At 43.1% G+C, this 115,343-nt stretch carries 86 protein-coding genes, 2 tRNA genes, 1 rRNA gene and 1 riboswitch (1 of these 90 running past the window's edge); of the genes, 10 read left to right on the plus strand and 79 right to left on the minus strand.

Translation table 11 applies throughout. The features are described 5' to 3' along the window. The 9 genes from G630_RS0107800 to tsaE all read right to left on the minus strand — a co-directional run. Positions 1–165, minus strand: a 16S ribosomal RNA gene (locus tag G630_RS0107800); the annotation flags it as partial. A gap of 191 nt (positions 166–356) precedes the next feature. After that, a tRNA-Ser gene (locus G630_RS0107805) sits at positions 357–445 on the minus strand. Between the two features lie 38 nt (positions 446–483). After that, positions 484–569 (minus strand) — tRNA-Ser (locus G630_RS0107810). Between the two features lie 169 nt (positions 570–738). Further along, complete coding sequence (gene ispD / locus G630_RS0107815) at positions 739–1,455, minus strand: 2-C-methyl-D-erythritol 4-phosphate cytidylyltransferase (RefSeq protein WP_022763170.1); 717 nt, start codon at positions 1,453–1,455, stop codon at positions 739–741. Positions 1,456–1,488: 33 nt separating this feature from the next. After that, complete coding sequence (gene tsaD / locus G630_RS0107820) at positions 1,489–2,574, minus strand: tRNA (adenosine(37)-N6)-threonylcarbamoyltransferase complex transferase subunit TsaD (protein WP_044959009.1); 1,086 nt, start codon at positions 2,572–2,574, stop codon at positions 1,489–1,491. Between the two features lie 63 nt (positions 2,575–2,637). After that, positions 2,638–3,228, minus strand: a complete 591-nt coding sequence (locus tag G630_RS0107825) for a DUF6715 family protein (protein ID WP_022763168.1) — start codon at positions 3,226–3,228, stop codon at positions 2,638–2,640. A gap of 27 nt (positions 3,229–3,255) precedes the next feature. After that, positions 3,256–4,185, minus strand: coding sequence for a ribonuclease Z (locus G630_RS0107830; RefSeq protein WP_026498258.1), 930 nt, complete (start codon positions 4,183–4,185; stop codon positions 3,256–3,258). Continuing rightward, positions 4,178–5,422, minus strand: coding sequence for a bifunctional tRNA (adenosine(37)-N6)-threonylcarbamoyltransferase complex dimerization subunit type 1 TsaB/ribosomal protein alanine acetyltransferase RimI (locus tag G630_RS24160; RefSeq protein ID WP_026498259.1), 1,245 nt, complete (start codon positions 5,420–5,422; stop codon positions 4,178–4,180). The genes G630_RS0107830 and G630_RS24160 overlap by 8 nt, the downstream gene beginning before the upstream one ends. Positions 5,423–5,425: 3 nt before the next feature. Next, entirely contained in the window at positions 5,426–5,866 is a 441-nt protein-coding gene (gene tsaE, locus G630_RS0107840) for a tRNA (adenosine(37)-N6)-threonylcarbamoyltransferase complex ATPase subunit type 1 TsaE (RefSeq protein ID WP_022763165.1), read from the minus strand. 94 nt (positions 5,867–5,960) lie between these two features. Further along, a riboswitch (FMN riboswitch) is annotated at positions 5,961–6,090 on the plus strand. 76 nt (positions 6,091–6,166) lie between these two features. Here tsaE and G630_RS0107845 point away from each other — a divergent pair. Further along, positions 6,167–6,934: an ECF transporter S component gene (locus G630_RS0107845; protein WP_026498260.1), complete on the plus strand. Its 768-nt coding sequence runs from the start codon at positions 6,167–6,169 to the stop codon at positions 6,932–6,934. Positions 6,935–7,071: 137 nt separating this feature from the next. Further along, on the plus strand, positions 7,072–8,148 hold the full coding sequence (locus tag G630_RS0107850) for an HD-GYP domain-containing protein (RefSeq protein WP_026498261.1): 1,077 nt from the start codon (positions 7,072–7,074) through the stop codon (positions 8,146–8,148). Positions 8,149–8,202: 54 nt separating this feature from the next. On the opposite strand, the gene G630_RS0107855 is transcribed toward G630_RS0107850, so the two are convergent. The 34 genes from G630_RS0107855 to G630_RS0108020 all read right to left on the minus strand — a co-directional run bounded on the left by G630_RS0107855 (position 8,203) and on the right by G630_RS0108020 (position 48,391). Continuing rightward, positions 8,203–9,495 (minus strand): UDP-N-acetylglucosamine 1-carboxyvinyltransferase, encoded by a 1,293-nt coding sequence (locus G630_RS0107855; protein WP_026498262.1) that lies wholly within the window; start codon positions 9,493–9,495, stop codon positions 8,203–8,205. Between the two features lie 111 nt (positions 9,496–9,606). Then, positions 9,607–11,184: a M23 family metallopeptidase gene (locus G630_RS0107860; RefSeq protein ID WP_026498263.1), complete on the minus strand. Its 1,578-nt coding sequence runs from the start codon at positions 11,182–11,184 to the stop codon at positions 9,607–9,609. A gap of 3 nt (positions 11,185–11,187) precedes the next feature. After that, a complete protein-coding gene (locus G630_RS0107865) occupies positions 11,188–11,763 on the minus strand; it encodes a hypothetical protein (RefSeq protein WP_022763160.1) in 576 nt (191 codons plus the stop codon). Positions 11,764–12,098: 335 nt separating this feature from the next. Next, positions 12,099–12,734: a GTP pyrophosphokinase gene (locus G630_RS0107870; RefSeq protein WP_022763159.1), complete on the minus strand. Its 636-nt coding sequence runs from the start codon at positions 12,732–12,734 to the stop codon at positions 12,099–12,101. A gap of 25 nt (positions 12,735–12,759) precedes the next feature. Beyond that, positions 12,760–13,689: a glycosyltransferase family 2 protein gene (locus tag G630_RS0107875; RefSeq protein ID WP_022763158.1), complete on the minus strand. Its 930-nt coding sequence runs from the start codon at positions 13,687–13,689 to the stop codon at positions 12,760–12,762. Positions 13,690–13,757: 68 nt separating this feature from the next. Then, the gene (locus G630_RS21195) at positions 13,758–14,849 is read right to left on the minus strand and encodes an LCP family protein (protein WP_044958981.1); all 1,092 of its coding nucleotides are present in this window, start codon (positions 14,847–14,849) and stop codon (positions 13,758–13,760) included. Between the two features lie 79 nt (positions 14,850–14,928). Next, positions 14,929–16,332, minus strand: coding sequence for an undecaprenyl-phosphate glucose phosphotransferase (locus G630_RS0107885; RefSeq protein ID WP_022763157.1), 1,404 nt, complete (start codon positions 16,330–16,332; stop codon positions 14,929–14,931). A 63-nt stretch (positions 16,333–16,395) separates the two neighbouring features. Beyond that, on the minus strand, positions 16,396–17,382 hold the full coding sequence (locus G630_RS0107890) for a glycosyltransferase family 2 protein (protein ID WP_044958983.1): 987 nt from the start codon (positions 17,380–17,382) through the stop codon (positions 16,396–16,398). A 21-nt stretch (positions 17,383–17,403) separates the two neighbouring features. Next, positions 17,404–18,786 carry a glycosyltransferase gene (locus tag G630_RS21200; RefSeq protein WP_081667839.1) on the minus strand — a complete coding sequence of 461 codons (1,383 nt, stop codon included), beginning with the start codon at positions 18,784–18,786 and terminating at the stop codon, positions 17,404–17,406. Positions 18,787–18,862: 76 nt separating this feature from the next. Next, a complete protein-coding gene (locus G630_RS0107900; protein ID WP_022763154.1) occupies positions 18,863–20,602 on the minus strand; it encodes a phospho-sugar mutase in 1,740 nt (579 codons plus the stop codon). A 73-nt stretch (positions 20,603–20,675) separates the two neighbouring features. Next, complete coding sequence (locus G630_RS0107905) at positions 20,676–22,739, minus strand: glycosyltransferase family 2 protein (RefSeq protein WP_026498265.1); 2,064 nt, start codon at positions 22,737–22,739, stop codon at positions 20,676–20,678. Continuing rightward, positions 22,739–24,823, minus strand: coding sequence for a glycosyltransferase family 2 protein (locus G630_RS0107910; RefSeq protein ID WP_026498266.1), 2,085 nt, complete (start codon positions 24,821–24,823; stop codon positions 22,739–22,741). Before G630_RS0107910 ends, G630_RS0107905 begins: the two co-directional genes overlap by 1 nt. A gap of 28 nt (positions 24,824–24,851) precedes the next feature. Next, positions 24,852–26,978, minus strand: coding sequence for a class I SAM-dependent methyltransferase (locus tag G630_RS24165; RefSeq protein WP_022763151.1), 2,127 nt, complete (start codon positions 26,976–26,978; stop codon positions 24,852–24,854). A 3-nt stretch (positions 26,979–26,981) separates the two neighbouring features. Then, complete coding sequence (locus G630_RS0107920; RefSeq protein WP_022763150.1) at positions 26,982–28,331, minus strand: ABC transporter ATP-binding protein; 1,350 nt, start codon at positions 28,329–28,331, stop codon at positions 26,982–26,984. Between the two features lie 38 nt (positions 28,332–28,369). After that, positions 28,370–29,389: an ABC transporter permease gene (locus tag G630_RS0107925; protein WP_022763149.1), complete on the minus strand. Its 1,020-nt coding sequence runs from the start codon at positions 29,387–29,389 to the stop codon at positions 28,370–28,372. Beyond that, entirely contained in the window at positions 29,389–29,955 is a 567-nt protein-coding gene (gene rfbC, locus G630_RS0107930; protein WP_022763148.1) for a dTDP-4-dehydrorhamnose 3,5-epimerase, read from the minus strand. The genes G630_RS0107925 and rfbC overlap by 1 nt, the downstream gene beginning before the upstream one ends. Before the next feature lie 23 nt (positions 29,956–29,978). Beyond that, positions 29,979–30,305 carry a hypothetical protein gene (locus tag G630_RS0107935; RefSeq protein WP_022763147.1) on the minus strand — a complete coding sequence of 109 codons (327 nt, stop codon included), beginning with the start codon at positions 30,303–30,305 and terminating at the stop codon, positions 29,979–29,981. After that, entirely contained in the window at positions 30,295–31,164 is an 870-nt protein-coding gene (gene rfbA / locus G630_RS0107940) for a glucose-1-phosphate thymidylyltransferase RfbA (RefSeq protein ID WP_022763146.1), read from the minus strand. The genes G630_RS0107935 and rfbA overlap by 11 nt, the downstream gene beginning before the upstream one ends. A gap of 139 nt (positions 31,165–31,303) precedes the next feature. Continuing rightward, a complete protein-coding gene (locus G630_RS0107945; RefSeq protein WP_022763145.1) occupies positions 31,304–32,233 on the minus strand; it encodes a glycosyltransferase family 2 protein in 930 nt (309 codons plus the stop codon). Positions 32,234–32,332: 99 nt separating this feature from the next. After that, the gene (gene rfbB / locus G630_RS0107950; protein ID WP_022763144.1) at positions 32,333–33,421 is read right to left on the minus strand and encodes a dTDP-glucose 4,6-dehydratase; all 1,089 of its coding nucleotides are present in this window, start codon (positions 33,419–33,421) and stop codon (positions 32,333–32,335) included. Positions 33,422–33,482: 61 nt separating this feature from the next. Further along, positions 33,483–33,833, minus strand: coding sequence for a multidrug ABC transporter (locus tag G630_RS0107955; protein ID WP_022763143.1), 351 nt, complete (start codon positions 33,831–33,833; stop codon positions 33,483–33,485). Then, positions 33,830–34,186 carry a transporter gene (locus G630_RS0107960; protein ID WP_026498268.1) on the minus strand — a complete coding sequence of 119 codons (357 nt, stop codon included), beginning with the start codon at positions 34,184–34,186 and terminating at the stop codon, positions 33,830–33,832. Before G630_RS0107960 ends, G630_RS0107955 begins: the two co-directional genes overlap by 4 nt. After that, the gene (locus G630_RS0107965; protein WP_026498269.1) at positions 34,176–35,150 is read right to left on the minus strand and encodes an SGNH/GDSL hydrolase family protein; all 975 of its coding nucleotides are present in this window, start codon (positions 35,148–35,150) and stop codon (positions 34,176–34,178) included. Before G630_RS0107965 ends, G630_RS0107960 begins: the two co-directional genes overlap by 11 nt. A gap of 31 nt (positions 35,151–35,181) precedes the next feature. Further along, the gene (locus G630_RS21210) at positions 35,182–36,261 is read right to left on the minus strand and encodes a hypothetical protein (RefSeq protein ID WP_022763140.1); all 1,080 of its coding nucleotides are present in this window, start codon (positions 36,259–36,261) and stop codon (positions 35,182–35,184) included. Positions 36,262–36,279: 18 nt separating this feature from the next. Continuing rightward, the gene (locus G630_RS0107975; protein ID WP_026498270.1) at positions 36,280–37,821 is read right to left on the minus strand and encodes an MBOAT family O-acyltransferase; all 1,542 of its coding nucleotides are present in this window, start codon (positions 37,819–37,821) and stop codon (positions 36,280–36,282) included. Further along, positions 37,818–38,579, minus strand: a complete 762-nt coding sequence (locus G630_RS0107980) for a hypothetical protein (protein ID WP_022763138.1) — start codon at positions 38,577–38,579, stop codon at positions 37,818–37,820. Before G630_RS0107980 ends, G630_RS0107975 begins: the two co-directional genes overlap by 4 nt. Positions 38,580–38,591: 12 nt before the next feature. Then, positions 38,592–39,770 (minus strand): DUF6077 domain-containing protein, encoded by a 1,179-nt coding sequence (locus tag G630_RS0107985; RefSeq protein WP_026498271.1) that lies wholly within the window; start codon positions 39,768–39,770, stop codon positions 38,592–38,594. 2 nt (positions 39,771–39,772) lie between these two features. After that, complete coding sequence (udk, locus tag G630_RS0107990; RefSeq protein WP_022760252.1) at positions 39,773–40,399, minus strand: uridine kinase; 627 nt, start codon at positions 40,397–40,399, stop codon at positions 39,773–39,775. A gap of 42 nt (positions 40,400–40,441) precedes the next feature. Continuing rightward, positions 40,442–41,947, minus strand: a complete 1,506-nt coding sequence (locus G630_RS0107995; protein WP_026498272.1) for a hypothetical protein — start codon at positions 41,945–41,947, stop codon at positions 40,442–40,444. Positions 41,948–41,958: 11 nt separating this feature from the next. Continuing rightward, complete coding sequence (locus G630_RS0108000) at positions 41,959–43,362, minus strand: MBOAT family O-acyltransferase (protein WP_026498273.1); 1,404 nt, start codon at positions 43,360–43,362, stop codon at positions 41,959–41,961. A gap of 53 nt (positions 43,363–43,415) precedes the next feature. After that, a complete protein-coding gene (locus G630_RS0108005; RefSeq protein WP_026498274.1) occupies positions 43,416–44,618 on the minus strand; it encodes an SGNH/GDSL hydrolase family protein in 1,203 nt (400 codons plus the stop codon). A gap of 40 nt (positions 44,619–44,658) precedes the next feature. Then, a complete protein-coding gene (locus G630_RS0108010; RefSeq protein WP_022760256.1) occupies positions 44,659–45,603 on the minus strand; it encodes a glycosyltransferase family 2 protein in 945 nt (314 codons plus the stop codon). Between the two features lie 15 nt (positions 45,604–45,618). Continuing rightward, a complete protein-coding gene (locus G630_RS0108015; RefSeq protein ID WP_022760257.1) occupies positions 45,619–47,430 on the minus strand; it encodes a DUF6044 family protein in 1,812 nt (603 codons plus the stop codon). Beyond that, positions 47,396–48,391 (minus strand): radical SAM/SPASM domain-containing protein, encoded by a 996-nt coding sequence (locus G630_RS0108020; RefSeq protein WP_026498275.1) that lies wholly within the window; start codon positions 48,389–48,391, stop codon positions 47,396–47,398. Before G630_RS0108020 ends, G630_RS0108015 begins: the two co-directional genes overlap by 35 nt. 147 nt (positions 48,392–48,538) lie before the next feature. Here G630_RS0108020 and G630_RS0108025 point away from each other — a divergent pair, with 147 nt between their 5' ends. Next, positions 48,539–50,368 carry an ArnT family glycosyltransferase gene (locus G630_RS0108025; protein ID WP_026498276.1) on the plus strand — a complete coding sequence of 610 codons (1,830 nt, stop codon included), beginning with the start codon at positions 48,539–48,541 and terminating at the stop codon, positions 50,366–50,368. On the opposite strand, the gene G630_RS0108030 is transcribed toward G630_RS0108025, so the two are convergent. Genes G630_RS0108030 through G630_RS0108050 form a run of 5 tightly spaced genes read right to left on the minus strand, consistent with a single transcriptional unit; the run spans position 50,340 to position 56,909 of the window. Continuing rightward, positions 50,340–51,875 carry a glycosyltransferase family 39 protein gene (locus tag G630_RS0108030; RefSeq protein WP_026498277.1) on the minus strand — a complete coding sequence of 512 codons (1,536 nt, stop codon included), beginning with the start codon at positions 51,873–51,875 and terminating at the stop codon, positions 50,340–50,342. The genes G630_RS0108025 and G630_RS0108030 overlap by 29 nt on opposite strands. Continuing rightward, positions 51,868–53,124, minus strand: coding sequence for a hypothetical protein (locus G630_RS0108035; RefSeq protein ID WP_026498278.1), 1,257 nt, complete (start codon positions 53,122–53,124; stop codon positions 51,868–51,870). Before G630_RS0108035 ends, G630_RS0108030 begins: the two co-directional genes overlap by 8 nt. 24 nt (positions 53,125–53,148) lie before the next feature. Then, the gene (locus G630_RS0108040) at positions 53,149–54,738 is read right to left on the minus strand and encodes a DUF6056 family protein (protein ID WP_026498279.1); all 1,590 of its coding nucleotides are present in this window, start codon (positions 54,736–54,738) and stop codon (positions 53,149–53,151) included. 14 nt (positions 54,739–54,752) lie between these two features. Continuing rightward, positions 54,753–55,853 carry a DegT/DnrJ/EryC1/StrS family aminotransferase gene (locus G630_RS0108045; protein ID WP_026498280.1) on the minus strand — a complete coding sequence of 367 codons (1,101 nt, stop codon included), beginning with the start codon at positions 55,851–55,853 and terminating at the stop codon, positions 54,753–54,755. Beyond that, positions 55,854–56,909, minus strand: a complete 1,056-nt coding sequence (locus G630_RS0108050; RefSeq protein ID WP_026498281.1) for an NAD-dependent epimerase/dehydratase family protein — start codon at positions 56,907–56,909, stop codon at positions 55,854–55,856. A gap of 65 nt (positions 56,910–56,974) precedes the next feature. Here G630_RS0108050 and G630_RS0108055 point away from each other — a divergent pair, with 65 nt between their 5' ends. Both G630_RS0108055 and G630_RS0108060 read left to right on the plus strand, forming a co-directional pair. Then, entirely contained in the window at positions 56,975–58,510 is a 1,536-nt protein-coding gene (locus G630_RS0108055) for a lipopolysaccharide biosynthesis protein (protein ID WP_026498282.1), read from the plus strand. After that, positions 58,507–59,646, plus strand: coding sequence for a glycoside hydrolase family 88 protein (locus tag G630_RS0108060; RefSeq protein ID WP_026498283.1), 1,140 nt, complete (start codon positions 58,507–58,509; stop codon positions 59,644–59,646). The genes G630_RS0108055 and G630_RS0108060 overlap by 4 nt, the downstream gene beginning before the upstream one ends. Here the strand turns inward: G630_RS0108060 and G630_RS0108065 are convergent, their stop codons facing one another. Further along, positions 59,647–63,156: a glycosyl hydrolase 115 family protein gene (locus G630_RS0108065; RefSeq protein ID WP_026498284.1), complete on the minus strand. Its 3,510-nt coding sequence runs from the start codon at positions 63,154–63,156 to the stop codon at positions 59,647–59,649. It abuts the gene before it with no gap. Positions 63,157–63,467: 311 nt separating this feature from the next. Here G630_RS0108065 and G630_RS0108070 point away from each other — a divergent pair, with 311 nt between their 5' ends. After that, positions 63,468–65,141, plus strand: a complete 1,674-nt coding sequence (locus G630_RS0108070; protein ID WP_026498285.1) for a GGDEF domain-containing phosphodiesterase — start codon at positions 63,468–63,470, stop codon at positions 65,139–65,141. Positions 65,142–65,170: 29 nt separating this feature from the next. On the opposite strand, the gene G630_RS0108075 is transcribed toward G630_RS0108070, so the two are convergent. Further along, positions 65,171–66,118, minus strand: a complete 948-nt coding sequence (locus G630_RS0108075) for a hypothetical protein (protein WP_026498286.1) — start codon at positions 66,116–66,118, stop codon at positions 65,171–65,173. A gap of 160 nt (positions 66,119–66,278) precedes the next feature. Here G630_RS0108075 and G630_RS0108080 point away from each other — a divergent pair, with 160 nt between their 5' ends. Together G630_RS0108080 and G630_RS0108085 are read left to right on the plus strand one after the other, a co-directional pair. Then, positions 66,279–67,361, plus strand: coding sequence for a GGDEF domain-containing protein (locus G630_RS0108080; RefSeq protein WP_022760270.1), 1,083 nt, complete (start codon positions 66,279–66,281; stop codon positions 67,359–67,361). A 104-nt stretch (positions 67,362–67,465) separates the two neighbouring features. Further along, complete coding sequence (locus G630_RS0108085) at positions 67,466–68,632, plus strand: DUF3048 domain-containing protein (RefSeq protein ID WP_022760271.1); 1,167 nt, start codon at positions 67,466–67,468, stop codon at positions 68,630–68,632. Positions 68,633–68,691: 59 nt separating this feature from the next. Here G630_RS0108085 and G630_RS0108090 read toward each other — a convergent pair whose 3' ends face one another. Beyond that, a complete protein-coding gene (locus G630_RS0108090) occupies positions 68,692–70,584 on the minus strand; it encodes a bifunctional diguanylate cyclase/phosphodiesterase (RefSeq protein ID WP_026498287.1) in 1,893 nt (630 codons plus the stop codon). 200 nt (positions 70,585–70,784) lie between these two features. Here G630_RS0108090 and G630_RS0108095 point away from each other — a divergent pair, with 200 nt between their 5' ends. Both G630_RS0108095 and G630_RS0108100 read left to right on the plus strand, forming a co-directional pair. Further along, entirely contained in the window at positions 70,785–71,501 is a 717-nt protein-coding gene (locus G630_RS0108095; RefSeq protein ID WP_022760273.1) for an ABC transporter ATP-binding protein, read from the plus strand. A gap of 33 nt (positions 71,502–71,534) precedes the next feature. After that, complete coding sequence (locus G630_RS0108100) at positions 71,535–74,198, plus strand: ABC transporter permease (protein ID WP_026498288.1); 2,664 nt, start codon at positions 71,535–71,537, stop codon at positions 74,196–74,198. A 106-nt stretch (positions 74,199–74,304) separates the two neighbouring features. On the opposite strand, the gene G630_RS21215 is transcribed toward G630_RS0108100, so the two are convergent. The 28 genes from G630_RS21215 to pseF all read right to left on the minus strand — a co-directional run. Continuing rightward, positions 74,305–75,273: an ABC transporter ATP-binding protein gene (locus tag G630_RS21215; protein WP_044958987.1), complete on the minus strand. Its 969-nt coding sequence runs from the start codon at positions 75,271–75,273 to the stop codon at positions 74,305–74,307. Beyond that, entirely contained in the window at positions 75,273–76,436 is a 1,164-nt protein-coding gene (locus tag G630_RS0108110; RefSeq protein WP_022760276.1) for an ABC transporter ATP-binding protein, read from the minus strand. The genes G630_RS21215 and G630_RS0108110 overlap by 1 nt, the downstream gene beginning before the upstream one ends. Positions 76,437–76,453: 17 nt before the next feature. Beyond that, positions 76,454–78,181, minus strand: coding sequence for an ABC transporter permease (locus G630_RS25345; protein ID WP_026498289.1), 1,728 nt, complete (start codon positions 78,179–78,181; stop codon positions 76,454–76,456). Between the two features lie 18 nt (positions 78,182–78,199). Next, a complete protein-coding gene (locus G630_RS0108120; protein ID WP_022760278.1) occupies positions 78,200–79,186 on the minus strand; it encodes an ABC transporter permease in 987 nt (328 codons plus the stop codon). Between the two features lie 243 nt (positions 79,187–79,429). Then, positions 79,430–81,886 carry an ABC transporter substrate-binding protein gene (locus G630_RS0108125; protein WP_044959013.1) on the minus strand — a complete coding sequence of 819 codons (2,457 nt, stop codon included), beginning with the start codon at positions 81,884–81,886 and terminating at the stop codon, positions 79,430–79,432. Positions 81,887–81,957: 71 nt separating this feature from the next. Then, positions 81,958–82,518: a hypothetical protein gene (locus G630_RS0108130; protein ID WP_022760280.1), complete on the minus strand. Its 561-nt coding sequence runs from the start codon at positions 82,516–82,518 to the stop codon at positions 81,958–81,960. A 242-nt stretch (positions 82,519–82,760) separates the two neighbouring features. Beyond that, on the minus strand, positions 82,761–84,323 hold the full coding sequence (locus G630_RS24645) for a WecB/TagA/CpsF family glycosyltransferase (RefSeq protein WP_022760281.1): 1,563 nt from the start codon (positions 84,321–84,323) through the stop codon (positions 82,761–82,763). Positions 84,324–84,362: 39 nt separating this feature from the next. Beyond that, the gene (locus G630_RS0108140) at positions 84,363–85,643 is read right to left on the minus strand and encodes a DegT/DnrJ/EryC1/StrS family aminotransferase (RefSeq protein WP_022760282.1); all 1,281 of its coding nucleotides are present in this window, start codon (positions 85,641–85,643) and stop codon (positions 84,363–84,365) included. Between the two features lie 115 nt (positions 85,644–85,758). Next, the gene (locus G630_RS0108145) at positions 85,759–87,702 is read right to left on the minus strand and encodes a polysaccharide biosynthesis protein (protein ID WP_022760283.1); all 1,944 of its coding nucleotides are present in this window, start codon (positions 87,700–87,702) and stop codon (positions 85,759–85,761) included. A 39-nt stretch (positions 87,703–87,741) separates the two neighbouring features. Further along, positions 87,742–90,432, minus strand: coding sequence for an O-antigen ligase family protein (locus G630_RS0108150; protein WP_026498293.1), 2,691 nt, complete (start codon positions 90,430–90,432; stop codon positions 87,742–87,744). Continuing rightward, positions 90,429–92,105, minus strand: coding sequence for a DUF6020 family protein (locus G630_RS0108155; protein ID WP_022760285.1), 1,677 nt, complete (start codon positions 92,103–92,105; stop codon positions 90,429–90,431). The genes G630_RS0108150 and G630_RS0108155 overlap by 4 nt, the downstream gene beginning before the upstream one ends. After that, on the minus strand, positions 92,086–93,036 hold the full coding sequence (locus tag G630_RS0108160; protein WP_022760286.1) for a glycosyltransferase family 2 protein: 951 nt from the start codon (positions 93,034–93,036) through the stop codon (positions 92,086–92,088). The genes G630_RS0108155 and G630_RS0108160 overlap by 20 nt, the downstream gene beginning before the upstream one ends. 19 nt (positions 93,037–93,055) lie before the next feature. Beyond that, entirely contained in the window at positions 93,056–93,604 is a 549-nt protein-coding gene (locus G630_RS21220; RefSeq protein ID WP_022760287.1) for a GNAT family N-acetyltransferase, read from the minus strand. Positions 93,605–93,616: 12 nt separating this feature from the next. Then, a complete protein-coding gene (locus tag G630_RS0108170) occupies positions 93,617–95,482 on the minus strand; it encodes a hypothetical protein (protein ID WP_026498294.1) in 1,866 nt (621 codons plus the stop codon). 23 nt (positions 95,483–95,505) lie between these two features. Beyond that, complete coding sequence (gene rffA, locus G630_RS0108175; protein ID WP_022760289.1) at positions 95,506–96,642, minus strand: dTDP-4-amino-4,6-dideoxygalactose transaminase; 1,137 nt, start codon at positions 96,640–96,642, stop codon at positions 95,506–95,508. A gap of 34 nt (positions 96,643–96,676) precedes the next feature. Then, complete coding sequence (locus tag G630_RS0108180) at positions 96,677–97,138, minus strand: GtrA family protein (protein ID WP_022760290.1); 462 nt, start codon at positions 97,136–97,138, stop codon at positions 96,677–96,679. Between the two features lie 53 nt (positions 97,139–97,191). Further along, positions 97,192–98,952, minus strand: a complete 1,761-nt coding sequence (locus tag G630_RS0108185; RefSeq protein WP_022760291.1) for a hypothetical protein — start codon at positions 98,950–98,952, stop codon at positions 97,192–97,194. A 4-nt stretch (positions 98,953–98,956) separates the two neighbouring features. Further along, entirely contained in the window at positions 98,957–100,708 is a 1,752-nt protein-coding gene (locus G630_RS0108190; protein ID WP_022760292.1) for an ABC transporter ATP-binding protein, read from the minus strand. 11 nt (positions 100,709–100,719) lie between these two features. Further along, the gene (locus G630_RS0108195) at positions 100,720–101,853 is read right to left on the minus strand and encodes a glycosyltransferase family 52 (RefSeq protein WP_026498295.1); all 1,134 of its coding nucleotides are present in this window, start codon (positions 101,851–101,853) and stop codon (positions 100,720–100,722) included. A gap of 3 nt (positions 101,854–101,856) precedes the next feature. Beyond that, entirely contained in the window at positions 101,857–102,936 is a 1,080-nt protein-coding gene (locus tag G630_RS0108200; RefSeq protein WP_026498296.1) for a glycosyltransferase family 2 protein, read from the minus strand. Continuing rightward, positions 102,933–104,150: a hypothetical protein gene (locus tag G630_RS0108205; protein ID WP_026498297.1), complete on the minus strand. Its 1,218-nt coding sequence runs from the start codon at positions 104,148–104,150 to the stop codon at positions 102,933–102,935. The genes G630_RS0108200 and G630_RS0108205 overlap by 4 nt, the downstream gene beginning before the upstream one ends. 49 nt (positions 104,151–104,199) lie before the next feature. Further along, positions 104,200–105,207, minus strand: a complete 1,008-nt coding sequence (locus tag G630_RS0108210) for a hypothetical protein (protein WP_026498298.1) — start codon at positions 105,205–105,207, stop codon at positions 104,200–104,202. A gap of 1 nt (position 105,208) precedes the next feature. Then, the gene (locus tag G630_RS0108215; protein ID WP_026498299.1) at positions 105,209–108,718 is read right to left on the minus strand and encodes a hypothetical protein; all 3,510 of its coding nucleotides are present in this window, start codon (positions 108,716–108,718) and stop codon (positions 105,209–105,211) included. After that, the gene (locus tag G630_RS0108220) at positions 108,715–111,240 is read right to left on the minus strand and encodes an MMPL family transporter (RefSeq protein WP_026498300.1); all 2,526 of its coding nucleotides are present in this window, start codon (positions 111,238–111,240) and stop codon (positions 108,715–108,717) included. Before G630_RS0108220 ends, G630_RS0108215 begins: the two co-directional genes overlap by 4 nt. Positions 111,241–111,320: 80 nt before the next feature. Further along, positions 111,321–112,553, minus strand: coding sequence for an ATP-grasp domain-containing protein (locus G630_RS0108225; RefSeq protein ID WP_026498301.1), 1,233 nt, complete (start codon positions 112,551–112,553; stop codon positions 111,321–111,323). Positions 112,554–112,558: 5 nt separating this feature from the next. Then, entirely contained in the window at positions 112,559–113,734 is a 1,176-nt protein-coding gene (locus G630_RS0108230; RefSeq protein WP_026498302.1) for a PseG/SpsG family protein, read from the minus strand. Then, positions 113,727–114,764, minus strand: coding sequence for a pseudaminic acid synthase (pseI, locus tag G630_RS0108235; RefSeq protein ID WP_155831955.1), 1,038 nt, complete (start codon positions 114,762–114,764; stop codon positions 113,727–113,729). Before pseI ends, G630_RS0108230 begins: the two co-directional genes overlap by 8 nt. Positions 114,765–114,856: 92 nt before the next feature. Further along, a protein-coding gene (gene pseF / locus G630_RS0108240; protein ID WP_026498304.1) for a pseudaminic acid cytidylyltransferase crosses the window boundary here: on the minus strand, positions 114,857–115,343 show its 3' portion. The gene runs 218 nt beyond the window's last position; the window shows 487 of its 705 coding nt (coding positions 219–705); its start codon lies off the right edge, out of view; its stop codon occupies positions 114,857–114,859.

Consider the following 115,343-nt stretch of genomic DNA (forward strand, 5'->3'; position numbering starts at 1 on the left):
TATCCCCCAGTACGAGGCAGGTTGCCCACGCGTTACTCACCCGTCCGCCACTAAGATTTAACAAGCTTTGACCGAAGTCTCTGCAGCGTCAAATCTCCGTTCGACTTGCATGTGTTAGGCACGCCGCCAGCGTTCATCCTGAGCCAGGATCGAACTCTCACGTTTAAATCTATTACTTAAACCCCTACGGGTCTCAGCAATCAAGTTCTCTCTGGCCAGAACATTGCTTGGCTTTGTTCTGTCCGTTTTTACCTAAGTTAGGTTGTTTTGTTCTCTGAATATTCTTTTTGGAATTTTCAGGGTTGCATTACTATTTTATTGTCAAAGTGCATCTCATCGATGTTGCTGATGAGGAACGCAGAAGGAGGGATTTGAACCCTCGCGCCGCTGTTAACGACCTGCACCCTTTCCAGGGGTGTCTCTTCAACCTCTTGAGTACTTCTGCAAAAGTGTTGACTTATATGTTCACTCTTCAATTTTGAACGGAGCGAGAGGGATTCGAACCCTCGTGGCGTTGCCGCCAAACGGTTTTCAAGACCGCCTCGTTATGACCGCTTCGATATCGCTCCATTTATTATTTATCTCGCTGTTTACAAGCCTTATCGCAACAGCGCGAAATTTATTATATCCATATGGGTAGGGGTTGTCAATACGAATTTGATTATTTTTTTATAAATTTTGATCTTTTTTCAAAAACCCAGAAAGCATGCGGCTTTGAGCACTCTCGGCACAGTGTTTTCAGCTCTGATTTTTCATTTCTATTATGGATTCTGCGAGAGCAATATCTCCGGGAGTTGTAATTTTGATATTATCATACGACCCTTCAACAAGTTTGACCTTCCGGTTTCCAAGGGTCTCCATAACCATAGCATCATCGGTGATATTTATTCCCTTTTGAATGAGTTCCTCTTCGCGCCTTGCAAGTTCCTCATATAGTTCAAGGATTTCGGGATACAGAAAGACCTGAGGTGTCTGGATCATCCAGGTTTTGTCCCTGTCCACAGTAGTTTTTGCAAAGCCGTTCTCATCTGCAAGCTTAATCGTATCCTTTACAGGCATACCTACAACGCAGGCTCCGTACTCCTTTACTGCGTTCATCGCTCTTTCAAGGATGTCATCGTCGATAAAAGGTCTTGCCCCGTCATGAATAAAAACAGCCTCTGTATCTTCAGAGGCCGCTTCAAGTCCAAGTCTTACACTGTGGTATCTCGTGCTTCCGCCCGCTACCACGGCTCTTATCTTGGAAAATCCTGCCGGCTCGATTATCTCTTCCTTTATGTGCTCTATATCCGCTTCGGGGAGCACCAGGATAATATCGTCTATAAAGCTTTTTTCAAATGCTTCAAGAGCATACAAAAGCAAGGGTTTTCCCTTTATTTCCATGTACTGCTTTCTTACATCGCTTTTCATTCTGCTGCCGCTTCCCGCAGCAAGGACTATCGCTGTTATTTTCATAATATATTCCCACCGCATAAACTATTCTTCACTTCATGATCTTCCGTGATATCTTCTTTCCCTGTTTCCAAGCGGAAGATTGGGTACGGCATTGAGATCCATGCCGCTCCTTACACCTTTGAGGTACTCGTAGTAACCAGCCGAGCCTATCATAGCTGCATTATCGGTACACAGAGTCGGTGATGGCCTATAGAAAGAATACCCGCGCTTTTCACATTCTTCCTCAAGTCTCTTTCTGAGGGAAGTATTTGAAGCAACGCCTCCGGCAATTGCAATCTTTTTGCATCCATATTCTGCCGCAGCTTCCATGGTATGCTCCGTGAGGACGTCAACAACTGCCTTCTGAAAAGATGCGGCGACATCGTTTCTGTTGACCTCTTCTCCCTTCATCTCTGCCTGATTAAGGTAATTCAAAACTGCAGACTTAAGTCCGCTGAAGCTGAAATCATAGGATTTTTCTGTGGTCTTTGCCCTGGGGAATGCAATGGCATCTGGATTTCCTTCCCTCGCCGCAGCGTCAACCTTCGGGCCTCCGGGGTATCCGAGTCCTATCGCCCTGGCAACTTTATCAAAGGCTTCTCCAGCAGCATCATCCCTTGTCTGACCGATGATATCATACTCGCCATAATCCTTCACATAGACAAGATGCGAGTGACCTCCGGATGCCACAAGGCACATGAAAGGCGGCTCCAAGGTCTTATCTTCTATATAATTCGCGCAGATGTGTCCTTCTATATGATGTACTCCGACAAGCGGTTTTCCTGTCACAAAGCTGAGAGCCTTGGCTTCGGATACTCCCACAAGAAGTGCACCTACAAGCCCGGGGCCGTATGTCACCGCGATAACATCTATATCTTCCAGTGTAAGCTTTGCCTCACTTAAGGCAGCTTTAACACATCCGTTTATTTTCTCGACATGCTTCCTTGAGGCAATCTCAGGAACCACGCCGCCGTAAACGGTATGTAACGCAATCTGCGAAGATATAATATTGGACAGAACCTCTCTGCCGTTTCTCACAACAGCCGCTGCCGTTTCGTCGCAGCTGCTCTCAATGGCAAGAATAGTGATATCCTTGCCTGTTGACCCCGCAGCCTTCTCATCTTCATTTTTAATTGACATAAAGATTACGCCGTCCTCTTCGGTACGGCGCATGATCTTTTCAGAATTCATATTATCCATAATTTACTGTTCCGTGTCCGTCGCTTCTGATACTGTCCAGCCCATGATTTTCCAAAGTCCGTTTGAATCCTTGCGCAGGACAAATAAATAATTGTATGGTGTTGTGTGTGTGCCGGTTCTAATGTGAAACTTGGCTACGACATTGGCAATTTCTTCGCCGTTATCTCTCTTCTCCTGAAGGTCTGAAGTAAGGACCTCATATTTGGGAATAGAACAATCATCCTTCTTTTTCTGTTCTACTTCGCTCTTTAGCCCCGAAGGCCAGCTCTGCTGAGCCTGCAAAAATTCAGAGTCAAAGATTCCCGAAAGAACCGAGGCCATTTTCTCAAACTCCTCATCCGTATAGCTCTCTTTGTACAGAACCTTCATGGTGTGTGCATAGAGATCCACTACTGTCGGCGGAGTCTTCGGGTAGCTCTTGGATAAATCTATAGTAGTGATCTTTTGAACCTCGGTGAGTTCCAGTTCTTCAGTCGTGGTATTAGTTCCTTTTCTGTTTCTGGTCAATATCACAAAAACAGATACCACTATCAGAGCAGCGAGAACCATTATAACAATTGCTTTAATAATGCCGTTTTTAGTAGACTCGTCCATAGTGCCTCCTCATAAAAAAGCAGAAATCTATTCGTTGTCTTCTTCAAACCGTAGCGTAGTAGTTCTGCCATCCTTTGCCGCAACCGTTTTTGAAAAAATCTCCTTCGCCTTCGGAAGGTATTCCTTGGGGTTAACCAGTGAAGGGCTGTAATGTGTAAGCCACATTTCCTTAACCTGCGCTTTTTTTGCAAGTTCAGCCGCTTCGTACATGGTCATATGCCTGTTTTCCTTGGCCTTTTGCAGCTTATCGGGCTCTCCGTACATGCCCTCGCATATGAAAAGATCGGAATTCATCGCTTTTTCCACTATGCCCGGTGTAGGTCTTGAATCCGTAACATAGGTCAGATGTATTCCTTTTCTCGCTTCTCCGAGCACCATATCAGGCGTAAAGGTCCGGCCATCCTCAGCCTGAATAATCTCACCCTTCTGGAGCGGATTCCAATATTTCTGCGGAATATCATTAGCCCTGGCCGCTTCAACATTGAATCGTCCGATCCGTTCAAGCTCCATGGAGTATCCGTAGCAGGTGATATTGTGATTAACTTTAAAGGCTTTAATCTTAAATTCCGGCATCCCCGGAAGTGTCAGTTCATCATTTATATCGGTAATCTCGTGATATTCTATAGGAAAAGGGAGTTCCGGAGCGATTGTTCTTAAAGCCTTAACCACTCGCTCAAGTCCTTTGGGCCCTACCATGAGAAGGGGCTCTGTTCTCTCTGCATTTCCCATGGTCAGAAGCATCCCGGGAAGTCCCGATATGTGATCCGCATGATAATGAGTAAAGCAGATCATATCAATCGGCTTTGGGCTCCAGCCGCTTTTTTTCAAAGCTATCTGCGTGCCCTCGCCACAATCTATCAATATACATTTTCCGTTATATCGCACCATAAGTGCAGTAAGGTATCTGTTGGGCAGCGGCATCATTCCGCCTGTTCCAAGTAGACATACATCAATCATTCGTATTATTTCTCTTCCAATAAATTATTGCATCATCCTTAGGGCTCTCGTAAAAGCCGGGCCTTGTTCCTTCATTAACAAATCCCAGTTTTTCATAGAGTCCTCTCGCCGCCTTGTTTTCGCCGCGTACTTCCAATGTAAAGCTCTCGCAGCCAATCGCTTTTCCGCGAAGGAGGAGCTTGGACAGCATTTCAAAAGCTATTCCCTTTCCTCTGCTGCTCTCGGAAACCGATACATTGGTTACTTCACCCTCGCCGGAAATGTTGCGAACTCCGCAAAGGCCAGCCACCTCTCCTGATACTTCAGCGACAAGGTAAACCGTATCATCGCGGGTAGCAGCTTCAAGAAGTTGTTTTTCGGTCCAGGCCTCCGCACCGAGGCAAGCCTTTTCAATTTCAGCAGCAGCTGTAATATCCTCAGCTTTTAGATCTCTTATATAAATAGGGCTGGTTATCCCGGATTTTCTGCCGTTTTTTTCGGAATCGGCCTTGGTCTCTTTTTTTCCTGCTGCTTTCTCCGCAGCCTCACGCTCCGCCTGTGATGCTCTCAAATACTCGGGTGAAAAACTGTCGGCATCCACCGTCTTCCCTTCTCTTAAGTATATTGTAGCAAGCGCAGCCAAAGCGGACGCCCTCTGCCTGTTCATATGGGCAGGTGCCAGAATGTAATTTACCTTGAGCAGCTCCTCAAGCTTATCTCTGTATACCGGGATTCCGTCGCCGAGAAGTATAACTGTTTTTCCTATATTATTGAGCTCCTCGGCAATATCATTTATCGACATTGCTGACTGAGCTTTTATCGTCTTCATAGAGAAAAAGATTTCCCGATGTTTCTCGTTTTCTTTTTCCGGAACAAATGTATAAACTCCGGTATATACCTGGTTACGCCTTGCATCCATCATGGGGCAGATCACATATTCACTGCCATAAAACTGATACGCCATCGCATCCAGCGTAGGTACTGCAACCATTGGCTTATTCATCGCTAGGCACAGGCCTTTTGCGGTAGCACATCCGATTCGAAGTCCCGTAAAAGATCCTGGTCCTGCCGAAACCGCAACTGCATCTATCGTATTAAAATCCAGTGATATTCTGTTTTTTATCTGTTCCATCATCGGGAGTAAAAGTTCGGAATGCGTGATTTTGTGCTGAATAGAAAACTCAGACAGCAGTCTGTCGTCCTCTGTAACGGCAACCGTGCAAACGAGTCCCGATGTATCCAGTGCCAATATTTTCATCTTTTATCTGTTATCTATCGTATCCAGCGTTATGCGGCGATAGTCCGTTCCTTTCTTAAGGTCTTTCTCTATGCGGATTTCCATATATTTTTCCGGAAGTATTTCTTCTATAAGATTGGCCCATTCTATAAAGCATAGTCCCTGTCCGTAAAAGTAGTCCTCGTAGCCTATTTCATCCATCTCACTGACGTCACCGATTCTGTAAACATCAAAATGGTAAAAGGGAATTCTTCCCTCGTCATACACCTGAAGGATTGTGAAAGTAGGACTGTTAACCGGTCCCTCTATTCCTAAACCGGCCGCAACTCCCTGTGTTAATACGGTTTTACCCACGCCAAGATCCCCGATCAGGGTATAAACTGATCCGGGTTCAGCGGTCTCTCCTATACGCTTTCCGAATGCGAAGGTCTCCTCCGCGGAATATGTTTCTAAAATTGTACTCATATAATCAGAATATTCCAGCGTCACAAAAAAAGCAAGTCACAGCAAAAAAGGTATTGACGACAGTTTTAGCTGTTATATAATGATTCTTGATAAAAATAATCTTCGGGGCAGGGTGTAATTCCCTACCGGCGGTGACTGATTTTCAGAAGTCCGCGAACCGCTACGGCGGCCGATTTGGTGAAATTCCAAAACCGACAGTATAGTCTGGATGATAGAAGATGGCGTTTTTTATTTTCAAAACATCAAATCGCACATTATCTAGTCATTATCCTCCCCGATAAAATCAGGAGGAAAAACACCATGAACAACAACTTATTTACTTCCGTAATGGAAAACACGATGATTGTAGCAGTCTTTATACTGCTGATTGTGACTATGTTTGTCGCTGCCAGAATTGCAGAGACCTACGTTGCAAAGAAAAACGGGGACGCAAATCCGGGGATGACCACAAGAAAAATGGTTATAATCGGCATATTCTCAGCAATATCTGCTGTTCTTATGCTTTTTGAGATTCCGATGCCATTCGCACCGAGCTTTTACAAGCTTGATCTTTCAGATTTACCCGCAGTAATCGGCGGATTTGCATTTGGTCCCATGACCGGAGTTATGATTGAGTTTATTAAGATCCTTCTTAATCTTATTCTTAACGGAACTCAGACAGCTTTCATCGGAGAGCTTGCAAACTTTATCGTTGGATGCAGCTATGTACTTCCCGCTTCCATCATTTATATTTTCAAGAAGAACCGTCAGATTGCCATGATCTCCTGCCTTACAGCAACCATGATCATCACTCTCGTCGGAAGCTCACTCAACGCATTCTATCTGCTTCCTGCTTTTGCAAAGCTTTACGGAATGCCATTGGATGCTCTTATCGGAATGGGGACAGCAATCAATCCCGCAATAAACAATATGTTTACCTTCATCCTTTTTGCTGTAGCTCCCATCAATCTCTTAAAGGGTTCCGTAATCAGTGGGATCACTCTTCTTGTATACAAGAAGCTCAGCCCTGTGATCAAAAACGCTTCTCTTACAGCATCCGAAAAGCGTGCTGCTGAATCGGAAATCTAAATAGAATATATTTTTATATATTGTTTATCATTTTTTTATAGCATGAAAATAGCGCCTTTATTGACTTTTAGCCGAGTGAACCATAAGATTAATTTGTATCTTTGTTCACTAAAAAATGTCAATGAGGCGCTTTCTTGATGAAACGGTTGATTACTAAAAAACTAGTTCCCGGCATGGTTTTGTCGGACAACGTATACGCACATGATAACAACCAGCTTGTATTGCCCAAGGGAACTGTTTTGGATAATCAGGCTATAACAAAGCTGTCCTTCTATTCTATTTTGAACGTTCTGGTGGAGGATCCTCCGGAAAACCTTATGCCGGCTAATGACCACAAGGAATCCTATGCCTCGAGGCTTCGTCAGACTGCAGAATTCAAGGAGTTCAAGAGAGATTTTGAGAACTGTGCGTCCAAATTTAAAGCCGGTATTGAAGTCCTCATAAACGATAAAGAGCACTTTGATGTGGACTCCATGATATCGCCCATATATGATCTCGTCCACAAGGGAAACAGTTCCTCTAATCTTTTTGATATGCTGCATAGCCTGCGATCTTATGATGATGCCACTTATGTTCACTGCATTAGTGTTGCTATGATATGCAATATCCTGGGGCAATGGCTTAAGATGAGCGATGACGATATTCTGATTCTCACTGAAGCAGGACTACTTCATGATATTGGTAAGCTCCTTATTCCCAACGAAATCATTACCAAGCCCGCAGATCTTACTACAGCTGAGTATACCGTAGTGCAGACGCATCCGGCCCAGGGTTATGTTATTTTAACTGACCTCAATCTTAGCGACCATGTAAAAAATGCAGCCCTCATGCACCACGAGCGCTGCGACGGAACCGGTTATCCCGCTCATCTCAAGGGTCCTCAGATTGATTTCTTTGCAAAATGTGTATCAATAGCTGATGTATATGATGCGATGACATCGGCCAGAGTTTACAGAGATCCTCTGTGTCCTTTCATCGCAATCGAAATGTTTGAATCTGAAGGTCTGCAGAAATATGATACAAATGCCATTATGACCTTCCTGCAGAATATAGTTAACACCTATCTTCTTAACAGGGTACGTTTAAATGACGGCCGTGAAGGCGAGATAATCTTTATAAACAGAGATCACCTATCAAGACCGACTATCAAAATTGATGAAGAATATCTTGATCTGACGATGCATCCCGAGCTATACATCGAAGAAATATTATAGTATCGATAAAAAACCACCATATGAACTCTCTCGAAAATTCATATGGTGGTTTTATTATGCAAATTTTAATTTGAACTTCTGAAGTTCTCTTTCAGTATCTACCTTCTGTATCTGAGCACCAAGCTCTCTTAACTTTTCATCAAAGTCTTCATAGCCACGCTCTATATATCTTATATCCTCAACAGTGGTAAATCCATCGGCGGTAAGTCCGGCAATTACAAGAGCTGCACCAGCTCGAAGATCAGGAGCCGCTACTTCTGCGCCCGTATACTGATCAACACCCTCTATGATGGCTGTACTGCCTTCTACCTTGATATTAGCTCCCATTCTGGTGAGCTCATCCACATATTTGAATCTGTTCTCAAAAAGCGACTCCGTAACAAGACTGATACCACTTGCAAGACCGAGCACCACGGTTATCTGTGGCTGCATGTCCGTGGGATATCCCGGATAAGGCAGAGTCTTAACATGAGCATTCTTCATACGCTTTGTTGCTACAACTCTTACAGCATCGTCAGATTCAAGCACCTGACATCCCATCTCAATAAGTTTTGCGCTGATAGACTCCAAGTGCTTGGGGATTACATTTTTAATGGTTATATCGCCTTTAGTTGCAGCCGCTGCCATCATAAATGTTCCCGCCTCTATCTGATCGGGAATAATGGTATATTCTGTGCCATGGAGCTTCTCCACACCTCTGACACGAATAATATCTGTACCTGCACCCTTGATATCGGCTCCCATACTGTTCAGGAAGTTGGCAAGGTCAACGACATGAGGTTCCTTGGCTGCATTCTCGATAATAGTCTTACCTTCAGCCATCGAAGCAGCCATCATAATATTGATGGTAGCTCCAACGCTGGCAATATCGAGATAAACGTGATTGGCAACAAGTCTGTCCGCATGGGCACTTATAAGTCCATGATCAATGGATACATTGGCACCAAGGGCATTGAATCCCTTGATATGCTGGTCGATAGGTCTGAGCCCGATATTGCATCCGCCGGGTATTACGACCTGTGCGTCCTTATACTTTCCCAAAAAGGCTCCGAGCATATAGTAGGATGCTCTGATCTTTTTAATAAACTCGTTTTCAATCTTGTATGTGTTGACGTTAGCAGCATTAATAGTCACTGAATGGCGGCCGGTTCTGTTAACCATGACACCGATGCTCTCCAGTGCCTGAAGCATTATGTTAGTATCCGCTTCGTCAGGCATATTATCAATATATACGGTCTCATCAGTCATAGAAGCGGCTGCCAGAATCGGAAGCGCTGCATTCTTGGCACCGCCGATTTCAACCTCTCCTACAAGTGGTGTACCACCTTTAATTACATATTTTTCCATAATCTTATTCATTCACGCCTTTGTGAATCACCAAGTTGATAAACTTCTCCCCATAATTTATTAACGGCTTATGTTATACCACAAAATAGCAAATTTGTAAAATCAGGTTCGTCAGTTCAAGTAATTAAGCGGGTTCACCTGCGCTCCGTTTATAAGAATTTCAAAGTGGAGATGTGCTCCGGTACTTACACCTGTATTACCACTAAGCGCAATCTTCTGACCCTGAGAAACACTCTGTCCGGGCTTAACAAGAATCTTGGACAAGTGTCCGTATCTGGTCTCTCTGCCATCAGAATGGCTTATATAAATAACATATCCATAGCCTCTGCCCCATCCTGCTCTGGTTACAACGCCGGCATTTGAAGCCATTACCGCTGTTCCCACAGGAGTAGCCCAGTCTACACCCTTATGGAAGGTGCTGGCACCCTTGGTCGGAGCATTTCTTCTTCCGAATCCGGATGACTGTCTTCCACCCGAGATAGGTTTAATATATGTAGGAGGCACAATAGTTCCGCGCTCAACAATCTTGGGAACCGCCTCGTAGGTAACCTCTTCCTTCTGAATATCACGTCCCGTCTCGGAATTATTAACATAAGATATCTTTGCTACCACCTTGCGGTGACCTGCCGAAGGCTCCTGAACCACCTCAGTTCTTGTCGTATACCAGGAATCATTATCCCTGTAGATTACATCAGCTTCGTAGTCTTCCTCATAATATTGCTGTGTAGTATATACAACTGAAAGCTCCGGCTCGGGAACGGTTACTATAATCTCATCCCCGGCTCTGATAGTGGAATTCTCATTATCAATTGTCTCATTCATCGCAATAAGATCATCAAGAGGCAGTCCAAAATCCTCAGCGATAGTTCCCAGCGTATCGCCGGTCTTTATCTCGTAAATCTGGTTTGTCTCCTGATCCTTTGTTACCTCATCTATTGCTGTGTTAATATCTTTTATCTCTGAGGACGGCAAATAACTCTCAACCACTTCAACCTTATCTCCGAAATCTATGGACATAAGGCCAAGCTGATAATCCTCAAAGCTCTTTTCTTCTATTAAAGGCTTAATCTTTCTGAACACATCGGAAATTGCAAGGTCTATACCTGCCTCCGGGAGTCTTGTCTCCTCTTCCTCTTTTTGTGCCTCCTCAACCGATACTATCTGTGAAGTAAGCACATTCACTTCTCTGGATGGATCCGTAACAAGATCCACCTTATATTTTCCCTCGGTATCATATTTGCCAAGTGCCTTTGAAAGAAGCGTAAATACATCATCTTTGCTGGCCAGATTGACTGAATACTGATTTATTTTTACTGTATACGAACGCTCAAGAGTGGATAATCTGCTCTTATCAAGAACCTCCACCATTTTGTTTCTTACAGATTTCCTTGAATCCACCTTGCCAAGCAGCACTTCGCTTCCTTTCAGACTAAGCTCTGCGTCCGTCAGGATAAGTTCATCACTACCCGATGAGAGTTGTCTTCTCGCCTCACGAAGGCACTTTTCTGCTGCCTGCTTTGATCCAAGAGTTCCGACCTCAACTCCGTTAAGAAATACTGTGAAAATGTTATCACCTGTATTTTTGATAGGAGAAAAAATAGGTAATATCAAAATAATCCAGACAGCAATCGCAAGAATCTCGCCCTTAAGCATGCCTATACGTATTTTCTTGTGACCTGAAAACTTCATTCTTTAAACCAAACCTACAATTCTTAAGATTAATAATGCAAGATCAGCTATAACAGCCAATAATGTTACAACAACAAGAGGCATAAGCCCTCTATTCTTTGCTCTGTTAGCTCTTTGCATGGAATCAAGCTGTCTTACGAGCACTGTAAACTCACTTCTTATTGATTCCATCTGTTTCTTTAAATCTTCACGTATTTCATCAAGCTGCTTTTTCTGTTCATCTGCCACTGAAGCCTGAACATTCCTGTATATTCTGACGCCAACATCATGCGTTGCCTCATCACTCTTGTCAAATCTGTCAGCAAGACTTTCATTAAGCTCTTTTACGGCACTGCCAAGCTCTTTGGACATTCTATCCGCTTCAATTTTGCCGTTTTTCAAATCATCAAGAACATCTTCTATATTATTCAGTCTGTCTTCAAGTTTTTTAGCATTTTGACGAAGAACGGCTATCTCTTCTTCATACTGCTTATTCTGGCTCTCGATCTGCTCCCTGTGTGCAGCTTCAGCAGCTGTATTGGCTTTAATCATTTCCTGTGCACTGATCTTCCCATCAACTCTTCCCATCATGTTGTCCATGGCTCCTCCCAAATTTGAACAAACTCTTTTAAAATGTCCTCCGACTAAGCGGCTAAATAATAGGTTACATCATTTATGCATTTCGCACAATAATAGTTTTATTATGTCCGATCTTTTGTAGATATTCACCCCAAGTTTAAACTTTATTAATATTTTGTTCATAAATCATTGTTATAATTATACAGAACCAAGGGAACAAGGTTCATTACGAAGCTCTGATAGAAGCTCCGATAGATAGATAAATTTTTTCATAATAGCCCGGGTGCCGAGAGGTGCCTGGGCACTCCTCATTAATGGGCTTATTATTATTTTCCTGATCATGCAGGCATGACCGATCACTTCGGGGGAGTAATAGCCTGAATCTCCTCGTTGAGTGACAGCATCCTGTCATCCAGCTCCGCCACCATTCTGGCACATTCAAAAAGCTGCGCTTTAATATTGGCCGGTGCCTTAGTTTCGAACTTGTATTGTATCTTATGCTCAAGACTTGCCCAAAAGTCCATAGCAACAGTTCTTATCTGAACCTCTACCTTAACCTCAGCAGTATGATCCGAAAGATACACAGGAACTGCTACAATCATGTGATAACTACGATATCCGCTGGTTTTAGGATTCATTATATAATCTTTTATCGTAAGAACCTTGATATCTTTCTGATTACTGATCATATCAGCAATTCTGTAAATATCAGAAGTAAATGAGCAGATAATCCTGATTCCGGCTATATCGTTAATATATTTCATCATATTTTCCAGAGTTGACTCGTAGCCGTGACGCTTCAATTTCTTCACTATACTTTCCGGCGTCTTTATTCTGGATTTAATATGCTCTATAGGATTATATCTGTGAACTTCCTGAAACTCATCATTTAATATCTCAATTTTGGTATTTATCTGCTTAAGCGCAGAGTTATACAGAAGGCTGACCTCCTCCCAGCTTTTTATATCTCCGTCAGATAATCTGGATCCCATAATAATTCCCCCTAAAACATTTCGATTACTTATCCCAATAAGCCTTATTTAACGAGCAGGCTCTTACAAGGCCCTTGGGCAGTCTCTTATATCTTCTTCCCATCCTGTAGCCCACAAATCTGAACCCGCACATTATCACATAATGCGGCACAAGATAAAACTTTCCGATGTGCTCGAAATGTCTGATGGTGTCCCTCACCATCCTTTTTCCTTCAGACTCCGATTTTATACCTGCGAATATTTCAGGATGATCCGTCTGTGACACTCCGAGGTCAAAATTCCGATGGAACTGCTGCGCGCAGGAATAATTGTGTGAATGTATCACTCCCGCTTCAGGCACATAGCATATTGCATATCCCTGATACATAGCATTACCGGCGTATACCATATCCTCATTGAAAATTGCTTTGTGTAAAAAGCCGCCCACCTTATCGAAAACATCTCTTCTGTACATTGCACATACATTAGAGCAGAAAAATGTCTTGATGCCCAGCTTAGGCAGATCCTTGATAGTCTTCTTCATAGCAACGGTTGGATAATTAAACTTTCTGGAATACCGCTCAGCGAGATTGCAATCAGACTTGGGATACTGTCTTGCATATGCCGCAGCAACCTGCGGATCTTCGAGAGCCTTGACCAGATTGGATATAAGCGAAAGATCTCTTGGCACAGCATCCTGAGTAATCATCAAAAAGAGATCGGCATTAGACATACTGACTCCAAGATTCCTCGTTTCACCATGGTCGAATTCTTTTTTTGAAATATGATGTACCACAATATTATCGTATTTATTTATTGTGTCCATCGCATCTTTTCTTTCAACCAGATAATGCTTCTCTGTATTTACAATGATGATCTTTTCCGGTCTGTACGCCTGCTTTTCAAGCTCATCAATAAGCATCGAAAGCTCTGCTCCCGGTTTATAGGTTGGAATAATTACATCTACTGTCTGCATCTGTACCCTTTTTATCACAAAGAAAAATTAAGCCCCGGCTGATACCGGGGCCACGTTTCTTAAGTCGTTTATCTGTCGATATACTCATCTGTATCAGCAGCGATTTTCTGACTATACTCTTGTACGCTCGGTGATACTTCATATTCAGTATCATCGAATAAAAATTCATGAAGCCACTTTACATTTGAAGCAAGGTCTTCAGGGACTACGCAACTTCCCTTTTTACCAATTGTGCCTGTTGCTCTCATGCTTGAGGTCGGGAATCCATCACTTGATACTACATTGTAGTTGGTGATATTACCCAAAAGTTTAATAATATCCTGAAGATCCAGAGAAGTATAGGTCTCTCCGAATATCTTGCTGGCTACATTCTCCAGCTCGGGAAGACTGATGGTCTTAGCCTTGGTCAAAATAGCCATAAGGACAGTTCGCTGTCTCTCAGCTCTTCTGAAGTCATCTCCGGCAGTATATCTGATACGGCAATATGCTGTAGCCTGAAGTCCGTTAAGAGTCTGCATTCCTGTCTGTGTAACGGGTGTATATTTAAGGCCCAGCTCCTCTGCCATTGTGGACTGGTAGTTATTGAGGTGAGTAATCTCGTTCTCTTCAATAACAATATCAACTCCGCCAAGCTCATCAATAACATCAGTAAGTCCGCCAAAACCAATAGTAACAAAATCAGTAATATCCATATCAAGATTCATGTTCAACATGGAAATTGCCTGCTGGGGACCGCCCTTCGCATATGCAACATTACACTTGTTGTAAGTATCATTACTCAGGTTAAGATATGTATCACGATAAACCGATGCCAGTCTGATCTCACCATTCTCATTGTTAATTGAAGCGATAATGATGGTATCACTTCTGGTGTTCTTATCAAGATCACCTTCACGTGAATCTACACCGAAGAGTGCCAGATTAGTATATCCGGTCATCTGCTCATTCTCTTCAACTCCGGTATTAACACTCTCAGCAATTACTTCATCATCAAGGTTTACTTTACCAACCTTGTCAACCTTCATTTTGCCAAATAAAGTCCATACAATAAAAAGAAGTATAAGCAGAACAACAATCTCAACACCAAAAATAATAAGTGCCCGCTTTGTGTTCTTCTTTCTGCCTCTTCTGCCTGAGTTTCCACTCCTGCGATTCGACATATCAAAAATCTCCTTATAATTTATGTTTTCCAATGTCCTATTTTGCCATAAAAACATAAATTATACAAGCAAAAGGTCATCAATAGGCATTCTTATTGATAAACCCATGAAAGATCGTTCCTATCAGAATTCTGACATCAAATTCCATAGTCCAGTTTTCAATATAATAAATATCGTACTCGATTCGCTTTCTAATAGAAGTGTCGCCTCTGTAGCCATTAATCTGTGCCCATCCGGTAAGTCCGGGGCGCACCTGATGCTTAACCATATAGCGGGGGATGTCCTGTCTGAACTTCTCAACAAACTGCGGGCGTTCCGGTCTTGGTCCTATCAGCGACATATCGCCAATCAGAATATTAAATAACTGCGGAAGCTCATCGATACTGTGCGATCTCAAAAATCTTCCGATAGGTGTAACCCTTGGATCATCCTTTGTTGTCCAGGCCTTCTTTTCGGATTTCTCAGACTGCATCTCCATGGTTCTGAATTTATACATCATAAATTTCTGACCGTGAAGCCCCACTCTCTCCTGTTTGAAAATTATCGGCCCCGGGCTTGAAAGCTTAACAGCTATAGCAGCTGCCAGCATAACCGGAGAAAAAATAATCATGCCGAAAAGAGCCCCAATAATATCGGTAACTCTCTTAACAAAAACATTAAATCCATTGGTAAGAGGTACATATCTTATATTGATAACAGGAAGTCCAAGGATATCTTCTGTATATGGATTACTTGGGAAAAGACTGGTGTAATCCGGAATAAACTTTGTATGTATTCCTGACTTTTCACAAATATCAACAAGATCCTCAAGTCTGTCATATCTGTCCAGCGGAAGCGTAATTGTTATTTCGTCGTACTCGTTTTCACGAATATAATCCGTAAGTTTGCTGATCTTAGCTATTACCTTTACTCCGTGATAGGTAGTTCCAAGCGGAACTACATCATCAAGTATTCCCGAAACAACATATCCCCACTGCGGATTATTATTTATTCTGCTGATGTAACCTTCAGCGGTTCTGGAATATCCTACAAGCAATATGTGTTTAAGGTTATAACCCTTTCGTCTGAAATATTTAAGGATCCTTCTCAAAAGCACCCTGGAAATACTCATCAGAAACACATTGATAACCGAGAACATCGCGATCATAGTTCTCGAGAAATCCGGTTGATTTATCATGTACAGTACAACGATAAATCCTATAAAACCAATCAAATTGGCCTTTAAGATATTATATAGTTCATGCCTTATCCTTGTCGCACGGCGGGGCATATACAGGTTCACCATATTGTACAGAACCATATATGCAGGCACCAAAAAATAGAGGGCAGTAAAGTATGTCCCCATTGAAAGGTAGCCTCCCTCCGGCTTCGAAATCGGTGATTCGAATTTCAAATAGAAAGCCAGCATATAGGAACAGGCTACAATAATGCCGTCCCCAACGACGTGCAGCATGTTCAGATTTTTCTGGTTGTCTTTTATCATATCTACAATATTTTATAACATTTCATAGTGAAAAACAAAAAGTCTTTGAAATTTTACTACATTTTAACCCACAAATCTACGGACAACGTTAATAAGAAGTTCCAGCTCCAAAACAACATAATTAAGCAGGTTCTTCTTTTTAAACAAGACCTTTCTGTTTTTTTCCTTGGAAATCTTTTTTAATCCTCCCAGAAGTCCCAGAAAATAAGCCTTTCCGAGACCTTTTTTTGAAAAATATATCTGTTTTACGATTATGCCCGCAAGTAAAAGCGGCAGATTTATCAGAATCTGCAGTGCAGGCATATTCTTGTATATCATATAAAGGTTATTAGCGGCTGTAAGTTCTTCCTTGAATTCGTTATATCTTGATCCGCTTGTTCCACTGCCGGCGTGATACACTACGGCAGTAGGCTCATAAAGATTCTTATAGCCGTATATTCTGGCTCTGTAACCGACATCCACATCCTCAAGATAGCAGAAATGCTCTTCGTCAAAGCCTCCTATCTCTGAAAAAATCGATTTTCTGTAGATGGCAGCTCCAGCACAGGCTGAAGTCACAGCAGCCCTTTTTGCATAGCTGCTGCCGTCCTTATCCCTTCCGGGTGAAAATGCCCAGCCAAGGGCACAGTACAGATCCCCGCTGTCGTCAATGTTATGCGGCTCTTTCATCTGCAACATCTTTGCACCTACAGAGAAAACCTTATCGTTTTTACTGATAGCTGAAAGCAGCCTTTCGGTCATTCTCTCTTCTGCTACAGTATCATTGTTAAGCAGCAGAACATATTCCGTTTCGGAAAGTTCTATTCCGACATTTACCGCATTCGCAAAACCTGTGTTTTCAGATAGCTCATGAATAGTTACATCCGGATAACAGCCGCTGTGTTTTTCCATAGATTTTCTCAGCGTTTTAATACCTTCATCGGTAGAGCCATTGTCCACAACTATTACCGGTGCTGTCATTGTCTGCTTTTTCAGACTTCTAAGGCAGGCATCAAGAAACCTGGCACCATTATAATTGGGTATAACTATTGTCACTTTATTATCTGCCAAAATTCATTCCTCTTATAACGATCAGATTGTTGTCTCGTAATTCGGATCCCAAAGCACTTTATATCCAAGCTGCCTTACAGCCTGTCCGAAACGAATACATTTGTCCCTCAGTTCCTCTTCAGTACCCAGCGAGGTAACATCTATAGCCTTCCCTTCCAGGGTCATATCATAGGGAATTCCGAATATCTGCTTATAAAGATCAAGCAGATCACTTCTTATCCTCATACATCTGATATCTACTGCATCCGTATCCTGCTCAAGAACTGCCAGATGCTGCAGCCCTCCGCTGAAGCCTCTCGGAAGATCCTTATATCTTACTTTTCCGTCTGCGCGGTAATTGCCGCCGATAAGAGTTCCGTTTTTATCCGTGATTCTTCCGCCAATTACTCCGATATCCTTTCTGGCTTCAAGAATGTCATCGTAACTGACACGATAAAACCCAACATGCTTAAGATGCGATACTGTTGCCTTAATTCCGCTGGCCCTCAGAAAGTCTCTTAAGGCCCTGGCACCGGCCTCATAGGCGTACATCTTACTCTGCGGATTACCTGAAGTAGAACCGTCATGGCTTCTCCAATGATAAAGCACTTTGGGAATATGAACTATCTGCTTTTCATAATCAGAGCTCCACATGATTCTTCCTACTGCTCTGAGGAACAGATCATAGTCCTGAGCACCGTCATATTCTCCTCTGAATCTGCAGGTGTGAATTACATCGGATCTTATTGTAGTAAAATGACAGATGTAATTATTTGACATAAAAAGATCGGGATTAAATTTCTTTTTCCTGTGATAGTCAAAAAACCTGGTCCCGTCAGCATTACACTTATCCTCATCAGAATAGATAAGTCTCGGATAATTCTTTATCGCAGCTATCGCAACCTCACAAAGAGCATCCTTTGTAAGGACATCATCGTGATCAAGCAGTGCCATATAATCTCCTCTTGACGCATCAAGAGCAGCATTTGAATTTTCAGATATTCCGGCGTTGGATTTAAGGCAGATATGCCTTATTCTGCCATCTACTCCGGAGTAACTCTCGATTATATCGGTTAAAGGATAAATAGCTTTACCCTTTGAGACCACCGGAGCCTCTGCAAGAATAAGCTCCCACTTTCCGTAGGTCTGATTCTTGACAGACTCTATCATTTCCTTAAAAAATCCTCTGTCAGTATTGTAACAGGGCACAAGAATACTTATTAAGGGAAGCATTCTTGATTTTTCGGCATTATTTAATAAAGCACGATACCACTTCCTCTGTTTCTCAAGTTCCTCCTCAGTGGGCTCTTTATATGAGTAATTCTCATCCCTCTGATTACGGAGTCTCTCCATGGCAGCGACAACCGCACTTCCTACGCCGTTTCTTCTCGCATATGATATTGTCTTTCTAATATTATTGATCATGCTAAGCTAAAGTATTTGATAAGAATAGGGCTGTCAGGCAAACTGACAGCCCTTTTTAACAAGTTTTCTTTTGTAATTAATCGATAAGAGCTTTAACAGCTGCTGTGAGTTCATCCTGCTTCTTAGCAGCATCCTCAAGGCTGGTACCCTTAACGCCCATATAGAACTTGATCTTAGGCTCTGTTCCGGAAGGACGTGCGCAGCACCATGAATCGTTATCCAGTGCAAAATAGAGTACGTTGGACTCCGGAAGACCGGTCTTACCCTTTTCTCCTGTCTGAGGGTTAACTGTCTCTCCTGTCTTGTAATCACGGAATTCCTCAACAGTCCATGCGCCGAAGTTCTTAGGCGGATTATTTCTGAGCTTATCCATAAGAGCAGCTATCTCCTTAGCGCCCTCAAGTCCCTTCATGGTAATGGAATACTGGCCTTCCTTGTAGTAGCCGTAATCCTCATACATATCAATCATAGCATCCCAAAGAGTCTGGTTGTTCTTCTTGCAGAACGCAGCTACTTCACAGAGCATCATAACGGCAACGATCGCATCCTTATCGCGTGCATGTGTTCCGGCAAGACAGCCATAGCTCTCCTCAAGGCCGAATACATAGTTGTATTCCTGATTATGCTCTTCAAACAATCTGATCTGCTCACCGATATACTTGAAGCCTGTGAGTACTTCGATGTAATGAAGACCGTATTTCTCAGCAACGCGTCTAGCCATGTTTGTTGTAACAATGGTTGTAACGAACGCAGGTCTCTCAGGCATAGTGCCTGTAGCCTTTCTCTCACGAAGGATATATTCTCCTATAAGCATTCCGGACATATTTCCTGTGAAAGGAACATATTCTCCGGTCTTTGTATCCTTGGCATATACACCAAGTCTGTCCGCATCGGGATCTGTTGCAAGAACGATGTCTGCATCCTTCTCTTTCGCAAGCTCAAGAGCAAGCTTGAATGCTTTGGGATCCTCGGGATTAGGATAATCAAGAGTTGTGAAATCAGGATCCGGAAGTTCCTGCTCAGGAACTATATACACATTCTTAAAGCCAAGCTCAGCAAGAACTCTCTTTACGGGAACAAGTCCTGTTCCGTGGAAAGGTGTATATACAACTGTAAGCTTCTCAGCCATCTCCTTGATAGCATCAAGGTGAATAATCTGCTTTTTAAGCTCTACCATGTACGCATCATCTATATCTTTTCCGATGATCTCATAAAGGCCTGCCTTCATGGCATCGTCCTTAGACATGGTCTTAACATCGTTGTAGTCGGTAATAGCTTTAACTTCTGAAATAATACCTGTATCATGAGGCGGAGTAACCTGAGCACCATCCTCCCAATAAGCCTTATATCCGTTGTATTCCGGCGGGTTGTGGCTGGCTGTTATCATAACGCCCGCAATACATCCAAGCTTTCTTAATGCAAATGAAAGCTCGGGAGTAGGTCTGAGCTCATCAAACACATAAGCCTTAATGCCGTTTGCTGCAAGGCATCTTGCCGTCTCGTCTGCGAATTCGGGTGAGAATCTGCGGCAGTCATAAGAAATAGCAACGCCTCTCTTTGCACCGTCAGCTCCACCGTTTTTCTTAATATAATTTGCGAGACCCTGTGTCGCTTTGCGGACAACATACTTGTTCATACGGTTTGTGCCTGCTCCGATGACACCTCTAAGACCACCGGTACCAAACTCAAGCTCCTGATAGAACCTGTCCTGAACCTCTTTCTCGTCATTTCTGATAGCCAATAACTCGTTTTTTGTATCCTCATCAAAGTAAGGATCGTTCAACCAATACTCAAGCTGTTTTGAAACTTCACTCATCTTTATCCTCCTTCAAATGTGAGGTTATCCCCTCAACATATTTAGTTAATCATTCCTAACTCCAAAAGTCAAATTATGCATCGCGCAAACTGCTGTAGCCTTCAACATTCAGAGAGAAATCGCTTCTGTCCAGAGAAAAATTTGGATTATAGTAAGGATCACCCTTATCAAGGACTTCCTTCCATTTTGCACGAAAATGCTCAGATTCCGCATCATATCTCTTTGCATTCTCGCCCTCCAGGTCAAGTCCTCTGGATGCGGATTCAAAATGATACATTTCCGCAAAAGGAGTAAATATATTGAGATATCCTTTTTCCCTCAGTTTAAGACAGAAATCCACGTCATTTAATGAAACTCTGAATCCCTCATCAAATCCGCCGACTTCATCGTATTTCGCCCTTGATACCATGAGGCAGGCACCTGTCACGGCAGATACGTTCTGTGCATAGCACAACCTTCCCATATATCCGAGGTTCATTCCCTCCTGTCCGTAATGGCAATGTCCGGCTGTTCTGTGAGCTCCGAGTCTCAGTACGATACCGGCGTGCTGAATCTTTCTATTGGGGAAATAGAGTTTTCCACCAACAGCTCCGACATCTGCACGCTGCGCGTACATGAGCAGTTCCTCCATCCAATTAACGGTAATAACCTGTGTATCATTATTTAGAAGCAGGATGTAATCACCTGTCGAATGCTTAACACCGTAATTCACTACCGCAGAATAATTAAACGGCGGCTTCGAACCGTCTTCATTCAGGTTATTCTTATCCTCATAGTAATCAACTATTTTAAGAACAGAGCTCATGGCTCCGTTTCTGAGCTCATCGTAATAGCTCTTTATTTCCTTTGAGGTACTTCCGTTCTCTACAACAATAATCTCATAATTGTCATAGGTCGATTTTTCATATATCGAATCCAGGCACCTCTTCAAATCCTCCATGTGCTCACAAGTGGGGATTATTATAGAAATCTTGGGCATGCCCTCAACTTCATAGGCGATCTTGAAAATCGTCTCAAACGCTCTGGTACTGGTTATCTTAAAGTGTTCATAACCATGTCTTCTAAGATGATCTGCCACAGCTCCTCTGGCTGCATCAATAGCATAGCTCTTGGCGCTGATGTCCGATGCCACACTACCCGCATGAGATCTCCAGTAATACAAGAGTCTGGGAATATGAACTATATGCTCTGCAGCGTCCGTAAGCCTCAAGATCATATCATGATCCTGACTTCCGTCGAATTTCGATCTGAAAAGTTCTGTGCCGTCAAGGAGTGATCTCTTGAATACACTAAAATGGCAGATATAATTATTTGCTCTCAGATTATCAGGCGCATAATCCGGCTTAAAGTGCATCGTTATCATGTGATCAATGCTCTTACCTGAAAAAGTGGCTTCATCACAGTAAAGATAGTCCGCATTCTCATCATTGATAGCTTTGACATAGTAATACAGAACTTCGGGATGAAGAATATCATCATGATCAAGAAGTCCTATGTACTCACCCGACGCAAGCTTAAGGCACTCATTTGTATTACCTGAAATTCCTGTATTCTTCTCAAGTCTGTGATAAAGAATACCGGCACCGTCGGCTTCTCCGTGCCCGGCTCTTTCGTCCTTCTGATATTCTTTGACAATCTCTTCTACATATACATGCTCTGCATCTGAGCCGTCAGCAAGGCAAAGCTGCCAGTTTGTATACGTCTGGTTAAGAACAGACTCTATCATATCCCTGAGGAAATTCTCGGGAGTGTTATAAAGAGGAACCAGAATACTGATAAGCGGCATCTTTTCAAATCTGGCATTTCTCTCTGTTGCAATTGTCTCCTCAGAAGGAAAGCTTTCGGTTCCATAGTGAACCTTCGCCTTACGCTCAATCTGCTTATATTTAAGCTTGGCAATAACTCCCCTTACTGATCCTGCGTTTTTCACGCGATCCTTCTGCCTTATAACGAAATGCATTACATTTCTTGCGGGAGTACTTGCCTTCCAGATTGGATTGGATTTAATCCTGTTAAGCTTAAACTCAAGCTCCTGATTCTTATCTTCAAGGTCAGCCACTCTCTGCGCAAGATCTGCACTTTTAAGCTTTTCTTTCTCATATGCTGTTTTAAAATCAAAATCTGTATTTTCAGTCATTATTTCACCTTAAGTAAATTGGGCACCCAGTTTATGAGTTTCAAACTACCCGTCTGGTCAAGGGCAGCCATTCCCACCTGATAATAACCAGGGTCAAGTTTCCCAGGAGCAATCCTCACCTTATAGCCGGTAAGGTCAACATCTATCTGATCCTGTAATCTCAGTTTAATATCCGGTCTGTACCAGGTATAAACAGGCATACTGTATACGACTGAAGATGCCGGTCTTGCACCTTCATCAGACCTCTCTACCTGCCTGAGAACAAGTCTTCTTTCAAAAAATGCATTATCTGAGCCGATTACAAAGCTATAGCCCTTAACAAAATATCCGTCTACCACATCGCCGTCTCTGACGCCGTACATCCAATTCTCCATGGTTCCGGCATACTCAACTCCGACTCTGAGGCAGGCATCCTCTCTGGCCTCGGCGAACCCATTCTCATGCACCTTGATATTATGGAAAGGAATATCAAGTACCGGAGTAAAGTCCTCACACGGAATTATGGCGCTTATGGTCTCATCATCAGTAAGGTACTGACTGTAAAAAGGATCATGGTTATAAAAACCGGGATGCCTTTTCATAAGTACCTCATACTCTGCAGCAAGGCGCTCCATCTTCTTCATATCAAGAGTATCAAGGCCTCTGCTCAGGGACTCATGATGATAGAGGCTTATGTGGTTGCAGCAGACATTATAATATCCCTTCTGGAATACGCTGTAGCAAAGATCCACATCATTAAAAGCAACCGGAAGTTCTTCCGGGAAGCCGCCAACCTCATTAAACTTCTCGCGGCTGAGCATCAGACATGCTCCCGTAGCTCCTATCAGATTATGAATCCCTCTGTTAAAGCCAAAGTAATGCGACTTCTGATCATGCATTTTCTGGAGCTTATGCACAGGGCCGAGTCTGACATTAGTAATTCCGGCATGCTGAATAAGATCGGAGTCCGGATAGAGGAGCTTAGCGCCCACAACTCCGACATGGCGAAGCTGTGCCTGAGAAAGCATCTCTCGCATCCACCCATCCTGCGTAGCCTCGATATCATCGTTAAGGAAAAGAAGATACTCGCCTCCCGACCTTGTCGCACCGCGGTTACACATATGAGAAAAATTAAATTCCTCTACTTTATATAAATATGAAATATTTGTTAATCCGTTTACTTTGTCAATTTGATTAATATATGAACCGTATCTTACACGATTATAAGCACTGCTGCCGTTGTCCACTATTACAATCTCATATTTAATATTCTTCTCATGAGTGGTATTAACAATGGATTTCATGCACTGATATAAAATTTCGGGATGATCCTTTGTCGGAATTATAATGCTGACCGTTGCCGGCTTCATCAGCATATGTCTTGAATTATGAAAACTTCTTCCGTAAAAAACATCCGTATCCGGATTTCTGTGGAACAGAATCTCTCCTATATGCCCTATCGGAAATTCCGTTCCCTGTCTCTTTCCGAATGCTCTCTCTTCTATGGCAAGCATACAGAAAAGAACGTCGGCCGAAAGCATGCTTGCTTCACGCCCCACCGCTTCGGGTGAATTCTTCTTTACTCCTGTCGTTCCGCCGAGCATTCTAAGAGCATTATCATACTCGGAAGCCGCTGCTTCATATGTATTTGCCCTGCATGCAAATACACTTCCGATATAAAATGCATTAAGATACGTATCCGGCGACCAGTCCGGCTTAAAATACGGATGACCGTATTTGCCTCTTCCGACCATCTCATCCTCATCGCCATACGCGACATTGATTTCCGGATGAGCCTGAAAGTATCGCCTGATATTCTCTACAGCATGTCCGGCAAGCCTTCCTTTGGGGCTCACGAAAATAAGGATCGTCTCAGCAGTAGCCGTTGGGTCTGCCTCTCTCCACACCTTAGTGTAGGAAACAACCTCCGTTACAAGCTGAAGTCTCCCCGTGACCTCATAAGCGCTCCCCCCTGATACATAAATGGGATGCTTCTCCTGCTTGTGCTCCCAGATGTTATAGGCATTTTTACATTCCTTAACTATACTCTGGTAGCCTCTTTTTCTGTTGTTGATAAGAAAATTCTTTGCAATCTCTTTCAGCATCTCTTACTGCCCTGTTCCGGGCTTCCCCTTATTTGGAAAGAAGTTTTTTCTTAATCTTTCGAAAAAATTCTCCCTTCTCCTCTTCGTTCTCATCAGTGGTAACTCTGAGTGAGTCCTCCAAAGCCACCGCTGTTTCCTTTGGAATAAGAGTTGTCATCATTGTTACCCTAAGATGGTTTTCCCTCTTTTTATCAACTCTGTTATCCGCAAAGCCAAATTCAATATTAGGATCATCTGTTCCGAATACAATACTGTCCTCGGATATCCAGGAGCCGTTCGGATGAATTGAGATGAAGGCCTCTCCCTCCTCGACCGAAACATCATTCCAGACAACCTGCTTTATCGTTACAATGCAACATGCAAATGCAGGATCAATTCTGATATTCTGCACATGATCGTTGCATTCGATATCAATTGTAACTTCATTGTGCTCATCATAGGTCTCATCAGGGAAAATGGAGTCATCTTCACTGTATCCGTCTCCCTCATCCACATATACCTGGATTTCCTCGGCACTTCTGGCCGTATCGCTGCTTCCGGCAAGTTCCTTCGGAACAATGGCAGTCCTTCCTATTGACTTCCACAATTCTACAGATGATTTTCTTCTACCGGTTACATACTTCTGGAAGTCCGCCTCCTCACTAAGAAGGCCCTTTATTTCCTCGTCAGTAAGTCCAATCTGTTCATACAGAGCCTTTACATCGAGCTTATCGCGGCTTCTGTCCTCAAGCATATATCCGTAAAGAGCTCTGAATGCCAACTCCTTAGGCGGAATGCATTTTCCGTAAGTCCACTCATAATCTATGATAGTCCAGATAGGTCCGTTAACAAGAATATTCGGGAAAATAAGATCATAATCCGTAACCGGATAATCAGGTCTGTAGCCGATTCTTCTCATATATTCTCTAAACAGAGCGTTAAAGGAATCCATATCATCCGATTCCAGACACGCGTCAAAAAGTGCTGTCAAAGGAATTCCGTTAACATATGAAAACATCGCACATCTCGACTTCTCATCAAGCTGGCAGTCATTGACCTCAAGGTCTCCGCCCCTGTATCTTTCACGAAGTGCATAGTATGCATCCTGCATACCGAAAATATGGTCCTCTGCTGCCTCGGTAAGAGGGTATTTCTTGATAAGCTTTCTTCCGAGCTTATCGATTGTAATATCAGTTCTTATCTTGAACTCATCGGCACGGTCGTTTGAATACTTGCAATAAACAGTATCGAAACCGGGTCCCAAAATTACTTCGAAGGAATTGGCAAATTCGCCATACATTCCATCATTTATAAGACACTCATATGCTCTTTTTTCATTAAACAAAAGGAGTCTGTCTCTATCGTAATTACGAACATTATCCTGCAATTCTCCGTATGCCGGGAGATATTTGTCTGAATGGAGAGATGTCATCAGTTTGTAGTCCGGATAAGGATAATAGAAATGATAATCCTTTATGCCGCACTTCTTGAAAATACGAATCAGACCATTTCTGGTAAAAGTTCTCGCTACAGAATCCTTGGAATAGCCCTCAATTCCGTCAAAGTATCCTCCGAGGTGATCCTCCGGTGCTCCGGCGAAATACTTAAGACCTATCCTGTTCTCGATGGCAATTACTATTCGTCCGTTCGCCTTAAGGTGCTTTTGAAGCATCGTAAGGAAGTTCTCATACGGATTCTCCGTTCCGATATAGCCCTGTCCATACTCAAACACACCAATAAGGAAAATAAAATCAAAATTGTCGGGAAGATCAGGCTCAATATCCCTGAAATTTCCTACATGAATGGTGACGTTGTCACATTCGGAATTTCTTGTGGCATTAATCTCACTTCTTCTTCTCGAAAGATCACAGGCGATAACCTCTCCTGCCTTCTCAGAAAGCATGCCGGTAATGGCACCGCATCCGGCACCTACCTCAAGAACCTTTTCCTTTCCTGTCATGGGAATCCACTCTACAATATTGCTTCTAAGCTCAGAGAGGTGATACAAAATAGGCCAACTTGCCTTCTTCTCGATTATTTCAGGATACTCTTCCTTCTTGTGTTTCCTGACTATATCGAAGATTTCCTTCTCAATCGGCCCGTCACTGTATAGATCCAGTCCGGCATAATGCTTGAAATTCAGTTTTACATTCCCAATAAATACTTCTTCCTGCATGTCTTATTCCTTTTTAGCATCGGTTACACTGACCGTCGATTCCATATCGACATATCCGACGGTGTTCTTATCGGAAACAACCGTGATATTCAGCGCATCATAAAGTCGGTGGTATACTACAAAATCATCCTGTTCAAATCCTGTTACCCCGAAGGAAACAAGATACTCCCCTCCCTGCAAAAGCATTCTCTGCGTGAAAGTGATCTCTTTTTCATCACCCTCATGAACAGGCTCCAGGAATGCTTTTTCAACCATAGAATTTGTTCCGGTAATCTCTATTCCCATAATGTTTTTTATGGTATAAGCGAATATCGGAGCACTAATGTCTCTGAGGAACTTAACCTTCATGTGTATGGTGAATTCTGTTCCTTTTATTACTGAATTTGTCCTAAGTCCCTTTGAATCGGTAGCATAGAACTCTGTAATCTTTGCTCCATTATTTCCGTATTCCAGAAGCTCGGGATTTTCCATCTCATTTTGCGCATCGGATTTTTCTTCCTTGGGCGCACTCTTTGCGGCATCGCCATTTTTAGCAGCATCTGCCTTTTTCCCTGCAGCCTCTCTTATGTCCTCATCCTCAAGAAGGGACTTAAAGTCATTTTCGGGAAGCGGATACTGTCCAACCAGTACCTGCTTATATATATCAATCATTTTCTTGGGTGTTCCCTCTCCGAGAATAACACCCTGGTTAAGAAGAACCGCTCTGTCACAATACCTGCTTATAGTCGAGAGGTCATGTGATACAAAGAGAATCGTCTTCCCCTGCTTTTTAAATTCCTCAAATTTGTGATAACACTTCGCCTGGAAAAATACATCGCCAACAGAAAGTGCCTCATCTACAATAAGTATCTCGGGATCGATGTTTATGGCAACGGCAAATGCAAGTCGCACAAACATACCGCTCGAATAGGTCTTAACAGGCTGATAAACATAATCACCAATATCGGCGAATTCCAAAATGGAATCCATTCTGGCTTTGATCTCTTCCTCTGAAAAGCCTATCATCATACCGTTAAGGAAAATGTTATCTATTCCGTTGTACTCCAGATTAAAACCGGCACCCAGCTCAAGAAGGGCTGAAATATGGCCATCCACTTCAACCGATCCGGAAGTAGGTGACAATACTCCTGTTATTATCTTAAGGATTGTCGATTTTCCCGAACCGTTAGTTCCGATAATTCCAATGGTCTCACCTTTTTTTACAGAGAGATTTACATGATTGAGAGCAAGGTGCTCCGTATAATCATTACCCTTTAGCAGACCAAGTGCATCCTTTAACCTGTCTGAGTTTTTACTATAAAGTTTATACATTTTAGTCAGGTCGGTAACCTGAATCGCTAAGTCTTTATCCATAAACCATACTTTCCCGGTATATTTCTCCAGCTATTCCATCAGAGCACATCCGCAAAATGCGTTTTGGTGCGCTTAAATATCAAAGAACCTATGCAGAACAGTGCCACTACAACTATCCAGAAATAAGTACTTGAATAAAAATGCTCAAAGAACCATTCATTACCATACATCGAATTTCTGTATCCGTTTACGATGTACGTCATGGGGTTAAGCTTTATTATCCACTTAAGATTGTCGGGAAGCATATTTATATCCCACAATATCGGAGTTGCCCACTGGCCGACCTGAAGAACTATAGCCAGAATCTGTGTGAGGTCTCTGAAAAATACCACTACAGCACAGGTTGTATAGCATATGGAAAGAACCAGTATAAATTCACATATCGCATAATAAATGATCTGGATTGTATAAATCGTAGGATAGTAGCCATACATGCATGAAATAGCAATCATTACCCCCGCGAAAAATACATGAATAAAAAGAGCGGCTATTATTTTTATCAGGGGCAGTATACTGATCTTGAACAAAACCTTTTTAACCAGATAGTTATACTCAAGAAGAGCGGTCGTTCCGTTCATCAGTGCTTCATTAAAGAAAAACCACGGCACCAGACCCGTCGTAAGAAACAAAACATAGGGCACATCGATCTCGCCTGCTGCCATTGGCTTTTGCTTGAATATTCTGTCAAACACAAACCAATACATCAAAACAGTGACCACCGGCTGCACCAGTGCCCACACAATGCCCATATACGAGCCGGCATATCTCTTTTTAAAATCATTTACCGCCAGTCTCCGGATCAGCTTCCTCGAATTATAAAGCTCCACCGGCAAAACCATGAGCTTATCGTACCAGGCGGTAACGAGTATCATCGACATTACGATAAGTATGCATGCGCATATCTTCTTAAGCATCTCGGTATGCTGATCCGCAAGCACATTGGTGTGCAAAACGATGATCAGCATCAGAGCAATTGCTATCGTATAGAAAATGCCCAGCCCCACCTGCTTGGGAAGCTCACTTATAAAAGGCAGTTTATCTGTCTTTTCCTTTGCCATTATTTAACTCCGCGGTCTTTTTTATAATCTGAAAGTGTACCCCACTTTGTATCCTTATCGGAAAGTGTAAGCTCTGACTCATCCTCATAGGGCCACTCTACACCGATTTCGGGATCCTTGAACAAAATACCGCCCTCGTCATCGGGGTGATAGAAATCTGTGCACTTGTATGCAAATTCAGCATAATCGGACATTACCATAAAACCATGTGCGAATCCCTTGGGAATAAAGAACTGTTTCTTGTTCTCAGCCGAAAGGACTACTCCGAACCACTTTCCAAAAGTTGCAGAGCCTTCACGAAGATCTACCGCAACATCAAAAACCTCTCCCTTTATTGCACGAACAAGTTTATCCTGAGGAAAGTTCTTCTGAAAATGAAGGCCTCTCAGTACTCCCTTTTTGGAAGCCGACTGGTTATCCTGTACAAACTCCATGGGGATACCGATTTTCTCAAAATCCCTCTTGGAATATGTCTCCATGAAGTATCCTCTCTCATCACCGAAAACCTGAGGAGTGATAACCTTAAGTCCTTCAATCTCACATGTCTCAACCTGTAACTGTCCCATTTTATATTTGATCCTCCAAACTATTAATCTACATTTCCGCCTGATATTTCCGGATCCGCATTGGCCGGTACCGGAACATTATCCACCACTACTACAACGGACGGACGTTGCTCGCTTTTATCAAAAAAATCTCCGGCAGTAAGAAAGCCCTTAAGATTATCGCCAATCTGCTCTCCGTATTCGGTAGTAGATACTGCTTCCTCCGCCTGTGTGGCAACAGCCTCCGATTCACCTTCTGAACCAATCAGTGAATTTATGCGGTCTCTGTTTGCAGCATAAACAACCACCCCGATGAGAACAATCGTGGTAATAATCGCCAATATAGACAATCTAAACGCCTTAGAGTCCATTTGCTACCTCAACAAGATATTTGCCGTAGTCAGTCTTCATCAAAGGCTCAGCAAGTTTAAGAAGCTGCTCCTTATTGATGAATCCTCTCTTATATGCAATCTCTTCTATGCAGGATACATAGAGTCCCTGTCTCTTCTGGAATGCACATACGAAATCAGCGGCATCAAGAAGAGAGTCATGATTACCCGTATCAAGCCATGCAAAGCCTCGGCCCATAGTCTCAACACGAAGAGTACCTCTGCGAAGATACTCATTGTTAACACTTGTAATTTCAATCTCTCCTCTGGCTGAAGGCTTAACATTTTTTGCTATTTCAATTACGTCATTATCATAGAAATAGAGTCCCGGAACCGCATAATTGCTCTTGGGATGCTCCGGTTTTTCCTCGATTGAAAGGGCTTTGCCGTTCTCATCAAACTCAACTACGCCGTATTCTCTGGGATCACGAACGTAATAACCGAAAATTGTCGCTCCCTTCTCTCTGGATGCCACTTCCCTCAGTAACTTGGAGAAGCTCTGGCCATAGAAAATATTATCTCCGAGAACCAGTGCTACACTGTCACTGCCAATAAACTCTGCGCCGATTATGAACGCATCGGCAAGACCTCTGGGCTCTTCCTGAACAGCATATGAAAATGACATCCCCAGCTGCTCTCCTGTTCCGAAAAGGTCCTCAAAAATCGGAAGATCTCTCGGAGTAGAAATAATAAGAACCTCGCGTATTCCCGCAAGCATAAGGGTAGATAGCGGGTAATAGATCATAGGTTTATCATAAACCGGCATGATCTGCTTTGAAATAGCTCTGGTAAGCGGATAAAGTCTTGTTCCGGAACCTCCGGCAAGTATAATTCCTTTCATAAAAGGCCTCCAAATCTGTATATTCAAAAACAATTTTTCTCAAGTAATATCACAGCTGTCTTTGATGTATGCAAAACTACATCACCCTATAATATAACATAAAAACGCCATTTATATCATGGGTTTATTATTAAATATATTATTTATCGTTTTTACGAATCGTATCAATTATAAACGGCGGTCTCTTTCTGGATTCTTCCAGTACTCTCCAAATGTATTCGCCGAGAATTCCGAGTGTCAGCATTATCATTCCGGATGCAAACAAAACCACGCACATCAGGGATGCATAACCCGCTATTGGAGTTCCGACGGTGAGCTTCTCATAGATTGCGCTTATAATGCCTACAAATGCAGCTATGGCGAAAATCACTCCGCAAATACTCATCATCCTGATCGGGAAATAGGAAAAGCTCATCATGGAATCCACCACAAGCTTAAATTTCTTTCCAAAAGTCCAGCGGGATTTGCCGACTGTCCTGTCCTTTCTGTGAAAGTATACCTTGGCGGACTTAAAGCCTATCCACATGACCTGAAGTGTAAGCGATGAGTTCTTTTCATCCATCATCTCCAGAACATTTATTGCCTGTCTGTCCAGAAGGTAGCAGTCACAGCCGCCCTGAGGCATATCCTTATTAATTGTCTTTCTCACAAGCCAGTAATACATTCCGGCAAAGAACTTCTTAACCGCACCTTCATCGCGTTCAGCTCTTATCGCAAGTACTACCTTATTCCCTTCCTTCCACTTTTCGTAGAGATCGAGAATAAGGGTTGAATCCTCCTGAAGATCTGCCTGCTTTGTAACGGCGCAGTCACCGGTACAAACAGATAATCCCGCAAGTATGGCCGCATGCTCACCAAAGTTTCTTGAGAGTCTCGTGCAGACAACATTCTCATCCTTCTCTGCGATCTTATTCATGATTTCCCAGGAGTTATCTCCGGATCCGTCATCCACAAAGACAAGTTCGTAATCTCCGAGTTTATCGAAGATTTTCTCCTTCATGTCATCGTAGAGCATCTCCAGGGTGTCTGAGTTGTAATAAACCGGAACGACAATTGATATTTTGCTCATCTTTTCTCCATTGCTCTTAAACGCAACAAGAGAGAGCCCGGTAAATAGCCTTACCAAAGCTCTCCTGTTATTGTAATGTCCTATCTTACGGATAATGTATTACAGCTTATCGCCATACATACTGTCATAATATTTCTGATAATTTCCGCTTGTTACATGCTCCATCCAGTCCTCGTTAGCAAAGAACCACTTGATGGTCTTTCTGATGCCTTCCTTGAACATCGTCTCAGGCTCCCAGCCGATCTCCTTCTTGATCTTATCGGGAGCGATAGCATAGCGGCGGTCGTGTCCCTTTCTGTCCTCAACATATGTAATGAGGTCATATGTAAGCTTCTCTTTTCTGGGATCTGAATCATCAAGAGACTCGCGAAGTACATCGATGATGGTCTGAACGATCTCAATGTTCTGCTTCTCATTGTGTCCGCCGATGTTGTAGGTCTCGAAAAGTCTGCCCTGTTCCTGAACCATATCGATTGCCTTGGCATGATCCTCAACATAGAGCCAGTCACGAACGTTCTTACCGTCGCCGTAAACGGGAAGTGCCTTACCCTCAAGAGCATTGTGAATCATAAGAGGTATAAGCTTCTCCGGGAACTGGAACGGTCCGTAGTTGTTGGAACAGTTGGTTATATTTGCAGGGAACTTATATGTGTCCATATAAGCCTTAACAAGCATATCTGAGCTTGCCTTACTTGCTGAGTAAGGGCTGTGAGGATCATAAGGTGTATCCTCATAGAAATAAGCGTTGGGATCCTCGGGAAGTGATCCGTAAACCTCATCGGTACTTACATGGAGGAATTTCTTTCCTTCCTTGAAGGAACCATCGGGAAGCTCCCATGCCTTCTTTGCTGCGTTAAGCATTGTAGCTGTTCCGAGAACGTTGGTCTCAACAAAGATCTCGGGATTAACGATTGAGCGGTCAACATGGCTCTCTGCTGCAAAATGAACAACTCTGTCGATGTCATTTTCCTCAAAAATCTTGTTGATGGCATCTCTGTCGCAGATATTTGCCTTAACAAATGTATAGTTGTCTCTTCCCTCGACATCCTTGAGGTTCTCAAGGTTACCTGCATAGGTAAGTACATCCACATTGATTATGCGGATCTCATTGTCATACTTCTTAAACATGTAGTGTATGTAGTTGGAACCGATGAATCCGGCACCACCTGTTACAAGATAAGTTCTCATTAAATATCCTCCAAAAAGAAAATCTTTATAAGTTATTTTGTATTCTAACTGTTTACATAAATTAATGCAAATTGCCGGGGAGATAAAATATTAAAATGCCGGCAAGTATAAGCGCCATTCCTATCAGTTTGTTTTTCGTAATCCCTTCCTTGAAGAAAATTCTGCTAAGGAACATGACCATGATATATCCGATAGGTTCTATTATTACGACATACATATAAGGCATATGTCCGTAGCAGATGATTGCCACAAACATCGATACCACCAGTAATCCATATCCTCCGATAACCAGTATATTCAGATACTGTCTGATAAAGTTCGGATACTCTGTTCCGGAGCTCTTTTTAAGAAGCATCTGTGATATTGAAGCTATCAGCTGTCCGCAAAGGGCAAGTGCAATAAAAGGAATCATGCCGCACCTCCTTTATTAGGAGAATTAAGTACAATTGTTCCTGCTATTACAAGCGCCACGCCTATAACCTTGAGGAGTGTCACTCCTTCATGAAAAAGGATTGTACTCCACAAAAGCGACCACAGAAGAGTCATTGCTTTATTTGCATAGGCTATCGACAATTCAAATCGCTTTAAAAGCTGCTGCCAGAGTATCGCATATATACCCAGAACAGCAAAATCCAGGAGATACAGTAATATAAACTCTTTTGATAAAAGCTTGTAGTTGGAAACAAGTTTACTTATAACCGTCGTCAGGGAATAAATGAAAACAGCTCCCTGAAGAACTATGATAGCCCGAATCTTATTTCCCATATATAGCCTCCGCGAAATGAGTGGCAATATGCTTGTTGGCATCCTTATTTACATGAATGTTATCAAGCAGATTCTCTGCACTGTTCCCCTCATCTATAGTCCCGTAATAGTTATCTATAAAGGAGACTCCGGTCTCACCACAGGTATCGATCATATGCTGAAGGTATGTGGTAAGCTTACCGTTACCGAAATCCACCCTGTCTCCGTTTTTAAGAAGTCCGTCTGCATCGTAGGCATAGCAGAAGGTAAAGGACATGCATACAATTCTGATAAAAGGATATTTTTCCTGAATCATTCTGATACCGGAATCCAATGCTCCCATGTAGGTTACAGGATCCATCTTATCTCCGGGATTCATACCGGGACGCAGCTTGATATAATCTGAAGCATCGTAGTAAATAACGAGAGTATCAACAGTATTCATATCAAGATCACTGAGCGCCTGAGCATGCTGCTCCAGTGTGATATCTCCCAAAGTCCAGGCTGCATCAAGAATTTCCTTCGTGCCATCCTGCGTTAATGCCTTTGCACAGTTATAAAAACTGAACTTATCCATGATGTCGCCCTGGCCATCAGCAGTTCCCAGTGCAACTGTACTTCCGCCAAATCCTGCATTTATCACAGTGCTTCCTGTACTTTTGGCAATCTGTTCACATACACCGTCTTCGGAAAGATCATAAGTAACGGAATCATTACCGAGTACAAGTATGGTCTCCCGGCCATCATCCTCATGCCCCTCTCTCTTATCGGAAGGCAGAAGAAAAATCTGATCAAGGATTTCTACATCATATTCCGAAGTATCCTCGTCGACCTGCTCAACATCTCTTCCTTTGTTCCACTTGATCAGTCTGAAAGATCCATAACCGATCAGTATAACGATGAGTCCGAGAATCACCAGATGTACCCATCCGGGTATTCCTCCACCGTTTCTGTTTCCTTTGTCCTCTGATCTGAAATCTGTCATAAAAAACCTCACTTACCTAAATAGATCCTAATCAGTATTCAGCAGAAAGCAACTCTTCAAAATCGAATTCCGCAATTATCCGCCGCATCTTTTGAAGTTCATCTCTGAACTCTTCAATGCTTCTGACTTCATGCGTTCCATCAGCAAAACACTCGGTCATATAGCGGTTTATTCTCGGATTATAATGCGTATAATCCGCATAGTTATTAAGGTCTGTCACTGTCTCCTCCATATTTTGAAAATAGAACAGACGCACATTATCATACTTCAAAAGTTCGTTTGCCGCAAACTCATATTGCTTCATCGTAGCTTCAAAATGATTTTCCGTGAGCACATTATTCCAGTAAAGAATGCTGTAAGGCGGGAAAAAAATATAAAAAACCGTATCCGGATTATTTTTTATAAATGGTAAAATATTTGTCTCCAGATTTTCTTTCGTCTGAGGTATCAGGAGATCAGCATCCATTTCATCGATAACAGCCTCCGGGGCCTCATAGCCGTGCATAACATACTGAATATTGTAGTAATCCTCCGTCCACCAGCTGGCGTAGACCTCGGACAGATTTGTTCCCTTTTTCTGGATAATCGGCTTGAGGATATACTCAAGAATCACATCCTTATTCCAGAGGTACTTCACATCATTTATGGGATTTTTGTCATAAAGGTACATCGGAAGCTCATACTTAATTTCATCCGTAGCCGCAGTCATAGTCGGTATATCAAGCCCTAAAAACACAGCCTTAACTGGATTCTTCTTCCTTGCTGGAGTATTTTTGTCAAATACAATACTTAAGATATTGTAATCATCTCGCGGATAAGCCCCGCTGTAGGAGAGCTTGAGCGTATTTAGTCCCATAAGCTCACCAAAATCATCCGTATGGAAATTAACAGTCATTGATGATCCTATTATACAGCTGTCATAATCCATCCTCTCCGCCATTCCTGGATTTTGGGAAAGCTGATTATCCACGATATAGGGAAATCCCTGGAGCGGCGCATGAAAATGGAAAAACGGATCAACATAAATTACTATCGCCGATACAAAAAAAAGCAGCACCAGTACCACCGCGCAAAAGCTGAATATGAAGTTTTTGGCATTTCTTTTACTCAAATTACATACCTCAAACTATCAGAAATTAATATACAAAAAGGTGCTGACACCGCCAAGGCTCAGGACTCCCCATACAAAAAGCACTCCGTAGAGCATTGATACGGCAAGGGATCCCACCCTTGAAGCATCCTCTTTTTTACATATAAAAGCTGCACTTTTCTCTGCTATTTTCCTCGCCGTATTGCCGCCAAAAATCATAATTGCAGAAAAAATCAGTATTATCCACATACAAATGTAATTACTCTTACTCCATCCGGGTATAGGTGTGATTTTAAACATATACCAGATTTCATCCATCATAAAGCATTCCGCAAACTTGATTGATATATGAAGACCTCTCCAGGCATCGATATTGACAATTTTGCCAAGAAGAGTAAGTGCCTCGGGTATATCTTTTGCCCTGAAAAAAACCCAGGCTGCTGTCACATATATAAAGGTAAGAGCTGTATTAATGGCATGTCTAACTCCTAAGGCCATTACATTTTTAGTCTTAGCAAGATCTTTTCCACTTTCATCTTTGGCATGCGCGGCTGCACGAAAAACCCTTAGAAGCACCATCAGCACGCCATGCATCATACCCCATATAACAAAATTCAGACCATATCCATGCCATATTCCGCTAACCAGGAATACTATCAGAATATTGATATAAGTCCTTGAAATTCCCTTCCTGCTGCCGCCCAGCGGTATGTAGACATATCTTGTAAAGAACTTCGTAAGTGAAATATGCCATCTGTCCCAAAACTCAGCTATATTTTCAGAGGTATACGGAGCATCAAAGTTTCTTGTGAGCTCCATTCCAATCATCCTGCAGATTCCTTCAGCCATATCACAGTACCCGCTGAAGTCAAAATACAGCTGGAAGGAATATGAAACCGCAACCAAAATGGCATCGAGCGCTGACATAGTCGTAACGCCGCCATAGCCAAAATCCACACCTTTTCCGAGCACCTGCGCAAGAAGCACCTTTTTGGCAAGTCCCATGGAAAACAGCATTATTCCGTATGTAAAATCCTCTGCTTTTAGCTTTTTTTTACTAAGATCCTTAAGGCCACCCATTACACTTTTATAATCGGCAATCGGGCCCTGAAGAATTTTAGGAAAAAAGAGAATATAGCACAGATAATCGACAGGATTGAAATCTGCTTTTATCTCCTTGCCCAGCTCAGCTATAAACATTATCTGAGAAAAGGTGTAGAAGCTCACCGCAACAGGCATTGCGCCGCCGCCAAAAAACTTAAAACCCGCAAGAAGCAGGGCATTACCTGTTATGGCAACAGCTTTTATTGCAGTCACAGAGCCATCTTTTTCTAAAACTACGCTTTTTATCTGTTTACATAATACACATGAGAATATCAGATTCCAGACAATGCTCAAAAGAAAGATACAGATAGAAAAAGCTCCGTATCCCACGAAGAAAAAGGCTGACATTACTATCAGCCATAGCTTCATCAGCGTATCCGCTCTCTCATTTTCAGATAAAAAACGCTGAATCCCCCATACTCCCAAAAGGAAGACGGGTAGAAATATGAAAATAAAGGAATATGAATTAAATGTCACTGAGCAATCTCCGGATCCTTATAGATATTGTATCCACCAACCATATTTACTAATTCCAGTCCCATATCCTCAAGTTTTACATCAATCTGTCTGTCTTTGTACATAACAATGTAATTGCACTGAGCCTGTCTCGTAGCCTCTAAAAGTTCCTCTGCATTGATAACTTCGGGTTTTTGAAAAGCTACGTAAACGGCATTGTAATAATCATTATGGATGACGTCACGTCCGTAAGGCATAAGAATATTCGTGTCATACTGCCTTACAAAATGGATAAACTCCTCCGGGAACACCGCTCTTACTCTGGGTTCTCCCTCCTCCGGACTTATCTCATCACATACATCGATAACAACCTGCGGAATGTGGTAAGCGTTTTCTGCATCCTTAACATACTCATTTTTATAAACCAGGCTTCCGCTAAGGATTATAAGTGCACTGACAACCACCAGTCCTATCCGCTTATGCTCCATAAATAATTTGCATCCTGCATAAGCTATTATCGCACTCATGGGAATAAGCCATAAAATTCTGTAATAAGTATCTCCACCATCCGGAATTTTTGCCACATATGCAATTCTGGTTACCGGAATAAAAAATCCCACTAAAATGATCAGAGGAGCCACGGCCATAACAAGCTTTTTCCTCATATCCTTTTCAGCAATAAGAAGATACAGCATTGAAGCTAAGAACAGCACAAGAAGATATCCATTACCGCCATACTGCTTGAATATAACCCAGGCCTCCATAAAAATTCCGTACATTTAGTCACCTCACTATAATGACGCATATATCAGCAGATAAATCCCTGTAGGTACTACTGACAGTATAGCCTTGGGAATTATCCTAAAATCTCTCGTATATATAAGAAGAAGCAGCGAAAAGAGTCCTGCCAGACCTGTCCCGAAAACAATACCCATGGAACTCATAATTCCCGCAACCATATTGAGAAGAAAAAGAAGTATCCATGCGCTGTTACGGACCACTCTTAATCCTCCTCCGGTCTCCTCATTCCATAAAAATCCCGGTTTTCTGCAGTCATCAAACATCCACAAAAACAGCCAGATGACAAACGGTAAAACAAAATTTGCCACCATGGATTTTCCCTGCCAGGTTCTCATCATAAGAAATGTCTCAGGAGTGTATATGGAAGTGTTGCCAAACATCGCCATAAGCGAAATAAAAATCATATAAACAGGCAAAATATCCTGCCTTCTTCCCATAAGAATACGTCCAATTTCCAAATAGATGAGATAAGTCATTGGAATTAAAACGAATGGCATTACCACGTGTGAAACAATAGTTGCGTGAATACCACTCATTTTTGCAATAAAAGCTATCCACATCGTAAATACAGCCAAAGCATGCCTGCTACCAAGTGGAGTAGAGATTCCTAAATAGGGATGAATTGTGTTCATGACATCAGCCTGCTGGGCGAGGACTGATTCCACAACGTAATAAGCATCATCACCATCAAAGGGTGCCTTTACAACAGCCATAACAAGCTGGAAAGCTACTAACAGTGCAAAAAGCCCCCAATATATCAGACTCTCTTTGGAATACTGGAACTTCATTACTCTGACATCAGTTCTGGGGCTTATCATTGCCTCCGGCTTCGCTCTCTGATCCCCCGGAAAAAACAAAAAGAAGATATTGGCTCCCTTTGTATAAGCTCTTTGAACATCCCATAGTCTTGCGGCAAATCCCACAACAGCAAGAAAAATTTCCACTCCCGCGTAGACTATACTGCATTTATGAAATGCCCCATATTGTATCTTAAGCATGCACCAGATTGCGATAACCTCAAAAACAGCAAAGGACAGAAGATATCCGCACAAAAAGGTAATGCCTATTGTTTTTTTGGTAAAGGGCAGGATTCTCTGAACTAAAAATCCCATACCCATCGGCACTATAAACAGCCACAATAATAGAGCCAGTGCGGATGTCACCCACATACTCAGTTAACCTCCTCCCTCAGCATAGCTTCAAGGTGTTCTGCAAAAATGTTAATTCCCGTGAGGTTCTCTCCGCCTCTGGGGATAATAAGATCAGCATATTTCTTACTGGGCTCAATAAACTGTTCATGCATAGGCTTAACGGTCTCTGCGTACTGTGTGAGTACCGATGATACGCTTCTTGCACGCTCAATAGTGTCCCTTCTGATTCGGCGCATAAGTCTCTCGTCAGCATCAGTGTCGACAAACACCTTAACATCCATAAGATCCCGCAGTTCCTTGTTCTCGAGGATAAGAATGCCCTCAAGAAGAATTACCGGCTTAGGTACAATATGTATTGTCTGATCTGAGCGGTTATGGATTGCATAATCATAAACCGGGATATCCACTGCTTCGCCGCTTTTGAGCTTTTGAACATCCCTGATAAGAAGCTCGGTATCAAAGGATGACGGGTGGTCATAGTTAAGTCTTGATCTCTCATCATAAGTAAGATCATTATGTGCCTTATAGTATGAATCATGGCTTATAACCACAATGTCATCACCGAATTTCTCTCTTATTCTGTTTACGATGGTGGTCTTTCCGGAAGCTGATCCTCCCGCGATTCCTACGATACATATTTTTTTCATTTTAAAACCTCACTATCTTTTATAACTTAAATAACGGACTCCTTATTCATCAATCTCATAGCTGTGAGAAGACTCGCAGTAGATATGTGAAAGGATTTCGCCGTTCTCATTATCATAGGTCATAATCTGAACATCATCCTTTAAATGCTCATCATCATAGAGAAAATTGGTATCCTCATCCGATGTAAGATACAACAGCCTGAATCTTTTTTCAACAGGAATGTAGGTCATCTCCCCCATAGCTGTCGACATATTCTCAAGCTGCTCATAATCAGCAGCTTCATACACATTACCGGAAGCCCTGTCTATGAGCATGAAATATTGCTGATGATTCCGCGAAGCCTCATATACCTTTTCAGTTCCAGTCAGATTTGAAATCAGATGAACAAACCACGGATCCTGAAGTGCGGGTGAATCCTCGTTTACATATACTATAGCGCTTGTTTTTCCAAGAGTAAGCATATTGAGCTGTGTTGTCAGAAGCCTCTGCCTGATCGATAAGGACCTGACCTCCTTGTTATAGGATTTACCCAGCTTATCCCAGTTCGAATAAGCTTCGTCTCCTCTGTGGTCGATAAGGTCAGCGTTTTCAGAAAGCCACCCTCCGATGTAGTCCGTGACCTTCTTTGCTCCGGTGGAAGATAAATGTCCCGGATCTGCAAGATCTGTCATCGGATCGATGATTCCGTCCATATTCAGCATATTGATGTAAGGAACACCATAGGTTGCAGCAATATCCGCAGCTGAATTGGCAGACTGAATATCCTGAACCTCTGCTGAAAACGGCAGATAGGTAAGAACAATTCCTATACCGTCCCTCTGGCATTCATCTATTATCTTCATAAGATATTCTTCACAGACAGTGTGCTCGGGAAGTCTCTCCTCAGGGTTATACTCAGTCATATCATTGGTATTCCACTCAAGCTCGTGCTTCATCTCAGCACCCATGAGCATATTGTACTCCCCGTCACCGGAAAGTTTCTGGAAATCCTTCTGTTCCAGTTCGCTCCATCTGTTGTGATATACGATAAAATCGAAAAGATACTGATACTGAATCTTTGGATCATGTACAAGGTCCTTCACAGCCGCGATCTTCAGCTTGCTGAGAGGATAAGCATCCATATTCAAATGAAGCTGACTTATAGCCGCCTGCCTGAATTCCTCCGGCGTCTCCTCATACATCTCATCTACATACTCATAATTTCTGTCCATCATAAAGCAGTCAACCACCACATACTTTGGCTTGCAGTAATCGAGCGCTCTTATGAGCTGCCAGTAGCTTTCCTTCAGAAGGCTTCCGTGACCGCCGAGGTTATAAGATGTAATCCCGTAATCCTCATACAGATCAATGGGATTTATGCCGTTTATAACATGAGATGACCCTATGAAAAGAACATCCAGATGATCTTTTTTTGCCTCTTCAAAGAAGCTCTTGTTCTTCATGTAGCTGGTTTTTCTCTCTGTAACAACCATCACAGCAAGCAGAACAGCTGCAAGCAAAACAAGAAAAACCGCTGTTTTTATTACAAGACTTACTTTTCTCTTCATGACATAATCCCTTAAAAGTTTTGATAAATGAATCCGGCGGCATCATAGCCCGGGCCCCAGATTCCACAGGTAACTATCAGAGTAACTGCTGCTATGTATATAAGCCATCTAAGCCATATTCCCTGCGTAGTTATCTTCTCAGCCACCTTTATTCCATGCTTATTTGCGATGTCCACACCTATAAGAAGGCCTATGGACATCAGGAGAAGCAAAACATTTGGTCTGTCCAGACCAAGCTCGTATATTGTCCCCTTGCTGATAAACCATGGTGCCGGCTTCCAGATATGAAGCACCATATAAAGTGCGGAAGCAAAATCCTGAACCCTGAAAAAGATCCAGGCGATGTTCACAAGCATAAATGTGATAAGCGTTTTTAAAAGTCTGTGAGAAAAACTGTTTCTTACCACATTAAAGGTATCACACAGGCGATCCCTAAGCGGTTTAAGTACGTGACCCAGAACCTGATAGATTCCGTGCAAAAGCCCCCAAATAGCAAAGGTATAGGTAGCACCGTGCCACAAACCGCTAAGCACGAAAACAATCAGTATGTTTATATACTTTCTGACAGTTCCCTTTCTGTTTCCTCCAAGAGGAATATACAGATAGTCCTTAAACCAGGAAGAAAGTGAGATATGCCATCTTCTCCAGAATTCCTGAACAGTTGCTGATGTATAGGGCGCATCGAAGTTTTTCATAAGATCAAATCCAAGCACCTTGGCACAGCCTATGGCGATATTGCTGTATCCGCCAAAATCGCAGTAAATCTCGAAGGTATAGAGTATGGATGCTATGAGCGTAGCAGTTCCCGCATACTTAACGGGGTCCGCATAGATGGAAGAGACAAGTATTGCACATCTGTCGGCTATAACCATTTTCATAAAATAGCCCCACATCATCTGCAAAAGTCCGTCTCTCATCCTGTCATAGCTGAAATTCTGGGGAGTTCTGAATTGTCTGAGCATATGTCCCGCTCTCTCGATAGGTCCCGAAGTAACCTGCGGAAAAAATGAGATGAACAGCGACAACAAAAGAAAGTTCTTCTCTGCATACAGATCCCCCCTGTAGACATCAACCAGGTATCCGATTGCCATAAACATGAAAAACGACATACCTGCTGCCGACAGGAAGGTTAATCCCGTATATTTTGACAGAGCAAGAACCAGAAGATTCGCACATATTACAACAGCTAATACAGCTTTTTTCTTTCCGCCCTCAAGCTTTTCTAACAGTCTTCCTCCCACATAGGTGGATACCGATGTGAAAAGAAGCACCGGAAATCCCCTGAGGTCAAGGGATAAATAGAAAGCCCAGCTTATAAGAAAGAGCCAGATATAACGCACTTTCTCGGGTATCAGAAAATAGATAAATGCCATCACGGGCAGAAATATTAAAAACTGTATTGAAATCAGCTGCATTATTTGACCTCATTACTATCATTTTATTTTTTGTCTCTTAAGAGACTGTAGTATTAACGGCCGATACTGTCCTTGTAATACCAGAAATCAAAATTGGTGATCGTAAAGTAAGGAAGATCCTCCACTTCCTTTCCTCGCACCTGCTCAATAAGATGAGCCAAAACGGCTGAATATATCTGTCTGCCCTTCTCGGTATAGTGAAGTCCGTCTGACAGATAATCCTCATAGGTCTCCATCTTAAGATCAAACTTGGACGCATACATTGAATCAAGGTAAGGGAAACCTGCAGAGTTTGCAAAATTACTTGCTGTATTCGCATACTCTTTAAGAGGTCCTATTCCCTTGCTGACAACATTGCTGTCTCCGATAAGCTGTCCGGAACTGTTGTACCATACGCAGTATGAGGGGCTGCAGATAATAAACTTCGCTTTGGGACTTATCTTCTGCAAGGTCTCAACACCCTCAGTAAGCGCACCGTTATAGGTGTGAATATCATTGTTGTTGCCGGGATTAAACAGGTCCTTACCGTTTATATAATCATTTGCTCCGTATTCAATAACATAAAGGTCAACATTTTCCGGTTTAACCTTCTGAAAATCTTCGTACATAGCATATGCACTAAGATAATCGGAAGGGCAAACTCCTGCAAGCGCATAGCAGATACCCACGAAGCAGGAATCGTTAAAGCTTGAAACATCAAGATAATCCTCTCTTCCAAGTGATGCTGAAGTTCCGCCTATCGCAAGGTTATAGAACTTAACATCCTTATCGAGAAGGCAGCAGGTGTATGCGGGAATCTCTGACGCTGTGCCTCTCGCGTTATCAAACTGACTGTCTCCCATGAAAACAATATCATAGTTTTTATCTTCCTCGACCGGAGTTTCTGTCGGGGTTTCTGCCTGCTGCTCGGGCTCCTCTGCAGCAGTCTGGTTTACCGGCTGTACCGGCTCCTCTACAGGAATCTCAGGCTCAACTATTTCTTCCGGAGCATAAGAAACCGCTTCTGTTGACGCATTTGATGCTGCATCGGGTTCTGCGGAAGCTGTATCTGCAGGATTTGCCTCCCCCGCATCGCCTGAACTTTCTTCTACAGATGATGCACTGTCCGCAGCGTCACTTGCAACTATAGATTCTTCCGTACCGGCCATGGAAGCCTGTTCGCCTCCCTCACTATTAGTTTTGGAAGGATCATCACAACCAAAAAGTGACGTACCAAGTATAATGGTAGTCATTAACATCGCTATTTTTCTTTTCATAATATTCCTCCTAATACAAAGCACCTCTCCCAAACCGGGTTCAGGAATTACGCATAAGGCGCTTCTTCTCTGAGTGGAGACTTATAAGTCTCATCTCAAATTCTCTTCTGTGATTTATGGTTAAGTTGTGTAATATCATCCCCGCAAACAATGATAATACCGCTGCGAGCATGACAAATCCGCAGACTATAAGTGTAGGAAACTTGGCAACAAGACCGGTTTCAAGGTATTCAGCAAATATCGGAATGAAAAATACAAGCGATACAACTGCCAGAATCAGTGAAACGATCGAAAAAAATCCCATGGGCTTATAGTCCCTGTAAAGTCGTGCAATTGTCATGAGAACTCTCATGCCATCGGAATATGTATTGAGTTTTGACTCTGATCCCGCAGGTCTGTCGCGGAATTCGATGATATAATTTTCAATCTGCATGTGGTTATTGACCGCATGTATTGTCATCTCGGTCTCAATCTCAAAACCGGTAGATAAAACAGGAAAGGTCTTTGCAAACTCATAGCTAAAAGCCCTGAATCCTGTCATAACATCTCTGATATCGCAATCGAAGAGGCGATTAATGCTTCCTCTTACCAGGCTGTTGCCAAAATTGTGAAAAGGTCTCTTATTCTCTGTAAAATATGTCGATGAAAGTCTGTCTCCGACTACCATATCGGCATTCTTTTCAAGTACAAGGCTGCACATACCCGGAGCGGCATCCATAGGATATGTGTCATCTCCGTCAACCATGACATAGCACTCAGCATCAATCTCGCGAAACATTCTTCTGATTACATTGCCCTTGCCCTGAACATACTCATGGCGAACAACCGCACCGTTTGCCTTGGCTATCTCCGATGTGCGGTCAGTGGAATTATTGTCGTATACATATATCACAGCATCCGGAAGCGCTGCCTTTGAGTCTTTTATTACTTTTTCTATCGTCTGTTCCTCGTTATAACAGGGAATCAGTACTGCGATCTTATCCATTCTTTCTTCACCTTTTTAGTTTTCTAATCCGTAGACATAAATTATATACGGAGATGAAGGATCCTCATAGGTTCCCTCGAGGTAAAGCCCCTTCTCCGAGGCATTGCCTATCTCTATTCTGGAGAAAATGTATTTACAATTAAGCTCCGAAAGAGCCTTCGTGTCTATATAAATATCCGTGTCAGTGACGCCGGTATAGCTCCTTGTAGCCATTACGATAGAATCATCCGTTCCGGAATAAAGATAACAGCGTGCACCCCAATCATCGAAATAGATTCTGGTATTCTCTTTTCTATCAAGCGCCGGGGCTATTACTTTTCGGAACTTCTCTTTATATTCCTGGGAATAAAAGCCAAGATAGCCATCCAGTGTAGATATCCCGTTATACTCAAGCACGGCCGGATGCATTCCGTAGGCAACCGCCCACTGACTTTCATCATAACCGATATCGCCTTTTATTTTATCAAAAAGCCGGCTGGAATAAAACTCTCTGTAGCTTAGCCTGTCTACCTCCTGCCCCGTCTTTATCCTGTATGCTGTGCCGTAGGCGGTGTCATATACATCATTGTAATGCTCTGAACAAAGCAGTATTACAAATACAGCTGCGATCGGTATCACTCTTGCCGCAATCCTGAAAACCACATTCTCTTTTCGTGCCATCCTTATGCATACAACAAACAAAGATGCATACCATATAAACGGGCTAAAGAAAATGGTTCTGTTAAACTGCCACCCTGTCAGCGGCGGGAGTAAAAAAGCTACAAAATTTCTCATTCCCTCGCTGTAATACAGGCCGTATATCAGGCTGTTAAACACAAGAAGAACCGCGAAGAGATTGTAGATATCATGCACCATACCCTTGAAATCCCTGCGAAGAATATATCTCACATTCAGGAAAATGAAGTAGACCGTGCATATCGGAAGAACCAGAAAACGGTGAGCGTCATCCGCGTGCATCATACCGCTTGTAAATACAGCCGCACACTCGCCCATTATCTGTGAAAATCCCATCGAAGCATCCTTCATGGTGCTTCTTATGGTCACTTCATCGGAAAAGAGCATCTCACCGAAAAGCCGGTATTCAAAGGCTACGAACCCAAGAGCAAGGATAACAAGCGCAAGGCAAAGCGGCAGTGAAAGCTTTCTGTCTGCTATCAGTCTCCATATAATTGCCAGTACCAGATATCCCAGAATAAACATTCCGAAATATGAAAAATATGATACTACCGGATACAGGAATAAAAGAATGAAATATTTTACGCAGGCACGGCTAAACCCCAGCCTGTATATTTTTCTCAAAAGATAAATAACCAGAGGTATTGAGGCAAAGGCTATACCAAAGGCCGGGAAAAGATTCAAAATCCCATAAGCAAAAGCACATATCCAGGCGATGTCACCGGGGTTTTCATTTTCCATCATATCCCCTGCAAGAAGCAGACAGGATACAATCGCTATCACTATTTTCAGTAAATATCCGAGAACATATGCGATATATGTGGGAAAGAGCATAAAAAGAACACTGTATAAGTAGAACTCACCTGGAAGGTTGTCTCTGCTTATTCCATTAAGAAATGGGACATTCGCGCCTTGAGCAAAGAATGTCCCTGTGTTTTTCATCATTTTATACTGGGCCACGAACAGGTCCAGATTGTCGGGTATAGCTATGTAGCTGTTCTCTCCTACTATCATAAACATAGCAAAAACAGCTATCATAAAAATGCTGATAAGGCAGATATACCACCTTGTTGCGATTTTAACGGTTATTGAACCCACAATTCCTCCAATCGCTGACTTAGTCTTCCTTTTTGAAAAGGCCCATTCTCTCATGTCCGCCGAGCATATTGGGATCTCTTCCCTCAAGAATAGCCTGAACAATTGTCATTCTGAAGCCTGCATCTATGAAATCGCAGTGCTTACAGAAAGGCTCATTCTGACGTCCCTCGGCAATTTTTCTTCTTACTGCCATGAATTCTTCCGAAGCCCAGCCATCTTTAAGACTTGTAGTCGAAAGATCTGCGTAATTGGTCACTTCATAGTTATCACAACAGCAAAGTCCAAGCTTTCCGTTGGGCATTATCCACATATCCGTGAAGGGAAGAAGACAGGTCTCCTTGATTACCTTCTCGGTTGCCTGCTTATTGGGAGCAGAACCTGCTCTGTTGGTAAGTACTTCTTCAAGATATCTCATCTGAATCTCTATCTCGAGGTCCTTAAACTCATCGGGATTAGCCTTAACGTACTCATAAACCTCTTGAATATTCTTATGAAGCTTGAACTCCATACTGTAGTTATTGATTATGAGCTGATTGATATAAGGCTTAATCTGCTTAACCTTATCAATATTAAGGATAAGTCCGTTCGTACTCATAAAGATGAAGCTGTCCGGAAGTTTCTCTCTTGCATATTTATGACGCTCAACAATCTTGGTATCAAGCCAGGGCTCGTTGTTACCATAGAGTGTAAGATGTCCCTTATAACCCCAGTCTGCGAGCTGATCGATTATGCTCTTGTAGAGATCGTCATCGATTTTGCAAAGAGGTCTCTTCTCAGCATGAACATTGGCAGTACAGAAAGCGCAGGTGGAATTACATCTGTTGATGGTCTCGATGTTAACCACGTTCGGCATCGGTACTTCTTTTGCATTCATGAAATAATCTATATAAGCCTGCTGCTGTTTGTGTCTCGTAGCAAACTGAAGTTTAAGATAAGCTTCGCTGGCAAGCATGGGAAAATGCTTCCTTGCGAACCATCCGAATTTACCCATAAAACTGTTAACCTTGATTGGCATTTTACTTCCTCCAAAATAATAACTACAACAGCGCTTATTATATCATAGGTAGTAATTTTTTCAACATAGCGTTTGACTTAGGGTGCTCATGTTCCCTATAATTAAGGCATTGGGGGATTTTTTCTAATTCTTTCTTGGGAGAAGTTTATGGGGACAGCTAATACGGTATCACTTATTATCTATCTGGGGATGATTGTTTTTGCTCTTTTTCTTCACACCAAAAACAATAAGAACTCTGCCTATCAGGTTTATGTATCAGATGTTATTTTCAATAAAGTATACACTGTCCTTTTGCCCACAGCTATCATTTTGATAGGTGCCGCTTTAAGACTTTACCGGCTTGCAGGCATTCCAGCAGGACTCCATCAGGACGAGGCTTCCATCGGATATGAGGCCTACATTCTCTCTGCCTTCGGACTTGACCGCGACGGCAACCCGTTTCCCATTTATCCCATAACCTATGGCTCAGGCGGCGGCAGCCCCCTTATGATCTACTTAAATGTTATTACCACTAAGCTTTTGGGCAGCAGTGCTCTTTCTCTTCGAATTCTTCCGGCTATCCTGGGAATAGCAACGCTTGTGGTTCTCTTTTTTCTTATCAGAATTCTCAGCAGGGAAACCCTTTTAAGTGAAAAAAGCGCCATACCGTTCCAGCGTGTAACAGGGGAATATTTGTGGCTTCCTCTCGTAAGTGTTGCCATAATGGCACTCGTTCCATGGCATGTAATGCTCTCAAGATGGAGCCTTGACTGTAATACCACGCCTTTCTTTGTCGTTTCTGCGCTCCTGCTATTTACACTCGGAGGGGCAAAAAAAGAACGCGGAACCATATTTTATGCACTTTCCGCAGTCGTTTATTCTCTTTGTCTGTACAGCTACGGGGCTGCAACCTTTGTCATCCCCCTTCACCTTATCATCATGTGCATTATCTGTGTAAAATCAGGAAGAATGACGATGTCTCAGGTAAAACTAGGTGTTGGTATTTTCCTCCTGGTATCCCTGCCTCTCCTTGTATTTTACGCAGTTAATTTCCTTAATCTTCCGGAAATCATTACTCCGATTTTTTCAATCACAAAGTTTACTGCGAAAAGGTCGATATTTGCTTCCGGAGCCGGTTTGTTTCCTGCTATTTTCGTTAATTTCATCACCATGATAAAAAATATGACTCTCGGTAATTCTTCCGAGCAAATACTAAGCTATATACCCGGATTTCCTCCGCTTCTGGCTTTTACTTTTCCAATGACAATTCTCGGAATAGTTATCAGCTTTATTCGTGCCAAGGGCGGTTCTTTTATGGACCTGATAATGAACAGCCTTTTTTATCCCTCATTTATCTTCGGTCTTTTCGTGGAAGAAGATATAACCCGGATGGTGCTAATCTTTATCCCGCTTGTTTTTTTCCTGGCTCGCGGTTTTGTATTTGTTGTGGATGAATTTGTCACTGTACAGAAAAGCTCCTACAAAAAACATATCAAGGCTCTGGCAGTAGCCGCAAAAGCCCTGCCTCCGGCTCTTTTCTTCATCGGTGCATTTTTGTTTGCACAGGTTTATTTCACAGATTATAACAACCTTAGTGCGGAAGCTTTTATGCCCGGCTACGGAGAAGCCTGCGCATATGCAGAGGATATTATTTCAAAGGAGGGCACGATTTTCTCAACCTATGAGCATGTTTCGGCGCCTTTCATGATTGCCCTTTATTACACAAAAACACCGCCGGAAGATTTCCTTCAGACGGTGCACTATAAAGATCCTCTTGCTGAATTCAGAATTGCCGATTCCTTCACCCATTTCAGATTCGGTCTCCCTGATGATATGAATGACAACCTTGCATTATATCTTGCGGAGGGCAGTGTTTTTATTCTTCATAAAACTCAGCTGCCGACTCTTGAAGAAATCCCCGGATATGATGCGGAAAGCATGGGCATTAAGGCTTTTGGTAACTTCTGTGTTATCTCCGCTTCGTCAAACCTGAAATAAAGGATATCGTATTTTTTATCCCATACGCTCCGAAAGGAAGAAGCGTTAGATAATACCTGATAATATATCTGGATGACCCCTCCCATATCTCATGGAACAGCATCCCACCGAAAACAAACAGTATCAGAAGAGCCTGAGGTAAATCAAGGCTCTTTTTTCGTATGGTCGCAAAGCAATAGATGCACACACCGAAATATACCAGAAAATGAGCTACATCCATTACTGCCTGAAAAATCTTAGACCAGGTGCCATAAACAAGAGAATGGGCAAACGCTGACTTCGACTCTGAATGTCTCATGGACAGCTCATAATTTCTAAGAGAAATATGTGTGGGATCCGCCCACTGGGTAAGGAGCTTTCTTACATAGAATTTAACTGCATGTAGAGGTCTTTCCCTGAATTCGGAGAGTCTTTCATCTATTGCTGCCTTAGCCTTTTCTCCGGTGAGTTCGGGGTCATAGTCAGCTTCAGCGTAGGTATTCCAGTTAAATCCGTTATACCATCCCCACTCTCCTTCTCCCTCCTGCATCGCCATGGCAAAATAGGTTGAACTGGGAACGCCATCAGGATATTCAGAAAGTCCGGCCTTTTTCGCATATACATTTCCTATAAGCTTCAGCGGACAAAGAGCCATGACCACAAGAAGAATGATAAAAGCAGCGCTCATGACGCATCTTCCCCTGAACTTATCAGCCTTAGTCAGAGCACCCTGAAGCAGATCTGCCACAAGGAGAATAGCCATCGCAATAAGCGCTATATAAAGATTTGTTTTTAAAAGGCACCCAAACCCCAGAAACAATGCCGCAAACAGTTCATCCTTTATCTCATGCTTTTTCAGATAACATATCTCAAAGTACAATGCCAGAATTCCGGGTGCTACTGACCAGATGTCGTTGTATACATAAGTGACATAAGAATACAGGAAAAACATCAGAAGCGATAAAAGATCAAGCACCTCGCAGATTCCATCATCTTCGAAAAGTTCACGGGTTATTTTGTGTAAAAAAATAACGCTCACTAGTATCGCCGCCAGATTGATTATCTGAAACACAAGATAATTACTTGGTCCGAAGACGTCAGCTAATATCTGCCCGATCGCCACGTAACCAATCTGAAACGGATACACAAACATGTAGCCGCCCTTTTCAAGGCTGCTGTAATCCCCGGCATTGAATGCGTTTATTATTTTATCCAGAGTAAGGCCGTCCGTTACCGCCACCGCATCCGAAGTAAAAATGATCACAAGGCACAAAAGTGCTTCTGCGATAAGAACGATCGAAAAAAGAACTTTTTTATGCGTTTTGGTAAGGAAATAAGCTGCCAAAAGAAACAAAGCAGCGCCTACTATCAGAATCAGATAATTCTGTGCGCCAAATCTCGGAAGGTCCGCTCCCTGATCAGTGTCGTAATATATAGTGGTAACGGAGCTCGCTGCAAGAATTAGCAGACAAAGCGCAGTAAACGGCACAAAAAATACCATTGCAAGTTTTCTTAAAGCCTTATGCACGATGACCTCCAATTCTCTTTATAAGGTCAAATGCCACTATGGCATAAACAACGATCTGAACTGCAGATATTACTGTAATCGGTAATGTTTCCTGCTTGAACAAAACCATAATATATACAAGCGTGGAATTGAGATTCATCAGTGCGGCAGCCCACAGCTTTTGTCTCTCCAATGTAAGACAAATCGCAGTCATCAGAAGTACAACGGCATAATCGTATCTTTCGTGCATTCCCGGCAGGAACATACAGCAGGTCCATGCCATGAAAACACCGAAATATAGAACATTTTGCTTCTTTCCAAGAAATTCCGCATGTTTTAGTACGTAAACAGCCATAACTCCAAGAACCACTACAGCCATAATAACAGCGGGGAGCGTTAATATCTCATCGAAATTATCAAGTCCGAAGTTATAGAAATTGGGATAATAGGACACCATACCGTATCCTTCAGTCGAAACCTCCTGAGTCTGAGAAAGGTAGGCAAGATAAGTTGCTTTAAGCCCTCTCCTGCAGAGAACGCAGGGAAGTCCCAATATCAAATACATAACAGGTATCCAGAAGAACTCCAGAATACTGTATTTTTTCTTTGAAAAATAGAGCACCATAAAAAGCGGCACAAAGAAGATTGCCTGAAGTTTAAATCCAAAGGAAAGCGCAAGAAAAATAAAAGCTGTCCTGTAATTATCCTTCAAAAGATAATACAGCGATATAACAAGGAATACTACGTAGATGGCATCGCACTGCTTCCACAGAGCCCCGTTCCAGACAACAAAGGGCAAAAACAGCGTAAGCACCGCGCCAAAGGAAGCCTGTAAGGGAACTTTATCTTCTGTAATTCCCCTCTCCGCCAGGATAAGGATAAGAATTTTCCGTACAAAAAAGGCACTTACAAACTCTGCGATCATTGAGAAAACAGCCAGTGGAATATAGGGCTCACAGGGAAAAAGCGAGCAGATAGCATACATGACGTTATAAGGCACATAGTAATCACCTATATCCTTGGACAGTCCGCCAAAAAAGCCATACTCTCTGTATGCCTGAACCCAGGGAAGGTAGTAACTCTCGTAATCCGGAGAGAGTGTTGTTTCCGGTATCATTTTTACTCTTATCAAAACTGCCAGAAGCAATAAAACGCAGAGTGCAAGCTTATCGAGATTATCGTTAACAAAAGCAATAAGCCACCTGTCAAATCCCGTCACCCCGGCCTTTATTTCCTTTTTATTGCCATTATCTCTTGCGTTTGTACTCAAGAAAACCTCCCAGTGCATTGAAAATCATTGTTTCAATGTAACTTTGTTTTTATGATAATATTCTGCGACAGCTTTGTTAAGCCAGTCTTTTTCATCTTCCGTTATGTCCGAAAAGAAAAGGAGCGTGGGATGAACCGAGTAAGGTGAAATCTCTGCGTCCTTAATTTTTCCATCTTTTAAAACCGTGAGCCTATCGTTAAACTCAGCCTTGTAGGTCGCTGCATCATGCGATGCGATATCTCTGACTGCAGCCGTCCCGGTATATAGATTTATCTCAGGCTTTAACGCAATAGCAGATGCCGCGATAAATCCTGCACCGACAAAAACTATAACCTTTGAAGCGTGTTCTCCAAGAAAGGCATCCTGAAGAAGGTCTCCGGGTTTTCTCTTTGATAAGGCATCGTCATCAAGGAGTTTTGCAGGTTTAATCACATATCTAATCCATCCACAGATATATCCGATGATCAATATCAGCAGGAGCATCCCCTGCATATAGAAAAGCGCCTGAATTCTTCCGGCCTCTATACTTCCCGTTGCATAGATTGGTGGTGTAATTTCTGCCGCTGTCAGCAAGAAGCAGAATGAAGCAAAAAGAACAGGATGATCAAATCCATAAAACCGCTTGATTCTTCCCGTTGCCTTCCACAGAAGGGGTATAAGAAGTGCCAGAAGTACAATCACCGGCCAGGTAAGCCATTTTCCAAGCATCGCATCAAATGTGTAGTAGATTGCCATAAGAATTGCTTTTATGGGATTATACGCAGCTGCAGAAGATCTCTTAGCATTTCCCGGTGCTATCATTGCCAGGATCAGCCCTATTAGCATGCATATAGCAGGAGAAACAACTCTTCTGAATCCGGAAAATCGCTCCGCAATACGTACCACAAGCTTTTTCCTGTATTCAATCTGCTTCTCCAGCGAAGCCTTTCCAGAACACATCGATACCACTGATATTATTAAAATACATACTGATATTATTCCGAGGCTCAGTGAAGTCATATAGTTGGCTCCGCCAAGCAAAAAACCAAGGATAGATAAAAGGACAATCTTGTAGCTCTTATAATACTCGGCATTTGCGATTTTCATAAGAAATCCCAGCCACAAAAGCCCAAGACCAAACATAAAAAGATAGTTTATCGCACCACTGTACCAGAAAAGGCTCTCCACTCTGCTCATTCCGGCAGGCATGCACTGTATCAGAATAAAATAGATAACACCGGTTATGCATCCGGTGAGGTGCTTTTCCACTCTGAGAACATTGTGCAAAAGCTGCCGAAGGAAATAGCAAAGCCCTACGGTAAACATCAAAAGAACAATCCATGTTCCGAGAAAATAAAGCTTCTCTCCGAATACATGAGGTGCCAGAGCCGTGAGCGCATCACTGAAATACACTCCGGTCCAATTCAGGTAATACCATACTCCCATATATACAGCTTCAAATACCGCCGCAAAAATGCCGCCGGAGACAAAGGCTTCATGGACTTCATAGGCCATACTGAAATCGTCTGCAGAAGGCACATTATAAAGCGAAACAAAAAGTATGGGGAGAACGGCTATAACATTTATCAAAAACAGAATAATTCTAAGGCTTTTTACCTTTATATTCTTTTTCATGTATCGGCTCCGGTTTACTCAAAGGAATTTATGCAGTCTATTACATAGGTCTGTTCTTCATCAGTCATCCCGGCATAAATGGGAAGCGAAAGAACTTCATTGGCATAGCTTTCCGTTATGGGAAGAGCACCTTCCCTTATTCCCAGGTATGAATACGCTTCCGAAAGATGCGGCGGAATGGGATAATGAATAATGGTTGTTATGTTATTATCCTTCAGATATTCCATGAATTCATCCCTGCGATCCTTAATTCTGATCACATACTGATGCCATACGCTGGTGGCTCCGTCTGCCACCTGAGGCTTAATAACAAGGGGATTGGTAATACCCTCAGCATATTTCCGAGAGATTTGATAGCGTTCGTTATTTATCTCTTCTATATACTTGAGTCTGACCCTTAAGAGTCCCGCCTGCATTTCATCCAGTCTTGAATTGGCACCAACCACCATATTGTGGTAGCGCTTCTCACTGCCGTAATTGCGGTAGATTTTCATGAGTCTTGCAAGTTCCGGATCATTTGTAGTGATAGCCCCGGCATCTCCGAAGGCACCCATGTTTTTGGACGGGTAAAATGAAAAGCATCCGATATCTCCGAAGCTTCCCGTCATCTTACCATCAAAAAGAGCTCCGTGGGACTGCGCGCAGTCCTCTACAAGTCTCAAATTGTACTTTTTGCAAAGAGCAGTAATCTTGTCCATTTTCGCAGCCTGTCCGTAGAGATGAACCACAAGAATAGCCTTGGTTTTGTCAGTTATCTTCTCTTCGATCTTAGAGACATCTATCTGATAATACTCATCAGGTTCAACAAAAACGGGTGTTGCGTTATTAATGGTTATTCCCATAACGCTTGCTATGTATGTATTCCCCTGAACAATAACTTCGTCGCCCTCGCCGATTCCCAGCACCTTAAACGCCAGCCAAAGTGCATCAAGGCCACTGGCAAGGCCCACGCTGTACTTTGTCCCGACATAGGAAGCAAATTCCTCCTCAAAGCTCTCCACTTCCTTGCCGAGAATATACCAGCCCGAGCGAAGAACCTCCAGAGCCTTTGCCTCATATTCATCCTGATGTCTTAAGAAGCCGCGATCCATACGGCTTTGCATTATATTATCCATTTAGTTGTCTCTTCTTTTTACGTATCCTGCATACCAGTCAACAAAACGGTGGATACCTTCCTTAAGGGGCATGTCGGGTTTGAAATCGAAGTCGTTCATGAGGTCGTCTACATCAGCAAAAGTAGCTTCCACATCTCCTGCTTGCATTGGAAGAAGCTCTCTATGAGCCTCAAAATCAAAGTCCTTTGGTAGGAGGTCATGTGCAACAAGTTCCTGCTGAAGATAATCCACGAAGTCCATGAGGTTTTCGGGATTGTGGTTACCGATATTGTATACTTTGTAGCGGTTGCCCTTTTCATCCTCATCGGGTTTGTGCTGCATTACATTCACAACGCCTGTTACGATATCATCGACATAGGTGAAGTCACGTCTGCAGTTACCATAGTTGAAGATCTGAATTGTATCGCCTCTGAGGAGCTTATCCGCAAAGAGGAAAAGTGCCATATCAGGTCTTCCCATGGGACCGTATACAGTAAAGAAACGAAGGCCTGTAGTAGCCATGTCATAGAGATTACTGTAGGAATATGCAAAGAGCTCATTGGATTTCTTGGTAGCAGCGTAAAGTGACAGCGGATGATCCACCTGATCCTTGGTGCTGAACGGAAGCTTTGTGTTTCCGCCGTATACGCTTGAACTTGATGCATAAACAAGATGCTCAACCTTGGGGTTGGAGTGTCTGCATGCTTCAAGAATGTTGTAGAAGCCGATAACATTTGCTTCGATATAAGCACCGGGATTCTCGATTGAATATCTGACTCCGGCCTGAGCAGCAAGGTTTACAACAACTGCAGGCTTATACTTTGCAAATACCTCATCCACAGCTGCTTTGTCAGCAATATCGCCCTTTACAAAAATGAAGTCTTCATATTTTGAAAGCTTCTCAAGTCTCTCTTCCTTAAGACGAACATCGTAGTAATCATTAACATTGTCGTATCCGACAACCTTTATATCTTTAAATTCATCAAGTAGTCTTGCGGCAAGATGAGAGCCGATAAATCCGGCAGCACCTGTGATAAGAACTGTTTTGCCATCTAACTTAACATTTTTTTCTTTCATTACTAAAAACTCTCCTTAAAATGATATAATAACATGATAGTGAAAAAAGTCCCGGAGGTCAATTTATGGGCAGAACAAAGCTTGCTGCCAAAAACATAACATTCGGATACGTAGGACAGCTGGCAACAGCGCTAATGTCCTTCATTCTGCGTACCATTTTCATTCATCGACTGGCCGAGACTCTTCTTGGTGTCAATGCACTCTATAGCAATATCCTATCACTTTTGTCAATGGCTGAGCTCGGCATAGGGACCGCTCTTAATTTCAGCCTGTATGCTCCCGTTGCCAAAAAGGACATAGAGAAGGTAAAGTCCTACATGCAGATGTACCGCAAGGCATATCACACTATAGCCATTGTAGTGGCTGTGATCGGTCTTTCGCTCACACCTTTTCTTAAGTATCTCACCAAAAATCCCGGAGATATCACGCCCCGCGACCTTACATTATATTATCTCATCTTTCTGTTTAATACGGTAAGCACTTACTTTGTATCCTATAAGTACAGCCTTGTTAATGCCGAGCAGAAAAACTACATACAGACCAATATTATTACTATAACGAAGATAATTACCGTATTTTTCCAGATAATTGTCCTCCTTGTTATTCCGAATTTCTACCTGTACCTGCTGACCGATGCTGCTGTTCAGCTTATCCAGAAGATATTCGTCAACAGCTATTTGAATAAACTCTATCCATATCTTGCAGATAAGGACGTAACTCCCCTCTCCAGGGATGAACACGATGAAGTATGGAAAAAGACCAAAGCTCTCGTTATGCACAAGGTGGGCGATGTAGCAAGACTTCAGACTGATACTCTGATAATTTCTTCTTTCATTGAAGTCAAAGTGGCAGGTTATGTCGACAATTACACAATGGTAATAAGTACCATCTCCAATTTCGTCAACATAATTTTCAACTCGGTTATTTCCGGATTCGGCAACCTGATCGCCACTGAATCAAAGGAGAAACAATACAAAACCTTTAAGGTTTATCGCTTCTTTGCATCCTGGGTTTACGGTTTTTCAGCCTGCGGCTTTTTTATAATGATTCAGCCCCTTATATATCTGTGGATCGTAAGGAACAAGGGGCCGGAATGGATGCTCAGCTCCATTGCCGTTTATTTTCTTTTGACAGACTACTATTTCAAAGGCGACAGAATTGTTCTTTCAAATTATAAGACAGCTGCCGGTGTTTTCGAGCAGGACAAGTACCTTGCTCTGATTCAGGGCTTTGTAAATCTTGTAATATCCATAGTGCTTGTTCAAAAGATTGGTCTTACGGGTATATATGTCGGAACAGTCGTATCGGGACTTATAGCCAATATTACGAAGCCTATTATTATTTACCGCGTATGCTTTGATAAAAGTTCACTGTCCTACTTTATGGACAGCCTGAAGTATATACTGACAGAAGTCTCGATTATTGCGGTCCTTTATCTTTTGAGCACAGTTGTTCTTAAAAACATAACCATCCTGTCTTTTGCTCTTATGATAATTATCGTTACCGTAGTATTTAATGGTGTATTTTGGATCATCTATCACAAGACCGAGGAATATGAATATCTAAAAGGCATAGTATTGAGAAAGCTGGGGAAGGCATGAATAAGGAAACATTTGAACAGATAATCAAAGTAACCGAAAATGATTTGAAAAATATAAATAATTACTCGGCAAAGGACGCTTTAAAAGATGCCGCAAAAAAGGCACTAAAAAGAGCCACTACCAACAGAGATCCCATGTTCTGGCCCGCAGGGCTTTTGCTGCTCGGCTTGTCCGAGGCTGCTTTTTCTCCGTCCGGGAATGCTTCATCTCTTATTGACAAGGCATCCAGAGATGAAATTGCTCAATGCATAGGCTCCTACCTGGATAAATGGATAAAAGACGGTGAAGAAGTATCCTTTGTTGACGACTCTCTCGCCGGTCTAGCTCTTATCAGCATCTATGAAAATACCGGCGAAAGGCGTTACCATCACGGGGCTGTGAAAATAGCCAATTATCTGGCTCAGTGTCCCAAAAACAGCGAAGAAAGCATCATCTACAATCCCTCAAAAGGAAATGACCTTATATATGCGGATGGTGCAGGGCAGAGTGCAATGTATCTCTCCCGCTATGCCTCAGTTTTTCATAAAAAAAATGCCATGGCTCTGGCAGCAAAACAACTCCTGAATTTTCACGAAAAAGGACTTGATGCAAGATCCGGTCTTCCCTATCACGCATTCTCTCTGGAAAAGGATATGAAGCATGGAATCATCGGGTGGGGCAGAGCTGTAGGCTGGCTTATGATGGGATATTCCGAGCTGCTTGCCGGTCTTGAACGCGAATACAACGAAGGAAACGATACCTCGGGAGAATCCCTCTTAAAGAACACTGCCGACAAGATCATGTCACAATATTATACCCTCATGAAAACTGTCATCTCCTACCAGAGACCCGACGGAGGATTTTCCTGGCTTCTTCCCGCAACAGAGGGCGAACCCGATACCTCCGCTACAGCCATGATAGCTTATTCCATGGCAGTCTGGATGAGGAGCGGCGCTTTTCACGCTCACGCCAAGGATCTTGCTGAGGACGTAAAAAAAGCCGTTTCCGGCGCAGGAGATTTTCTCCTTGCAAAAACCGATAACGGCTCTGTATTACATGCTCTTAGCGGCTGTGAGGACATCGCTGTTCACAGGCAGATCTACGATCATTTCCCCTGGGGTCAGGGAAGCACACTAGCTCTTCTTAGCATAATATAACTACACTATAGCGGGCGGGAGCTCATCAGTAGCAGTCAGATAGAACTGCTCCACTCTTATTCCTGCCGAAAGCGCAAAGTATCTAAGCGTATGCCTTCCGCCTCGCAGTTTTACATCCATTAGAGGAACCCATCTCCAGATATTCTCTGCAGAAAAACGCCAGATGGACTGTCCGCTGTATAAGTCTCTCTCGGAATAAATCTTATCATCCACGCCTATCGTGAAATGTGACTTTTCCTCATCCCACATGAGAAACTTTCCCCATATCCTATAGGTACCGCCTCTGGTTTCAATATTGTAATGAAGAGATGGCGCCTTTTTAATTGCGCTCGTTCCTCCCCAGCTTGTGCCATGATAGCCTTCAAGTGCTTTTTCATCCCTGATATACATGGCAAGTCCGCTCTCTCCGTGCGAAGGAGCATTACAATAATCCCATCCGCCCTCAGTGTAAGCGGCCTTAGACTGTGCCAGGGCTGCAGCTGCTTCAATGAATATTCTTCCGTCCTTTTCAACTGCTGTGTGTTCACCCGTAGCCACTATCTCACCTGCGGCAACAGGAGCTCCGTAATGGGAGAGGAATTCCATATGTTCACCCATTTCAAGGCAGTTGCCCTTCTGCTTTCTGAAAGCATAATAGACCGGTCGTGGCGGAAGCTCGTAGGCCTCTTTTCCATAGAAATCCCAGCAGAAACCCGCGGCATCAAAACTAAGCGGCAACCTCAAATCTCCGCCTCTTATACCAAGCGTGTTCTCCTGTCTTTCTCTTGTATAGATAACAAATCTCGAGAAGGAAAAATATCTGTCTACCGCATGGAAAATAATTCTGTGCGATCCGGGTTTTATATTCGGAAGACGCAGATAAAGCTTATCTACGTTATTTCTGACATTATTTTTCCACTCTCCCTTAAATTCATCATTAGCTCTGGATTCAATAACTTCCACAGGGTTTTCATCCACGGAAACTCCGATTCTGATTCTTCCTTTGGAATTGAGCGACGGGAATCTATGAAGTTCGAGCAGGAATGCGCCTTCACTGGTGACAGTTACTTCATAGGTAAGGGTAGCGCCTTCTGTCCTAGCCTCAACCAGCGATCCTCTCTGTCTTCCAAGATTTGGAATTCTGACCCATGCTCCCGAGAGGTCGCGAACCATATCGGCCTCTATTCTAAGCATTCCGTCATCCTCCATGTGAGGCGGAAATACAATATTCCCCTGGCCGAGAAGTGTTATTCCCCTGAAAAGCTTGGCCTCCACGGGTATAACATGATTCTCTCCTGTCATCAGAGCCATTACATGGATTTCATCCTTAATGGAAACTACAGCATCGTCAGGCTTCACCTCGCCCTTCTTGGTCATCTGTTCTATCATGTCGGAGACCGTGGTCCAGTCAACCTCCAGAAGAAGTCTCTCTTCTCCGCTGATTCTGATATCACCGTGTCCATCAAAACCGACTATACTCTCGTCTGTTACTTTGAGCCATGAGGGGAGATCAACCGTCACTACGATCTCGTTTTCTCCCGAGTTTGCTATTTCAAACCATTTTTCAACCGGCTTTACAAAGGTCAGCGAATTCTCTTCATTCTGACAAGTGACAATCAGATGATCCTCAGACTTTTTAATCGGCGGTTTGCATGCGGGATGCATCGCAGTCCTCGGCGGCGGGAAGTCCTCCGGAGTCATAACCCCGTCCCATTTTCCGTCTGACATTACGTGATTGTAGTAATAAAGCATGCTCCTTCGCGCATGATCAAAGGCCAGTGATCTTGTGGTATAGTCCGAAGCACTGTGGGTTTTGCCCTGTCTTATACACAGGTTGCTTCTGTCCGCATAATAATACATTGCATAGGTATAATATGCGGCATGTATTTTCATCAGTATCAACTGGAAAAAAGCATCCTTTTCGTTATCGGGAAGAGAATGATATATTCTGTTTCCGGTTTTAAACATATACTCATAGCGGTGAATACGGCTAACTGCCTCATCCGTATAAGCTGTCTGCGAGAAAGCGTCCACATCCATCTGTTCTACTTTACGCACGTTCGTCAGCTGATCAAACTCAACCAGCATCGGCGCTAGCTTTTTACCATGATGTCCGCTGAAGGTTTCATCAATCCACTTTGCGAGGAATTCCACCTCATCCGCACAGATGGTATCCCCTTTTCCTATATCCCATGCAAGCTGGGCATAATAAGTCATCTGCTGCTCAAGCGGCTTTATCGCACCAAAATTTGTAACCCAGAGCTTTCTTATTCCCTCTTCGTATGCCTTCTTAAGCTCATTTCTGGTCTGTGAAAGCGGGATTGAACACAGGAAAAGATATGATGCTCCCGGCGGCGCCCAGTACGAATTGTGGTAATAAAGTCCGTTACCACCGGAGCGACGCTTTTCATTTTCGTTGGGATATCTTCTTACATGTCCGTAATTGTCGTTCACCCATATAAGTGTAAAATCGTCCGGAATTTTAAGCCCGTTATCATACAGCTCAAGCACCTCTTTATAAGGCACAAAGATCTTCATGGGCGTATACTCGAGAGTGCTGTCCAGAATTTTTTCCTGAGCATCTATTACATCCTCAAGAAGTTCTATCTTGGCACTTCGAAGTTCATCCCCTTTAAGTCCAGCAAGTGCCACCGGCTCAAACTCAGTATCATGAACGCCTCTCATACCGAGAGTATAGGTAACCTCATAATCCTTGTTCTGCTCAACCGCTTCCTGCCAGTATTCTATTATTGCATCCCTGCTCTTTTCGGAAGCAGTGAAATCGTAGGGCATGCCACTATAACCCTTCTTCTCAAGCCAGGGCCTCCACTCCTTGTTATTGCTGCGCATAAGCATATCGCAGTGGGAAGTACCTATAACTATTCCCATCTTATCAGCAAGCTTTGCGTTTTCGGGATTTGCATTAAAAGCATTTACATGCATTGCAGGCCAGAGGTAATTCATCTTAAGGCGCAGCATCAGTTCAAAGATCTTTTCGTAGGTCCTTATCCCTATAGTAGTTTCGCCAAGATATCTCTGAGCCCAGTGATCAAGCTCTTCTTCGTCATTTATAAATATCCCTCGATATTCTATGCTCGGATGATCCGAAACATGATAATCGTCGGGGAGATTAATTTCGGTCTTGGGATGAATCGGCACATCCGCCATAAAGTACCAGGGCGAAACCCCCAGCACAGATCTGCAAAATTCATATATGCCAAAAACGGTTCCCCTTCTGTCGGAACCGGCAATTATCAGCCTTCCTCGCCTATCACGGATAACATATGCCTCTTTTCTTCTTCTGCCATGTGCGCTGAAAAGACCGACAAGATCCTCTTCCTCGAAGTCTTCACACACGCCAACAGTACCCACCAGAATATGCTGTGAGTCAGGGTCATGGACTTCCGTATTAATTTGTAACACCCTTTTGAAGTCGCGGATCAGATTTGACACCGCAATTTTGACTGCTTCAGATTCGCGCTCACTGATCGTCACCACGACCGATGAGTACTGCCTGATAGTTATCCCCATAACTGTTTACACTCCGTTTCGGTCCGCGCCTAGTCACCCCTTAGACATCGGCACCCCCCATGAACCTCTAGTTGATGTATTAACAGACACTCAAAAAATCAAATAAAAATGAGATTTTGTGATACTACATAATTGTATCAAGTTTTAATCATTTTGTGTTATAGCACATTGACGAATATTTCTACATAAATTGTCTAATTTGACGGATAATTAAAACTAATATAGAGAAAACGTAATTATTCACTTGTTTTAATCAAATATTTATAGCAAAATAAGGATAGTCGCGACAATAACAATATGAGTGAATATTCATGGATAAAACTATAACTCTGGATAAATTTGTTCAAATACTTTCCGGTACGGAAAATACCATGGAGGCATGCGGTGATGCCTTTTCTCTTATTGCTCCCGCTCTTCAGATTTCCCGAATCACTCTGGATATGAATATTCCGGAAACCAGGCAGACTCCAACCGGTGAAGTCAGACATTTGACCGTTTACTCAGGCGAAATGCTTTCGGATGAGGAAACGGAAATTGTGTGGCTGGAAGAATCCCAGCGCACTTTTGAAAACGGAATGATAACTGCCCGTGTGTATGCTCCAATCGAGACAAACTGGAGCCCGGATGAAAGGCAGTTTATTTTGTCTGCCATCAGAATATTCCTCATACATATCGGCAGATTCAGACTGGTTGAACTCGTTCAGAAAAGCGCTCTCACTCAGTATCTTACAGGCCTTCCGAATTCAGGAGGGTTTCTGGCTTTTGCCACAAGAAAAGTCATTTCCGGTGAGATAACAAAATATAACTCCTATTATTTTAATTTGAAAGGCTTTGGGCTTATAAACAGACGCTTCGGCGCTGATGAAACAGATAATATTGTCCGCAGATATGCAAGAGCACTTTTGGAATTCTGTGAAGAAGACGAAGTAGTCGGTCACCTCGGCGGAGATAATTTTGTTGCGCTTATTCGCAAGGAACGCACTGGCGACTTCCTCAACCTGCTTCAAAAAACGACAGTTTACGGAATACGCGACGGCGAACAGGTACCTGTAACTATAAGTGCCGTTGCCGGAGTTTACGATATTGATGACTCTTTGAAAAATCCCGGTCAGATTCTTGGACGCAGTTCTATAGCTCTTAGCGTTGCCAGATCACTTTCAAATGAGCCTTTCCTCTTTGTAACAAAGGAGATGAGCACCAGGGTTTACCGTGAGAAGCAGATTGAAGATCGCTTTGAGGACGGTCTTTTGAATAATGAATTTAAGGTATATTACCAGCCTAAAGTAGACACCAGGACACATACGCTGATCGGAGCAGAGGCACTCTCCCGCTGGCTGTGCAAAGGTGAATATGTCTATCCGGCTGAATTTGTTCCCGTACTTGAGAGAAACAGTTTTTCGATCGGTCTTGATATCTACGTCATTGAGGAAGTTTGTCGCACTATCCGCAAATGGCTGGACGAAGGTCTTGATCCTGTCCCTGTTTCCGTCAATTTCTCCAGAAGTGATCTGACGGACGAGAGACTTGCGGATCAGATTCTTGAGATAATAAATAAATATGATTTAGATTTGTCTTATATTCAGATTGAAGTTACCGAAACTGCGACTTCAAAGGAAAAAGGTCTTATCACTCATTTCCTGACGAAGCTGAACGGCATGAATATTGCCAGCTCGATCGATGATTTCGGAACAGGCTACTCTTCTCTGGGAATTCTAAGAGATCTGCCTGTATCGACCATCAAGATAGACAAGTCCTTTATCGATAACGAGGTTCTGACCCGCCGCGATGAGATTGTTTTAAAAAATATCATTCAGATGGCAAAGGAGCTCGATATTGAGGTTATAACCGAAGGTGTCGAGCGTCCCGACCAGATAGAATTTCTGCAACGTGTCGGCTGCGATCTGGTCCAGGGGTTCTTCTACGACAGGCCCCTCACCCGTGAAGAATTTGAGTATCGCCTCCGGAATAAAACTTATAACATTTAATCCAAAGCCCCATACATACTATATTGGTATTAGAGTGCTACATAAAGAATAGATAGAACCACTTGGATAATTACAAAGCGGAGGACTACCTGGGTGTCGGACCATCCGAGGTTTTTGCGAACATGATCGTGGATCGGTGTTCGAAGGTTGGTCATTACTTTGAGCTTAAAGAATCTGATAAGTGTAATCTTGAGAAGCCCGAGGCCGCCATCGATTATAAGCACCAATGATAACATCAGATATGAAAATGGATGACCGGACTTCATTGCCAGAATTGCAATGAAGAATCCCAGTGCTCTGGAGCCGGCATCTCCCATCAGCATCGAACTCGGCGAACAGTTGAAATAAAGGTATGCAAGAAGCACAGCCACCAGCAGTTGTCCTGCTGTTCCAACGCTTCCCAATTTTTCGGAAAATAAAATAACAAACGACATTATTGTTACAATAACAAGTGATGCACAAAGACCATCCACGCCGTCAGAACAGTTTGTAACGTTAATTGCCACCCAGATCAGCGCTACTCCCAACACAAAATAAACAGGGTAGGGTATACTCAGTTCAAATGCAAGGAACTTTATTGTGGTGCCGTTTTGTGACAGGAAGGTAATCATAGTCGCTACTGACAGCACAAAATCAATAAGTCCTTTTTTATATTCATTCCATGGCTTTTCTGCCGCATCATCAAGATAACCGCTAAGCATTATAAGAAAAAGCAGTCCCAGATAGATCAACATCTCAACAGAGAGTGGCAAAAAAAGAACAGAAACAAGTATAAAATCTATAACAAAAACAATTCCCACTCCGCGCAGCTTGCCTTTAGACAAAGCACCGTTTATGGCAAAAGCGCGCCCCTGATCCTGCGGAAGAAATGAGAACCTCATATTCAGCGTGACAAACGTCAGAATAAATGAAACCACCATTCCTATAGCTGCTGCCTGATGGGGTGTGAAAAAACCTAAAAAAGTATCATATAACATTACAATTTCTCCTCTGTAAGCCGTTGTTTCAGCTCATTTTTATTCAGAATTATGCATATTTGTGATATAATTTGCTTTGGCTTATGTATTTTTGTGTTTTCAGCGAGGGGCGTTCAAGCACATACCGCCTTTATCATTATATTATCGAAGGTAGGAACTAATGGCAACTTTTTCCGAGATCAAAAAAAATGTATTGAATTATATTAATCCATATATTCACCCTTCCATAAAGGAAGGTCTTTACCGAATCAATTTAAAGTCAGCAAGAGATATTTCCTTTGCTTTTACAATCATGGAATTACTGGCTTTAATTTCCTATTTTATATTTTTCAGAGATGTTCTTTCCGAACCGGGTGTTATTCCTAATGCACTTTATTCAATAGGTGTCAGTGCCATAACTTTCCTTGTTTCAAATTACGGACTTAAGGATTCAAAACATCCATTCAGCACTTACAGACATATCAGCATAATCTACTATATCCTTATCATCATCTTTGGTATCGCGACATCCTTCTATCATTACACCAACGGAAACCAAATGTTTGTATTTTTTGCTATAGTATTCTGTCTGGTAAATTTCTTTTTGCTGCCGCCGATAACCAGTTTCATTTTGATTTTTGGCTCTTATATTGTTTTTTACCTGATACTGTATGCCTATGACGGCGCCATAAGGATCAATCTTTTTAACTACTCTCTGCTTGCAATACTTACAGTCATCGGTGCCTTCAATAAATACCGTATGCAGGCAACAGAGCTTGAGCGTATTCACCGCATTGAAACCATGAACGACATGCTCCAGAATGTTCCGGTACATGATAATGTCACTGATATGAAAAACCGCTATGCTCTACGTGATGATTTCGATTCATACCAGAACCACCATATAATTGTTGTTATGCTTGATCTTGACGAATTTTCCAAGGTAAACGAAGAATACGGCCTTGATGCAGGTAATGCAATCCTCAATCAGGTGGGCAAATATATTAAAACTCACCTCACGGACAGTCATTCCTACAGATATGGCTCTGACTCATTCCTTATAATACTTCAGGACATGGAACTTAGTGATGCGCTTCAGCGCCTGTCTATCTGGGAGCGCAGTATGGCCACACTCAGTATCCCCGAAATAGATAAACCTATTCACTATACAAGCGGATATTCACACGGAACCCCCAGAGACGAGGATGAGCTGAGAATGCTTATAGAAGCCGCTGATCGCAAGAGAAGAGACTATTCATCATAAGATTTTTTATTATATTTTTCATTTTTTACTTTTTCCGTAATATCTTTTCTGTTAAAATAAGGAAGGTGTGTCTTTTACGCACATTTTTAAAGGAGGATTCTATTATGAAATTTAATAAACGAATAGTAAGTGTCGCACTTACAGCTATGATGCTTACAGCTGCTGTTGGCTGCGGTAAGTCCGACAAGACAGATGAAGCTGAAGAAGGACTTACATGGGAGTCCATCGAGGATAATGCAGGAGAAGAAGAAAGCACCGAAGAAGCTCCTGTAGAGGAAGAACCCGCTGAAGAGATCGTTTCAGCCGAGATACCTGCAGGAATGTACAGAAGTGAGCTCACAGGTGAGCCCATCAGCGAGTCTCTTAAGGATCAGCGTCCCATCGCTGTCATGGTAGATAACGAGTCCGCTGCTCTTCCTCACTTTGGAACAGCAGAATGTGACGTTGTATATGAGATGATGAACAGCACACAGAACGGTCGTATCACTCGTCTTATGTGCATGATGAAGGACTGGGGCTCAATCAAGCAGCTCGGTTCCATCAGAAGTACAAGACCTACCAACATTATTCTTGCTGCTGAGTGGAATGCAGTACTTTGTCACGATGGTGGCCCGAAGGTTCACATCGATCCCTATCTTGCTAAGGAGTGGGGAACAAACCACTTCTCAGGAACTTTCTCTCGTGTAGATAATGGTAAAAAGAGAGAGTATACAGAGTACATCCTTTCAGGTGATCTTGAGAACAACTTCTCAGGAAGCAGTTTCTCAACTACTTACAACGAGTTCACACCTGACGGTGTGAAGGAAAATCACTTCAATTTCACTCCCTGGGGTAACGAGATCAACCTCCAGGATAAGGGCTACGCTAAGTGCCTTGATGCTACAACAATTGATATCATTCCTTTCACACACAATAGCTCAAAGCTTGTATATAACGAAGAAACCAAGGAATATGAGTACTACGATTACGGCAACATCCACAAGGATGGCGAAGATGGAGAAGTTCTTTCCTTCAAGAATGTAATTCTTCAGAAATGTACCTTCAACCAGCTTGATGATCACGGTTATCTCATTTATAACTGTATCGATATCAACCAGCCCGGCTACTACTGCACAAACGGTAAGGCAACCGATATCGTATGGACCAAGACCGGTGAGCTTGTAAAGACACAGTTCTTTGATTCACAGGCTAACGAGCTTGAGATCAACAATGGTAAGACATATATCGCACTTGTTCCTGCAGATACTTGGGATCAGCTTGTTATTCAGTAATTAAGCATAAAATAATTAAAGCCATGGCACATGCCCAATGCCATGGCTTTTTATTATACCTAGTTCTCTATGATCATCCTCTTAAATTCTTCTGCGGGTACAGGTCTCGAGAAATAGTAACCCTGAATCATCTCACATCCGATGGATTTTAAGTACTCGTACTGTTCTTCTGTTTCCACTCCCTCAACGACAATTGGCATATCCAGCTTTTTAGTCATTTCAACAATTGTGTTTATAACTATCTGGCCCTTCTCTGAGGATTCTATTCCATCCATGAACTTCATGTCGGCCTTGAGCACATCAACATGCGCATCCTTGAATGTATTAAAACTGGAATAACCGCTGCCAAAGTCATCCATAAGGATTCTGAATCCAACTTCCTTAAGGACATCAACCGTGCCAAAGAACTTTTGATTCTCAGCCACGAAAGCACTCTCCGTTATCTCAAGCTTAATATCGAGCGGTGAGAGGTGATATTTCTTAATCAGATCCAGCATCACCTCGTAAAGATTCTCCATCTGCAGATCTCTTCTTGATAGGTTAACCGAAATCGGCGGAACAAGGATCCCTTCATTCCTCCAATCAGAAATTTGCTTACATACAGCTTCCCACATGTATACATCAAGCTTAGTGATAAAGCCATTTCTCTCAAATATCGGAATGAAATCCCCGGGACTGATAAGACCGTATTGCTTATCCTTCCAGCGGATCAGCGCCTCAGCACTGCAGATTTTCTTTGTCTTTGCATCATATATTGGCTGGAAATATGGCAAAAAATCATGCTCATGAATCGCCCTGTCGCAGTTGTGAAGCATGTATGCCTGCATCTCGAAGGAACGGTTCAATCCTTCATCAAAAAGCCTCTCATGCTTGTCATACTCATAACGAATCGAATCCATCGCAAATCTTGCTCTGTCGCACATAAGGATGGGATTCATGGTCCTGTCAGTTATAGGATAAACGCCGGAGTAAAGAGACAGATTATAATCCATATCCTCACCCGGATACATCTCGTTGAGTTTAAGCGTTCCCTGCAACATCCAGTAAGAACCTTCAGGAAACAGCCCTACAAAATTATCCTCTCCAAGATAGGCGAGCTCCACTTCCCATGAAAAGCTCTGTCTCATGGCTGCAGCAATACGCCTAAGAATATCGTCGCCCTTTTCGAAGCCAAATCTCTCGTTTACATCCTGGAAATCTCTGATATCAAGCAGGCACATTTTATACTCAGTCTTGGGATTTAATATCAGATCCTCTTTAACCGCTCTCATAAAAGCAGTCTTGGTATATAGACCCGTCTTAGGATCCGTAGGGTTATCAACAAGATATAACATAACCAGATTAAAGGTAACCCCGGCTGCAAAAGCAGCTCCCATGAAGCCAAAATCCTCAATCCTGTAGTTCAGTATAAGCATTAAAAAATCAAGGAAGACAATAAATGTTATAACCGACGGAGCGAATTTTCCAAGCCTCCTGTGATGTCTCCAGGCAAGGGAGATTGAAGGAATAACATATAACAGATTTATAATCGTAGAAATAACTATATATGCCAGTCTCTCTATGGTAACGGTGCCTCTTACTTCACTGTAATAAGCAATATGATTAATTGGATTCAGCACCAGAATGTAGATCAGCGTGATGGCGAAGGGCACAATAGATAAAAAAGGCGCTTTTTCCCTATATCTGACGAGTCCCACCGTGATCTTGTAGGCGCAAAGAAGATATGTATTTAATGTGATAATAAAACCGGTGACAGCAGTGACGTAGTAAAAATTTTCATTTAAACCAAGGTACTTATAAAATGTATTAAGCACCCAAATAAAGATGATATATGCAATTGTCACATACACTTCAAGACTAATCCAGACAATACCCACTGTGCGGCTTAGACTTCTTACGCGCATAGCAAGGATACCGACAGCAATAATCCCAAGACTGAGTAATGTGATCATGACGTGTCTCCCCTATCTATACATATCCAACTTCAATTATACATTAAAATATTTCTCACACCCGTCACTATCTGTTTTTTCAGAATTTCTTTATAAGTATTTTACATTCTGAAGCATTACTTAAAATTTCAACGCTCTGGGATATGTTATAGTTATCTTGAGAAAATATTTCACTTGATAAAACCTGTTTGGGAGCGCATATGCAAGACGGCAAAAAGGTCATCATATCCCTGAGGGATGTAACAAGAGAATTTAATACAGGTGATGGAAAACTTGAAGCGCTGAAGGCAATCTCCCTTGATATTTACGAAGGAGAGTTTGTCGCAATCCTTGGCGAAAGCGGCTGCGGCAAAACTACAGTCCTTAACATTATGGGAGGCATGGATCACCTTACAAACGGGACCATGATACTTGATGGTAAAGACTTTTCCCACCCATCTCCCGATGAATTAACCGCCTACAGAAGAAATTATATCGGCTTCGTATTTCAGGACTACCACCTCATGCCCAATCTGACAGCACTGGAGAATGTGAATTTTATTGCAGAGCTATCTCCAAACTCGATGCCCGCAGAAGAAGCGATTGAGATGGTAGGTCTCTCAGATCGAAAAAACAACTACCCTTCTCAGATGAGCGGTGGTCAGCAACAGCGTGTTTCCATTGCCAGAGCTCTTTGCAAACACCCCCGTCTGATTCTCGCTGATGAGCCCACAGCCGCACTGGACTTTAATACCAGCATAGAAGTACTCCAGGTCTTTGAAGACATAGTAAAACGCAATCAGACCACTGTTGTGATGGTCACTCACAATAACGAGATATCCAAAATGGCTAATCGTATTGTAAAAATCAAGGACGGTCAGATAGATGAGATTATCACCAATCCCTCGCCTACTCCTGCCGCTCTTTTATCCTGGTAACCCCCCTCATCTCAAGCGTTTTTGGTGATTATTATGAAAAAAACCCAGCTTCTGGACACTTTCAGAAACATCAAAAAACAGCTTGTTTCATGGCTGTCAATTATCGTCATTTCTTCCTTTGCCCTGGCTGCATATCTTGGGCTCACTTATTCTGCCTACGGACTTGAAAAGGCAGGACAAAATCTCTATGATTCCACAAATTTCAGAGACATTCAGATAACCTCAAACTGCCTGATCTCCGAATCCGATCTGGAACAGATAAAAAAAGTGCCTGGAATTACCGGCGTAGAGGGGCTTCTTCGCACCTCAGGCAGAATAAGCGGAAATAATATCACAAAACCGGTTTATATTACCTCTGTCCCAAAGCATATCGGTCTTCCCATCCTTCAGGAAGGGCATCTCCCCGAATCCGATTCCGAATGCATCATTGAACAATATCTTGCGGACAAACTCGGTATAAAAATCGGCGATAGTCTTTCCATTAAAGATGCTTATGATGAGGACATTCCGGAACTAAATCTAAATTCCTTTAAAGTCACAGGTATTTTTCTTCACGCGGAGCACGCCAGCTTTGACCTTGAAGAGACCTACTGCATACTTGTAGATAATTCCGCCTTTGACAGCTCAAAATTCGATAATTGCTACTGTCTTGCTGATGTAACCTTCGATAATCCTGAGCATTTCAGGACCTTTAGCAGAGATTATTTTAATCTCTCCGATACTTATATCGATTCTCTGGAGACACTAGGAAAATCCCTATCTTCCGAAAGGTATGACAAATACACCAAATTCATGGATGAACAGCTAACCGATAGCGAAAAGGAGCTTTCTGATGCTGAGGCTCAGCTTAGTCTTGCTGCAAAAATGGTACCGTCTCTGAAGGGTAAAACCGGAGAAATAATGGCCGATATGTCAAACATGCTCTCTGTAATAATAAGCACAGACCCTTCGGAATATAAAACAGCTGATGAACAGATTACAGCTTACGAAGATGCAAAAAAAGAATACGATCATGCCGTGAAAAGAGTTACAGATACCCGTAACGGGCTTAATAAAATACTTGGGATGGGCAAATCAGAGTGGTACGTATTTAATAGAAATGCAAATCCCTGCTTCGTATTTCTTAAAAATAACACAGAGAACCTTCGTGCGCTGAACCTTTCCTTTTCTCTTTTGTTTGTAGCCATCGCCATCATGGTCATTTTTGCTTCACTTTCCAGAATGGTATATGAACAGCGTTCGATAATCGGAATCTCAAAAGCACTTGGTCTTCACCAATTTGAGATTTTCTCAAAATATCTGATTTTCGGATTTTCCGGCGCAGTACTCGGAATCATCCTTGGCATAGCATTGTCTCTGTTCATAATCGAGTGGATTGTAGCCCTTGGTTACGGTGATCACTTTATTTTCGGGCCGTTCCCTTTTGCAATAGACATTATACCCACCGTTGTTTCTGTACTTGTAGCAGTCATCGTTGCCATCCTTTCCATAAATGCATCCTGTTCCTCTCTCTTAAAGGAAACTGCCAAGAAGCTGTTATCTCCCAGAATCCCCAAGGGACATGCAAAAGCTTTGGAAAAATCGCCTTTTCTTAAACGTCTGAATCTCTACAACAGAATGATTCTTCTTAATATGCGCTCCGACATTGTAAGGGTTATCGTTACAATAATCAGCGTTGCGGGCTGCTGCTCCCTCGTGGTTATAGGTTTTTCGCTCAGGGCCTCGATTATGGGCGCTATAAAATATCAGATAAGCGATTATACCCATTATGACGCCAAAATAAGTTACAGCAATGAAATCTCCCCTTCCGCATCCGGGGATATTAAGGATATCCTAAAGGGACATAATATCTCATATATAAGCTTTCTGAATAAGCACGGAAGCGTACAGGTGGACGACACTCTCGAATACATGGAATTCCTTATCTGCGATGACCTTAAGTCCTTCTCCAACTTCAGACCGCTTACAAGTCTTGGTGAAAAAGAGGGTTTGATAATCACGAATCGTCTGGCGGAAATATACGACCTCGGAGAAGGAGATAGTATTTACGTGATAGACGATATGGGCTATAAGCATAGCGCAAAAGTAAGCGCAGTTGCCAAAAATTACATAGGAAGATATGTTATATGCACAAAGACATACTATGAACAGATCATGGAAGACACATTTGAAAATAACACCTTTTTCATTAAACTAAACTCTTCTGTGGACGAAGCTACCCTTCAGGATGAACTGCTGGGTATACAGGGTTATGAGGCATATACACCGGCCTCCGAGCAAGTGGAGATGTTCAACAATCTGCTTATAGTATTAAACCTTGTTATAGGGCTTCTGATTATCTTATCAGGTGTAATGGCACTATTTGTGCTCCTTAATCTTGCAGATATGTATCTTCTCTCGAAAAAGAACGAACTTACAATAATGAGAATAAACGGTTTTACTGTAAAAGAGACTGTTCTGTACGCTGTAAGGGAAGTATTTTTCACCACCACAACAGGAATTATTCTAGGAGTCATCATAGGCTGTATAATCGTATATTCCATCATAAGGACTATGGAACAGGTTCACCTCATGTTTGTTCGAAGCCCCAGCATTCCTTCATGCATACTGGGAACTGTTATTACTGCCGGTTTTACGATAGGAATTTATTATTTATCAATGAGAAAAGTTAAGGGCCTTAGCCTTAAAGATATTTGATCGGATTTCTTAGAAAAGGACTTCTCGCATATACAAAAAAAGGGCTTTGCCCGGATAATGTCAAAACTCATTTCCGAAGCAATAGCCCTTTTATATTTTCATATAATTATTTATAGAGATGACATCTTACTACATGTCCATTGCCCATATCCTTTGCCACAGGCTCCTGCTCCTTACAGCAATCCATGCAATGAGGACATCTGGTATGGAACTTACAACCCTTCGGCGGATTAGCAGGTGAGGGAATATCACCCTCAAGAAGTACTCTCTCCTTCTTGATATCCGGATCCGGCATGGGGATCGCACTAAAGAGTGCCTTTGTATAAGGATGAAGAGGATTTGCAAAAATATCCTCTGTTTTCCCTGTCTCTACAAGATTTCCAAGATACATAACACCTACCGCATCTGAGATATGCTCTACGACAGAAAGATCGTGCGAGATAAACAGATATGTAAGGTTGTTCTTCTCCTGAAGATCCTTCAAGAGGTTGATGATCTGTGCCTGAATAGAAACGTCAAGCGCTGATACAGGCTCATCACATACTACGAACTCAGGCTTTACGGCAAGAGCTCTGGCAATACAGATACGCTGTCTCTGTCCACCGGAGAACTCATGCGGATAACGATCCTTGTGATAGGGCTGAAGTCCGCACTCCTTCATGATCTCTGTAATGTAATCATCAAGCTCATTTTTCGGAACAAGTCCATGCTCACGAACAGCCTCTCCGATAATCTCACCGATAGGAAGACGGGGTGAGAGTGAAGAATAGGGATCCTGGAAAATGATCTGCATCTTCGTACGAAGCTCACGGAGCTTTTTCTTATCGTATTTACTGATATCTTCTCCGTTGAAAAGGATATCACCCTCAGTCTTGTCAAGAAGTCGCAGGATTGTTCTTCCGGTTGTAGACTTACCGCAGCCTGACTCACCAACAAGTCCCATGGTTGTTCCGCGGGGAATTGAAAATGATACATCATCAACCGCTTTTACATTACCTGTTACACCACCGAAGAAACCACCCTTGATAGGGAAATACTTCTTGAGGTGCTTTACTTCAAGTATATTGTCGCTCATTACTTTGCACCTCCTTCTTCAGTCATTGCACCATTTGCGAAATCCTCGCATCTGTAACAGCTTACTTCATGAGTGGGAGAAATCTTGTAAACTCCGGGATACTTTCCGGAACACTTCTCTACACACATCTCACATCTATCCTTAAAATAACAATAATCAGGCATATCGATAGGGTTAGGCACATTTCCGGGGATATTGTAAAGCTTATCCACGTGCTTACCTACAACGGGCTTAGACTTCATAAGACCGATTGTGTAAGGATGTCTGGGATCCTTGAAGATCTCTCTTGCAGTACCTTTCTCAATAACACGACCTGCATACATAACAACGACATAATCTGCCATCTCAGCTACAACGCCAAGGTCATGAGTGATAAGCATGATTGAGCTGTTGATCTTGTCCTTGAGGTTTCTCAGGAGGTCAAGAATCTGAGCCTGAATTGTAACATCAAGCGCTGTTGTGGGCTCATCCGCAATTATAAGCTTGGGGTCGCAGGCAAGAGCCATAGCGATCATGATACGCTGACGCATACCACCTGAAAGCTCATGAGGATACATCTGATATACACCCTCTTTATTTGCGATACCAACCATCTGAAGCATCTCGATGGTTCTTGCCTTAACCTGCTCGGGTGTCATATCGGGATTGTGAAGTGCAATAACCTCATCAACCTGAGCACCGATTCTGAAAACAGGATTAAGCGATGTCATGGGCTCCTGGAAAATCATTGACATCTTGTTTCCGCGAAGCTTCTGCATTGCAGAAGCGGGAGCATTTACAACATTTATTGTTCTGTCACCGTCATTGAAACGGATCTCACCTTCAACAGTCTGTCCTGAAGGTCTCTGAACGAGCTGCATGAGTGAAAGACTGGTAACTGATTTACCGCAGCCGGACTCACCAACTATACCTACTGTCTTACCCTGGGGCACCTCGAAGGATACACCGTCAACAGCTTTAACTGTTCCTATATCTGTGAAGAAATATGTATGAACATTATCAAACTCAACACAGTTATCAGGGTTCTTCATCTGTGTAACATATTCGCTCTCGGGAATATGCTTTCTGTTTCTCTTTTTCTCAATCTCGGATGTGATCTTACGATTCTCACGTGAAATTCTTCTTGACTCCTTAGCCGAGATGTAATTTGAATTCTTAGCCATTTTTCTATATCTCCTACTTATCTCTTCATCTTAGGGTCAAAAGCATCTCTGAGTCCATCACCAATAAAGTTAAACGCAAGAACTGTAAGAAGGATAAATGTTCCTGCAGGAAGCCATACAAAGAGGTAATTGGTCATAACATATGAATCGTTAACCGCATTTATGATACTTCCCCATGAAGCAGCCGGATACTTGATACCAAGTCCGAGGAATGAAAGTGATGCCTCAGAAAGGATAACCTCACCAAGTCCCATACTTGCAAATACGATAAGCTGAGGGATTACATTAGGTATAAGGTGCTTGAAAATTCTGCGATATGTGCTTATACCAAGTGCCTCTGCAGCTACCATGAACTCCTGCTCACGAAGTGAAAGAATCTGGCCTCTTACGATACGGGCAATTCCTACCCAACCGATTACGGCCATAACTACGCAGAGAAGGTAAATACGAGCTCTGGGGCTTGCCTGATAGTAGTCCATGATTGAACCAAGGATCAGGTAAAGAGGCATGGCCGGGATACAATAAACTACGTCAACAAGTCTCATCAGAAGGTTATCAACCCATCCTCCGAAGAAACCTGCGACACCACCGATTACCATACCGATGAATACTTCGATAAATACAACTACAAATCCAATAAGGAGTGAAATTCTACCACCATACATAAGACGGGCAAGAAGATCCATACCATTCGCATCTGTTCCTACAGGATGTGCCTTGGAAGGAGCTGAATAAATATCGATAAGTCTTGTCTCCTGGTACTTCTTAATTGTGTACTGACCTGTCTTAACCTCAAATTTGTACTCAACCATATTGCCGTCAGCATCAGGATACTCGAATGAACCTGCATTGCCCTGAGCTTCAAATGCCTCAAGAGCTGTTGCCTTATATGTAGGATCAAGGAAGGTTCCGGGATCGATAGCATTAAAGTTCATATTTGAAACAACTGCGTATCCCTCACCGTTTGCTTCTACAAGACCTTCATCGTTAACTGTGTAGCTTGTGCCGTCAGCTTCGAAAGAAGTTGCACCTGTAGCTACTGCTACAAGAGCATTTCTGTAAAACTCATATGAGAACTTTGTATCCTTGCTGTATCCTGTGAATGATCTCTTACTTGCAACTGCAAGCTCAGTAGCTTCATATACATCAGCCTTGAAATCCTCACCGTCGAACATGTAAATCTTTCCATCCTGCTCAAAGTCAGCTCTTCCTGCCTCTACAGCAGCATCAAATTCCTTATTGCCCTTAAGGAAAACCTGTGCAGGCTCAAGTGAATAGATAAGATAAACATCTGAATCCTCAGCAGCCGGTGACATTCCCATCATCTGACCACCACGGGTCTCGAATACATATTTTTTCTTGGAAGCAGCAATTAGTGCCTTTGAATTAATATCTGAAGGAAGAGTTGCTCCATCAGCTGTCTGGAACTGGAACTGGTCGATAACAGTAGCACCTGCAAACTCCTTCATAACCTGCTCTGTCTTGTAGAACACCTTACTCTCAGAATAGGGATAAAGTGCTCCTCCCACAAATGCAAAAACGAACATTGCAACAATAATGACCATTCCGACTATCGCGAGTCTGTTTCTAAGGAATCTCTTAAGAACCATCATTCCCGGAGAGAGGACACGGACTCTGTTGGCATCATCAAGATGCATCTCGAATTTAACATCTAATTCGAAACCTTTTTTGTCTTTTTCATCTTTAACTTCTTCAGTTAAGTTTTCTTTCTTTTCTTCTGACATTTTATCCGCCTCCTTTCCTTAGTTTACTCTGACTCTCGGGTCAACTACCGCATAGAGAATATCAGCGATAAGGTTGCCCAGCAAAATGAGCACTGCCATAAATACCATATAGAACATAACGAAGGGAATATCTCCCTGCACTACGCACTGATATGATGTATATCCAATACCGGGGATCTGGAACAGTGTCTCAGTAATCATAGCTCCTGAGAACAGTCCCGGAAGTGATCCGCCAAGAAGTGTAACAATCGGGATAAGTGTATTTCTGAAAGCATGGTAGTTTACTACTCTGTCCTCAGAAAGTCCCTTTGCTCTTGCTGTTCTGATATAATCTGCATTCAGAACCTCAAGCATGTTAGTTCTTGTATAACGCATAAGTGAACCAACACTTACAACAGTAAGTGTGATAACAGGCATGATCATATGACGAGCCATATCCAGGATTTTACCCGTTGATGAATAGCTCTCATGCATTCTTCCAACAATACCATAAAGATCAAGCCAACCCAGCTTTACTGAAAGTATATATTTCAAAATCGTCGCAAAGAAAAAGCTCGGAAGTGAAATTCCGATAAGTGCGATTACCGTAACAGTATAATCAGTTGCAGAATACTGTTTTCTTGCAGCGGAAACACCCGCAGGTATAGCGATTATAATTTCCAAAATAAAAGTTACAAGGCCAAGTGCAAATGAATACCAGATAACGCTGCCAAATTTCTGTAATACAGGCTGATTCCAATACCAGGAATCACCGAAATCAAGTGTTATTGCCTTTGAAGCCCATTTAAAGTAGCCCTGGATTACCCCCGTGTCCAAGCCATATTGTGCATTGAGCTGTTCTACCCATTCAGAGTAACTTTTAGCACCGGGCTTTGTCGACAAAGCCATTGCCTGCTGTTCAACGTATGATGTAGGCATACACCTCATGATCGTGTAAATGATCATAGATACGAAAAACAATAATACTACTGATATGAGTAGACGTTTAAGTATGAATTTCTTCATTGGTGTCTATACTCCTTCTAATTAAATATCTTCTACCTATTGTGTCTGCATTACTCGGGGAGTCATGCCATCTATATATAAAATTTCACTTTGCGAAATATTATTTTCAAGGCCAATTATATAAATTGATAATTCTATTCTCTACCGTTTTAAAGCTGTGAAGTAAAAAAGTACATAACATGTCCGTGGGAGCCAAAGTGACCCCCACGGACAAAGTTATGCGTATTCTGTTATAAATACGAATTACTTAGTCATAAGTGACTGAATGCCATCATGTGCACTAGTGCTTGCAAAGAAGTTATAATATGTTGTCTCATCGTGAAGCATCTCAGAATTATCAACATCTACACGCTCTGTTGCATAAATTGAGCAATTCTGTCTCTGATATACAGGAATCTCAACAGCATAGTCAACTACATAGTCAAGGGCTTCCTTATAGATAGCCTTACGAACTGCCTGATCAGTTGTTGAACGTCCTTCAACTACAAGATCATCAAGCTCCTTCTGGTTGATTCTATACATGTAAGCAGAACCGCCATCTGAGTGGTAAACCTGATACATATCAGGATCCATTGATCCGCCCCAAGCTGCACACCAGATCTCAGCTGTTCCACCTTCAGTTGATGTCCAAAGAACTGAAGAATCTGAAAGGTCATTGATGATAAGGTCAAAACCGATCTTAGCAAGGTCTTCCTTAGCTGCTGTAAGGATACCGAATGAAGGGTGATCACCCTTACCATCAGCAGGGATCATAGCCTCGTATGAAAGCTTAGCACCCTCGGGAGCTGCTGTAAGCTTGCCATCTGATACTGTATAGCCGGCCTTCTCGAAGAAGCCAAGTGCTGCCTGAATAGCTGCATCATACTTCTCATCTTCGCTCATGCCGTCTGTGTAGATAGGATTTCCGTCAACATCTGTTGAGAAAGCAACCTTGTAATCAGGATCTGAAGCCTGAGGTGCTGCCCATGATGTGTTGGAAATAGGATAGTTGATAACGTTAGCTGCATCGCCGTAGTAAGAATCAACAACTACGTCTCTGTGAACAGCGAGAACAGTTGCGATAGCCTTACGAAGAGCCTTAGACTCTTCACTTCCGGGATCTGAACCAACCTTAACGTTCTCAGAGTTCATTCCGATGTAACCATAACCATTATTATCTACAAGTGAAGTAGAAATCTTATCACCTGTAAGCTCGCCGTTTGAGTTGTCACCAGCGATCTGCTCAAGTGTGGACTTGTTGGCTGAAGGCTCAGCAACATCAAGTGTGCCCTGTACTATAGCAGGCTCAGCATCAGACTGCTGTGTAACCTTCATCTGTACTTCCTTGATTACAGGAGCGCCAAGATAGTAGTCCTCGTTTGCTGTGAAGTAAACGATCTTGTTCTCATACTTATCAAATACATAGGGGCCTGCGCCAAGAGGCTGAGTTGTCTTTGCTCTTACGCTTGAAAGGTCACCCTTTGTGAAACCAAAGCTATTGTTGTCATAGTCAAAGAGAGACTTATCACCATAGTAGTGAAGAGGAGCGATCTCTAAGCAAAGGCTGTAAATAGCTGTAGCATCAAGCTTCTCCATATGTACTACCATCTCTGTGTCGCTGATTTTCTCAATACCCTCAATTGAAGCAGCTGAATCACCAGTCTCAACTGAGTTCTTATACTCGTCACCAAGCATATCAAGAATGCCGTCGCCAGCCTTCTCAGTATCTGTAGCTGTCATTACGTCATTGTCATAAGCAGCCATGATCTCATTCCAGAAATCATCAACTGTAGGAGCTGTGCCACCCTTAACATCGAAGGTTGCACCTGAAGGAGCTGTAAGAACGCCGCCTTCTGCTTTACCATAGCCCCAGTTAGCCATTGCGTTTGCAATAGGATCCTTAGCGATATCCTCATCATCAGATACAGCGCCATTAGCTGTGCAGTAATCAGCGATATCATTGATGAACTGTTCCTTAGCTGCAGGGAAGTCTGTCTCCCAGAACTTCTTCTGCTCATCCTCTGTGAAATATGTGAAGTCTGTGTTATCCTCACCAGCCTTGATAAGAAGGTTGAAGAGTGTGTCAGAACCACTTCTGTATGCTTCCATTCCCTTGATAGGAAGTGCATTGAATGTTGCTGATCCATCGAAGGAAGGATCTGAAAGTACATACATTGTGAAAATAACGTCGTCGATAGTAACTGGTTCACCATCAGAGAACTTAATATCATCACGCATCTTAAATGCGTAGTCTACTGTGCCATCCTCATTCTCAGTAATTACGCAATCAGCAGGTCCCTTGTACTCATAAGAGTTACCATCATACTCTTTGGTCTCACCCTCGATACCATTCATAATAACTTCACCGAGACGATCAACCTTAAGTAACGGGATTGATGTCATCTGCTCTACGTTGATATCGTAAGCAGTGTTTGCAAAGAAAGGACTGAACTTCTCAGAAAACTCTGACTCTCCGATTACAAGAGGAGCTCCGCTTCCTGTGCTCTCAGTAGCCTCTCCTGCTTCTTCTGTGGACTCTGTCTCTGCCTCTGTAGCATCAGCAGCTTCCTCAGTTGAAGCTTCTGCAGTAGACTCAGCTGTGTCTGCAGATTCGGTTGTTGTAGTGTCTGCGCCTGTGTTAGCATTGCCGCCACAACCAACAGCTGAAACAACCATTGTTCCGGCAAGTCCTAATGCCAGAAATTTGCCTAACTTTTTCATGTTACCCTCCATTCCGGGGTTTACTCCCCCTGGTATTTATGTGCATCCACACTCGTGGCTGTCACCAATAATTATTTACCGGATTCAACCGATATTCCGGAAAACTTCTTATTGTAATATCTCGCAAAAAAGCACGCCAGAACAATCACCGGCACATGCAGAAACAAGTATATCAGTTCACGGACGATATCATACTGTCCTCTCCTGATAATCAGATAAACAACTTCGCATACAGTGCTGAGAGCCGCCATCACGATCACGGCTATACCGCAAAAATGCATACGCCCTACGCCCTTGTCATACTGCTGTCTTGTCATTCTCGGAGTAGCGCCCGCAAATTCCACAATTCCTATAAGGAAGAAAAGTACCGGCAAAAACTGACAGAAATAAGGCAGCACCACCCACAATGTACGTGAAGAGGTCTGATTCACAAGGCCCTGTACCACAAGTGCAGCGAATATTCCTGCTCCGAAAAGCAGGCATGGCAAATAGGTCTTTTTCTTTTCAGTTTCGCCATAAGGAAGCACATAGATATCCCCTTTATAGAAGAATCTATCACGAAACCTCCCTTTTTTATCCATCTCGGGAACATGATCGTAATCGCCCTTGTACGGATTGTGCAGAATACTCATTACCCCAAAAATCCTGTTTCTGTATAAATATAATAAGCGCTCCCGCACTTACACCCTGCAAGTAGGAACGCCGTTGTTCTTAATGTAAGCATTACAATATTGATTATTTTAAGTCTTAACCGAGATTAAATTATATCAAATAGATAAAATAAGTCAAGCACTCGCGCACTTTTGTCTTTGTGTGGCGGACACTCTGTTATAGTAACGTGCTACCTTGGAAACGCGATGAAATCTACGTTTTCTTATTTTCCCATAAAAATGGCTTTCCAAATAAACTTTATATTTGACTCAAAGTATCTCTTGAAAAGACGTTTTGGATCCTGGAACAATCTGTAGAGCCATTCCATACCGATTTTCCTGACCCACCTCGGTGCTCTTTTTATATTTCCGGCAAAAAAATTGAAACCGGCACCCACTCCGAGCATAACTCCATGTATCTTTCCTTCATGCGCCGCCATCCATTTTTCCTGCTTCGGAGCACCAAGTCCTATCCACACAAGGTCCGCACCGGATGAATTGAGCATCTCCACAATCTCTTCATCCTCCGCTTCCGTCAGTTCTCTAAACGGCGGTGAATAGAAGCCTCTGATATCCATTCCCGGAAATCTCTCCGGAAGTTTTTCCTTTAAAAGCGCTATAGTCTCCTCTGACGAGCCGTAAAAGAAATGCGACAGTTTTCCGTCCATGGTGGAGTTAAACATTGCCTCCATGAAATCCGGTCCCGCTATTCTCTCCGCTTTGACATAGCCCGCCTTCTGAATCCTGTTTACTATAGGCTGTCCGTCCGGAAATGTCAGTGCCGAAGAATTCTGTATTTTCATGTAGTCTGCATTCTCGCTTGCTTCGACAGTTGTATGTACATTACAGAAGCAGATATATTTTCCGAAGAAATCTCTGATGTGGCTTCGAACATACCGCACTGCATTTTCTACATTAGATACAGCAAAATTGACACCCAGTACATTACATCTTTTTACCATAGCGGTATAGTAAGTCGCCTGATAATAGCCAAGTTCTCTTATAAGATTGCCTGTAATCCACTGCCCGTCCATGGACAATGCATAGTAAGTGTTAATACCGACGTTACCAAATCTTCTAACAAGATCATTTCTGACAAAATCTGCCAATTCCAATTTATCGGGAATACATATAAAGACATCACTGCAACCGGAATTTCGAACCGCATCAACCAGTTCTTCCCGCTTCTTTATGACCGCATCCTCATTGGAAAGTCTTATACCCGCCTCAGGGTATGCCTCGTCAAGGGGATGTATACCTTCCAGTGAAAACTCGAGCCCAAGTTCCTTTTCAAGATGGGCCCTTGCCGCATTAATATCCGGTGAATAGACAAGTGCGGCAATCTTTCTCCTGTGGAATTCAGGATTACCGCTTTTGATAAGAATTGCTCTATAGAGCATTCTGAATGTGAAAACAAAGACAAAATTGGTTATAACCAGAATACCCATTGCAAGTCGTGATACCAGCTGGGTATTCTTGGTAGCCATAAGAACCACCAGCATAAACACAAAAAGTATCACCTGGTTCTTAAAAAACTCAACAAAAACTTCAAGGGGATCGCTGTCCTCTATCGGCTTATAATCAAGGCTTCTTCCTCTGTAAACATTAACAAGTGTGGCAAAAAGGATTTCCATGATGAACAGCATGGAATAGAGCGGTATCATCCACTCCCTCTTAAAATACCACTGAAAACGCAGAGTAATCATGACAATATAAGAAAGCGTAAGCGATACGCCATCAACAAACAATAAAATTCTTCTTCTTTTATGTGAGCGAGACAAGCTCATAGCAAACGACCCTCATTCCTTGATTATTCGGAGAATCTTTTATTTAAAACATCTGTGGATAATATCAATAACGATGTCCTGCTCCTCCTCAGTCATCTTGATATCCGAAGGAAGGCAGAGTCCCCTCTCAAAAATATCCATACTGATATCGGCGGCAGTTCCCTCATCAATATACGCATTACTGCGACCGCGAAGAATACCCTCCGCTGTCACAAAGATGTTGTTCCTGTAAATCGGCTGCATATGCATGGGCTTCCAGATAGGTCTTCCCTCAGCATTGAAAGCTGCAATTGCATCCAGAATCTCTGTGGGACAAGATTTCCCGGCTTCGTGATTATAAAGAGCTTTTCTCTCAGACCTCACGTGAGGGCACATGGCGTCCTTATCAATAATCATGCAGCTAAGCCAATAGTTGGGCTCACAATTATCCGGAACCGGGTTCATTGAAACCGGCAGATCCTTTAATCCCTCTTTGTATCTGTCATATACTTTTTTCTTTAGTGCGATATGCTCATCAAGATATGGGATCTGTCCCCTTACAACACCGGCAACAATATTGGACATGCGGTAGTTGTATCCAAGTTCCTCATGCTGATACCAGGGAGCATCCTCTCTGGCCTGTGTGCTCAGTTTCCTTACCTTATGACAGTCGGCTTCGCTGTCCGTAAGCAGCATTCCGCCTGAACTTCCGGTAATAATCTTATTTCCGTTAAAGGAAATAACGCTGTAATCTCCAAATTTTCCGGTCTGTTCGCCTTCATAGGTTGCGCCAAGCGATTCAGCGGCGTCCTCTATTATAAGAGCACCGTGTCTGTCGGCAATCTCTCTGATTTCATTTATCTTGCCGGGAGTTCCGTACAAATAGGCAACCACTATCAGCTTAACATCGGGATATATCTCAAAGGCCTTCTCCAGAGCTTCGGGGCTCATGTTCCAGCTGTCATATTCCGTATCGATAAAAACAGCTTCTCCGCCCTCGTAGGCGATGGGATTAACAGTTGCATCAAAAGTCATATCGGAGCAGAATACCTTATGTCCTGCCAGAGTTCCGACATTTGCGGGCTTTGGTCCGTATAGCTTTTCACCTGCAAGTCTCATAGCAAGATGAAGTGCTGCAGTTCCGGAACTGAGCCCGATAGCATACTTTCTTCCGACCTTCTCCTGAATCATTCTCTCCGATTCATTGATGTTCTCGCCAATGGTTGATACCCAGTTGGCCTCAATTGCTGCATTTATCCACTTAAGCTCGTCTCCGTGCATAGTGGGAGATGAAAGCCATACTTTGTTTTCGAATCTTTTTATTCCTTCAAATCTGTCCATATATACCCTCATCCGTCAGCTTCGCTGACACCTGTCTCCGTTCCACTCCGGTCCGCGCTGAACCGACGTCCCCCGGACGTCGAGCGCCCCCAGGGGAAGGCTTTTTAATATCTAATCATTCCGTCTCATTAATGAGCTCCGCTGCACGTTCGAGCGCTTTCTGGTGCTCGATCGAGTGCGAATCTGCATTATCCTCCGGGTGATAGGTTGTTACTATCTTCTGAACAATCTCTCGTATCTCGTCGGCATGCTCAGCCTTGGACGCTCCGTTCAGCTCCTCAAGCTGTGAAAAGAACTTCATATCGTCCATATTTATAGGCTTGCCGATATGTATCATTCTGTTCGCGGTATCCTGAAGACCCTCTTCATCCATGAGCATCTCCTCATAGAGCTTCTCTCCGGGTCTAAGTCCCGTGAACTCAATCTTGATATCCTCACCTACCTTATATCCCGAAAGCTTAATAAGGTTTTCTGCCAGGTCAAGAATTCTCACAGGTTCTCCCATATCGAGGACAAATATCTCTCCACCCTTTGCATAGGCGCCCGCCTGCATTACGAGGCTGACAGCCTCCGGTATAGTCATGAAATATCTGATAATATTGGGGTCCGTAACTGTTACGGGTCCTCCTGCCATAATCTGCTTTTTGAAAAGCGGAATAACCGAACCGTTGGAGCCAAGCACGTTACCGAATCTGACTGCAACAAACTCCGTATCATAGTGCTTGTTGAAGGTCTGGACTATCATCTCACAGATTCTCTTGCTGGCACCCATGATATTGGTCGGATTTACAGCCTTATCCGTGGAGATCATGACAAACTTCTGACATCCGTTCATAGCGGCTGCCATCGCTGTCTTAAAAGTTCCGAATACGTTATTTTTAATTGCCTCGTTCGGGCTGTCTTCCATGAGCGGTACATGCTTATGAGCCGCAGCATGGTACACGATCTGAGGCTTGTACTCCTCAAAAATCCTGTTGATTCTGTTTGTGTTACGCACAGAAGCTATAAGGACCACAAGGTCAAGCTCCGGGTGGTTCCTCTTAAGCTCCTGCTGGATATCATAGGCATTGTTTTCGTAAATATCTACGATCACAAGTCTCTCGGGTTTGTGATTTGCGATCTGTCTGCAGAGCTCCGATCCGATGGATCCGCCGCCACCTGTAACAAGTACGGTCTTGCCGCTAACATATCCTGCAATCTGGTTCAGGTCAACCGCAATTGGATCTCTTCCGAGAAGATCCTCAACCTCAACCTCACGAAGCTTACTAACATTAACTTCGCCGTTAACCAGCTGATATACACCGGGAAGTGAACGAAGCTTACAGTTTGTCTCCTTACACAGATCGAGAAGTTTTCTCATCTCACTTCTTGAAAGTGAAGGTATAGCTACTATAATCTCATCAATATCATAGAGATCGGCACATTCAAGGATCTTGTCTCTGCCACCGACTACGCGGATTCCCTGAATATAATGTCCCCACTTGCTTCTGTCGTCATCGATGATACATCTGATAACCATGGTGGAGAAATTGCTGTTTACAATCTCTTTGATAATTATATTGCCGGACTCACCGGCACCTATCACCATTACAGAGATAGTGTTTTTCCTGTTCTCGGTCTTATGCTTTACGCTCCTGAAAAACCTGTAGCTGAACCTGCTTACAAAAATAAGTGTGATCAGAATAAAGGTGTACAGAAAGTAATAGCTCTGCGGAACAGGCTGTCTCCCGACTCTGAAAAACTGAAGGCCGACGGCATTCATAACACCGGAAGCCACACATGCCATAACCAGATTCTGAAGTTCTGTCTCCCCCGCATATGCCCACAAGCTGTTATATAGTCTGAAAAAATAGAAAAACAACAGCGAGAGCACAACATTGATGATAAGAAAGTTCGAAACCGGTTCCATAAATTCATACGGAACAAGATCAATATTGAACTCATATCTCATCAGGAGTGCAAGGTAACTGGCAATTATGATACTGAGAATATCATAGATGATCAGACCCGTTCTTCTATAAAATTTTGCAAAATTAAATGGTTTCTTTTCCTGTTTCATATCATTTTATAATATCATAAATCGATTTTTTATCATACCTTAGGCAGATTTTCTATTCTTAAAAGCAATTGGCATAAGCGCCATCAAAAGAGCTACAGCCATGGGATTACTGAACTGGAACACCCACTCTGACAGAGCTGCCACACCCACTCCAACTATCATGGCAAAGGCAAACAATGCTCCGGGTGCATAATCCCTGCTCTTTAAATAGAATATAATCCCGCTGAAAAATGCGCAAACAAACATAAGGAAGAATACGATTCCCGCCAAAATTCCGTTATCATACATCACCTGAAGGTACGTATTATGTGCATGAACCGCAATCTCTCCGGATGGAAGTTCAGCTCCCATCTCATCATGTCCAAAAGGCGTCATCTGCTTAAGATATGCCTTAAAAATAGTTATCCTTCCATTGGAAAATTCCTCAATTCCGTCCTCCGGTGTTCCGCTGTTTTCTTCAGCGTTCTCCTCCTGAACTTCGTCAGTATTCTCTCCACTGTCTGCGGACACCATAGCTTCCGCTGCAGCTGCCTCTGCTTCCATTCTGGCAAAGAGCTCATTTCCTCCGGTCTCCATCAGGTATTCCTTTATCTCAGGATCGGTCTGCTTGGAAGCAACTATTTCCGGAAGTGTATACATCATCCTGTCTGACTGATCTTCAGTAAGCGGAACTCCGTTTTCACCTATAGTTGACTTTCCTTTGCTATTGTAGTTCTCGATATCCTCCGGATAATTGTAATCCATCACATCTATATTCAGTATCTTTTCAGCGAAAAGATCCACAAATCTCTCGATACTCATATAGAGATGGCTGTCCGGCTGTCCGCCTCCGTAAAGTCCGAAATTGCCGGTTTCAACCAGGAATTTTTTCGGTCTTGCCACAATTGCCGGCATAGTTCTCTGTAGCATAAATGCTGCCGGAAAACTCAGTATTACCGCAAGTGCCATGGTTCCTATCTGAATCCCCAGATAGCGAAGCTTACCTTTTTTGCAGTCACCCGATGTGAGCACAAACATGCAGATAAACATCACGAGGCATGCAAGGTAGGATGTTCTGGAAATTGTAAACATCATGTAGGATGTCACAAAGCCAAATAAAATGAATTCCTTCCAGAGATATTTAATTCTTGCTGCGAAGGACGTCATTTCTCTGGTCAGATATATCTTATACAGAAGAAGCACAGCAGAAGCGCATTCCATCACAGTCATATACTCTGCGGTTATGGTTACCGTATGAAAAACGAAGGCATATCTTCCTGTATTGAATGCCGCAAAGCTTCTATACATCCAGCAATAAAGCATGGAAACTACAAAATTCAGAAGAAGTCCGCCTATGATAAGCTCCGAATACTCCTTAAATCCGTATAACCAGTAACTGAGCATAAGGCCTATGGCAAAAGCTGCAAGTGCAACTCCCCACCATCTTGTATTCCTGAATACTACCAATACTGCAAATAGCACCAGAAGAACTATTCCGAAAATACTGATCTTATATTGGGATATCGCTTTTTTCTCAGCCTTCTCATGTACTCTGTGATATAACTCCACTGCAAAATTCAGCAATATGAAGCCCGCAAGTATAACCACAATAACCCCATAAGTCATTGCAGCATTATGAAGGTCATACTCCTTCTCTGTCTCCGGGAGAAGATGCATGATTCTGTAGATCACTCCAAGCACGATCGCCGCTGCGCAATAGTAGACATTATGTTCCTTGAATATCCTATCCGCAGGGAATAGCAGACACAGGAAAATCAGGAGACAGATCATCTCCTTTCTCTCTGCCAGAGTCTGATAAATAGTATAAAGAGCATTCATGTACTCACAGCAAAACCATATCGCAGCTGCGATTGCAGACATCTGAAGAATGTTTTTGACATTATGCCAGAGCTTTACGTCAAGAGTCGCATCACTTTCATGGTTTATCGCATAAAATACAAATCCTGCAGCAATTATCACCCCTAACTCAAGGAAAAGATTTTCAACAGGCCTGATGTCAAAATATTTCATCGGCCAGATCAGTATCATCATCGCAAGAGTCATTACGGCAGCGATGGGATTGCCGACATATTTAATAACTTTATGAACAGAAATAAGCGGATCTTCCTTATCTGCAAATATCAGCTTTTGCAAACCTAACAGCGCAGCAGCAAGAAGAATGACCACAAGTATGATAAAGCCCGAAACCTTCTTGGAAAGAGGCTGAGTGTAATTATACTTTGCTGCAAGCTGAACGCCTTCAACACTGGTATCATGATATGCAAAGGATACGAAATAGGGTGATGTATCCTCGCCGGCATGCTCATAGGCTACATAATAAGTAGAAAACGCTCCGTTAAGTATCATAGTGTAGGTCTCACCGACATTGAGGTCAAGCCCCACTCTCACATTAAGATACCCCGGAAGCTCGGCATCCCTCAGATACACAAACCTCTGGTAGACTTCCTCCATATTTTCGTTATAGAATACCAGGCTCATATAATTGCCTAGCTCGACACTGTCAACATATATGTCTATTGATTCAAGCCTGTCATACTGAGCAATGAATTTCTGGACCACGTCGTGATAATCATTTACTCTGTCCGAAGTCTGGACGATATCCCCGCCGCCCCTCTCGGTAATGGTTCTTTGCCATATTCGTAGCGGGAACACGGAAACAATTGCCAAAAAAGCAAATATAAGAATTACAGCTCTTATAGCTGCAGATCTGTAAACAACTTTTCTTCTCATAAATCCTCCACTGCATCATTATTATGCAGTAAAACAGTATATATCAGAATCGGAACCGCATACCACAAATAAACTGTATATCTCACAAGGTAAGTCGGCCCAAGCAGTACCGTCATCCATACAAGTCCCAGGAGTATCCAGGGATACATACCCGATTCTCTCCTTATCACGGCAGCTGTCATCATAAGATACAAAAATACCCAGAAATAAGCAGCCGGCGAAAACAAAAGTGAAAGGACCGGTATATTCTGCTGGAATTTCTCTATTGAAAGCTTTCTGTAAAAAGCATCTATAAACGGAATCGCACTGTGTCTTTTTCCCGGAAGTTCAACCTCATATCCGAAATAGGAACTGTCCTCATAGGTAAACGTAAACACCGTATTTCCCTGATAAACATTGATAACCGCGCCGGGATACCAGTATCCATAAGAAGTCAGAAACCACCCGTTCAAATAACTCATGGGATTCTCCATTCCCTTCTTTGCCCAGAGCTTCCAGAAAGAGGCCTTATCCTCCTCATAGGCTTTGTTATCAAAATACATTTTTAATATATCCGAGATTCTGGGTGTGTAGTGTGAAAGAGCCTCCTCGCTCAGATATTTATGTAAGGTCTCCTTCTCCTCCCCGGAAAAATTCTCCGGGTTGTAGTAATAAACTCTCGAAATCTGCTGTATCGGCACAGTAAGCATCTCCTGATGCTCACCCGTCTCGGCAGAGAGCACTGCTCCTATAGCAGTGTTTATGCAAAAATATATGATCACCGGAGCTATAAGAAAAGTTGCTCTGTGGAACCGATCTTTTTCTCTCATTATCTTTGCCGATATCATCACAACAAGAGCAAAGACAATATAAGCATAAAATCCGTTGTGCCTAAAAAGCATCATCAGCACTGCAGACACAATGATTTCCCAGGCTTTCTTCTTTTTCTCTCCGCGCCCCGTAAGCTCTTCCCACTCCAGCATCAGAACAATCGTCATCACAAGAAATGACGAGAATAGCCCGTCCTTACAAGAACACAGGGTGTACATGACAATTGTGGGAAAAAGTCCGAAAAAAGCTCCTATTATTCTTCTGGCCTTTACTCCTGCCCCGTGTTTTTTGAGGAAATTCAAATAATACGTAAATATATGTGTCATCAGAAGCATCTGACATAGAATATAGAAGAATATTCCCGCATTATAGTTTCCCGTAAACTTATGGAAAAATGCCACACTTCCGCCAAGAAGAAGCACATGTAAAAGCGGATGATGAGTATTGAAGCTCCTGCTTAAAACCTCGATAACCTCTGTCTGAGCATCATAGACAAAAAATCCGGGGAAAACTCCGAGTAGCACCACAAAATTGCAGGCCGCCAGCATCATCCACACCTTGAAGAACTCTTCTCCGGTATAGCCGCGCCTACGCGCCGCCTGCAGCATAGTCCTCGCCCCGGTAATTACCGTTATGCCACCCGTTTCCTTATTTTTTCCCTCCTCAAGCCTGCACCAGCTGTACTTAACCGCAGCCGCAATCACTGCTGACAGAAGGAGAAAAATAAGCAGCATCCCGATATTGCCTATATCTATATGATCCGATGTCTCAAGCTGGTATCCCCAAACCAGAGACAGGGACATGCCTACACCAAATAAGACCGGCATCAGCCAGGTCTTATTCTTACTCTTCTGATTTCTCATGCGAAACCTCATCCCGGATAACGTATTGAGGATTGTTATTCTGGGATATATAGATTCTGCCTATATACTCTCCAGCCATTCCCACCATAAGCATGAGCATTCCGCACATGAAGGTTATCGCCGACATAAGTGCCGAAAAGCCCACAGCCGGCAGATCCGGGTACATAATCTTTTTAATCACGGTATATATTCCATACAAAAATCCGATAGCTGCAAATATACCGCCCATCAACGTTCCAATACGAAGCGGCTTAATACTGAACGCAGTGAAGCCGTTTATCCACAAACCCATGAGCTTGGAAAAAGTATAGCCGCTTTCGCCTACTTCCCTTGCTCTGTGGGTAACATCAACATTAACGATATTTCTGGTGGTTCGAAGGACCAGTCCTATGACATACGGATAAGAGCTCTTATACTTGATCATCTCATCCACCACAAATCTTCTGACCGCAAAATAGCTCGACACATGAAGATCCTTGGGCTTACCCAGCATAACATTAGCCATCCACTCATTCATGGCCGTGCCGAAATTCCTGAAAAAGTTGTGCTTTTTATGAGCATATCTTGCATAGACAACATCTGCCCCCTTCTCAATCTGATATAGGAGCTTACCAACCTCATCCGCGGGAGTTTGTCCGTCGTCATCAAGGCATACCACAATATCACCCTTGGACGCATTAAGGCCCGCCATTATAGCTGCATGCTGCCCAAAATTTTTAGCAAGATTGAAGGCCTTAATCTCCTCATGCTCCTTTACAAGCTCACAGATTTTCCCCCAGGTGTTATCGGGAGAACAATCATTCACAAGAATGATTTCGTAGCTGTAAAGAACCAGCATGTCCATAGCGCCTTCAATTTCATTTATTACGTCTTCAATTGTCTGTTCCGAGCGATAGCAGGGAATCACAAAACTCACAAATTTATTTCGCATATCGTTATTTTACACCATTTCACAGTATCTTTTCCATCAGTATCATGTCCCCGGTCTCTCCATCGGAGCACAGCACCTTCGGCAGATCCTCTGTCTTCACAAAGCCTGCATGTTCATAGCTCTTAAGTGCAGAGATATTATCCGCAAAAACCCTGAGTATAAGCCTCTTCAGGCCAAGCTTTGATGCTGCATACCTGCACATGAGCTCTGCCGCTTCATTACCATACCCATGACCTGTAGCATCATCCTCGCCGATGAAAATCCCGTACTCAGCGGTTTTCTCCTTCATATCTATGTCTCTTAAATATACGCTTCCCACCGGGTTATCTTCATTATCTCCAACGCCTCTGCCACCATCCGCAGCATCCTTTGGACAAATGATAAGCTGTACCACTTCTCCGGTCTCCACCTTGGTCTTCATCCAGTTGTTGTGAATCTCATCAGTAAAAACTTCTCTGTATATAAAATTGTTTCTAACCCTCGGATTGTTTCTCCACTTCACAACCATGGGCGTATCGTCATAGGTTATCTCCCGCAGATAAACCTTATCACCTTCTATAACTTTCATATTTATTCTTCCTTACCTCACATCCCACACTAAAAACTCCCCGGCGACTTCATCAACCTTCTCAGCACTGATCGTCCTACCTGCATCGGCGTAGTATTCCTTCATCCACTCAAGGTCCGTATCCTTATCCGTTATCACAAGAGCTTTATCATCAAAAATCGCATTCCCCATGTTCTCGCTAAGCCCAAAGGCACGAAGCTTTTCCTTCTCAATGGGGCTCTTGGATGCCCAGCCTCCCATCAGCGTAACATTGCTGACAGCATTGCTTTCTCCAAACATCTTCTGAGAATAGGTATACCCGGTATCCTCGTAGGCAACCGAAGTATAGACATCCATAAAATAAAAGTTATCACTGTGCATACCGCAGTAATCATAAAGCTCTTCGTAGGCTTTGTTATATTCTGCTCTACCCTCACACTCCGCCTCGGTTACGGCCAGAGACGGTCCCATAAACCTGAAACACATTGAAGCAAATGCCACAAGACAGAAGCCCGCAAAAATATGAAGAACCTCGGTCACATAGAGCCTTGGCATATCGCTCTCACTGTCCCTTTCGCGGATAGGTCCTGTCACGACTCTCCTTAGCATTTCTTCCACAAGCACCACAAGTACTGTAATTTCTATGAGATATAGTGAATGAGTTATCCTTATCGGATCCCTGCCTCTGACCAGAATATAAAGCCATATCAGGGTTCTTCCGGCAAATAACAGCGCAGGTCTCCAGGCTGCGAAAAGTAGCCTGCTCACGGTCTTTTTATGCCTTTTGCTCTCGTATAAAAGCAGCATGACATAGGTGACAAGATACATGATCCACGTCACTATATTCCAGGGAGAATCTGTCATAGGATATTCAAAACCCGCCGGTTTTGCCACACTTCTTAGTCTGTACAAATATGGTGAAATACATCCTGCCAGTCTGTAGAAAACAGATTTCTCATTATATAGCTTTTTCCCATAGGCGGCAATTTCCGCCATCTTTTCCGCATCTATGGCATCATCCAGGCCGAAATTGTAATTGACCAAAAGCTCATACTCACTTTCCTTAAGGCCGATGCTGTCATAGAAATCCTTGTTCTCATCATAAGAAGGTATCTGATAAAAATCGTACACCTCGGTTCTACTGTCAAAAAAAGAATTAAACTCTCTCCAATCTTTAGTGGAATATCCCGCAAAATGAAGGAGTTCACATATTATCATCCCCGCTGCAATTGCTATCACAGGCAGAGCATTTTTCTTTAAACCATTTTCCCTAAAAAATCCATCATCCTCAAATCTGTAAAAAATCACAAGAAGCACAAAAGGAAGCATCAAAAGTGACATCTCTGACCTTGTAAGAAATGCCAGTATGATAAAACCTGTCGCCGCTATATCCTTCCTCTCAAAGAATAAAACTGCTGCCGCACTGCACATCATTGCTACCACAAAGGTGTACTGAACAATAACAAAATGTCCTCCTACAACAGTAAGGAAAACGGCCATAACCACTAAAATGCATATTATGCGCATCGCTGTCGCCGCTATCTTCGGCGCCTTATGTCCGACCTTGTCTACAAGGATATCCGAAATAACTCCCGCGAAGGATCTGACAAGCACAAACAAGCTCACATATTGGCAAAACAAAAGATATATCCCGTAGCAGTCAATTTTCCCGAACACCTTGTAAACAAGGCTTATCAGGAAGCTTATCGGATAGAGCATCTGGATATTGTGTCCCTCAGGTGTACCCGTGAAAACTCCCGCGAGAATATCCTTCATCAGGACATCATCGTTTAAGTCAAACCAGTAAGAGTACAAAAGTCCCATAACAACTGCAAAAGCAATTGTTATGAGACCTGTAATTATAGAATTGGCTGATGGGAAGCTCTTTTTATTTTCCATGTCACTAATTTTCTACATTGCAATTATATAGCTTTGTAATACTCTTTTACTCGCATTACTACTTCATCAAGATCTTCGTTTGTAAGACTATAGTACATCGGCAGTCTAAGGAGTCTTAAGCTTTCCTTGGTCGTATACTTATCTTCGCCATGGAATCTGCTGTACTTAAGGCCGGCCGTGGATGTATGAAGCGGCACATAATGTGAAGCAGGAAGGATATCGTTGGACTTAAGGTACTTTATAAGTCCCTCTCTCTCCTCGAAATCCTTGCACTTTATATAGAACATGTGCGCGTTGTGCTTACATTCCTCCGGAACATAAGGAAGCTCTATTTTACCGGCATCCGAGAGATCGGCAAAAGCCTCCATGTATCTGTTATAGTGATCCATTCTCGCATCATTTATCTCATCTGCCATCTGAAGCTGTGCATAGAGATATGCCGCATTCATATCACTCGGAAGATAGGATGAACCGGGCTGAAGCCAGGTATATTTATCAACCTTTCCAAGCTGGTAAAGTGTTCTGTTGGTTCCCTTCTCCCTTATGATGATCGCATCGTTTACAAAAGTCTCATCGCGAAGAAGAAGCGCTCCGCCCTCTCCCATACTGTAATTCTTGGTCTCATGGAAGCTGTAATTTCCAAAATCACCTATCGCGCCAAGGGCTCTTCCCTTATATGTTGCCATAACGCCCTGCGCCGCATCCTCAATAACAAAAAGGTTATGACGCTTTGCGATGTCCATAATGGTGTCCATCTCACAGCCAACACCCGCATAATGAACAGGAACAATTGCCCTGGTCTTAGGTGTTATCGCTGCCTCAATCAGATTTTCATCAATATTCATCGTATCCGGTCTGATGTCGACGAATACCACCTTTGCTCCTCTAAGCACGAATGCGTTTGCTGTGGAAACAAAGGTGTAGGAGGGCATTATCACCTCATCCCCCTCCTTAATGCCCGCAAGAATCGCAGACATCTCAGTAGCGTGGGTACATGAAGTGGTCAAAAGGCACTTGTTTACACCTGTCTTCTTCTCAAACCACTCGTTATCCTTTTTGGTGTACTCACCGTCTCCGCAAATCTTCTGGTTTTCCACACATTCTTTTATGTATTCCATCTCCTTCCCGGTATAGGGAGGTACATTAAAATTAATTCTCATAATCTCTCACCGATCAGTTTCAAAGTTGTCTGAATCAATTGTCCTTTTGTTCAAGAAAAATCTTTCGTGTGATAAAGTTATATACCATTACTATGCCTGTAGCTCCGAACTTGAAGAACAGGTTCTTCGCAAAACTTTCGCTCATGATGCTCTGGAGCCATTTCCAGTGCATGTAGATAAGGTCAACACCTACGTAAAGGCAGAGCTCATTAAGTCCCATACCGATAATGCTGAGGATAAGGAAAATTGTAAACTCCTTTTTCCTACTCATATCGTCTCTGCGGACAAAAACAAATTTAAAGCTCAGAATATAGTTCACAACCACCGACACCGTAAAGCCGATAAGTCCCGAAACAAGATAATAATACGGGAAAACCGATGCGATACCTGTCTTAGTAAATACAAAGTTGGCTCCGAGATACAGAAAGTAATCCACAAAAAAGCAGAATACTCCGACAAGTCCAAACTTCATTATCTGTTGCAATAAATTGTTCATAATTCCTCCGTTTTAAAAAGCATCTTCGCGGAGAAATCCGTCTCCACTGTCACTTACCTCGCCGCATAAACTTCAAAGCGGTCACTTTCAAAGATTTTATTATACTTCAGGGTTTCAAGGAAGTCCAATAACATGGTGTATTTTTTGTCTGCCGTAACTTCTCCCTCAAAATTCGGGTTCACGATAACTACAGGAAGCTCCGTACTATCGCCCGTCTCAAACCCGGAAATAGCGTCTTCAAATTTTTGTATTGTATTCGAATCAAGATTTGGCCATGTACTGAAAATAGCCGGTTCCATGTCAAGGAGATACGAAAGCCCCGGGGCATTTCCGAACTGTAAAAGCTTTTTATCCCTAAGCCCCTCTTTGCTTAATAGACTACTTAGCTCCGCAAGGCTGTCAGCATTTTCAGGTGTCGTGTACATACCCGCTGCCTTGGGAAGCTCCTGCGTTCCAATAAGAGCGGATCTCTCCGTTCCGTCAGTCCCATCCACAAAGCTGTATTTATAATGAAAGATCGTGCTCTGGAAAAATATCAGAACAAGAATCGCCATATACATAGCCTTCCAGGTAAAGTGCAGTTCCTTTGCACCTGCTGCCTGTCTCACTCTTCTGAACATCCACATGATAAATGGCGCAACAATGAAGAGATTGTTAAGAAGCGGGTAGGTATAGTTATTGCTTCCAAGCGGTGTAATTATCATAATCAAAAGGCACGCAAGGCAAAGGCTTCTCTCCGATGCCTGTCCGCGAAGGACCCTGGTAACACCGAGAGCAAAGAAGCAGATACCGCATATCAGGAACATCATCGCCGGTTCAAACATTGAGTCATAGTAAAAATAACTCCTGGTAAATACGCTCTCCTGATAGTAGTAATAGAGCAGCATAAATATGCCGGCAATATATAATATTCTCTTAATCCAGTAAAATCTTCCGGGCTTCATAAAAAACATGATTGAGCCCACGATCATGCAGGGTATCATGATTACCATATGCTTAAAGCTTGTATACCATGCCGCTAATATTGCTCCTGCCATTCCTCCTGCCGAATAATCCGTTGCTTCGGCGGACATTGAAAACAGCGAGGAAATCATTTCGGGATAAGCTCCAAATCCGTAGGTAATACTGATTGCAATAAAAGGAATGATAAAACCTATCAAATATCCCGCAATGCAAAGTCCGGTTTTTCTCATAATTTCCTTGAAGCTATTTTTATGGATACCCTCGTAGTACCACAATATAAGTATCATGGCCGCTTCGACAATATTGGGAAATCTCACCATCACGGAGATTCCAAAGAAGAAACCGGCCAATACAAATTTCCATTTTGTGACCTGATAATCGGTCATGGCATGCATCAAAAGAAGCGTGCCTGTGGTGAAGCAAAAATATGTCAGATAATTATAAAGAATTACTCTGGGACACCAGCAAAGATTTATGGCGATTATTTCACCGATGAACATCATCCAGCCGGGCATCCATCGCTGAAGCAGATAATACGCCACGATTGCAGTCGCACTGATCACAAAGGAGCAGTAAATGTTCATCCCCAGCATAGTTTTTCCGCCGGGAAGCGCCATAAATAATCTGCCCACCATATTGGGAATGTATGTCGCAATGATCCACATGGGATCAAGGTTTCCCGTATACTCGTAATTCCCAAGGCTGTAGGTTGTGTCGGTTATATCAACCCCCTGCGCCACTCCGATAAGAGGGTACAGAAGCAGAATTATAGGAAAAACCCACTTTTCGAGCGGTTCCTGATATTTTTTAAGTCTGAATATTTTTTCTCTGACTGCGCTCAGTGTAAGCATACCCTCACCTCTGTTGTGTTACCTTCTGGCTGTCAACCCTGTATACCATGTCGCACTTCTCGATGGTCTGAAGTCTGTGCGCAATTATTACAAGTGTCTTTTTTCCGTGCAATCTGTTTATGGAATCCATAATCGCTGCCTCGGTCTCATTATCAAGCGCACTGGTCGCCTCATCGAGAACCAGAACCTCGGGATCCTCAAAGAGCGCTCTTGCGATACCGATACGCTGTCTCTGTCCGCCGGAAAGCCTGATACCTCTCTCACCGATAGTGGTATCAAGTCCGTCGGGAAGGCCTCTGACATATTCATCAAGCTGAGCCTCCTTAAGGGCTGCCCAGACCTTGTTATCATCTATATCCTCATCCGGAATACCAAAGGCAACATTTTTCCTTATGGTTGAATCCAGCATGAAAATTGTCTGCGGAATGTAACCTATATTCTTAAGCCACTCCGGATAATGTTCTCTTATCTCAACGCCATCAGCCAAAATCTCACCGGTCTCGATTTTTAATAATCCCAGCATGATATCAACGATTGTTGTCTTACCGGCACCTGAGGTTCCGACAATACCGATTGACTTTCCAACCGGAATGCTCATGTCTGCATTTTTCAGGACATAAGCCTCGGAATTCGGATAGTGGTAGGTAATGTTTTTAAGCTCTATACTCTTATGAACAGGAAGCTTTTCAACCTGCTTCATCACCCTGTAATCCTCAGCTTTATAAGAAACAGAACCGTCGTTGATCTCCTCCTGGAGGTTATCACTTACGTTCATGAAAAACGGCTCAAAATAAGCTATCGAAGTGAGGTAGTTGTTGATTCTGTTTGCACTGGGAAGGAGTCTTGCCGCAGCTGCACCAACAACGGTGATTGTTCCCACCATGTCATTAAGATCCTTACCGTACGCAATCATAACCAGCATATATCCGATCATTCCGGCTATTCCGATAGTCTCTATAAGAAGTCTTGGCGTTGAATTATAAAGATTGTACTTCTGAACTGCATTCACATAACCGGCACCACAATCTGCATAGCCGTTTATGAAATAATTCTCTTTGTTGGCAATCTTTATTTCCTTGATTCCCATAACAGACTCTTCAATCCACTTAAATAGTCCGCTGTAGTAGTCCTGGTTATCCTGACCGGCCTTAACCATGATTGGCTTGATAATATATTTGATAACCAAAAGAACCGTAACAAGTAATACTGAAATAAACAGTGTCAACTTGAAATCCTTAATAAGCAACATGATAACAAGACATGTAAACACTATTACTTCAGAAATAAGCTGAAGACAACTCAAAATAAGACCATACATATTGTTAACATCAGAGGTTATATTTCTCTGAATTATTGATGTATCAGCATTTAAATAATACTCATAGGGTCTTTGCATGAAGTTGATCATCATTCGCCTTGAAGTAGCAAACTGATTTGTATATACAAACCGAAGCTGTATAACATTTATGATAAAAAGCACTATATTCTTAACTATAAATATCAATATAATGGACAGGAATATCAATATCGCAAACTGCTCTACGCTGCTACATCCAAGGAAATTGTAAGCAGCATAAAGATTTTTGTGTTCCGGTAAATTATCCTTCTCTAAAATCGTCTGCATAGCCGGTATCAGCATTGCAATTCCAAGTGTCTCAAGAATACCGCCCAAAAGCATCATCAGTACAATGAGCACCATCTGCTTTTTCTGACGGCCATCCAATAAGACCATCATCTTGTTATAAATCTTTTTCATGTTTCTCCTATTTAGTCATCAATTATCTGTTCGTTTAGTCGGTGGATCTCAGGGGCTTCGTATTTGTCCATGAAATCATCGCCGAGGAAAAGTTTTTCGTCGACGAATTTAATAGAATCCACAACTGTATAAACAGATACTAGTTTATCAAATTTCAAGCCATCGATAAAGTTTAACATCTCCATCGGGAAGGTGCCTGCAAGGAGGATTACCTCCGGGAACTTTGTCTTGTAGTCAAGATAGTCGCGGGGATGTTGCTTAATCATCACTATGGCATCCTTGCCGTTAACGGTGCCGTAATCTCTGACCAGGTCTTTAAAGAGTCTTTCTCTTGTTTCCAGGTCGCAGAGAGGCTCCGATAATATCAATACCCTCGGCTTGTCCGCGCCTTCCTCAAGCTGCTTTTTGAGCTCATCCATATTTTCAACAAAGAGCTTAAGCATAAGGTCCTTATCGGACTGTGTGAGTTCCTGAACCAGCGGCTCGCGCGGAACTTCAATGTATTTAGGACAGGGGTAGTCGAGAATAGAGATATCGTTGACCTCCATGTCTATGCAGTATCTGCCCCATCCGTTTTGAATGAAGATGAGTCCGGTTGAAGCAAGCCACGCCTTGAACTTAAAATGTCCGTTGTTGTCGTAGCGCGCCTGATCACCGTATTTTATGCAGTTAAGTCCGTCCTCAAGGGCATGATATCTGATCTTCTTGTAGTTGAGATAATAGCCGATCGGATCGGAGTCGCAGAACACATAGATGTCCTTGTACTTTGTGAAATCCACAGGGACATACTTCTCCTGCAGCTGCGCAAATCTCTTACAGAATTTTATTCTGTTTATCATGTTCTTCGGAAGGCTTCCGGTATTAGTGCGAAGCGGTGCAAGCTCAGGGAAAAATGTATCAACTTTTTCGTCGTACTCGATGACCTCCTCAAAAAGGCCGCAGTCCCTGGCTCTGTCCACCATACTTCCAAACTTGTTGCTCATCTTGGAGAGCACAAGCGTGGCGCGTCCCGCCATCTCACTTCCCGCGCCGGCTTTGGAAGCTCCGATTATAGCTCCCGAAAACTGATGTAATATATGAAATTCCTTAAGGCATGCCACATACACATGATAAAAAGTGTGGCATACATATATTCTCTCGTGCAATTTTTATCTCTTCTTTCTCAAATTCCTGTAAAACCACAACAGCCTGTAATAAGCATAAAACAGCAGATGCGACTTCATCTGCATGCCGATCAGCTTCTTTTCCTCTGCGTGGATTCTCTCCAGATAATAGGGGTTATTCTGAAAACCTGGAAAAGCCTCCTTCATCTCTAGCCCCATCTTCTTAGTAAAGTCATAACACCCCTCGATGTGCTGTTCCTTCGGCATGGCTGAAAACAGTGTGTTCACATAAAACAGCACTGTGTACATAAATTCTATCTCGGGTTTGTACTTCTCGAGATATCCGTTCTCCTTAGCCTCAGCAAGTATCTGTCTTCCGGCTGTCATCCTGTCCTCAAGATTTTTCTTAGAGACTGTATGAACAGTTGAGGCGTCATGCTGAAAATAGAAATAGAGCGGCTCCTCAATATATTCGAAATGCTTTACGCGAAGCATCCATGTATTGCTGACAGCATTATCCTCGTAGAAAATATCCTCGGGAAAGACGTAGGCCTTTGTCAGCGTACTTCCGTTCTCGGTAACGGAAACCGGCTTTGTATCTCCCATAACAATATTTCTTTTGTAGATCTTCACCACCAGACTTCCGGTGTCCAGAAGGAGCTTCTTATACTTCTCCTCATCCATCACACCTGTCTGCTCTTCATTATTGTTGTGAACAATCTGCCCGGGAGTAAAGGTATAACAATCCACAAGGCTGTAATCGCAGCCCACCATGTCTGCGCCGGTTTCATCAGCTTTCTTAAGAAGCCTCTCATAATAATCCGGAACCACCCAGTCATCAGCATCGATAAAGCCAAGCCACTCACCCTTGGCAATTCCAAGTCCTATGTTCTTGGCTCCGCCCTGATGGTGATTGACTGGGCTGTGAATTGCCACAAATCTTCCGGGATAGCGCTTCTCATAATCCTGCATCAGCTCAAAGGAATTATCCGCCGAGCAGTCGTCAACCGCAATTATCTCAATCTCCCCGTCAGGCAGGGTCTGCCCCACAAGTGAATCCAGACAATGTTTCAATTTATCCTCTCCCGCCATATTGTAAACGGGCACAATTACGCTAAGTCTCATAACCTGGAGAGCTCCTCCCCAAGTACCGCCGCTATCTGCTCCATATCAAAACGGTTATAACGCTGATCTATCCAGAAAGCGAGCATGTTATCCGAAAAATGAGCCGAGGTTTCGCAAGCTTTTGCCGCATCCGGAAGGATCGGCCAAAGTACCGGCGCATAGACACCTTTTTCCGCAAGCATTCTCTCAAAACCATCGCGGGTAATATTCTTGCCCGCTTCCGTGATAGCACTCCTTCTCATAAAATCAATATCAAGCACAATGGGAAGCATAAACGGAGTGTATTTATACTCTCCCTCATAAACCTCCGGAATCCCCGGAAGAAGACTGAATGCTTTCCCACAAAGAGGCAGCTCCGACAACAATTTATACAGATTCCTATAATTGGCCCTTCTTCTGTCGCTCATTTTGTAGGTATCAAAATCGCTCAAAAGTTCTGCGCTCACATCCGACATATGATAGGGATCAAGCCCGTCACTAAGGCTGTCCTCAGCGTCCGAGAGAAGCTTTCTGAAATGCACCTTAAGCTCCGGATCTCCTTTTTCAAGATATTCACTCTTCTCAGTGAGAGCCTCAAGCCTGAGCGCGGTAAAATCTGTCTCTCCGGTAAGAGCCCCCATCAGAAATTCACTTTTACTAACCGCAAAGGCTCCGTCCGGAACTCCAAGCCATTTGCGTATGCTTCCCACCTGATAATCCGGGATAGCATTCTTTGTTAAATAGGCTTTATCATCAAACAGAATATGCGTGACGTCCTCAATTATCACAGCATCACTGCATCTCTCTCTGATGCTCTTTGCAATATTCGCAGTATCTGATACTCCGAAATAATTCATTATAAGAATAACCGGCTTAAAAGAGCCTTCGCCCTTTCCTTTTTCAAGCTTAGAAAAAAGGTCCTCTGCATCTATACTGAGATCTTCCTTAACCTTGTAATACACAAGCTTAAATCCGCGCACTTCAAAAGGGAGAACCATCGAATCGCATGCAAGTGCCGGCAAAAACGCCGTAAGCGCTCCTTCTTCCCTGGGATTTATGCCATCATCCTGAAAACGGGCGATAATATCGTCTGCCACAAAGCCGATAGCATCCCTTCCGCATCGCAGAAACTCTATATAGCGCCCCGCCTTTTCGGCAACTTCTGAAAGTTCAAAGGTCAAATCCTTTCGCTCTGTAGTTTTTTCTAAATTGAACTCGCTTCCGATTTCGTACATTTTCACTCCCCGATTTCTAAATAATTACTGCCGCCGATTCATCAAAAGATCACTCGTAACTTCCGTGGTAATAGGTCTGTCTTACTTTTCCGTTTTTATATTCCCACACATAGCCTATGCCCGTTGAGCTCAAGGCTGTAGGTCCCTGTCTCAGCCCCTCAACATAAATATAATACGTACCTGATTTCTTAAATCTGCTGCCCTTGAATCTTTTTATGGTTTTCTGACTCTTCTTTTTTGATGCATGCCCAACCAGGGTATATCCCTTATCGCGATTTTTCGACACATAGATATTATAACCTTCATTGGCATATTTCACGCGGTCCCATTTGATATTAAGTGATCCGCCAGAGATTTTCACAGCAAAATCATTCCCATAATTATATGACTTTATCATGGGCTGTGCAAAGAGATATATCCTGTCGGACCATTCACTCTCGTAGGTCTTCCCGCCCACAAGCGCCACGGACCTGACCTTGAACGAATAGCACTTGTTGTTATCGATCCTTCTGCTGAAAGAATTCTTAAAGGAAACTCCCTCTCTTATGCGCCTTCCGAACCTGTCCATGAAAACATATTTGAAAGTCGCAGCCGTCTGCTTATCCCAGGTGACATATACGGTCTTCTTGTTCGAATACCACTTCGCCTGGGTGAGCCCCGTCACCTTCCCGGGAATAGTTTTCATTATCGCCGTGCCTACGGTTTCTTCCTTATCCCCCTTGGAATCCGTATACAGACACCTTAGCGCAACATAATAGATTGTCCCGGGGTTCAGGCTGTTAAAAGTATAGCTGATTTCAGTATCTCCAAGGACCACTCCGTGCTTTTTTGCTGCCTCCTCAGCTTCACTTTTACTCTCAGCAATCGCCGGATAGTACTCCTTTGCTCCCGGAACCTTAACCCAGTGCATGGTCACGCTGTCGGTGGAATACATAGTCTGCGTGATCACCGTAGAAGCTGCACTTACAGGAAAATTGTTTGCAAAGACAATGGAGAACATTGCCAGCACATTCGCGGTCATTATGAAAAACAGCCTTTTAAAATTGTACTTTTTCATGTCAGCTCTCCTTACCCTTCTTACCGACAATTCTCTTCATGATCAAATTGAAAATGAAGGCTGCCAGAACTATCAGGACAATGAATATCGCCAGTTTCAGGATTTTCTTTATCAGTGTATTGGTATCAACTATAGCATAAACAGCTTCCTCACCGTCCATGTTCACTTCGACATAACTTCCGATCTTTTTGGAAGAAGTATCCTTCCACTTTCCATCCTTATAAATCTTTACTATAGGATTCTTGTAAGGACTGTAAAGTCTGATCTTCCTGTCTGCAGATTGAATATAGGAACCCTCATGAACATTGATCCGATATACCACCGCTTCTCTCTCGGTGAGTGGCATCTCGGTATTATATGAAGGCTCGTCGACAACCTGTGCATCGATATAAGCATCATCCCCGTAGCTTCCGCCAAGGATTGCTATCGGCTTTCCGGATTCATCATCCTTTCCTTCACTCTCGATTGCTTTGTTTGTGGCAACATATTCACCTGTTAAAATATAGGTTCCTTCCATGACCAGATTGGATACATCCGGCCATTTTACATAGTAACCTTCCCTAAGCTCTTCCTCAGGGAACTCAAGATTGGCAAGGCTCTCTCCATAAGCAAGCTCCTGCTCACCGATTCTTTTACCTTCTACCTCAAATATAACCTTAAGATGTCTGAAGGCATCACCTATTCCGTCCTTTTCCAAAAATTTCTTGTACTCCACAGGCTGCGCAATAGCTTCAAAGTTTATGTCATCAATTCCGCCGACCTTGTTCTCGACAAAATAGTTGCCGCTGATATTATCAAGCTTTGCCTTCCTTGTTTCGGAGTCGGAATTAACTATTCCTGCTATTGAACCGAATCTTTCACTCGGCTCCTCGTGCCATGTCGCCATGGCATTACAGCCCGTTATGGTCGTTCCGTAGCCGGTTATTCCGCCCACATACTTATTACCTTCAAGGAGGCATAGAGAATCACAGTCCCGAATAATGGACATTGACTGCCCTGCAATTCCGCCCGTATAACTTCCTTCCGTACTTCTGGCGTAGCCGATACCCTCGCAGTTTGACACAATTCCCTGCGCCATGTATCCGACGATAAGTCCCGCTCCGTCCTTCTTTGACTCAACCGTTGCATCATTCGTGCACTCGAAGATAATGTTCTTAAGAGTATATTTACTTCCTCTTCCGATATTCAGATTGCCGGCTGCATTCTCCTCGGGATCCTCCTCGTCAATTGCCATGGAGCCCGCAATTCCGCCTATATCAATGTCTCCCTTGACCGTGCCCTTATTCTTGGAACTGTCAACACGGCCTGTTCTCGCCTGCTGTATATCTTCATCCGATACATCAGTAAAAACAGACGCATCATCGTTATAGATGATATCCAGTCTGTCAGACAGAATATGGTAGATTTCGTTAACCTGATCGTTTACCGCTGCCAGGTTGGCATTGAGCGTGTGGGAAGTGGACTTCCCATCCTGGTTTATATTTTCTATAGAACCCGATATTCCTCGCAGATTCGCATGCAGTGAATCAAGGCTTGCATCCCAGTCGCTTCCAAGTCCCGAAAGTCTCAGCTTTTCCTGAGAATTCAGATAATCAATAATACTTCTGGTGCAGTTTGTTGCTTCACGAAGCTCGCCTTCCGCATCCTGCAGCGCATGAATCGCATTCTCGGTTTCTCCGATAACAGCGTCCGTAGCAGAGCTCGCGTAGGGTTTATAGGTCTCAAGAATAGTGGAAGCTCCGCCAAACATTCCGGACACATTGCTTCCCGTCTCGGATGCAAGCTGCTGAAGCTCGGCAAGATAAGCATTCAGCTGCGCCTGCTCTTCAGCTGTCAGCTTCCTCAGCTTTCTGTTTCCGTTTTCATCATAGACATAATTACCGTTCGCATCAGTCTCATACATTAAACGGTTAATGGCTTCCGACAGACTCTCCATCCTCTGAGTCTTCTCGTTAGTGTTGGCCATTTTGTCATAGATATCTCTTTCACTGCTCTCGATCGCATCTCTGTCTTCATCCGAAAGCTCGCCCTCGACGTTGATGTTCTCGATAGCTCTGGCTAGCGCATTATTAAAGTAATACATCTTATCCGACGCACTTGACATATGATCAAGTACCCCGGGGATATTCTGCATAACATATTCAAAGCGCTCAATTACAGCATTAACAACACGGACATTGGCATTTACAGAGGTTGTCAGTTCTCCCGTAAGTGCGCGGCCGTCATCCACAACTCCGTTCGCGTAGCCGGTCAGATCAGTGACATCAGAGGAAATGACATCCACGTCTCCGTCCATATCCGTGAGAGTTTTATTAACAAGGTCGTGAAGCTTATCAGCTGCTTCAGGAAGTGTCTGGATATCCTCCGGCTCAAGGTAAGGTTCCATCTGACCGACGATTCCGCCGATATCCTTTCTTCCGTAGATAATTCCCATGTTTTCACAGTAGGATACGATGCCCATCTGTCTTCCGACAATTCCGCCTACATTGTAGCCAACATGCTCATATCCGATATTTCCTTTATTCTTACACCTTGCGATATTTCCTTTTGAGTAGCCTGCAATACCGCCGGTATCAATACCTGAGCGAATTTTCGTCTCATCACTGCTGTCTGAGGAAATGGACTGGATTATACTCTCGCCCTTCTCATCATCCTTTACAACCCACTCAGCGTTATCATTTATACTTCCGTTATTGACGGATTCCGATACTATTCCGTAATTTTTGCCGGTGATTCCTCCTGTGTAGTAATACCCCGATACATGAGCATCATTTGTACACCCGCTTATAAGGCCGGTGTTTTCATTGATGGCTGCTATTGCGCCAACTGTATTATTGCCCTCCAGAATTCCGTTGTAAGTGCAGTTTTTGATAATGCCGAGATTCATTCCGCAGATTCCGCCGGTAAATTTCAGTTCGTCCTTCATCCTGACTTCACCGGATACATTAAGATTCTGCACTATACCGTTTATTCCTATATATCTGAAAACTCCCGTGATATAGGGATCTTCGGCATTACTGTATCCTTTTATCTCATGACCTTCGCCATTGAAGATTCCGTTAAAAAACGGGATCATCTCAAAATCGGAGCCGGTAAGATTAATATCTGTCTTAAGGCTGACTGTCTTATCAAGAGACCATGCATCGCTCTTACAATTCTTTGAAAACTCAAGGAAATCCTCAAGACTTTCAATGGAAATGCTCTTATAGACTATTTCCACAGGTTCATCTTCACCGGCAGCCGCGTCTCCCGATGTGACTTCACCTCCGGTGCGAAGCCTTATCTGATATGCCTCCTCATCGGCAAGCTCATCGCTGCTTTCCTTCTCGCTCTTTTCAAGCATGGAAGTAGTGGCTTCACTTTTAACCCTGTTTCGAAGCCCCTCTATCAGCTCATTTTCAAGTTCATTTATTGCACTTGCATCTATGTGCGATGTGCCTGCAAAAACAGTAAACGCCAGTACAGATGCAGACAGTTTTTTCAGAATGAGTCCGGAATTTTTCTTTTTCATGCGTTCTCCTCCTCATTCACTGCGTCTCTGCCCTCAAGAAGCTTTTCGAGGTCCTCCGCGGTAATCCTGGTCGCATCAAGTCTCTCAAGATTACCACTCTGGATGAAGGCTCTCACATCGCCTCTTACAACGGCATGCATCTCACCTATAACCGTTCCGTTGATCTGCCCCTCTATTATGCCGTCAACTCGCATAAGGCCGGTATCGCGCTCCATGGTAAGAGGCAGCGTAACAGCGAATGAAGTTTTGTCTATAATACTTGCTCCTATAAGAAGTATCTGGGGCAGTACGAACATTACCAGAATAATGGATATGACCGTTCCCCGTCCGAGGCACTGTCCGATGCCGCATATAGCGCCATCCGAAGTCAGCTGTCCGATTGCAAAGCCTGCAAGCGCCAGCATTGATCCCGAAGTAATAATTGTAGGAAACGCAAAGTTCATAGTCTCAATTATCGCATCCTTATGGGACATCTTATCCTTGAGTTCCATAAATCTTCCGGAAATAACAATCGCGTAGTCGATATTTGCACCCATCTGAATTGAGCTGACAATCAGGTAGGTCATGAAGAAAATATTGTTGTTTTCAATGGTCGGGAACGCAAAGTTGATCCAGATAGCTCCCTCGATTACCAGGATAAGGAGCACCGGCATACCCGCTGACTTAAAGGTAAACAGAAGGACTACCAGAACCGCCAGAATTGAAATAACGGTAACCACCGTATTATCCACGGAGAAGGTCTTCTGAAGGTCAAATTGGCTGGTGGCTTCACCTATTACCAGAATTTGACCCTCATAAAAATTATTCGCCATGGTGTGCATCGAATTAAGGAAATTAAAGGTTTCCTCGCCCTCCTGGGGGAGATTTAAGTACACAAGAATTCTGCTGTAGTTTTCACCCTGCAGCTGTTTTTTGACGATATTCATCTGCTCATAAGCATCATCAAGCTTTTCCTGCATGCTCTCATCCAGCGTTACATATCCCTCATCCACCTCATCGTGGAGGAACATAATCATATCAATAAGAGGAACTCTGTAGGTTGATAGTCCGTTCACAAGCTTTGCGTAATTCTTGTCGTTTACCGCATAGGCCATGTAAAGAAGCTCTGCCACCTCATAATCAAGCTCCAAAAGTTCGGAAAACTCTCTCACTGTCAGCTTATCCGCAAGGCAGTAACCACCCATCGCTTCGATGTTGGCAAGACCCTGCGCGGACTTTACCTCCTCGCACTTGAGATAGGTCTGAATCAATCTCTTTTCCTTATCATAATTGCCTGCGGGAACCACGACTGCAACCATATTTGAATCCCCGAAGGTCTCGCTTATGAGCTCGCTCGCTATCTGTGTTTCATTCTTAATCGGAGTTTCAACCTTGGAATAACCATAGACAAACGGGCATTTATTCTGAACGATAAATGCCCCGATGATAAGTGCCAGGAAAATCGGCGGCACTATAAATCTTGTAAAGAAATCAAATTTTCCCACGAAAGGAATCTTGGGAACAAAGCTCTTGTGCCTTGTTTTATCCATAAGTGATCCGAAGATCATGATAAGACCGGGCATAAGAAGGAAAACTGCAACAAGACTAAGAACAATAGCCTTGATAAGACATATTGCCATGTCGCGACCTATGCCGAACTGCATGAACATCATGGCAACAAGACCGCCAATGGTGGTTAGGGAACTGGAGGAAATCTCAGGAATTGCTTTACTGAGGGCTATGATATCCGCTTCTCTGATAGGCAGATTTTCATGCTCCTCTTTATATCTGTTACAGAAAATAACCGCATAATCGATTGAAAGCGCAAGCTGAAGTACGATTGTAACGGAATCGGATACAAAGGAAATTGTACCCAGAATGAAATTGGTACCGGCTGACATTACAGCCGCAGCTCCGAAGGTAAGAAGGAGAACCGGTATCTCAGCATAAGTCTGTGAAGTAAGGACCAGCACCACAAGCACAATAACCACAACCAGAGCACTTACGGTTTTCATCTCCTTGGCGATAGTCTCCGCAGAGGCATTGCCCATTGTGGTCGACACGAAAATATCGTAGGAAGAGAGCATTTCTTTAATCTCTTCGAGTCCCTGAAGCGCCCTTTCATCCTTCTCTTCGTACTTGAAAGTAACGTCAAAGAGCGCGGAAAAATTGTTGTAATGATCCGGAGTCTCGTCAAACTGAAGCATCGAGACGTCACCGCGGGCACGAATATCCTCTGCCAGTTTTTCAGCGTCCTCATAGACAATATTGGACACCATAATCTTGGCAGATCCGTAGGTTGTAAACTCTTTTTCCATGAGATCAAGACCGATACTGGTCTCAAAGGAGTCGGGAAGATAAGCCGAGAGCGCATTCTCGACCTTGACCATCCCCGACGCGATAGCGCAGAAAATCAGAACAATTCCGAATATCAAAAAGAAAAGGTTACGTCTGTCTACGATAAAGGTCGCAACCTTGATCATGACATTGTCATCTTCCTTCTGAACAGAAGCCTTAGAACGAACTTCTCCGTGTTCAGCCATATTCAATTCCCCCTCAAAGCCTTTACATACAACAAAAAAGTCAGTTAACAGCTATAGTATTATGATACCACAAACTCCCGTCAATTCGTTAAAAAACGAATTAAAAATGCCGCTTCTTCCGCTTTTTTTGCGGCATCCTCAGCACTGTCACCCTCTGCTATCACATGTCCCCATCTGTCACCGCTGCTCTTTAACATGGTGGCCTCATCTCCGGGCTTTTTATAGATGACAACTTCCGTAACACCGGGCATCTTTTCGGCTTCTTCCACGCCTGTAACCGACAAAATGGTCTTAGCCGCATCACCGGTTTCTCCGGATTCACTGACAGCCTCTTTCGCAAATAAAAATCTTATGGCTGAGCCGGCATTCTTGGTACTCTGCCACTTTACCTCTTCCCCAAGTGTAGAGGACAGACAGCAGTCAATAAGATCAACTCCCGTTGAGAGCGGCACCAGCTTAGATGTGATAAAATCACCGCCAAGGCGCGCTGCTATCTCAACAAGCTTTGCTCCGTCCTTCGTTACCTTGATCTCTGTGTGGGAAGGACCGTTCTCTATTCCGACAGCCTCAATCGCTACCCTTGCTACATTCCTGATATCCTCCTGTACTTCATCAGACAGTCTCGAGGGTTCAGTATGTCCGGTTTCTACGAAGAAGGGAATCTCTGTGACCATCTTATCCGTTATGGTGATAATATGTGTCTTCCCATCAACTGTGAAGGACTCCACACTGACTTCAGGCCCCTCCATGAATTCCTCCAGAAGAACCTCTCCGCTTCGTGAGTATTCCTTTGTATAAGCATAGATTTTTAAAAGCTCATCCTCTGCTGTACTATTCTTATCTACAAGTACCACGCCTCTGCTAGCTGCATTATCCGCAGGCTTGCAGACAAATCTCTCGCCGAGCTTCTTAGCGGCCTCAAGGAATGCTTCTTCATCGGAAACCACATGAAACTCCGGAATCGGCACACCCTTTTCCTTCATGCGTCTTCTCATGGCTGCCTTATCCGTTGCGCAGATGGCATTTTCGTAAGAGATATCATTTTTCCTGCCAAGCTCCTCATTAACCCAGGACACGGTCCTTACCGGCATGTCACTGGTAGAAGTGATGATATAGTCGGGTTCATATTTCTTTGCAGCTTCAAGCACAGCTTCCTTATCAATTGTGCTTATGCACAAAAACTCATCGGCATCCTTTATTCCGACTGCCTCCGGATCATAGTCCAGAGCATAGACATACAGTCCCTTTTCCTTTGCTTTTTTTATGGCAGGCACCTGAAGTGCACTCGCTCCAAGTATAAAAATCTTTTTCATCGTAGTTACATCTCCGTTAGTACTTCCGCAATTCTGTCAGCACCCTGTCCGTCTATAAGCTTTTTCAGCTTTCCTGATATTTCAAGGCGCTGTGAAGTGTCCATAGATAACACTTCCTCAAGATATCTGAGTATGGCTGTCAGCGTCTCATTGGCATCGTCTCTGAAGTCACCCGCATAAGGTATGTAGCCCTCGTCAGCAAAAAACAGCGCATCAGGTTCCTGGTTTTCCGCAAACACATAGCTCACGGATAGAACACCCACCGCACATAATTCGTACAGCGTGGTCCCGGCAGGTGTGATTGCCACATCGCAGGAACTCATGATATCCGCAACATTCGATACATTCTGATGAAGGACAACATATCCGTCCTCTATAAACTGCTGAATCTTCTCCGTCACACGGTAAAATCTTCCCGCGAGAAGATGAATCTTTTTATCCCTGCTTCCTAAAAAGCCGAGCTCTTTATCTCTAAGAATCGCTGAGGCAATAACCTCGGAAAGCCCCATGGTATCTGCGCCTCCGGTGGTCAGGAAAATATTTTTTATCTCCCCCTTATTGTATCCGTAGGTTCTGTGAGCGCCTTCGAAAGCCTGCGCATTTTCACTTGCGACAAGGTCAATGTTTTGCAGGATCTCACCATCGGTTCCGTATCTCTGGGAGTCACCGGTTATCCCTGTGCCTTCGCTTTTCCTACTCTGTCTCACAAACTGCTCACGGATGGGAATATACTTGGTCCCCAAAAGAAGTTTTGGAGCTTCGCCCTCGTAAAACTCCTCGTAACCAAGTCCCGGTGCTCCAGGGCTGTAATTAAGGAGAACCGAAGCGGGGTATTTTTCCTTTTGCATGTCATCTATGTACATGGTCCTGATGCCATTGGATTCCAGCATCCTTATATACTCGGGCGTTGCATAATAGCTGTCTACAAGCATGCGATTAATCCCCTCCTCATGCAAAAAATCAAGAAGGGTTATTATTTCCTGCTCCATATTTCGCCAATTCGTTTCAAGAATCTGATATTCAAATTCGTCCTTTATGTAGGGCACAATATTATCATCCGCAGACACAAAAACGACAAAGCATTCCAGCTGCAGGAGACTGTGTGCTATTGTCCTGCAGCGCATGATATGCCCTGTCGCCACTATTTCATTTGCATCTACGCGAATTGCAATCTTATTCAATACAACTCCAATCCAGCGGTGTTCCGCGTGTCAGCTTTTGTTTTGCCTTTTTCCCAAGAACCTCTTCATAATACTTGGGCTTCATGCCCTGAATGTTGTAGGATCTAATGCTTCGCACATTTTTATCCGTAAGGACCTCGCCCTCTTCAACATCCTCTACTATGAAAAGTGATCTGCGGTTGGTGTATTCTCCCGCCTCAGCCTCTGTCGGTCCGTAGAAAATCTGTCCGAGAGCCAGCTCCGCATCGTGAACACCCTTTACCATTTCGGCGAATTCCTGGGGCTCCATGGAAAAAGCGGAATCCGCGGAAGGAATTTTTCTGTCAAGGCAGAAGTGCTTCTCAATGACCACAGCCCCGAGCGCCGCTGCTGCTATCGCTGCGGTCCCGCCCATAGAATGGTCCGAGAGTCCTATCGGCACCCCGAACTTTGCTCTCATATCAGGTATGGTTCTGAGATTAAGATCTGAAGATACTGTGGGATACACACTACAACACTTAAGCAGAATAATGTTGTCATTACCCTCGGATCTGATAGCTTCAACAGCCTCTCTTATCTCCTCCTCGGAGCCCATTCCGGTTGACATGATTATGGGCTTTCCGGTTCTCGCGATATACTTTATAAGCGGGATATCCACCAGCTCGAAGGATGCGATCTTGTAGAATTCTTCGCCTATGTTTTCAAGATAATCTACTGATGTTGTATCAAAGGGTGTGGAAAGAAAATCAACCCCGCACTCCTCGCACTTTTTCTTTATGGGCTCCATCCACTCCCAGGGAGTGTAGGCTTCCTTATAAAGGTCGTGAAGATTGTAGCCGTCCCATAATCCGCCGTGAATCTTGAAAGCCTCGGCATCACAGTCTATGGTGATGGTGTCCGCTGTATAGGTCTGTGTTTTCAGACAGTCTGCGCCCGCCTTTGCAGCCGCTTCAACGATCTGCATGGCATTATCAAGAGAGCCGCCGTGGTTGGCGCTCATCTCTGCGATTATATAGGCGCGATTTTTGTTTAAACATTCTTGTAGTTTCATATGAGTCCTCTTTCCCCTCATCCGTCAGCTTCGCTGACACCTTCCCCCCAAGGGGAAGGCTTATATTTTTCTTCTCCCAAGGGGAAGGCATATTATTTCAGTATCCCCTGCTCTGTAAGGAAACGGTACTTCAGCTCCGCCAGTAACCAGTCGCTCTCGTTATCGATGTCCTGTGACTCCACCGGGTCAATGATGTAGGGTATGGACTTCTCCATGGTCGTATCCTTCTGAATTCTGAAGGCATCGTTTCTGAAAATGTAGAACTGTCCGCATTCGTGATACTGTTTCTGAAGATCCTGGCTTCTGGTGGTCGCATACTCAGGATGAAGCATCTTCACAAGTCCCTTATCATCTATGAAAAGGCCTCTCTGAGGAGGATAGGAAAATTCCTGCATTGGAACAATTGACTCCGCTCCCGACTTTACAAGCTCGTCCATTGCTTCCTTTAATTTCCTTGCAGTTACAAAGGGTGCTGTGGGATAGATGCAGCATCCGTACTCATAACTCTGTCCCCTCTTCTCATATTCGTCAAGGACTTCGAGAAGAACATCTGCGGTTGTTGCGGTATCGTTTGAAGTC

The organism is Butyrivibrio sp. WCD2001, from assembly GCF_000424485.1.
In the GTDB taxonomy this organism is placed as follows: domain Bacteria; phylum Bacillota; class Clostridia; order Lachnospirales; family Lachnospiraceae; genus Butyrivibrio.

Excerpts from the sequence above, each read along its gene's own strand:
- ispD (WP_022763170.1), bottom strand. The coding sequence starts at position 1,455 with ATGAAAATAACAGCGATAGTCCTTGCTGCGGGAAGCGGCAGCAGAATG.
- tsaD (WP_044959009.1), bottom strand. The coding sequence starts at position 2,574 with ATGTCAATTAAAAATGAAGATGAGAAGGCTGCGGGGTCAACAGGCAAG.
- G630_RS0107825 (WP_022763168.1), bottom strand. The coding sequence starts at position 3,228 with ATGGACGAGTCTACTAAAAACGGCATTATTAAAGCAATTGTTATAATG.
- G630_RS0107830 (WP_026498258.1), bottom strand. The coding sequence starts at position 4,185 with ATGATTGATGTATGTCTACTTGGAACAGGCGGAATGATGCCGCTGCCC.
- G630_RS24160 (WP_026498259.1), bottom strand. The coding sequence starts at position 5,422 with ATGAAAATATTGGCACTGGATACATCGGGACTCGTTTGCACGGTTGCC.
- tsaE (WP_022763165.1), bottom strand. The coding sequence starts at position 5,866 with ATGAGTACAATTTTAGAAACATATTCCGCGGAGGAGACCTTCGCATTC.
- G630_RS0107845 (WP_026498260.1), top strand. The coding sequence starts at position 6,167 with ATGAACAACAACTTATTTACTTCCGTAATGGAAAACACGATGATTGTA.
- G630_RS0107850 (WP_026498261.1), top strand. The coding sequence starts at position 7,072 with ATGAAACGGTTGATTACTAAAAAACTAGTTCCCGGCATGGTTTTGTCG.
- G630_RS0107855 (WP_026498262.1), bottom strand. The coding sequence starts at position 9,495 with ATGGAAAAATATGTAATTAAAGGTGGTACACCACTTGTAGGAGAGGTT.
- G630_RS0107860 (WP_026498263.1), bottom strand. The coding sequence starts at position 11,184 with ATGAAGTTTTCAGGTCACAAGAAAATACGTATAGGCATGCTTAAGGGC.
- G630_RS0107865 (WP_022763160.1), bottom strand. The coding sequence starts at position 11,763 with ATGGACAACATGATGGGAAGAGTTGATGGGAAGATCAGTGCACAGGAA.
- G630_RS0107870 (WP_022763159.1), bottom strand. The coding sequence starts at position 12,734 with ATGGGATCCAGATTATCTGACGGAGATATAAAAAGCTGGGAGGAGGTC.
- G630_RS0107875 (WP_022763158.1), bottom strand. The coding sequence starts at position 13,689 with ATGCAGACAGTAGATGTAATTATTCCAACCTATAAACCGGGAGCAGAG.
- G630_RS21195 (WP_044958981.1), bottom strand. The coding sequence starts at position 14,849 with ATGTCGAATCGCAGGAGTGGAAACTCAGGCAGAAGAGGCAGAAAGAAG.
- G630_RS0107885 (WP_022763157.1), bottom strand. The coding sequence starts at position 16,332 with ATGATAAAAGACAACCAGAAAAATCTGAACATGCTGCACGTCGTTGGG.
- G630_RS21200 (WP_081667839.1), bottom strand. The coding sequence starts at position 18,786 with ATGATCAATAATATTAGAAAGACAATATCATATGCGAGAAGAAACGGC.
- G630_RS0107900 (WP_022763154.1), bottom strand. The coding sequence starts at position 20,602 with ATGAGTGAAGTTTCAAAACAGCTTGAGTATTGGTTGAACGATCCTTAC.
- G630_RS0107905 (WP_026498265.1), bottom strand. The coding sequence starts at position 22,739 with ATGACTGAAAATACAGATTTTGATTTTAAAACAGCATATGAGAAAGAA.
- G630_RS0107910 (WP_026498266.1), bottom strand. The coding sequence starts at position 24,823 with ATGCTGAAAGAGATTGCAAAGAATTTTCTTATCAACAACAGAAAAAGA.
- G630_RS24165 (WP_022763151.1), bottom strand. The coding sequence starts at position 26,978 with ATGCAGGAAGAAGTATTTATTGGGAATGTAAAACTGAATTTCAAGCAT.
- G630_RS0107920 (WP_022763150.1), bottom strand. The coding sequence starts at position 28,331 with ATGGATAAAGACTTAGCGATTCAGGTTACCGACCTGACTAAAATGTAT.
- G630_RS0107925 (WP_022763149.1), bottom strand. The coding sequence starts at position 29,389 with ATGGCAAAGGAAAAGACAGATAAACTGCCTTTTATAAGTGAGCTTCCC.
- rfbC (WP_022763148.1), bottom strand. The coding sequence starts at position 29,955 with ATGGGACAGTTACAGGTTGAGACATGTGAGATTGAAGGACTTAAGGTT.
- G630_RS0107935 (WP_022763147.1), bottom strand. The coding sequence starts at position 30,305 with ATGGACTCTAAGGCGTTTAGATTGTCTATATTGGCGATTATTACCACG.
- rfbA (WP_022763146.1), bottom strand. The coding sequence starts at position 31,164 with ATGAAAGGAATTATACTTGCCGGAGGTTCCGGAACAAGACTTTATCCG.
- G630_RS0107945 (WP_022763145.1), bottom strand. The coding sequence starts at position 32,233 with ATGAGCAAAATATCAATTGTCGTTCCGGTTTATTACAACTCAGACACC.
- rfbB (WP_022763144.1), bottom strand. The coding sequence starts at position 33,421 with ATGAGAACTTATCTTGTAACAGGTGGTGCCGGATTCATCGGTTCCAAC.
- G630_RS0107955 (WP_022763143.1), bottom strand. The coding sequence starts at position 33,833 with ATGATTCCTTTTATTGCACTTGCCCTTTGCGGACAGCTGATAGCTTCA.
- G630_RS0107960 (WP_026498268.1), bottom strand. The coding sequence starts at position 34,186 with ATGGGAAATAAGATTCGGGCTATCATAGTTCTTCAGGGAGCTGTTTTC.
- G630_RS0107965 (WP_026498269.1), bottom strand. The coding sequence starts at position 35,150 with ATGACAGATTTCAGATCAGAGGACAAAGGAAACAGAAACGGTGGAGGA.
- G630_RS0107980 (WP_022763138.1), bottom strand. The coding sequence starts at position 38,579 with ATGTACGGAATTTTTATGGAGGCCTGGGTTATATTCAAGCAGTATGGC.
- G630_RS0107985 (WP_026498271.1), bottom strand. The coding sequence starts at position 39,770 with ATGTGGGTGACATCCGCACTGGCTCTATTATTGTGGCTGTTTATAGTG.
- udk (WP_022760252.1), bottom strand. The coding sequence starts at position 40,399 with ATGAAAAAAATATGTATCGTAGGAATCGCGGGAGGATCAGCTTCCGGA.
- G630_RS0107995 (WP_026498272.1), bottom strand. The coding sequence starts at position 41,947 with ATGAAGAGAAAAGTAAGTCTTGTAATAAAAACAGCGGTTTTTCTTGTT.
- G630_RS0108000 (WP_026498273.1), bottom strand. The coding sequence starts at position 43,362 with ATGCAGCTGATTTCAATACAGTTTTTAATATTTCTGCCCGTGATGGCA.
- G630_RS0108005 (WP_026498274.1), bottom strand. The coding sequence starts at position 44,618 with ATGAAAAGAAAAATAGCGATGTTAATGACTACCATTATACTTGGTACG.
- G630_RS0108010 (WP_022760256.1), bottom strand. The coding sequence starts at position 45,603 with ATGGATAAGATCGCAGTACTGATTCCCTGTTATAACGAGGAACAGACG.
- G630_RS0108015 (WP_022760257.1), bottom strand. The coding sequence starts at position 47,430 with ATGAGAGAATGGGCCTTTTCAAAAAGGAAGACTAAGTCAGCGATTGGA.
- G630_RS0108020 (WP_026498275.1), bottom strand. The coding sequence starts at position 48,391 with ATGCCAATCAAGGTTAACAGTTTTATGGGTAAATTCGGATGGTTCGCA.
- G630_RS0108025 (WP_026498276.1), top strand. The coding sequence starts at position 48,539 with ATGGGGACAGCTAATACGGTATCACTTATTATCTATCTGGGGATGATT.
- G630_RS0108040 (WP_026498279.1), bottom strand. The coding sequence starts at position 54,738 with ATGAAAAAGAATATAAAGGTAAAAAGCCTTAGAATTATTCTGTTTTTG.
- G630_RS0108045 (WP_026498280.1), bottom strand. The coding sequence starts at position 55,853 with ATGGATAATATAATGCAAAGCCGTATGGATCGCGGCTTCTTAAGACAT.
- G630_RS0108050 (WP_026498281.1), bottom strand. The coding sequence starts at position 56,909 with ATGAAAGAAAAAAATGTTAAGTTAGATGGCAAAACAGTTCTTATCACA.
- G630_RS0108055 (WP_026498282.1), top strand. The coding sequence starts at position 56,975 with ATGGGCAGAACAAAGCTTGCTGCCAAAAACATAACATTCGGATACGTA.
- G630_RS0108060 (WP_026498283.1), top strand. The coding sequence starts at position 58,507 with ATGAATAAGGAAACATTTGAACAGATAATCAAAGTAACCGAAAATGAT.
- G630_RS0108065 (WP_026498284.1), bottom strand. The coding sequence starts at position 63,156 with ATGGGGATAACTATCAGGCAGTACTCATCGGTCGTGGTGACGATCAGT.
- G630_RS0108070 (WP_026498285.1), top strand. The coding sequence starts at position 63,468 with ATGGATAAAACTATAACTCTGGATAAATTTGTTCAAATACTTTCCGGT.
- G630_RS0108075 (WP_026498286.1), bottom strand. The coding sequence starts at position 66,118 with ATGTTATATGATACTTTTTTAGGTTTTTTCACACCCCATCAGGCAGCA.
- G630_RS0108080 (WP_022760270.1), top strand. The coding sequence starts at position 66,279 with ATGGCAACTTTTTCCGAGATCAAAAAAAATGTATTGAATTATATTAAT.
- G630_RS0108085 (WP_022760271.1), top strand. The coding sequence starts at position 67,466 with ATGAAATTTAATAAACGAATAGTAAGTGTCGCACTTACAGCTATGATG.
- G630_RS0108090 (WP_026498287.1), bottom strand. The coding sequence starts at position 70,584 with ATGATCACATTACTCAGTCTTGGGATTATTGCTGTCGGTATCCTTGCT.
- G630_RS0108095 (WP_022760273.1), top strand. The coding sequence starts at position 70,785 with ATGCAAGACGGCAAAAAGGTCATCATATCCCTGAGGGATGTAACAAGA.
- G630_RS0108100 (WP_026498288.1), top strand. The coding sequence starts at position 71,535 with ATGAAAAAAACCCAGCTTCTGGACACTTTCAGAAACATCAAAAAACAG.
- G630_RS21215 (WP_044958987.1), bottom strand. The coding sequence starts at position 75,273 with ATGAGCGACAATATACTTGAAGTAAAGCACCTCAAGAAGTATTTCCCT.
- G630_RS0108110 (WP_022760276.1), bottom strand. The coding sequence starts at position 76,436 with ATGGCTAAGAATTCAAATTACATCTCGGCTAAGGAGTCAAGAAGAATT.
- G630_RS25345 (WP_026498289.1), bottom strand. The coding sequence starts at position 78,181 with ATGTCAGAAGAAAAGAAAGAAAACTTAACTGAAGAAGTTAAAGATGAA.
- G630_RS0108120 (WP_022760278.1), bottom strand. The coding sequence starts at position 79,186 with ATGAAGAAATTCATACTTAAACGTCTACTCATATCAGTAGTATTATTG.
- G630_RS0108125 (WP_044959013.1), bottom strand. The coding sequence starts at position 81,886 with ATGAAAAAGTTAGGCAAATTTCTGGCATTAGGACTTGCCGGAACAATG.
- G630_RS0108130 (WP_022760280.1), bottom strand. The coding sequence starts at position 82,518 with ATGAGTATTCTGCACAATCCGTACAAGGGCGATTACGATCATGTTCCC.
- G630_RS24645 (WP_022760281.1), bottom strand. The coding sequence starts at position 84,323 with ATGAGCTTGTCTCGCTCACATAAAAGAAGAAGAATTTTATTGTTTGTT.
- G630_RS0108140 (WP_022760282.1), bottom strand. The coding sequence starts at position 85,643 with ATGGACAGATTTGAAGGAATAAAAAGATTCGAAAACAAAGTATGGCTT.
- G630_RS0108145 (WP_022760283.1), bottom strand. The coding sequence starts at position 87,702 with ATGAAACAGGAAAAGAAACCATTTAATTTTGCAAAATTTTATAGAAGA.
- G630_RS0108150 (WP_026498293.1), bottom strand. The coding sequence starts at position 90,432 with ATGAGAAGAAAAGTTGTTTACAGATCTGCAGCTATAAGAGCTGTAATT.
- G630_RS0108155 (WP_022760285.1), bottom strand. The coding sequence starts at position 92,105 with ATGAGAAATCAGAAGAGTAAGAATAAGACCTGGCTGATGCCGGTCTTA.
- G630_RS0108160 (WP_022760286.1), bottom strand. The coding sequence starts at position 93,036 with ATGCGAAATAAATTTGTGAGTTTTGTGATTCCCTGCTATCGCTCGGAA.
- G630_RS21220 (WP_022760287.1), bottom strand. The coding sequence starts at position 93,604 with ATGAAAGTTATAGAAGGTGATAAGGTTTATCTGCGGGAGATAACCTAT.
- G630_RS0108170 (WP_026498294.1), bottom strand. The coding sequence starts at position 95,482 with ATGGAAAATAAAAAGAGCTTCCCATCAGCCAATTCTATAATTACAGGT.
- rffA (WP_022760289.1), bottom strand. The coding sequence starts at position 96,642 with ATGAGAATTAATTTTAATGTACCTCCCTATACCGGGAAGGAGATGGAA.
- G630_RS0108180 (WP_022760290.1), bottom strand. The coding sequence starts at position 97,138 with ATGAACAATTTATTGCAACAGATAATGAAGTTTGGACTTGTCGGAGTA.
- G630_RS0108185 (WP_022760291.1), bottom strand. The coding sequence starts at position 98,952 with ATGCTTACACTGAGCGCAGTCAGAGAAAAAATATTCAGACTTAAAAAA.
- G630_RS0108190 (WP_022760292.1), bottom strand. The coding sequence starts at position 100,708 with ATGAAAAAGATTTATAACAAGATGATGGTCTTATTGGATGGCCGTCAG.
- G630_RS0108200 (WP_026498296.1), bottom strand. The coding sequence starts at position 102,936 with ATGAGACTTAGCGTAATTGTGCCCGTTTACAATATGGCGGGAGAGGAT.
- G630_RS0108205 (WP_026498297.1), bottom strand. The coding sequence starts at position 104,150 with ATGTACGAAATCGGAAGCGAGTTCAATTTAGAAAAAACTACAGAGCGA.
- G630_RS0108210 (WP_026498298.1), bottom strand. The coding sequence starts at position 105,207 with ATGAAAAAGTACAATTTTAAAAGGCTGTTTTTCATAATGACCGCGAAT.
- G630_RS0108215 (WP_026498299.1), bottom strand. The coding sequence starts at position 108,718 with ATGAAAAAGAAAAATTCCGGACTCATTCTGAAAAAACTGTCTGCATCT.
- G630_RS0108220 (WP_026498300.1), bottom strand. The coding sequence starts at position 111,240 with ATGGCTGAACACGGAGAAGTTCGTTCTAAGGCTTCTGTTCAGAAGGAA.
- G630_RS0108225 (WP_026498301.1), bottom strand. The coding sequence starts at position 112,553 with ATGAAAAAGATTTTTATACTTGGAGCGAGTGCACTTCAGGTGCCTGCC.
- pseI (WP_155831955.1), bottom strand. The coding sequence starts at position 114,764 with ATGAAACTACAAGAATGTTTAAACAAAAATCGCGCCTATATAATCGCA.